The organism is Parasedimentitalea psychrophila (genome assembly GCF_030285785.1).
In the GTDB taxonomy this organism is placed as follows: Bacteria; Pseudomonadota; Alphaproteobacteria; order Rhodobacterales; family Rhodobacteraceae; genus Parasedimentitalea; species Parasedimentitalea psychrophila.
Genome location: NZ_CP127247.1, coordinates 2777546 through 2892888, shown reverse-complemented (window position 1 = coordinate 2892888; position 115343 = coordinate 2777546). Strand labels below are relative to the sequence as shown.

Here is a 115343-nt window from a genome sequence, read left to right as displayed (position 1 = left end):
CCCGAAAAGACCGCTTTTTCATCTCTGGCGGGTTTCAAGTGTTACACACCCTAGCTCGCCAGTAGTCGGCGGCATCCAGCAGCCCCTTGGCAGTCTTCTGCTCTATACCCAGCTCGCTTGCAATGTCGGAAAGCTGTGCGCCTCCATCATTCAGACGCAGCGCATGATCAGCCAGATACGCTTTACGTAAGGCGTGGCAACTGGGCAGCTCAGTAATCAAATTGCCATGGCTGAAACTCAGACGCATAGCTGCCTCTAGGCCGATCATTGAGACAATCCGATGATCCTCAGGCATTTCAGCCGGGATATAGAGCTGACGCCGCCATCGGCGCTTGCCGCTCGCCCGTGTCCCCTCCATGAGCCGCACAGCGTTGCCGCGACCAATGATTTCAGCGATATCCTCGACACTCCCTGGCAAGGGCGCTCTGCCCCCTCTGCCCTCAGCAAACTCGGCCAGTGGGTAATGCACCACATCTGGCAAAGTGAGCTGCAAGGCCAGTGCCTTGGGGGCCTCTCTCTTTACTGCTAACCGCCCAGCGCGCTGGGCGATGTCTAGGAGGGTGCGAAGTTGCTTAATTTCTGCCCGCTGCTCTTGCTCAACACCCATAGCTCGGCCCTTCGCTCGCGTGATCAAGATCTCCATCCCTTGAGCTGCCAGGATGGCTTTCTTCATTTTGAACACTTCGGTCTCGTGACCTTTACGATCCTCAATGACCATGACGCCCAGCGCATTATCGACATAAACAAAGTCCGCACGGTAAACCCGCTGCTGGCGACCGCTGTCCGTCATGATGGGGCCATCACGGCCCTCTAGATCTATGTCGACCTGGCGGCGCAGACCGCAGATGTCACCCACCTCCTGCAACACCAGCAACTCATGCCAGCGCTGGGCTTCTGTTTTGCTGTCAAAGCTCACGCCATCGACGACAGTGCGTTTGGTGCCTCTCACACGGCGCCGGTCCTCCTTGGGTGTCCTTTGCTGTGCCCGATTGAACTCGGCAGCTGTCATGCGCTCTGTCATTTTCTTTTCCTCTGCTCGTATGCTCTGATTTTGTTGCCTGCGAATTTCAAGGCAGCCGCGATGTCTCGTGCTACTGGATCAGTCTTGGCTCGTGTTGCCTGCGCTTGATGAGCCCCACATATCTCGTCGAGGCTATGAAAATGGATACGCCTCATCGAGGTGGTGATTATTCCTTTCACGGGAGCCGTCAGAACGCAGTCGCCTGCGACCGGATCAATGGTCACCACGGCATCACCAAACACGATGCCATTTCGTTCAGGATCTGAATGGGGGGAAGTCATAGGTTGATCCCTGCTGTCCGGCATTGTTCGACGGTCACCAGCTGAGCCGTGATGCATTCGCCTGCAGAGGCTGCGGTGATGTGTCGGCAGATGAAGGTCTTGCCTTCCAGGATGGTCTTGGCCCGAGCCTTGAGGATCTTTTTTGGATCCACTGGCTCTTTGGGTTTCGTGACAAGCTGGCGCCAGCGTTTCTGTTTCAGCCAGTTTTCGGAATAGAGGATGTACCGGGGCTTGTTGCCTTCCTGCTCAACCGCATAGGCCTTGGCCCCTGCCAGCATCTCCTGCGGGTCAGCCCCCTCGCCCAGCGCGGTGCGCAGCTCATCCTCGGTTTTTTCTGCATCGCCCATTCGTGGGTAGGCACTCGAGAACTTCGAAATGAATTCCTGAAAATCAAAATCCAAGTCTTGTGTGTGGTCGGCGTCAGCCGGACATAAGGTTCTATAATGGTTAAAAGGATGGTTTGGGTGCATCTCCTGCACCGGTAGGGGTGCATTTCCTGCACCTGTCGGGTGCATCTCCTGCACGGGTGCATTTCCTGCACCCGCTATATGTTGTGGGACGGGTGCATTTCCTGCACGGGTCGAAGGGAGTGACAGGACTGCTCCCAAGTCGATCCGGTACTCAACAGTGAAGCCATTTCTGCACTTTCTCTGCCCAACCTCAAAGACAATCCCTGCCGCCACCAGCTCTGAGACATGCGTCTGCACGGTGCGTTTGCTCTTCATCTCAAGATCGGCGGCCATGTTGCCTTTGCTGACCCAGATGCCGGACCCGTCGTCGCTGGCGGCGTCAGCCATATACAGCAGGATCGACTTCTTCGTCGGCGAGCCAACAGACCGGCGCCTGATCAGCGAGTAGAGTTCAATACTCATGCCGCCCTCTCCCTCGCTTGCTCAAAAAACGCAGGTGCATCCGGATCAGTGAGGATCACCAGCAAGGCAATGTGGCTGGCTGGTGAGGTTACCGCTCCCCACCAGTTCAGCGCTGTTTGAAAGCTCACGTCGCAATACAGCGCCACTTCGCGTGGACTGTGGAAACGAGCGTGGAAATACGCGGACCAAAGGTCGGGTGCGCTTGCTTTCAACTCATAGGGGTCAAACTGATTTGACCAAGATCTTTGCCCAGCGCCCGCGGTATTCTGCGGACATGGTTTTTCATTGTTCACAACCAGGGTCAGGCGGGGACGGCTCATGCTGCGTCCCTCCCCTTTTCTCCGTCTGGCGCTACTTGGAGAAAAGAGAACATCGAGCGCGGAGGCTCTTCTATTCCCTTTTCCCGGGCCATCCGGCACAGCGCGTCATACCAGGAAGCAGGGATTGTCCCCTCCTGCATGTGCGTGTGCACGGTGGTCGGTTTTTTGTTAAGACGCGTGGCTACGGCACGGTAACCGCCCAGCGTTTGGATCAAATTTCGAGTGGTCATGCAAAACCGATAGTCCGAAATATTTGAACTATCAAGATCCAACAATCAGAAAGTTCACTTTATTCGGATTTACGTTAGGCAGGTTTCATGGACATTGAAGAAAAAGAACGGCGCGCACTCACTGGCGATGTAAGCCCAGAAGCCATCCGAACCCGCCTACTTGCGGCAAGGGTTTCGATTGGCATGCAGCAACTCGAAGTCGCAAAAGAGCTAGGGCTAAAGAAAACAACGTTCCACTCGCAGGAAAGCCGCGGGGCGCCAGGTATAAAAACAATGCGCTACTATTATCGACAACACCGCATCGACTTTAATTTTATTTTACACGGGGACTTTGCTCAGCTCCCTCAGAATGTCCAGGACAAGCTTTTCTCTGCACTGCAAAGCGCATAGCCCCAAGCGGGTCAAACACCCAATTCAAATCAAAACCAGCCCGCCGCAAACGGGCTGCCAACCTTATCACCATAACTACTCGATTCTTATATGTTCTACTTTTGTTCTCATTTTGGACGTCCCGCGGCAAGACCTGCAATCTCATTAATCCGATATTTTTGAACTTTACTATTGCCGATCCATTTTTTTCGGACTAGACATCCACCATCAACCGATGGAGAATTAGATGTCTGCTCAACAAACACAGAACATTCATTTGGCCCGCAAAATCGCCCTGCAGCCAGAAAAATACATTGACGATCCAAGTCAATTCACGACGGCTTGGGCCGCGCTAAAGGCCGCCCGCGGCCAGAGCATCGACACCAGTCGTCTGCACGCAGCCCACCTGATTGACCGTCCCCTGCCCGCCTCTGAACCAACTGAGATCGAAAAGTGCATGCAACGCGTCGCGGATAAGACCCGTGAACTCATCCAAGCCCGCCGATCCAATTTGCCGCCAGCCGCTTGAAGACTTTGACGATGCTGCCCAGTAATATCACTTTCACTGACACCAGTAGCAAGAACTCCGCTGCTGCAGGGGCGCGGCTCAGCCGCCACTCACGTGAACCAGCCGCGCCCCAGAAAACACAACCCAACAACAGACAAAGGAGAGCGATCGATGGGTGAGCGACCGGTATTTAAACCAGCTGACCTGAGACGCGCCGTAACGGAATGGGCAGCACAAGGATTTTCCGTGCGAATAGAACCTGACGGAAGTGTTTTAATCACTCCAGCTACTGCGCAGCCCGTACAAGATCCCTTTGACCTGGTAGATATGAAACGATGAGGCGAAACCTTCCAGCACACGTCTATGACAAGTATGGCATCCTGTACTTCCAGCGCAGAGGCTACAAGTCAGCACGCATTGCCGCACGACCCGGCAGCAAAGAGTTTGCCTTGGAGTACGCAGCACTGCTGAATGGTGCGCAGCCTGCCCCACCGTCGGGAAAGACCTTCTCGTCGCTGGTGACGAGCTATGAGCGAAGTCAGCGATACCGGAACTTAGCCCCTCGCACTGCAAGGGACTACGACAAGGTGCTGGCATGGGTACGAAAGAAACTCGGTCCACTGCCAGTCGACAAAATGCGCCGCAAGGATTTGATCCGGGCCCGTGACGCCAACGCTGAAACCGTCCGGTTTGCCAACTACATCGTCCAAGTGGTGCGTATCCTATTGGAACATGCCATCGATATTGGCTGGCGTGATGACAATCCGGCCAAGGGCGTATCGCTACTGAAATCCGAAACTCCAGCTCGGCAACCGTGGCCACCTGAAAAGATCGACGCATTCAGAGAACACGCCAGCGGGCGGGCGTTGTTAATTTTCGAACTGTGCCTTGGGACAGGTCAGCGCATCGGGGATGTGCTCAAAATGCGCTGGAGCGACATTTCCGGTGACGGCATCAACGTAACCCAAGGAAAGACTGGAACGGTGCTTTGGGTGCCCTTCACCGCGCCGCTGAGAATGCTAATCTCCGAGACACCTAAAGTCGGACCTACAATTTGCGCCTGGGGGCGTGGAAAGCCTTCAAGCTATCGCAGCGCCCACGAGCTGGTCATGAATGTTCGAAAACAGATTGGAGCGGAAACCTACGACCTGCACGGTCTTCGATATGCTGCCGCCGCCGAACTTGCTTCGCTCGGGTGCTCTGATGAACTGATCATGTCTGTGACCGGCCACCAAACACGGGCCATGGTAGCGCGTTACGCTGGATCTGCCCGGCAAGTAACAAGGGCCAGGGAGGCGCAGAAACTCAGAAAATAGCCCTATTCCTTCACCCGAAAGTCATCCCTCCCCTTAGTATCAGGCTACGCAAAGCACCCTTTCGACCATGAGTTCTCCCCACATAGAGCAAGCACATTTAGTAGCTAAGAGGCCGCTACCAACTGCATCAGCAATTCTACACTACAACTCATCGACCGTGACCTTGACTGAGAGCGAAAAATCTTCTTGAGAAAGTTCGTTCCTCCACGTAAGGTTGGGGAAGATAAAATAACAATAAATTCAAGGCTTTATCAGTTTTGCCCAAAACTCATCATTCAAAAGCAAATGCTAACTCTGGGCTGAACGATAAGCCGAGCGCAAAACAACTAACTGCGGTTGATCTCTTTAGTGGTGCAGGCGGCCTGACACAGGGCTTAAAAGACGCTGGCTTCGAAGTACTAGCTGGAGTTGAAATTGAAAAAATTCCGGCTAATACGTTCAACTTGAATCACCCGGATGTCGCTTGTATTAACAAAGATATTCGGCGTGTAGGAGCCGTCGAACTTCTTAAAATTATTAACCTAAAAAGAGGTGAACTAGATCTTTTGGCGGGATGCCCACCTTGCCAGGGCTTTTCAACTCTTCGCACGCGTAAAAAGGCTCGCGCTGTGGACGACGACCGAAACGATCTACTTTTTGAGTTTCTGCGGATAGTTGAAGCTCTTTCACCTCGCGCGCTGATGATGGAAAATGTTCCCGCCTTAGCAGGTGACCGGCGCATGAAGGCGTTTCTCAAGCGCATCTCTACCTTGGGCTACCGAGTTAGCCGAAAGAACATACGCGTTGAAGATGCTTCAAATTATGGGGTTCCTCAGCGCAGGTATCGCATGATCTTGCTGGCCTTAAAAGAAGGCCAGGTAAAGGAAGCGGAAAAAAGTGACCCCGTTACTGTTCGACAATGCCTAGAAGCTGCGAACTTGGCTCCAGTTGGCAGTGCAGATGATCCACTGCACGACCATATCCCGAAGCGCTCTGACCACGTAAAAGACATCATTCGCCACATCCCTAAAGATGGCGGTTCCAGAACCGCTCTTCCCGACCATTTAGTGCTGGAATGCCACAAGAAACGGAAAGGTGGATTTCGGGATGTTTATGGGCGAATGTCCTGGGACAATGTCTCACCAACGATGACTGGCGGATGTGGAAACCCTTCCAAAGGAAGGTATCTTCATCCTGAAGAAGACCGAGCTATTAGCTTACGTGAGGCTGCACTTTTTCAATCATTTCCGGCCGACTACAAGTTTGACTTGTCGAAAGGAAGAGACAAAGTGGCGCTGATGATCGGGAACGCTCTACCACCCGAGTTCATTAAGCGCCACGCTGTTGAAATCATGAAATCGCTTTCGGATTCCTAGCATTTTCTAATGACCCTGTTGCGGCTTGAAGTGATCCGAGCGACCCGCTCTCAGTATTAGCGGCACTCATACACCACTCGGCACGCTGTCATCGAAAGTAGCTTAGGTGCCTTTGTCCGATCCTCACAGTTACTTAGGGCTCAAAAAATCAAGTCCAACCCGAGATGCATGCGTCCCGACTTTTGACAGCAAGTTCAGAGCATACTCGTAACGCAACTGGACAGCATGCCGAGTAAAGGTAAATTCCTGGAACCCAAGCTGGTTATCACCCACTATGCTCTCTCTGTAGGCCTTAATAGTGCTCTCTGAGCTATAACATCCGCTGTTAGAAGCAAGCCAGTAGGAATAGACTAAATGGCGATCTCCAGCCCCTCCTCTGCCTGCGGAGGGGTAAATCCCATAAGCTTTGATTTTTCCATTGTCAGGCAGGAACAAGAAGTTTCCAGTGTGGGATTCAGCCCGACATTCGGAAATGTCGCTTAGCGGCTCTAATTTGGCTGCTGCAAACTGTAAATAGCCCTTTGCTTTACTTACCTTCTGGCCGGGGACAAGATCGCAAGATGGCGAAACTACAACCCAGACTTCGTTGTTGGCAGTCAAGATATGTCCCGTGGTTAGGTGGGTACCATTCGCTATCTTACACGAAACATGTGCATTCAGTTTGTCATGCGCAGACATCAATTCGTCGCCGTCACTCAGATCCACTGCATACTTAGCCGAATGCCTAATTCCTCCCTTCTCTGACTCTACCAACTTGCCAGAAAAATCTATTATCTCCCCTTCGCAATTCCCTCGGTAGAATTCGATTTGGCGCCCTACTTCACTTGAAATCAAAGAAGACCTAGCATCATCATCACTCTCTTCAATAAACCGCTTATAAAATAGCGCGCCAACGTGCGAATCCTCGAGCAAGAGGCCCTCTATCTGTGAGCCTTGCTGGTGCAAAATGTTGCGGATTTTTCCGGAAATTAGCCTAGAAGGGCTGGGTGACCAATCGTCCAAAGCCCGCTTCAGGACTTCCCAGAGCGATGGATCATTTGCCTTCGAAGAAAAAGCAATAAACCCTCTGTCAGATTTGATCCAAAGTACGCTGTCTTTAGACCAGCTCAAGCCAACAATGGCCTCATTGCTAATGTTTTGCTTTCTCTCAAAATCATCAACGCAGGCAGCTAGTAACTGAATAATATGTGTAGGATTTAAGTTTTTGTTCTCAATAACTTCATGAAAACCAATAAGAGCGTCAGTCCCTTTGCGTATTTCTTCATCACGAAGTACTCGACGAAACTCATCTAAACCCAGGCTTCGCAACAGAAGATATTGCTCTACTCCAAATATCTCCTCTACTTCTACACCTTTCTCGGCCGCCAAATCTTCACCCGCCTCGACAAGGCTTTGATGCCGATTTTCAACACGACTTAAAAGTGAAAGAAGAACATCTTGAAAGACTCTTTCAATTACTGCCTGGGTATGAAGGATAACAAGATTGAAATGATCGTTCTTGGCCAAAAGCTGACGAGCAATCGCTTTAGATTTTGAGCCGTCTCCAAGGGATCCATCCAACTGATAATCGAGAACAACTAAATCAGAATGATGATACCCAGCTCCATTGTCTGGGTCGGAAACATCATTTCGGACGTCTACGACCAGCGCTTTACCTCGGAGCTCTTTTAGACGCCTTGCCACTTCGGTAGGGTTCTCGAACTCGTCCGTCCCCTCACCAGTAAAACGGTCACTGCTTGGATCCCGAAGTACTGCTCCTGTTACAAGATTATCAATAGTCGGATACCCATCATCAATGATGGTTGCGGAGCGAACCGGTGCGATAAAAACTTCATCGATAAGGTCTTTGTATTCCATAGTTAATTATTCCCCGAAAAATCGGCATTTTTGAATTTAATCGCAAAATTGGCACCAGGCAGAATCTTTTCATCCTGCTTAATAACATATGCAATCTCATGAAAACTGGCCGCTAGGTTGGCTCTACAAAGGTAGAGGCCAATCCCCCGGCCTCCCGAAGATTTTCTGGTGAAGAAAAGAGTGAAGAGATAGCGCACGTCATCTTCGTTAACGCCAGGCCCGCTGTCCGAAACGATCACCCGTCCACCAGCCACACCAAGGTGAATTTTTTTCTCGGGCCCTCCACCATGAGAAACCCAATATTGACTGTTATTCACGAGGTTAATGAACACCGGAAACAATCTGGCAGGTTGCCCATAAACCGAAAATTCCTTGAAAGCATCTGATGCTTCAAATTCGACTCCAAGACGATCGAGTATCGGCCCAAAAAACTTGCCGAGATAGTCGAAAATTTCCACACCAGATATTCGCCTCTGAAGCTTCTCTCCAGATAGCTGAAGGGGAGCTAAAAATTGTAGCTGCTGCGTCAAACCGTGGTAGCCCATTTCAATCTGGCCTCCAACCCGCTCATCTTTTCGTAAACCGACAGGAAGAGCATCTAATCCCCGGCCAATCATGTTGTCATAGGCCTTCAGTTCGTGACCGAGGATCTCCACGGCAATGCCAAGCTGAGCAAGTGAGTTCAATCGATCTACCTCCGAGCGAAGCTCAGCATTTTCTTCCTCGCCTACTAGAGCGATTGTTTGCAGATCAATGCTCTCCGTTAAGCTTTCAAGGGCAAAGATATAATTCTCGAAAATATCTTCATTCTCGGCGTCTATGGATTGCCAAAGACTTGTCATCGCCTTTGAAGCATCAACCAAGCTCATTCTATTTTCGCGCACTTGCTCCACGATTATACTGCCGTCGCGGAACATCAATTTGTTCCGCTCACTGATCAAATCACCGACCCGGGAACCTTCGCCGTCCTGAAGATTTTTAATGGTACGAGACCATTTAGTGACACGTGACGAAAGTCGGCCCTGCTGACGTTTCAGTTGTTTATCGAGAATTTCCCAGGGTTCAGGCGGATCAATTTCATTTATCCGCTTGTCTAGTTCCGTTGAAAAATCTGACACCACTTCATTAACCGAGGATATATGGCTGCGGTACAGTGCGTATTCATCTTCAAGGCTCTTAAGATCTCTTGGTTTTCCCGGCACGCTTGCAGCAACAATGATCTGCCGCCCCTCCTCAACAAGCTCTTGTCCTTTCGGAATGTCACTCGCCGCTCGGATTACAAAATCACTCATGCGTGATCGCATTTCTGAGATTTTCGTTGGCAAAATCTTGTTCTGTTCTTTCAAATTCTTACGGAATTGTCGCCTGTTTTTTGCGGCAACCTCGCGGGCAGCTTCTTGCGCCTTCTCTTCTCTATTCTTCTTATTGATTTCTGGCATTTCCGTTTTCCGTATTTCTGAATACGAACCAAAGAAACGCCGCGCCGAGACCATAAGTATATTTACAACTAATCTCTTCAAAGACCGTGAAGCAGTATTCACGATGAAACCTTCGCGCCCGGCCTTGTCACGTAGATTTGGATTTGACAGTTGAGAAATTCCAACTCGCCCGAACATCCTACGTTCATTCCAAAACTCAGTCCCTGCCCTCATACTCCTACGTTTTTCAATTTCGAAAAAATCTGTGTCAGGTCTCCCATAAGGCATGACACGCAATCCATTTCGATAGACCCGCAGCCCATTATAAACGTTAAATTTTCCATCATCAATGTACGAAAATTCGGAGTCCGTATGAGTGGTATTTAAGCGTTTTTGCTCCATCGTCGCGGCGTAGAAATCAAAGGCACCTAACTGTGTTGTTGGCCCCTTCGGCGGCTTAAAATCATCGGGTGGCTCAATAGTAATTGGCCTCCCATCGTTCACCCAATTACCGAGACTTTTAACCGTCCCAATGAATACCCCGTTAATATCGACCCTACCATCAATGACATGCTCAAGAGTGTCGGTGATGCTTCTCGAAAATTCAGAGCGAGACGAAATTACATTTTCTTTATCTGCGCCTTTGACTACGTCAACAGAATAATCAAGTTCCAGACGTGGACTCATCGTGTCGACCACATCTGAGGCTGGGTCGTCTCTCTTTTCAAATGGATCGACGAAACCAATAAGTGTACGGACGAAACTTTGTCTGTCCTCGTCTTCACTACCGCGCAGCAATGCTTCTAGAACCTCATTCGTGTCACTAATTAGCAGTGCAGTACCATGGTCGGATGTACCCTCAGCTACCTCCCAGCGTTCAAGAAAACTCTGGGAAAACTTGCTGTTCGCAATTGCTTTTAAAATTTTCTCTGAGGGACTCTGACTTGGGATTTCATTTTTCTGACCATCACTAGTAGTAGTTTTGGTCTGATGGTCTGCCGAGACTTCGAGCTCATCATAGAGCTTCCATGCCTCTCGAATTCGAGCTTTCTTCGCCTTTACGCTATCGTCATCATTTGTCTTATCTTTAGGAGCGATGTTATCTTTCAGCGCATCAGCCAAATCCGGTAACTGTTCAAAAACTTCATCCAAATCCTGGGCAGTCAGAATTGGCGTGTTGATGTCCGACAAAATTAAATAGGGATTTTGAAAAACTCGCCAATCTATCAGTAGAGCGACATATTCAGAGCTTGCGTATGACTTTGATACCATGAACAAAAGCGGCCCGACATGGGCGGACGAAAGGCGCCCAATCCCCTTTTGGCCCTGTTTTGGCCTGTACTCTAACCCAAAAAGAGGTTTGTGGGTGCTACCATCAGAATCCACTTTAGATTCTGTGCCTATGACAAGCCACTTCTCCAAAATATCCGCTTTGGTCATGCCCTGCCCATTGTCAAGAAGTGACACCATCAACGGCTCATCCTGGAACAATGTCATTGTTACATTGGAGGCATACGCATCATATGAATTCTTCCACAGCTCAGAGACCGCGGTTGGCACGTCGGCGATTTGTTCACGACCCAGATGATCTACTGTCCGTGCACGTGTCGCAAAAGGTCTATTTTCAATCACTCGAAGATTTCCACCGCATTCTCCCAACCGATAAATGGTTGGTTGTTCATTCCCTAGAACGCCTGTCTGCCAACATCGGCAGAAACGAGTTCAATATAAGACGATCCACCGCTTAACTTTGGGTCTCTAGCCGTCAAAGTTTCAGACAAATTCCTAAAACACTCCAGTATTGTTATTCGCATCACCACCGCCTGTCAGCGAGTGTAACTCCCTCTTGTTGGTTTAGAGGGGATCCTGAGTTGAATTTCTTTATACTTACAACCGGATAGCATGTTGTGCAATCACAACCTGTCATATCCTAACGACACCATGACAAGGACCTGACTACTAAGCTCTAATGAAGCGCGCCGGATCAGTGTGCCTAGGCTGACCAAGCAACTTGCCAATTAGCATAGACCTTTGAAAACAACTCACCGATTTGCAAGGCAGAAGTCGCATAACACTTTCCTTGCAGGGCGGCGGTTCGACTAGCTTAGCTGAGCCGATTTGAGTGAATAGCCGCCTCGCAACTTTCTTCCTTAGTTCCCGCTTTATCCTTCCTAAACCGCAACACATACTGATTAAAAATCAACCACTTGGCTACGGATTGCAAATCCGTGTACACGAGTTCGATTCTCGTACTCGCCTCCAATCTTTTCAATGACTTGCGTCATGACCTCACTCCTACTACCTGAATTTTGAAACAAGCGTTGAAACTTTCACGTTCTGGTCTTGTTCCGTTCCATGCGATTTCGCGCCTCTTGTGCACGCGTCGCCAGTTCACGTTGCCTAATCGCTCCCCCATATTTCTTCAGCATCTCAACGCCAGAATGCCCTGTGACGGCTTTCACCATCTCATCGTCGCAACCTGACTGATAAAGCTCGATAGTTGCGTTCTTGCGCAGCCCGTGCGTGACGAATGTTGCAGCGTCCGGATGCTTCATCTTCGATTTGATCTTGCGCATTTCCTCGGCGACAGTCCGATACTGCACCGGGCGGCCATGTTTGCCGGTAATGATCGTCAGGCCCTCTTTGGAGACGGTGCCCAAATAGGCCTTGAGCCGGTCGGTAAGCGGGATCCACATGGGCTTGTCAGTTTTGCCCTGGGTGAAGTCATAGGCGCCGTCTTTTATGTGATCCCAACGGATAGCCACCACGTCGCCAATCCGCTGTCCTGTGCCGATGCACAACTCGTAGACCAGCCGTGCGCGGGGCGACGCCACCGCCTCGAACTCTTGCCGCACATCATCAGGCCAAGGCTCCCAGCCCTCACTTTTCTGTTTGAAAAGTGGAATCCCCTTCGCCGGGTTTCCGTGTTCTTTTTTGAGAAAGCCGATCAAGCGGGCGTGGTTCATCAGGATCACCATGACTTGAACCAGATAGTTCGCCTGCCGCCAGTGGTCAGCATTCGCACGGTGCAGCTCATAAATATGTTGCGTTTCGACCTTCCGGGGGTCTTTTTTGCCCCAGATTTTGCGGATGTGTTCAATGTATTTCCGGTAATCAGATTTGGTGCGCGGCTTGAGCTTTTTGTACGCGTCACTCTCAAAGTAGCTCAGCGCCAGCGCTTCAAAGTTGCGCTTGGACGATATTGGCTCGCGGCCTTTCAACAGTCGATTGTAATGGTCCCAGAATTCGAGAGTGCCAAATTCCTCTTTTATCATCACGGACTGCCCACGCGACCGGCGGATAAACCGGACATAGCCCCGATCAGCGTAGACGTACTTGGGAAAGCCTTTTTTGGTCATTTACCCATCCTCAAATCACTCGCCAGAAAATCGTCACCACCCTCTAGGGTCGTCATACCTGCATCGACAGTCACGCTGCCGTCAGGCTTGATTTCGAATTTCGCCCGGACCCAACCAGCTTCGCGCGCCTCCCGAAGGAGAGCGATCACGGTATTTCTGGCCATAGTCTGAGGGCTAAAGTTAGCCATTTTTACTGCCCACCTGCTGGTCCGACACGGTCATACTGAGGGGAGAAAAACACGTTCTTCGCCCGACAGGTCGCGACTATCCCCATCGGCCTTGCCATGGATGGTATTCATTTCGGCAATATTCTTGCCGCGTGACTCTTTTAGGTCTCGCAGGTTATTAGGAAGCATCTTAGTTCCTCTCATCAGGAGTTGAGGTGGAAGGCCCGCGCGGGTTGGTCGCCAAACACATTCCCGCGCTGGCCGGTTGGACACGTCGCTGAGATCACGCCACCACACGGTGGGGCTCCAATCTCAACACCCATTTTGATTGTGTTATTTGATCAGACTCAAGTCTGGCTCATCTGGAAACGTCTCCCAAAAAAGCTCCTCAATCTGAAAATTAAAGTCATCGAACTTGTCAAATAAATTGGCCGAAAACGAAAATGTTCGCTTGTGATCACCATTCCAATGACCGGGCAAACCTTCGTTCTTGAATGCTTCGACAATGTGTCCGTTTTCGTACACTAAGATTTCTGGCCAAGTCAGATTTATCTCATAAGTAAGCTTGCGCTCACGATGGCGGCGATTTTCGAATTCTGGTTTCAGCTTTCCATGCGGGGCAATCACCATCAGCAACGTATAAAGCATGCGTTCGAACGTTGTTTCTCTTAATTTTTCTGGCGCCGTTTCAGGAACGCCATCCCTTGTCAGGCTAAGGTATTCCTCAACAATACGTGCCGTATCTGCTAACTTTGGCCGTGCTCCCACTGCAACTAAGAGCTTTATGACATCACCAACACGCGCGTCAGCGATTGCCCTCCCCTTGCTCTTGGGAAGAAACCCAGCATCAATCAGCCTTCTGCTATACTGCGCAACTGTCGAGTAATCTTCATTCAACGCCCCTGAGACCACCTCGTTCAGCTCGGATATTGACGCCATAATTTCACCATCCATTTTTGCCTTGCTTGGCTTTATGTTTTTTAAAACAAAAAGTCAAACTGAATATCCAATGAAACACCAGGCACTCGAGCGATGTAAGCAGACGCTCATGGCGGCAAGCACGTCCGGTCGCAGTGCGTAAGAGAATGCTGTATCACTTCGACCGATTGTTACGGCCGCCAAACGCAGCAACCGTCGCTCTCACGTCATGGCTGCGCCCCTTCACCTAGGACACGCGCCAAAGGTCTTCTGCGCAGGCTTTCGGTTTTGGTGACCCACTTGCGCGAAGGCCCACTGTGGTCGTTCGTGCTAAGCACGTCTAACGGCAGCAGCCAGCCCTTCTAAGACATTGGTGCCCAGTGCAGCACGGGGGACGTCTGGAGCAGGAAGGGCGGACACCGGACTTTCTCTGCAAGTGCGAACCAACCCTGCCGAGACATTGGAAGCCGACGTTCAGGCGACCCTGAAACTGGGTTTCGCTTAGCACCGCCGCATGACCGTAAAAAGCCCTTTCTACCGTTGTTGGTCATCGTGAGCCGTATAACAAAAATTCAGAGGCCCAACGGCCAATGAGGCCGGGAGGATCAACAGGAGGATGCATAACTCGTTGTGTTTTCGGGCTAACAAAATAGTGTGGCGGTGACTTCAATCGTGACAAGAGGTTCTGAATTGCCGGCTCTCAACCTATCAAGACTTGATCAGATGCATGTGGATGTTGCCATTATTGGCGCTGGGATAAACGGTGCCAGTGCCGCGCAACATCTCAGCGCAGCCGGATATCGTGTGCTGGTGGTGGATCAGGGTGACTTTGCCAACGGGGCAACCAGCCGATCTAGTCGCTTGCTCCATTGTGGATTGCGACACTTGGCAACGGGAACCAACTTTTGGCACTCTCTGCTGCGTCCTGATCGTCTGGCCAAGTCGATAAAGACCGTACGTGACGATATGTTGGCGAGAGACGAAATTGTACGGACAATTCCTGACCGGGTAAAACCGATCAATTTCTGCGTGCCAATCTATAACGACGATCAGTATACGCCGTGGCAAATGGATGCGGCGTTTGCAGCCTTGCGAATGACGAGCCCAAGAGGCGTGCCGCTGGACTATCGGAGGTACAGCCCGAAAAACCAAAACGAAGTTCCGATTAGCCCCTGGCTGCGCGATCCAGACAAGCTGCGCAGTGTCGCGGTCTTTCGAGAGTATATCTTTGATTGGCCAGAGCGCATTGCGCTGGACGCAGTTTTCGACGCACGCCGGATGGGCGCGATCGTTCGAAACTACACGCGGGTCGTGGACCTGAGGCAGCGGGACCAGGGAGCAGCCGGCTGGCATCTGACTCTGCAATCGACCCACGGGGACACCCAAGGGAACTCCGGCTCCGCCAGTGTGACTGCCGATCTCGTCCTTAACCTCGCCGGAGCCTGGGTCGATGATCTCATCCACAAAACCGGTTCCAATGCGGCCCCAAAATGCACCGGAATGAAAGGCATTCACATTGCATTACGCCTTCCAGAGGAATTCAACGATTGGGGTGTGTTCACCTATAACAGCCTGGGCGAGCCGCTCTACTGCCTGCCCTTTCGCGGCGTTCACTACATTGGATTGACGCGGACACCGTTCACGGGCGATATCGCCGGAGTTTCCGCCTCCGATCAGGAAATCGATTGGATGATTGCTGAAACCAACCGCTGCTTGCCTAAACTGGCAATATCTCGAGATGATATTTTGTATTCTTGGGCGGGCGTCAATCCATTGACCAGCGATCCGGAAGAGCCGCTGGGAAGTCGCGAAATCAAGCTTCATGATCTTGCGCCTGATGGATTGCCCGGTCTTCTGACGTTAACCGGCGGACCAATAATGACCCACAGGCGTGTTGCGCGACGACTGGTCAAAGAAATCACAGGCCGACTGTCACCCACTGCCGCACCGCAACGTCCAGACTATCAAGGCGCTCAGATGATATCGGATCAAGGGGGTACAGCAAACATACCTGCGGTTGAGATCGAGCGTTGCGTACGTGATGAGATGCCCATCAGTCTGGCCGATCTTCTTATGCGACGGTTGGGTTTGGGGTGGGAGCCTGATCAGGGGGGCAGTCAAGCGCGTTCAATTGCCGAGGTCGCAGCGCCACTTCTGGGGTGGTCAGAAGCCCGGATTGAAGAGGAACTGCGTGCATATCAGCTTCACTTGGCCAAAGCATGCCGCAGGCCAAATTCCGTGTAAAACACTTGTCAGCGTGCGACGGCAGTGCGTTTATTCTGGCAGCGCATGTATTTGAGAATGATACTTGAAAATGTGAACGCCGCCAAATCCCATGTTTCCGAACGACAACTTTGTCCGCTCTGCAGCCATCCGGCATATGAAAATGCCGCGTGATGCACGAACGGCTAGTCTGGTGACACTGCGCTGCAGCGTTGACCCTTGTCACCAAAGGCCGGAATGGGCCGTTCGCGACATGTCGGCGCGCCCTGGGGGCCGACTTTGCAAAGGTCGATAACTGCGCATTGTCGCCGTTGGTGGTGATCGCGTCTAATGGCCGGTTCCAGCCCTTCTACGACATTGGTGCGCAGTGCAGCATGGGGGCTTCTGAAGCAGGAAGGGCGGAGAGCCGTCCTTCGCTGCAATCGCGCACTTGAATAGGCAAGTTCCAAAAGCGAACCTCCAACGGGCGGCTAACGCGCATTTCCCTTCGGCACTACAGCGGTCCGATTATAACCCTTTACTGTTATGGATTTTTTTCACGAATTGACTAGCCTACAATCGCAGTGACTTCCGCATCTGACCCAAGCGGAAGTCAAATTGCTCGTGCTGAATTGGATGTATTGCCCCAAGCCTGACCGTCAGGTTCATTTCTTCATGAACGATTGCGCGAGCCATATGTTACCCAATTCTGTGGCGTGTCATGCTGAGGATAACTTGCACACAGCCGGTTTTGCCTGTGTGCAAGTATTACTTTGCCTACTCGGGAATGTCGGCGAAAGCATCAATTGAGAAAGGGTTTGATTTCTCATTTTGAACCCGCGTCGCGGTGCCTGGCAAGATTTCAAAACCGATCTCGAAAGTGACCATTGTCGATGCAAGAAAACTCAGAACTTCCAAGTCACCCTCAGCTGTTGCGGTTCCATTTTCAATTTGAGCATTTAGAGATTTTGCGCCCATCATGACCTGTTCAAGATCGCTGCGATTGATGGTAATTGTCAGGTCTGCATCAGTTGCCTGATAGCCCTCGATATTGGTCAACGCTTCGTTACTGAGCTCGATAATGAACTTCTCACCGTTGTCGGGCAGAACGAGATTTATTTTGAAACTCATGCCGACTGTTTTTGTACTGTCCATTCGAATGCCGAGAAAATCTAGGAATAATTCTGTAGACATCGCCCGGATCACGTCCGGTCCACTGGTTTTAGGTGATTCACCTCCAGGAATACCGGAGCGCAGTTCGAAGGCGCCAGCCAGAAAAGCATTACGCAGTCCTGAGTTTTCCTGTTGGTAACCGAGCTGCTCATAGACATCAGCTAAAAGGTCCTTTCCAGCCTGATTTTCTGGCTCGGCATGAACAAGCTTATCTAATATTTCGGTAGCTTCCAGATACTTACCCTGATCGTGAAGTTCCCTTCCTTTTATCATAATTTTTTCGGCACCCCCCATCATCTCAACATAAAGTGGCGCTGAGTCACCTGGAGATAGTGGGATCAGTGTCGCCGGGTTGTTGTCCCAGTGACCAATGTAAAAGTTAACAATGCCGCGGACGTTATTTTGACGGGAGCCGTGATAAAAACCGGTCGTCCACCCGTCGTCAAGGCTGGCCGGTGATTGGTAAACATTGTGTATCTCGTTAATAGTAACACCTTGGTTTACATTGTGCAGAACGACATTGTTCATGTGGGCATAGATATCACGTTGGTCCCTGAGAACTTCCTGGATACGATCATTGCCCCACCGCGGCCAATGATGGGATGCGAACATCACCTCAGCCTGGTCACCGAACGAATATAATGCTGCATTGATATATTTCGACCAGCGCAGTGAGTCTCGAACCTGGGCACCGCGTAGAGTATAGATATTGTGAACTAGACCCATTACATTTTCAGCCATCCACAAGGCCTTCATGCTCGGGATGTAGGTGTTCATCTCCGATGGAGCTTCGGTCCCTGGAGTGTTCTGGAAAACCATCTTGATGCCGTCAACTTCAATCTCCTCAACCCCGTCTTCGATAACGCGGGTTGGTGGAATTAGTCCGGTGTTGCCCGTAGCAACATTCAAGTCCAGTCCCTGGCCAGCGTGACCAAAGGGGTTGGCAGGTAGCAACACACCGTACTGATAGAACAACCGACGATTCATAGCATTGCCGGCGTAAATATTCTCGGAAATCGCGTATTGCATGAAATCTCGTGGGGCAATGATCTCCACCTTGCCCGAATTTACATCATCCTCATTAACAATACCGCGCACACCACCCCAGTGATCGCCATGGGAATGAGAGTAGATCACTGCGACAACAGGTATATCCCCCAGATGTTCATCAAGAAGTTCCTTGGCTGCCCGCGCGGTCTCCGCAGCGGTCAGTGGATCAAACACGATCCAGCCGGTTTCACCTCTTACAAAAGTAATATTTGCCAGATCAAAGCCTCGAACCTGATAAATACCCGGAATAACTTCATAAAGTCCGAAGTTCAAATTAAGTTGAGAGTTACGCAGCATTGATGGGTGTATGCTATTGATATTATCGTCGTCTCTCAAGAACTGGTATCTCTCTTTGTCCCAGGCAACGTTACCGGCATCGGCCATGATTATCATTGACGTGGGAGCCCCCATAAACCCCTTTGCCTGCTCTTCGAAGTCTTGCGTATCAAAAAAAGGTAAATTCGCGCGCGCCTCTTCAAATACTTTTAGCGTATGCTCTGACGGCAGTTTTCCGTCTGGGTGAAAATGTTCGATTTCTTGCGCCAGGGCTATGCTAGATGTAAATCCAAGAGAAATGGCCGCAGTCATTGAAATGAGCGGTTTACTGATTGGCATATTAATTCCCCCAATTTACAAAGTATCTTGATTTTGAATTTAACAAAATCAATTGACTCAGGTAGCCTGAAGATTTAAAAAGTCAAATTACCAAATTCGTGTCATGTTTTGATCAAGTTGATGTTTCTTTGACCGGAAAAACATACTGCCGTGTTATTAGTGCAGACGGGAGGGGAAATGTCGATTTTGATGCCATACCAGATCCCCAATAACGGCACGAAATTAGTGTCTCATATCGCGGAGCAATTTTCAAACATATAGGCTCTGGTCGTCTTGAGGGCACTGCCCTCAGAGAGTGGCCCAGTATATTGCGACCGTGACCAGTGTCCACTTTCACCGCTTGCAACGCGGAATCCGCTGTCTGCGTCGATGTCCGCAAAGGGCCGGTCGCGGCTCATAGTCGGCTTCGCATCCTGGACTTTGCAAAGGTGACTTACTGCGCATAGCTGCCGTTGATACTGGACGCAGCGAATGCCCGCTTTCCGTCCTTTTTCACCAGGCTCACGTCAGCCGGTACTTTGCTCGTGCCTTACCAATCCTATCCTCGGCAGGGTTCTCGCTCCTGGCGACATGTCCCATGACTTCCTTGGCGAGTTTGCGGGCCTCGTCCACGGTAATCTTGCCGTGCCGCCCGGTGGACACGCGCCGGGCTCTTCCACCTTTGCGATATTGTGCCTGATAGGTCTGGGCTCTTGATGGCGTCACACGCAGCCCAAAAGCCACCGGGCCATTTTCGATTGCGGATTGGTCGTGGTGTCTCGATTGGCCGCGTAGGGGGGCAGAAATGCCCACTCAGGCCACCTGAAGGCAGGCGAGGCGCAACAACCCACATTGATAATTCAGCCATTCTGGGGGCATCTGAGAGGCTCACCGTTTCACTTCTGGAAAGGGCGGTCAAAACCGAACCCAAAAGTGGCGCAAAATGAAGGGGCGGCTTAGGGCCGTTCGTGACTATGATGGACGGGGACAGTAGTTTGAATGCTGCACCATGCACATTTCGGCACTAGGGGCGGCTTGAGGAAGTTCGCTGCAAGTACAAGAAGTTCCAGCACAATGGCAAACGCGGTCATTCGCCCTGCTGCAAACCGACACGATAGTTGGTCCGCAAAGGCGTTTGTTAACAGAATATATCATATAAAAGCCGGATGATTTTCAGCGTTCTCTGATCCGCAATCGCATAGAAAACCTGTTTACCCTCACGTCTGGATTTCACAAAACCCTCGTGTCTGAAGCGGGCCAGATGTTGCGACACCGAAGACTGTCGAAGGTCCAGCGCCGTCTCAAGTTGCGAGACGGTTTTCTCTTCCTCAACAAGTTCACACAGAATCCAAAGCCGGTCCTTGTGCGCCAGAGCTTTCAGAAACTCCGCCGCTTCTTCGGCTTTGTCGCCAACGATGTTCTGCGGCGGCAATGATGGCTGATCATGTCTGTTTTGAGAGTTCACACTGTCCACGCCCCTACGGATGGTCCACGCGAATAATTCATCACTCTACGGCAAATTTCAATCCCTATAACTATGATATTTACATATTATAATTTGTGTATATGTTGACGTCTAGAGTCTCGAAGCCAAAGGAGTGAACCGATGCCCCCTGTTGTAACACCGTTCTTTGACGAAAAGACGAACACAGCGTCCTTTGCTGTCAAAGATCCGACAAGCAATCACTGTGCAATTTTGGATTCCGTGTTGGATTTTGACTATTTCTCTGGCAGAACCGACACCCGCTCGGCGGATGACATCATCGCCTATGTCAAAGACAATAGTTTGATAGTCGATTGGATTTTGGAAACACATGTGCACGCCGATCACTTGTCTGCGGCACCGTATCTGCAAGAAAAACTGGGCGGCAAGATCGGCATTGGCGAGAAGATCACGGTTGTTCAGGACACTTTTGGGAAAGTCTTCAATGAAGGCACGGAATTCCAGCGCGACGGCTCGCAATTTGACCGGTTGTTTGAGCAGGGTGATACGTTTTCGATCGGCAATCTGAAGGCATCGGTCCTGCACACCCCGGGCCACACGCCCGCCTGTCTCACCTACGTGGTCGAGGATGTTGCTTTTGTCGGTGACACATTGTTCATGCCGGATTTTGGCACTGCGCGTGTTGATTTCCCCGGCGGATCAGCCACCGATCTTTACGCCTCGATTCAAAAAATCTTCGCGCTGCCCGATGAAACCCGTGTTTTTGTCGGCCATGACTACAAAGCCCCCGGTCGCGATGCCTATGCCTGGGAAACGACGGTCGGTCAGCAAAAGCGGGCAAACAAACACGTCGGCAACGGCACCACTGAAAGTGACTTTGTGGAACTGCGCTCTGCAAGGGACGCCAGTCTGGCTATGCCCAAGCTGATTATCCCATCGTTGCAGGTGAACATGCGTGCAGGTCGGATGCCGGTCGAGGAAGATAACGGAACGACCTATCTCAAGTTCCCAGTAAATGGATTGTAATCATGATTGAACAAAGTTGGGTTTACGGCCTCCTCGGAGGTCTGACGATTGGGGGCGCCGCGTCCGTCTATCTTCTGATGAACGGAAGAATAATGGGCGCCAGTGGAATTTTGGGCGGGTTGGTCGACGGTTCCGGGCGTAATACTTGGCGAGAGCGTGCAACGTTCCTGCTTGGGCTTATTGCCGTTCCCGGTCTTGTCGCCTTGATGATTGGCGCGCCTGAAACACACATCACATCGAATGCATGGATCCTGATTTCGGCTGGAATTTTGGTTGGCCTTGGCACTCGATTTGCCAGAGGCTGTACCAGCGGTCATGGGGTTTGCGGCATCTCGCGGCTTTCACTGAGAGGGATGGTGGCAACCGTGTTTTATCTGCTGGCAGGCGGTCTGAGCATCGTCGTTTTCAAACACATTCTGGGGGTTATCTGATGCGTAATCTATCCTCTTTCATCAGCGGCAGCTTGTTTGGTCTGGGTCTGATTATATCAGGCATGACTGACACGGTCAAAGTTCAAGGCTGGTTGGATATTTTCGGTGACTGGGATCCGACCCTGGCCTTTGTCCTGGGCGGTGCCATTCTGCCAATGTTCTTCACCTGGCAATACGCCAAGCGTCGTCAAACATCGTTTCTGGGCACCACATTGCCCGAACCACCCGAACAGAAAGTTGGTCGAAATCTGGTCATTGGGTCATTCCTATTTGGTGCAGGCTGGGGGCTTGCCGGTCTCTGCCCTGGCCCGGCCATGGCATCCCTGACGTTCAACGGCACAAGCGGTGCTTTGTTCTTCGCTTCCATGGTCGTCGGCATGTGGTTGGCCGTTCCTCTTAAGCGTCGCATTCCACAAACCGCCTGAAAGGAAGGAAAATGATCATCAACCAACTGTCCAAGGACTTTAGTGCTTCGGCGCAGATTTCTGTCGCTGAAGTTCAAGATCTAGCCGCCAGAGGCTTCACAACCATTGTCTGCAGTCGCCCGGACAGAGAAGTGTCCGCCGGTGAAACCTCGCAAGATATCCAGCAAGCCGCAGCTAGGGTTGAGTTTTCACCACCTGCCGCTGGTTCCCAGTGAAGTTAATCTTGAACATGTTGAGGCCCTGCGGGAAATTCTGAATGACGATAGCTGTCAGGTTCTCGGCTATTGCCGTACGGGTGCGTGGGCGGCAAGCCTGTGGGCTCGGACACAGACAATCTGACAAGGTCACGGCGGAGCCAATTCCGTGCCACTGTGCAAGCTGCCGGAATATCCTTGAGAGCATGCGTCCCAGCCTGAAAAGCCCGACTGGCAAATGTTCGATATCTGACGGTCCTCGGTCAGCCCCCCCTACGAAAGGCGAAGACCATGATATCCCGCTATTTTCCCATTCTGACTTGGTCTCGCAATTACACCCGCGACACGTTTGTCAACGATGCTGTTGCAGCTGTGATTGTCACCATCATGCTGATCCCGCAGTCACTGGCTTACGCCTTGCTTGCTGGCCTGCCGCCCGAAGTCGGCCTTTATGCGTCCATAGCACCGCTGCTGCTATACACGCTGTTCGGCACATCGATGACGCTGGCCGTTGGACCGGTCGCCGTGGCGTCGCTGATGACTACGGCGGCGATTGGCAATCTGGTGGCGCAGGGCACGCCGGAATACCTCGGTGCGGCGATCCTGCTTGCGCTGCTGTCTGGGCTGATGTTGCTGACCATGGGACTGGCACGGCTCGGGTTTATGGCCAACTTCCTTAGCCATCCGGTGATTTCTGGCTTTATTACCGCCTCGGGTCTGATCATTGCACTCAGCCAGCTCAAGCATATTCTTGGCGTAAGCGCCAGCGGCCACAATCTGGTTGAATTGATCCAGGATATCGGTGCTCAAGTGTCGAACATCAATGGCCCCACTTTTGTCATTGGAGCCACCACGCTAGCCTTTCTCTACTGGGTGCGGGGCAACTTGAAACCACTGTTGGTCCGCATCGGCCTGAGCGAAAAGCTGGCTGGCAGTCTGGCGAAAACCGGCCCGGTTCTGGCCGTGATCGTGACCACATCGGTGGTTTGGATATTCTCCCTAGAGGCGCAAGGTGTTGCGATTGTGGGTCATATTCCATCGGGTCTGCCGACTCCAACTCTGCCGGAATTTGACGCGAGCCTTTGGAAACAGCTGGCTTTGCCCGCCTTGCTGATATCCGTTGTAGGTTACGTCGAAACGGTATCTGTCGCGCAGACTTTGGCCGCGAAACGTCGGCAGCGCATAGACCCGGACCAAGAGCTAATTGCCTTGGGTGCTGCAAATATCGGATCGTCGATTTCAGGCGGATTTCCGGTAACCGGTGGGTTTTCGCGTTCGGTGGTGAACCATGATGCGGGGGCGCAAACCCCTGCGGCCGGTGCCTATACGGCGATCGCTATCGCCCTGGCAACCGTATTTCTGACGCCGCTGCTGCATTACCTGCCCAAAGCGACGCTGGCAGCGACAATCATGGTTGCTGTATTGTCGTTGGTTGATCTTGGTGCCATCAAGAAGATCTGGACCTATTCAAAATCCGATTTCAGCGCCATGCTCGCAACCATTCTAGTGACGCTGGGGTTTGGGGTCGAACTTGGCATTGCAACAGGTGTTAGCCTCTCGCTCATGCTGTACCTGTACCGCACATCTCGTCCGCATCATGCCATCGTCGGACAGGTTCCCGGCACTGAACATTTTCGCAATGTTCTGCGTCACGATGTGGTGTTGACCCGTGGCGTTCTGTCGGTGCGGATAGACGAGAGCCTGTATTTTCCAAATGCCCGGTTCTTGGAAGACACGATCAACGATGAAGTCGCGAAAGATCCGTCGTTAAAACATGTTGTGCTGATGTGTTCGGCCGTGAACTACATTGATGCATCGGCCCTTGAAAGTCTCGAGATGATCGACCAACGCCTTCAGGACAACGGCCTGAAATTGCATCTGAGCGAGGTCAAAGGACCGGTAATGGATCGGCTTCAAAAATCACACTTCCTGTCCGACCTGTCCGGTGAAATTTTTCTGCATCAGTATGAAGCGACTTGCCGTCTGAATCCCGTCAAACCGCCACCCGATTAACAGTCTCAAGATCCGGCCTGTTGATCGACACGCGGGTCGTGGCCGCATTGGGGTTACGCTCGCTCCGTGATCTCATTAGCCGCAAGGTCTATAATGACCGAATGGGCCGTCAGACTATGGGGGCGTAATATTTCCGTTCCATGCTTTTGATCTTTAGCGAACTCCTTTGGATCGTGGCGGGGTATTAGACGCCGACCGCGACCTCGTCTCTGGTGGCATCGAACGTGGTGCCATGGTGCAGGATGCTCCAGGCTGTTCGTGCAAGTTTATTGGCAAGGGCAACCGCCAGCTTGTTGCGATGCATGCGAGGTTCGGCCCTGATCAACCAGTCACCGAAGCTGAAGTCGGGCCAGCGATGCGGGCGCATCAGGATCACCTTGGCGGCCTGCACAAACAGCACTCGCAAATATCGGCTGCCGCGTTTTGTGATACGCCCGAGCACAGTTCCGCCACCCGTGCTGTATTGTCGTGGCACAAGGCCAACCCAAGCCGCAAAATCACGACCCCGATCAAACGCCGCCCCTGTGCCGATGGCAGCAACCATTGCCGTTGATATCATCGGACCGATGCCCGGGATTGTCATGATGTTCACACAATTTTCTTCGGAGACGCTGATCTGCTCAATCTCTTTCGAAACAGCATCGATCCTGTCATCCATCCACAGCCAATCCCCATAGAGGCCGAGCAGGATCTTCCGCATCCTGGGCGATATCTCATCTTTGCGCTCTTCAAGGATTGTCAGAAACGAGTTCTTCAGGGCCCGCAGACCCTTGCGAACTGTAATCCCTCGCTCAATCAAAAGCGCACGGATCTGGTTGATGGTTGCGGTCCGGCGTGACACCAAACGCGATCTGACCCGATGCAACGCTTGTAAATCGAGCTGGTCTTGGCTCTTCTCGGGAACGGTTTTCAGATTGGGACGAAGCGCGGCTTCTGCGATGGCCTCCGCATCGTTGTCATCGTTCTTTTGCCCTTTATTGAACGGCTTAAACTAGATGGCGGGAATGATGCGTGGCTCAAAGCCCAACTTGCGCAGTGATCGGCTAACAAAGTGGGCGCTGAGGCAGGCTTCCATCCCAACGATGCAGGATGGCAGTTTCTCAAATGTCTTTTCCAACGCCATTCGTTTGATCTTCTGGCGCACAACAACATTTCCATCAGGATCAAACCCTACCAAATGGAACACGTCCTTTCCGATATCGATACCAACTGACATCAGCGCCTCAATCTTGATTTCCGTCTTCTTCGAACTCATGGCTACGTCTCCTCTGGTGGCGGGTGAAACAAGCACAGTTTACCCGATTGGGGGGCGTAGCCGGTACATCCCATTAGCCGACCTTGAGGGTCATCGTTTCGGACTTCCGGTCAGAGCACACAAGCAGCCCTTCGAACCAAACCGCAGACCTAATAACCGGATCGCGACGTCGGTTGTTAATCCATGAAACCAAATAGTTATACTATATGGCTGTCCAAACTCCGATTAGGCCCACAATGAGTAAGCTCAGAGCCCAGAGGGCATCCATGTTGAACCAAGTCTTCGACAGGAATTTCAGGCCGAGCCAACTGTACACACCTACGGCCAATACCCCACCTGATAAAGTCATGAATACAGTGTGAACGATTGCAACTGTCAACGCTGTCTCGATGTTGCCGGACATCAACTCAGTCGCAGCCTGATGCCCGGTGTCCAGCTCTTCTTTCTGGCACAAACCCAAATAGATCGGTAGCAGCATCAAGCCCGCACCATGGGCCATTGCGGCGAGGAAAGACCAAAGGGCGAGACGGGTTGGTTTGACCCGTGCCAGAAATCTAGGATGGCGTCGATTGATCAGCAAATACGCGCCGACCGTCATCACCAAAAGCCCTGCTGCGACGCGGATTTCACGCTGCCAGTCCAGAAGTGTTATCATCGCCGAGAAAGGGAATAGAATTGCAGACATCGCAAGGAAATGTCCAAGCGCAAGCATTGCCAACGCTGTAACAAGCGCTGATCTCCGACCTTCCATCAGCGCCGCAGACACAGAAAGGGGCCAACCCATCCCCGGGTTCATCCCGTGATACGCACCCGAGGCGATGACCGCCCACCAAAGGGCGGCCATAGACGGTTCAATACTCACGTTCAGGTGTTGGGGTAGCAGAAGCTGTCGGTCGAACAGTCGCCGCCTTCAAGGCGGATCTGTGTCTGACGTCAGCGCCTATGGGTCCAAATAGCGTTATTTGATAAGAGAGTGTTTCTGGCTCATCGTAACCACTGAGGAGTGGAACATGAGACATACAACTGGAACAGGCAAAAGCCCTGGCGAGAAGATCGTCAAAGATATCAAGCGGGCCACCCCTGCCCGGCAGCACATGCGCAGCATGTGTGAGAGGGGCGCAAGCATTACTCATCCGAAGAGAAGATCAGGATCGTCCTGGATGGCCTTCGTGGCGAAGACAGCATTGCTGAGCTGTGCCGTCGTGAGGGCATTTCCCAAGGCATCTACTACAAATGGTCGAAAGACTTCATGGAAGCTGGCAAGAAGCGGCTGTCTGGCGATACTGCACGCGCTGCAAACACCGACGAAGTGAAGGATCTGCGCCGTGAAGCGCGTGATCTGAAGGAAGTTGTGGCGGAACAAACGCTCGAACTCCGTTTGCTTAAAAAAAGCATGTTCGACGGTGGGGACGGCCGCGAATGAGATACCCTGCATCTGAGAAGTTAGAGATCATCAGGCTGGTTGAGGGATCGCATCTGTCGGCCCGCCTGACATTGGCCAAGTTGGGCATCCCACGCACCACTTTCTATCGTTGGTACGATAGGTATTTGCAGCGCGGCGAAGCTGGACTGCAGGATCAATCGCCGAAGCCCAAACACGTCTGGAACCGTATTCCGGACGCGATACGGCGCAAGGTCGTGAAGTTGGCGCTGAACGAGACCGAGTTGTCGCCACGTGAACTGGCAGTGACGTTCACGGATCGAGAAAGCTATTTCGTATCAGAGGCTTCGACGTATCGGATCTTGAAGGCGCACGATCTGATCACCAGCCCCGCCTTCATCGTTATAAAGGCGGCGAGCGAGTTCAAAGACAAAACCACAGCCATCAACCAGTTGTGGCAGACGGACTTCACATATCTGAAGATCATCGGCTGGGGTTGGTTTTATCTCAGCACGATCTTGGACGATTACAGCCGGTACATCATCTCATGGAAGCTTTGCACGAACATGAGAACACAAGACGTCACCGATACGTTGGACTTGGCTTTGGAAGCATCGGGATGTGACCAAGTTCATGTCGTCCACAAGCCACGCCTGCTGAGTGATAACGGTTCCAGCTACGTCTCAGGGGAACTGGCGGAATGGCTGCAAGACAAGGGCATCTCGGCTTTGATGCCAGTGCTGTCTATCAGAAGGTGCAATGGTCCCGGTGAACCCCGGTATGGAATGGCAACAGACAACAATTTCTGTCGTCGACACAAGGTGCTGAAATCTGGTACCGCCCAGTCGAGCCCGACCAGTTCCAGTAGGCTTTCCACAAACCCGGTCGCCTGCCTCAAAGGCAAGCCGAACAGCACTTTGATGGTCAGGCATGCTTGTATCGCCGCATCGCTATAAGCCTGCTGACGTCCACGTTGGCCTGAAGGCTTCGCCTCCCACACCATCTCTGTGTCAAACCAGATTGATAAAGACCCGCGCCGCTTCAGGGAAAGGTTATAGTTCGACCAGTTCTTGGTCTTATAAGTCGTCGGTGTCCAGCTGCCCATGACCGTCAGTTATCACGCTGGATTCACGAGATGAATCCCCTCAATCAATTTGTGCAACAAAGCCGGTTAAGACCGTAGCTCTCGATCCACGCCTTTGCATCATTTGCATGGACCTTGGCGATCTTTACCAGTTCTTCGGGACGGTCGGGTTGAGACATTGTCTTCGGATAATCGGCAGGATCGCTGCAAAATCGTTCAATTGCGAACGGGTCGATCGAGAGATTGGCCGTTTCGGGATAGCCTTTAAGAACGCGCTTTCCGTTGTTACTTTTGCAGCGAAGGGTGTCGGCGAGGCGGTACATCAGCGTGTACGGATCGCCTAGAATGTCACGCGAAAATCATCGGTATTTCTCAAGAAATGCCTCGTCGACATCCAAGCCATGAGTCTTCGCCTCGTCGACTATCCAATGCAGCGCACAATTGGCGATCCCGTCATTGCCATAGGATCCTCCAACGTTAGCATGTGCTCCAGCGAACCAGCGTTGCTCGAGCGTCTGACCATTCGTCGGTTCCAGCCAGATTTCTGAACTAAAATCTGCACGTTTTTCGTCAATTGCAATCGCCTGTCGTGCGTGCTGCACGCATGTCGCGGGCTTTGTACCGACGTGAAAGGACTTCTCTTCAACGGACGTCGTCCCATCAGAGCGGAAGCGGGAGCCAAGGGCCATGACAGTATCCCAAACCCCTAAAAATGTGACATTTAGTGGCACCATTCGTTCGGCCGGCGTTTCGCCTTTCGAGTTCTTTATGTCATAAGGGGATCCCAAACCGCGCTTGGCAATGTAGTGGCGGAAGAATTCGGGAATGTAGTAGGCATCAGACTTGGCGGGCACGCCGCCCATCCAACTCAGAAACCGCGTCATGGCCCGCGCCTGCGCCGCACCTCGGCTGAAACCATATATGAAGATTTGAGCTTGCGGCGTGTAGTTGTGGGCCAAATGTGTGACAGTCTGTTCGACATTGGCTTCGAACCCTGGCGGGTGAAACAAACACAGTTTAACCCGATGGGGGGCGGAGCCGGTACATCCCATTAGCGGCCGTTCACCGCGCAAACTCAATTCTGCACTGCGGCGAAGAAAGCAGGCAATCGAATTGAATGACATATCTCGGTGACCCTAGATCACGGGTGCGGATGTTTATCGTCCTATAAAGCAGCAACCTAGGCGGGAGTTTCTCGAGCCAAAAAAAATTATTGTAGCTCCATCATTGCCCGACATCGGAAACGGCTTATGTCGCACAATACGCGCAAGCGATGGAGCTCAAACAACAAAGAGAATTTTGTATGCAACCCTTTATCTGTTCCTATTGTTTCGGGAACCTCGGGGTATATGATGGTAACTGAGCCAGTGTACGCGGAAGAAGGCTTGGAGCTTCTGAGCGTGGGCGTCGGAATTTTTGACAGCGATCTGCAGCTGACATTTTGTAACTCGGCCTTTCGTGCGCTGAGGCAATACCCTAAAGTTTTATGTCGGCATGGCGTCAGCCTGCAGAACTTACTGTTGTTCAATGCTGAGCGGGGCGATTTTGGGCCCGGTGCAAGCGACGATCAGGTTGCTGAACGGATTGCCGAAATCACAACGTCTGGCGAACGTGAGCTGGAACGGGAATTGGCCAGCGGTCAAATCCTTCAAATCCGATATCGCCACACATCGTCTGGCGGATTGATTGTAACGTTTCAGGATTGCACAGCCGAGCGAAACGCTGAACGCGCGTTACAGGCCAGCGAAGAGCGGTATGCGCTGGTGTCTGAAGCGGCTGAAGAGGCTATTTACGACTGGCACATTGAAGAAGATCGCTTTTATGCGTCTGAACGTTTGGGGGCCTTCCTGGGGTTGGAATTAAAGGCGGACGGGATCCGCGACTGGTCGTGGGAGCGGCTGATCCATCCCAATGATCTGGCGCATTATCAATCAACGTTGCAAGAACACAGATCAGGCGCCCAGCCTAGATGGGAGTGCGAGTACCGGCTCAGAGACGCCTCTGGTCAATGGATGTGGGTATCGGATCATGGCACATCGATCAGAAACAGCGATGGCAGAACCACGCGGATGGTAGCGGCGGTTCGTGACATCGGTGAGCGCGTCCGGAAAGATGCTGCGCTGGCAGCAAGCGAAGAGCGATACTCCCTTGTTACGCGTGCATCAAGTGATGGCTTTTTTGACTGGAACGTCACCGATGACGTGCTTTATTTGTCTGACAATCTGACCCAATTGCTGGGTCTGAAGGTTGGAACTGGACCTTCAAGGATATGGGCGGACTGTTTGCACCCAAACGATCGGCCCAATTACATTGCCGCAATTCGCGACCATTTTAAAGAGCAGACTGACTCCGTCGAGCTGACTTACCGCCTGCGTGCCAAGGCAGGCGGCTACAGGTGGGTGAGTGACCGTAGTGTAGGTGAAAGAGACAGCCAGGGCCGTGTTGTGCGTCTTGTTGGCGCTATTCGTGACATTACCGAAATACGCCAAGCAGAATCGGAGCTGGAACGAACCAAATCGCGTTTGATGACCTCGCTGAGCACGATCTCAGATGGCATTTTGCTGATTAACCCCGACGATCACGTGGAATTGTTCAACGAGCGCTATGTAGAAATATTCGGCGACGCGGCGGGCGGAGCTGATTTGTCAGATGTGATCGTGGTCGGGCGTTCTTTTTTCGACATGATCCGCGACGGGTATAATCTGGGGATGTTTCAACCCCATCCGGACGGGGTGGATGCATGGGTCAAGTCGCGTGTAGAGGCATGGAAGCAACCCGTTGCCAAGTGGGAGTTGGAGCTGGCCAATGGCAAGTGGATTTTGCTGAACGAACGGACGATGCCCGACGGTGGTCGAGTGTTGGTGTATACCGACATCACAGAATTCAAACGCCGCGAAGACGAAGCCCAGGCCGCGCGGCAACGGTTTGAGGAAGCGATTGAGGCGATTTCATCGGGATTCGCATTGTGGGGGGCTGACGACCGTTTGGTCACATGTAATGCGCGGTATCGCGAGTATTTTTCGAAACTGGGGGATGTCGTCGCACCGGGCGCCTTGTTCACCGACATTATTGCGGCTGGTCTGGGACGCGGGTTGTTCCCGCTGTCTGAAGGTGACGTTCCTAGCTATCTGGCGGCGATTGCCGAAAAGCGGCTGGCAGCGATTGGAGACAGTCGCGAGCAACTGATTGATGGGCAATGGCTGCAAATTACCGATCATCGCACCAAAGATGGCGGGATCGTTTCGATTTACACCGATGTAACAGAATTGAAAACCAGCCAAATGGAGATCGAAAAGCAGTCGATCATTCTGAAATCCACCATGGAGAACATGGGCCAAGGTATCACGATGGTTGACCGGGACCTGAACACCATGGCTCTTAACCAGAAATTCCTCGAATTAATGGACCTTCCGACGGAAAAGTTTGCAGCAGGTTTCTCAATGGAACAAGCGTTCCGCTACAATGCGGAACGCGGCGAATATGGCCCCGGGAACGTTGATGAGCAGGTTCGCGAGCGTTTGGAATTGTCTGCCAAGTTTGAACCGCACCGGTTCGAACGCACACGCCCGGACGGAGTGGTTATCGAAGTCGTGGGAATGCCCATCGAAGGCGGTGGTTTTGTCTCGACTTACACTGATGTGACCGAGCGTAAGCAGGCCGAGGAAAAGCAGAGATCCGCTTTAGCCGAGTTCAATGCGGTGCTCGACAATATCGACTATGGCATCATGTTCATGGGTCCGGATCTGCGCGCGCGGATCACAAATCGGGCATTTGGCCAAATTTGGAATATTTCACCAGAATTCATCAAAGAGCATCCCAGCGCCCGGGAGTTGATATCCTATGTCCAAAATAGAGGCTATTATGACGTGGAACCTGACGACTGGGACGAATGGCTGGACAACCGGATCCTGGCCATTCAGGCTGGAAACATTGCGCCAACCGAAGTGCGTCGGAAGGATGGCACTGTTGTGAGCTATCAATGTGTCGCGTTACCAGATGGTGGCAGGATGCTGACCTATTTTGACATATCTGAAATTTCACGAGCGCGCGACAAAGCCGAATCCGCTTTGCAGGAATTGAAGAACGCGCAACAGAGATTGGTACACGCAGAGAAGATGGCCAGCCTTGGGCAATTAACCGCCGGGATCGCACACGAGATCAAGAACCCGCTGAACTTTGTGAACAATTTCGCCAAATTGTCTGCCGAGATGATGGAAGAGCTGGCCGAAGTTCTGGAAGGTCCGATTTCCGCGTTGAGCGAAGACGATCGGGACGATGCCGAAGATTTGTTAGCCACCGTCAAGAACAACCTGCTAAAAATCGATCAGCATGGACGCCGCGCCGACAGCATCGTCAAGAACATGCTGCTGCATTCGCGCGAAGGCTCTAGCGAGAAACACATCGTGGACCTGAATGCGCTGACCCAAGAGGGTTTGAATTTGGCCTTTCACGGGGCCCGCGCCGCAGACAAAGGGTTCAATGTCGATCTGCAACTCGAATTGTCAGAGGATGTGGGGCAAGTTGAATGCCTGCCGCAGGACTTGCAAAGAGTGATTCTAAACCTGTGTGGCAATGGCATGTACGAGGCGGTGAAACATTCCAAATCTGGTGGTGATCCCGCCAAACTGGTGGTGTCAACGGTGCAGAAAGGCGAGCAGTATCTGGTCATGATCTCTGACAATGGTGGCGGTATCCCGGAAGACGCCAGAGATAAGATTTTCAATCCATTTTTTACCACAAAACCAACGGGAGAAGGGACAGGTTTAGGCCTGTCGATGAGTTTTGATATAGTTAAGCAGCATGGCGGCGAGTTGAGTTTTCAAACGAAATTGAACAAAGGCACAGTTTTTTGCCTGTCTCTTCCCAAGCATACCGCCCACGATGCTCAATAGGGGGACTGATGCTAAAAGTATTGATGGTCGATGATGAACCTGATGCCGAGTTATTGTTCCGGCAAAATTTTCGTCGAGAAATCCGCAAAAAGCATTATGAATTCCTTTTTGCGCAGTCTGCCGATCAGGCGCTGGATGTATTGGAAAGGGAAACATCGCCCAGTGTGATGGCGTTGTTGTCGGATATCAATATGCCGGGGATGAGCGGCCTGGAACTATTGGATGTCGTCAAGCAGAAAAAACCTGATCTACCCGTTATCATGATCACTGCCTACGGAGATGCGGGCACGGAATCAGACGCCATGAAACGCGGCGCGGTGCAGCTTGTGTCCAAACCGGTTGATTTTGCGAAACTGAAATCCGAACTGGCCGAATTGTCAGATCAGGCAGCGTCATGACATCCGCAAACCGTATTTTGGTGGTTGACGATGAACCGGATGTTGAGGCGTTGATTACGCAAAAATTCCGCCGGGAAATCCGCAGAAATGAAATGGAGTTTGTGTTTGCCCGTGACGGGCAAGAGGCGTTGGATATGCTGGAGACGGACACAGACGTGTTGATGGTCTTGTCGGATATCAACATGCCGAAAATGGATGGCCTGACGCTGTTGACCCACTTGGGTGATAAGTATCAAAATCTGAAAACCGTGGTCGTTTCCGCCTATGGTGATATGGAAAACATCCGAACTGCGATGAATCGCGGGGCTTTTGATTTTGTGACCAAACCCATTGAATTTGACGATTTAGAGGTCACCATTCGCAAGACCCTCGAGCACCTGGAAAAATTCAAAACTTTGCAGCGCGAAAAGGCCGAGGCCGAACTGGCCAGGGCGACGCTGTCACGATATTTTTCGCCTAGTGTTGTGGAATCGATGGCGCTGGATTCCGAACAGATGAAACCTGGTGGCGAGCGACGCGAAGCGACGTTCCTGTTCACGGATCTGACCGGGTTTACCAATCTGGTTGAATCGACGGAACCTGACATTATCATTAGGCTGTTAAACGACTACATAGAAGGCATTGCCAAGATCGTATTTTCCAACGAAGGCACTGTGATGAAGATCATTGGAGATGCTGTTCAGGTGACATTCGGAGCGCCGGTGGCCCAAACTGATCACGCGGCGTGTTCCGTCAATTGCGCGCTTGAGATCGACAGGTTCGCCGAAGATTATCGCTCAGACTGGAACGCGCGTGGGGTTGCACTGGGGACTACACGCATCGGCGTTAATTCAGGCGAAGCGATAATCGGCAATTTTGGCGGAGAATCGTTTTTTGACTACACAGCCTATGGTGATGCTGTAAATACTGCAGCGCGCCTGGAGAACGCCAACAAAACTCTAGGCACCCGCATCTGTGTGAGCGAAAGTGTCGTTGCAAAAATCGGAGATTTTGCAGGCCGCCCGGCGGGCGAATTGCTCTTGGCTGGCAAGTCGCAAAGATTGGCGACCTTTGAACCTCTGTCACTGGAAATCAGCTCGTCGAAACCGATGGAAGCCTATCGGGTCGCTTTTGCTCAGCTGGCCAGCGGGTCCCCGCTGGCCCGACAGTCGCTGGCGGCGCTTGTGGCGGAACTGCCTAACGATCCGCTGACCCTTTTTCACTTGCAACGTGTACTGGGCGGGGCCGTAAACGCTGTTGTCGATCTCTCAGTCAAATAAGCTGGAATACGACATATAGAAAACGGACTTTGAACAGTGGTCATAATAATTGCAGAAACCCTAGTCTGCAATTCAACGTCAGCCAGTTGACTGTGGGCTCCGGTCCGCCAACGGTGCTTCGTATGCTAGGGCTTCACATCAGTTCGGTTTGCTGAAATAGATCCAAAGGTGCGGTCAAATGTCCGCTTTGCCGATTGAGCCGAAAAATTCGCATCTGCAGCGAATGGCAACTTCCCGCCCTTAGTACCTATATGTGCATGGTGCAGCAATTGGGCCACTTCACTCGCCTATAAATGTCGAGAACGGCCCGATGCCGACATTGGTGACCACATCAAACTGCAGCGGCGCGGTCCGTCAGACCGGTCATTCATGCATCGCGCAGCATTTACGAACTCCAAAAGACGGCAGCACTGGACAAATCCGTCTAGTATCTAATATTCGTGTGCCGCGCCAATGCTTCCTCGAAACGCGGCTTGCATGGAAAGTGGTTGATCGCCCTTTCGTGTTGGGTCGAACCTTTCTAATATGCGCCCCTAGAAGCGGAGGCGCATAGGGTTCTTTCAGGCTCAGGCCGACTCGACTCGGCATAGGCAACTGGCACGGATCGGGATATCAGCACGGGCTAAAGCCTGATCGAGAAGCACCTTGACATGCGGCAGTTCTACCATTTCACCGCGACGCTGCAGGCATTCGTGCAGTCCGTGCAGTGCCCAGACGTTGCGCGGATGCTGACTGGGCCGTGGCAGCTTGCCATCGAGCCCCAGATCCGCTCGGTAGATTGCCTCGGCCTCGTCGTATGCACCCGCTTCCATCAGCAATGCGCCCAGGGCATGGCGGGTGGGCTGCGGCCAGGACCAGGGCTCCTCATAGGCCAGGTTGTCGTCCAGAACGACCGCCTTGCGCAGGTGATCGAGACCTTTTTCGCGTCGACCCGCCTTGAAAGCGATTTCACCCTTCATCATCTCTTCGGCAATCGCGAGGACATCATGCGCCTTGTTGTTGAAGAGCATCCGTGTGTCTGGCACCTCAGCATAGGCCGCGGTGAAGTGGGCCATGGCGTCTTCGGCCTCGTCATGGCGGCCGAGATTGGCTAGCGCCACCGCCTTGGCATAGTAGATCAGCGCGTTGGTGGTGACGTAGAGTTCTCTGTCCTCTGGCTGGGGCAGTTCTAGGATCTCGGACCACATGCCGAACCGGATATAGACATGTGGCGCAGCGGCCACGAAGGTCTCGAAGATGTCCGGGTAGGTGCGGACAACCTCGTCCGGAACTTCGGCACGCAGGCGCACGACCGCGTCGACCGCCGCAGCCTTCTGGCCAAGGAACATCGCGCCATAAAAGGCGAAATGCAGGTTGTGGATACGGTAAAGTGCATAGAAATTCACTGGCCCAGCATAGGCTTTGAACGTTTCATCAACCTTGGATGCGGCGAGATTGCGGTAAAGAACGTTCTGATAATCGCCGCAGAGCACGTCGATATGGGTACCCATGTGCACGAGGTGGCCAGCATCCGGGACGAGGTCCGTCAGCCTGTCGCCATGACGCAACGCGCGTTCTGGATGCGGCGACATCTCCATCAGGTGGACGTACATGTGCAGCAATCCCGGGTGGTCCCAAGCGCCCAGGGTCTGGTCGAAGGCGCGTTCTAGAACCGCCATCGCCTCGACCGTGGATGCCTCAGGGTTCGGCACGCCCTTGTGACAATCCCAGAGCTGCCACGGCGTCCGGTTCATCAGTGCTTCGGCATAGATGCAGGCGATGTCCAGATCGTCCTGGTTCGCCTCGTAGACCGGCTTCATCGCTGCAGAGAATCCGTCGTTGAACGGCTGGTAGTCCTCAATCTCCGGATCGGTGGGGTAGCGAGAAGCCAGCGCTTCGATCAGAGCGCGTTCAACGGGCTTAGCATCCTCGAGCGCGAGCCCTGCCATCAGCGCCGCATGGGCGAGGGCGAGGGCTGGGCCCTTCTCATCAGGAGTGAAGAACTCCCACGGCTTGTTGTAGTTGGGTCCGATGGCGTAAGCGATACCCCAATGGGCAAGTGCACAGGCCGGATCGGCTTCCAGCGCCTTTTCAAAACACACAATGGCTTCTTCGTGATTGTACGCAAATAACCAGACAAGGCCCCGATCGAGCCAAGTCTGTGCAACAGGAATAGTACTTACGGGGCGACTGTAACTGCCCAGATCAAAATAGTCTGACATAAATCTTTCTCCCAATTTGAAATTTCATCTTAACACGGTTCCATTTGACCCGTTTGACAGAGGCCGGCCCCGACGAAAGTTCGACCCAGCGCCGCTATTTCAGATTGCGGGCTTTCGTCACTTCAGGCTCGGGACATCTGGAGACTCTGGGTGTTCCAACGGCCCGATCTGGTTCCAATCGGACCACTGTAACGCGGCGTAGGAACGCAGATTCGCAGCCATTTGTAAGTCCGCTTCCGAAAGAAGTGCCTATCGGGTTTGCGGTTGCGGCGAATTCACACTTTCCGCCCTTTTAGTCGAAATGTGCATGGTGCAGCAATTGGGCCACTTCAATCACTCAAAAATGAAGCAAACGGCCCTCTGCCGACTTTCATGCCAAGTCACAAATGCCGCAGTGCGGCCTGTCGAAGCGGCCCTTGGTGATCTGCGCAGAAATTCGAAGTGGCGTCTCAGTAATTCTCGATATTCCTCAAGCCTTTTCGATCTCCATTCTAATGATTTGCCACTCTTCCTCAATTGATCCTGAATGCCGGGTCTTGCCAGCACGCCGATACCAGTACCCAGCATTCGCGTCATCGCCTTCGGCCCGGTGAACTAGAGCATGCACCCAATCGAAAAGTGGAACACCCTCGTGCTTTTGACTGATCTCATGCGCCTTCGCCATTTCTTTGCCTGGTCGAAAATTGCCTGTTTTGATCAAATTGAGTGAGTCAAGAAGTAACACCTGAGACATGCGCTTTGCCTTAATCGTTTGTGGGCGCCGCATTCGATTGCGATCAAGGACAGCATAGCATTCATGGGCGAGAGGACCACACTCCAAGCCTCTACATCCATCTGTGCTTGGTAGAGTGGCCTGAAGCCGCCGTTCGACCTCTACTTTGATGCCACGACCTTCGGTCGCCAGGGCGGCCGCTGCCTTCGGCCGGGGCGCTTGGCTGCGGAACCGCGGCGCGGCGCATCTCCACCAAGTCTAGCATCCTGCGGGCAACGGAGATATTGCCGTCCAGCATCCGAACCGCCATAACCCGCAGCTCTCCCCCTTCGATAACCTCAAAGAACTGGGTAAGCTTACGGGAAAAATGTTTGCGCAAAGTCTTAGGATGAACATCCGTAAACTGCTCGATGCGATATTGGGCCCACCATTGGCCTGTAAAATAATGGGAAGTAATTGTTTTTACATAATTATATCAAATTGTGCACCCCCGCACTTCCGTGGCGCAACTTCACAGGGTCGCCCTCCAAGTGAGTTTCGGCCTTAGCTTCTGAATTCTCGTCAATCATGGAATAAAAAACCTCCGCGTGAGGGAATAGCGGGTATGCGGGCAAAAGTTTGCAGAGATCTGACCCACCCCCTCCCCTTTCTTGGAAAGTTGTATCGGCGGCATCTGTGCACAGGTCGTGAACAATCTACATCCGTGGTAACCTTGATGAAGTTAACAGAGGAACTGACAGGTGTTGAGGCTGATTGAGGCTGTTGTGGAAAGCATCGGACGAGTCGCAGCGGTGCTGCATTTTGTTTTTCTCACGTGCATATTATCTACGTTTGCCGCTGCAAATATCCAGGGCGACCCGGCTGTTCCTGCGACCTCTGGCTTGCTTTGGAACCGCAGCGGTCTGCCCGCCGTTTTCCCGCTTCAGGTCAAAACGCCTACTGGCCAGGACTATTTCCTAACGCTAGTCGACGAAGGAACCAGAAAGGAGGCATTGGCGGCGTATATCATTGGCGGCGCATTCTTCAAAGTCCTTGTACCGCCTGGAAAGTACACACTGCGGTTCTCCTTTGGTGATGTTTGGCAAGGCGAAGAGCACCTTTTCGGCTCGGGGTTGGATACAGGTGAATTTGAACTGAAGGAGCCTCTGACGTTCAGAATTCACGGTGTAGGAACCAAGGCAGGCCATCTGGTGGATCTCACTGAAATTCGCCCCGGTCAACTTGTGCAAGCTATAGTGAGGGGCCAGTTCATCTGCCAAGCCCTGCGAACCGAGTTTTCCCCGCCGCTTAAAGCAAGGTACGCAAATGATCCGCGCATCAAGGATGGTTCTGGGAATCACAACCGCCGACCATTTTCGCGAGAATTTCGAATGCTGGGCGCAGGGCGGTATCTACGGCGAGGAAATCGCCAATTTCTCTATTTGAGATATGAGGTGAGGTCTAGATATTGCCAGTGACTGGCTTGCCGGGTTCAGGGACAGACCAAACATCAAACTCAGCCCTATCTTCAACCCACGGCTTGGCCGCCCTGCCCTCAGGCAAGGTAAACCGGGCTTTCATTGAGTCTGACCAAACTAAGTCTCTTCCAGTGACATTTAGTCCTGTTCAACTGTCGCTACATTTATGAAGTTGTATATGCTCAATGGTGAGACCCTGAGCAAAGAGCATAGAACGACAGTCCCCGGCCATTGGCTGGAGCTGTCTCTATGCTCTAGGCGATATTAATCTGCTCAACGGAGCCGACCCTTCGCTTTGAGCCCCAACCTGTGCGCATGTCCTCGCCGGTTGAGTTGACCGCTACTTTCCAGCACAGAAGGACACTGTGTATGCCGGGGGGCGGGCTTCGGTCTTTCGAACTGCCCTTGGCGTTTGCCCCGTCCCATGGTTCGCCACTACGTCTCGAATGCCACCGTTAACCGACCATCCGAAACGGACGCGTTTTAGGCGGCGTCGTGCCGGTCTCCCCTGTCGATCAGGCCAATGTCGTCGCTGGTGTCAGCGCCGCTATGAGTGAACATCTCGGACACCATGCGCTGCATCATCTGATGCTGTTTTTCGGACGGGTTCCAAGTGGGCCGTTTGGCATGTTTCAAGATCGATCGGGCGAAGTTGGCTTCCCAATCACTGCCGCTGCGAACAATGGTCCGCATATGGTACAACAGCTCTTCGACGGGGCGGAGGTTGCTCATTCTGCGGCCTCCCCGTACTGGGTGCCGAACAAGGCAGCGGATGCCGTCATGTAGGCGTGACTTTCTGACAGGCTGTTGAGGGTGGCAAAGGCCAGCGCGGCGCGTTCGGCCTCAGTCAGGCGGGCCATCAGTGTTATTGTCAGGCTGTGCCACGCGGATTCAGTGCCCAAGGTGAGGGCAAAGCCCAGCCCCTTTGCGGTCTTCTTGTGCCGGTCCTTGGCATACAATGACATTGCGCTTTTGGGGGTATTGTTGCGGCGAAAACTAGCTGTTTTCTTATCTTGATTGACGCCAGGTTCAGTTGCCGCTGCCCCGGTGTTTTCTTTTGCGCTGCTCAATCCAGCGTTTGAAACATTCCCGTAAAGTTCACGGTCTGTCTGGGGGTATTTTGAAACACATCCCCCTTGTTTTGTTTGGTTTTTTGGCTGGATTGCAAATTCGTGTACACGAGTTCGATTCTCGTACTCGCCTCCAAGTGTTTTCAGTGACTTGCGTTGCTTCGGACACTGCGCTGGTACCTCCGTTTACAGTAGCGTTTACAGTTTTGTTCATGATGCACCCCCAAGGGCAGCTGACAGCTTGATTAATACAGAGTCAGTTTCGTCCGGTGAGACCCTCGCGTAATGTTCGATCACATTGGCAGCATGACGAATTGACCACCCCATATGGTTGGCAATCTCTGACAAGCTCAATCCGGCATTCAGAAGCCGGGTCGCTGCAGTGCCTCGTGTATCTTGCAACCGCAGATCTCGAGACAGTTTGGCCTTATCCCGCCACTGTCGCAGCCCCTCAGAAGCACGATGTTCGGTTAGTTGATCACCCGACGCATTAGTGAGGATCAACAATTTTCCGGGCTCGGTCTCATCAATGACCTTAGCAAGTGTCGGCGTGATCGGAATATGAGCCAACCTCTTTCGCTTGTTTGTGCGAACTCGAAGGCGACGCCCCAGTGGGGTATTCTCGACATGCCCGGTTGTCAGCTTAATCAAGTCACCAGGGCGCAAACCTGTCTCGCAAGCAACACAAAGAATGCGTCGCACCCACTCCGGAGCTATTGCGTCAATTGCTTCTTGGTCTCCCGACTTCCAGACAATCTCAGACCGGTCCACTTCATAGAGCCGGTGCAGCTTATGGCAGTGATGTTCAGACAACTTTCCCTCTTCGACTGCCCAGTTCAGAATACGAACTGCATGAGTGCCTGCCATGTCGTGCTGTTTCGGAGAGTGTTTCCAGAGAGCCCTCCAGGTGTTCATCTCACCCCGCGCACTCTTGTCCTCGAAAATTATGGCCGGAGCATCCTTAAAATGACCGGCAAACCGTAGACCCCATTTGCGAATATCCGCACGTGAGCGCTGACCTTTCGGCATGGCAGTACTGGACAGAAAATCATCTACCATCTGCTGCACCATGTAATCTGCTGGTTTCGGTCTGGCCGTCGCATCAGAATATGCGTGGAAGAATTCTGGGGACTTTGGATACTGAACTGCGTCTACCCAAAATTTGGGACCACCGCGCCAAGCGTAGAAATGATAGCGGACGCCATCTTTTACTTTGCGCCGTACAGGATGAACTTTATCAGGAAACCCCCTAGGACGCATTGTCGGACTTCCACTTTTGCAATGGCGTCAAACCGCCGCCGGACGGATCGACAGCGCCTGCAGGAGCAAGTTCCATCGTGCCATCGGGCATTATCCTGCAGAGAGGCTCAGTTTCGTAAACTGCTTTCCACGCCTTAAGACCGCGAGTGAGATCAGACTGGGTGATTTTTGCTTTGACAGGTGACATTATTCAACCTCCCAACCAAGTAACTCAATACCAATTCCCTGCAGGTCAGCTATGCAGTATTCAGCCGATCTATGCACTTTTGTGCCTGTTGTGCGTGCTATAGTCTCCATCTCGTTTAAAGGGAATTTCCCCTCACGACGCAGCCTTTTACCTTTATCAGTTCCTCTGGCTTCGGTCGCGTCACGCATTTCACTCCACTGTTCTCTGTGGTGGTATTCTTGAACGTTCTCTTGGGCTTCTATCCACGCGCCCCCTGTATCCGACAGGCGAAGCATACCCCAAGAAATGAGCTTATAATTGCTAACCCTGTTCTCCAGTAAATCGACCAAAGTTTGTTCGAGGTTTTTGTTTGGATCCAGACCAAGCGGCCAAGTATGATCATTTTGGTCAGCTCGTAGGTCAGGCTGCAGCGCCCCAAAATACAGTACGTCCTTGACAGCCTTGCTAGATGAGGGGGACGCCATATAGGCGATTATGACCCTTACGGCATCTAGTGCGGTGATGTCCGGCGAGTTGACACCACGAGCCCCGGTTGTGAACAGACCTGCTTCACGAAGATAGCGCACAATCATTCGGATTGTTTTTTCTTCTGCGCCAAGCATCGCTGACAATAGGGATATGAATTGGGAAAGTTTCATGTCTATCAGACTAAATATCCGTTAGGAGAAGTCAACGCTAAATGATATTTCGTCACTTAGAAAGTTTTGCTGCCCACCCTTCTCTGTTGCGAGGATCCTCTGTGATCGGCGTTGATGACGCAACCGCGCGCCCGGCGGCATCGATGCGCCAAGGTGGGTCTGCAATAATCATGAGCGCAGCCAGGTGAAAGTTTCTGAGCGTCGCGTTTGTCGCGACTTGAGCCAGCACCGATCCATACTATCTCGAGTGCCACAGAGGCGTGCTGAGGATATGCCTGGCCGCAAACATACCTTCCAAGCTTAATTCAACCAAGACCCCTGTACTATGCAAGACCGTCCTGTACGAGTTTTGGGTGTGGTGTGCCTGTCAAAGCAATATAAATGCCCGTTAGTAACAGGCAGGAGTAGGGCGGATAATCCCGCAACTCGCCGCACAAGGACGCGAGGTCTTGCCCAGCGATGGTGATCACCCAATCGATCGGCTGATCATGGGAAATCATACTTTCCACAATGATGTCTGCCAGTTTCCGATCGGTTCCGCGGTGCATTTCACCCCGCTCCAGAAAGCTCGGCTTGATCCCATCCGATGAAACATCGTCGCGGCTCAGACAAGCAATCAGCCCGGCCGTTTTTAGCGTTTCGATCGAGGTGCGATAGTCCTTCATCATTTGGCACGTGGCGCTGAATGCCATCCTCCACCGGGACGATATTATTGAGGCTTGGCTTCTTACCCTTCATCCTGTCATCCTCCTTTCAAGGGTGGGTCTTTTTCCTCAATTACACGGCCGCGGTTTAAATGGTTATGCGGCCGGTTTGCTATTTGGGGCGTTTAATTTTCAGATACCCCCCCCTTGCGGTGGAACACTTAATGGGCTGTTTTCCGGCTGTGACATCGATGGCAGAGCGCCTGCCAATTAGCAGTGCCTGCTAATCAACCGATTTGATCTCGACGAACCGCATCGTAGGGCGAGTGACGGCCTCGCAAATCACTTCTGCGTCGACGGCGTCTGACTTTCCGCGCTTCACATAGGGTTTGACGAACATGGGCGGGATCAGCCGAACCTCATGGTGCAGGTGCTATCCACCCAATCTGCTAACTGCCCTTCACTTCACTATGTGGGCAGTGCAGCAATCAGGCCTCTTCCCTCCCCCCCTCACGGTCACGAACGGCCCAATGCAGACCTTGCTGCTAGACACGTCTAACGGCAGCAATCAGCCCTTTTACGACATTCGTGCCGGGTGCAGCATAAGGCGGCATCTAGAGCGCTAAGGGCGGAATGTGCGAATTCGCTGCGGTATGTGCCAATGACGCCTATGCAATCGATATTACCAAGGGTGAAGCCCTTCGACTTTGAAGTAGGCGGGCATTGCGATGCGTGGGCTTGCAGAACATCTCGGCGACTCAAAGAGTGCGCTGTATCATTACTTTCCAACAAAAGGGGCGCTGTTCTTGGCTACTCAACACCACATCGGCGGCCTTACGCTCGGCGGCTTCTCACGGAGCCGAGACAGTGTCATTGTCTCGGCCGACGAGCAAAAAAGTTCCAAAGAATATCTGGACAGCCGATGGCTGCAACATTCACAATTCGGCAAACTCCATCGCGCGCTCTCTTGCCTTTATTAGGTGATTGCGAAGCGATGCGGCGGCGTCTTCCGGATCACCGCTATTTATCGCGTTCAATAGATCAAGATGTTCCTCGAAAGCAGCGGTGCCAGCGTTAAGTTTTGCAGGTAAGTTCAAGCGCGCCAGCATCATCGTCGTTTCGATTTTCTGATGCGTATCGCTCATGGCCGAGTTATCAAGAGCTGCTACGATTTGTCGGTGAAGTTCGCGATCGATTTCCAGACATCTGTTGAAATGCTCGATCCCTTTTTCGTCGGGAATCGCGGCCAGAATTTCTTTGGTTTGCGCACGTATGCGCTCTACTTCGGCTGGGTCACAATTGGCAACATAGTGCCGAATTGCATGCGTTTCGATCAGAATTCTGAAGTCATAGGCATCGGCAATATCTTTTCGAGTCACCTCGGTAATGAGCACTCCACGTTGAGGGATGAGCTTCACAACACCTTCGCCTTCGAGCCGTTTCAGGGCTTCGCGCATCGAGGCCAAAGAGCTTCCTGTCCACTTGGCCAGCTCACGTTGGCTGAGCATGCGGCCCGGGCGAAATTTTCGGTCCAGCATCGCATTCATGAATTGTCGATAAGCTTCTTCACGCAAAGTGTTGTATGCGTCTTCTTGTGTATGTTGGCTTTTTCTCACATCCATCTTCCCGACAACTACCCCTTCACTATCTTGACCTGTGGCAGACGCCTCGTTGCCCGTTTTATGCCAGAGCTGTCTACCGCTGATACGTCAATATGCGCTACTTCAATTTTCCAATACTAGTATGTTGACACGTTGAGCCCCGGCTGTAGTGTAACACAAATTCCAACTGAGCGCTCAGTTGAGGTTCTTTCTGGTTCCCCACCTGAGCACCCTATGTAGTAAGCAAGAGGCACGATCTGTTCAAGGGGCGCATGTGATCAACATTTCGGAACGAACATTTCAGGGTTATGCGCGCGCAACGGGTTCGGCTGGCATTCGCAACAAGTTGTTGATTTTGAATACAACGGGTCTGAGCGAGCTGACCGCCCGGCGAATTCATGCTGCTCTGCCGGGTTCCTTATTTGCCTCAACACCGTTTGGCGGTGGCATGCTGGGTGAGGATGCACAGGTGCATGTTGATTCAATTCTCGGTCTGGCAAACCACCCCAACGCAGGGGCCGTGCTTATCCTGAGCGCAGATCGGCCACGCTGCGATATCATCAGCAACGCACTTGCCAAAAGCGGAAAACCATTTCACGCGATCGCATATGATGATGTTGGCCACGATACGCTGCGCATGACCGATCAGGGTATTCGAGCTGGCGCAGTGCTGAGCCGAGACATGTCGCGTCAACGTCCTACGTCCCAGCCTCTGTCAGACTTGGTTATTGGTCTGGAATGCGGTCTTTCCGATCCAACCTCAGGGCTTGGCGCGAACCCGCTAATGGGGCGGTTTTCCGATCAGATGGTCGCGGCAGGCGGAACAGCCATCGTCGGGGAGACACTGGAATGGCTTGGCGTTGAAGATCGGTTGGCTGCCCGTGCCAGGACACCAAAGATCGCCGAAGACATTCGCCAAGCCGTCTTACGCCGCGAGCGCATTGCACAAGACGCAGGCATCAATTTGACGGGAAACAACCCCAATCACGCAAACATAGAGGGCGGCCTCACAACGATTGAGGAAAAGGCAAGCGGTTCATCTGCCAAGACCGGGAACCAACAAATATCCGGTGTCTTAAAGTATGCCGAACGACCATCGGGGCGCGGGCTTTACCTAATGGATGCACCTTCGTATTCGCCGGAATCTCTGACGGGATTTGTTGCAGCAGGCGCGCAGTTGATGATCTTCAGCACAGGGCTGGGAAACAGTTATGTCAGCGCATTGGCGCCGACCATCAAGGTGTCTGCCAACAAGTTCACATCACAAGCCCTCCCCCAACAAATAGATTTCGACTGTAGTCGCCTTTTGTCTGGTGGGTCGTGGGACGAGGCAACTGCGAGACTGGCCGAGCATGTCGCAGACGTCGCCTCGGGAAGCCTTACATTTGGTGAAATCCTTGCCGAGGGCTCTGAAACGATCTCCAGATTTGGAGCCTCGCTGTGAAACCCTGTGTTCAACTGCAAGCCAACGACAATGTTGCCAATGTTCTTGAAGCGGTCATCAAGAATGATTGTCTTTCCGTTAGCGGGCATCAGTCGGAAGATTCCGTCGAGGCTCTTGAAAACATTCGTTGTTTTCACAAGGTCGCGCTTATTGATATCCCATCCGGCACCGATGTCGTGCGGGATGGCTATGTTATCGGTCGAGCAACGAGGGCAATCCAACGCGGCGCGTGGGTTCATGTGCATAACCTTGAAAGCAAGCGCGCATGACCGGCACGGTGTCCATCGGTCTTGGATTTGCGTCCTTAGGGGCGTCCCAGCAACTGCCGCTTGCGGATGATGTCGCGGAGAAGATTTTCGAGGCCGCTCTGGCATTGAACATCACCCGGTTTGACACGTCACCGCTGTATGGTGGTGGTCAATCGGAATACCGATTGGGGAAATTGCTTAAAGGGCAACCGCGTGACAGCTACATTTTGTCAACAAAAGTTGGACGGTACCGGCCTTATGGCGCAGTGCTTGCAGACCAGCGCAACAATCCAACTGACATCTACGACTATTCGGCCGACGCATGCCTGCGATCCATAGAGAAGAGCCTTGAACGGTTGGGGGTGGACAGGTTTGACATCGTCTACATTCACGATTGCGATCGTTTTGTAAAAGAAGCGGTGGCAGGGGCTTTCCCTGCCTTGTGCCGGTTGCGGGATCAAGGCGTGATTGGCCGCATTGGCTGCGCAAGCAACACCGCAAGCACCCATGAAGCGATACTGAATCGCGTTGATCTGGATGTGCTGATGGTGGCCAACAGTTACAGCCTGCTCACACAAGACGCGGGCGCACGATTGTTGCCTTTCTGCTTACGAAACAACATCTCGGTTGAACTGGCTGCCCCATTCAATTCCGGCATTCTAGCCACCGGTCCAGGCGACATGACGACAACGTATCGCTATGCCACTCCCGAACCTGAAATTCTGGATCGAACACGCCGGATTGCAGCGATCTGCGACGCCTACGGTGTGCCTCTCAAACGTGCTGCGCTACAATATTGTGCACGCCACCCAGCAGTCGAACGGCTTATCCTGGGACTTGTCGAACCTGATGACCTGCGCTGCAACATGGTCGACATGCAGATGAAAATTCCGTCGGAATTATGGGCCGATTTGGCGGAAATTGGCGTGCCTGATCCGATTGCCATCTTGGAAAAGAGCTGTCGGCCAGGCTCACAGAACTATGCAGGCAGGCCTGTCTCAAAGCGAAACATTCAAACGGCATCCACCGCTCACGAAAATCAAAAAGAAGACGTAGGAAATTACGCGAAGTTGCAACAACATCCAATCTCAGGAGAGTGAAATGAAAAGATTTCTAACTTTGATCTGCGCTGCCATGATGGCCTCGGCGACCAGTGTGGTTGCTGCCGGTTACCCCGAAAAACCAGTAAAACTGATCGTACCGGCCAAAGCCGGAGGTGCGCTGGATACAGTCGCACGTTTGATTTCCGTGCAACTTGAAGAAACGCTCGGCGTTCCCTTTCCGGTCGTGAATGTAAAAGGCGGAGCGTCCGCCATTGGTATTCGTCAGGCTGACGACGCCGATCAGGATGGCTACACCATGCTAGTCACCCACCAGCAGATGCTGGTCATCGGAGCGTCGGGATTGCTGGGTTTCAACCCGCTGGATAAATTTGACGGTGTTGGGCAAACCGGCCTGATGGAAAACTATCTGGTCTCCTACAAGGGCGCACCTTTTTCAAACATCTCCGAGCTAAAGGACTATGCGGCTGCGAACCCAGGCGAGGTCAATGCCGGGGTAAATATTGGTGGCCTCGGCCACCTTGTGATGCTGCAAATCGCCGATGGGTTGGGCGTCGATTTCAACTATGTCAATGTGCCCGGTGGCGGTGCCGCCAAGCTGAAGTCATTGCTGGGTGAATTCACTCATGTCGCGATACTCGGGAAAGGTAAGTTTGCGGGTCGTGAGGAACTTGTGCCACTGGCCGTTCTTGCCGACGAGCGCAGCGCCGCTGTGCCTGATACCGCCTCGGCCGGCGAAGAAGACTTTCCGGCGCGCTTCCAACTCGCATTCTGGTGGATGATGGGCAAAGGCGTTCCCGCTGAAGCGAAATCGATTATCGAACAGGCCCTTGGCGACATCATGGCCAAAGAGTCCGTGCAGGCCGAATTTGTCGAGCGCGGAATTGATGCGCCTCTGCATTTGAATGCGGCCGAGACGTCGGCCTCATTGGACGAGCAAATGGCCAACTATGCAGCATCTGTATCTGCGATATCCGGTAACTGACCGAACTGTCGCAATCTGGGATCAGTCTGGCGGAGGGAGCAAGGCTTGTTATGAATAATAGAGATCAAGCCATACTTTTTGCCCTGATCACTCTGATGGGAATGGGTGTGGTGGCGACCGCAATAGCGACGCCACCCTCCCGCTTTGACCCAGTGGGCACGCAAAACTTCATGGGTGTCATTGGGGTACTGGCAACAATCCTTGCCGCTGCGTGCGCCGTTTTTGCGTTCAGCCGGGCGCGACAAACGGGGGCGGAAGAGACCGGAAAGTCGCTCGACACGCTTAAGACGGGTTTGTTTTTTGTCGCTGTTCCAGCCGCAATGTCGGTTCTTATCGTTGAACGACTATGTTCGACAGAATTGGTTCTGATAGCGATCTTTGCCCTGATCGGCTTGCTGGTGATCAAGGTTTCGCCGGATCACAAGCTAACCGGCAAAACTCTGGGGTATTTGAGCATATCGGGCGTTGTTTTAACCCTGGGCGTGGCACAGCTGTTCAAAAACGTGCTGGGCCTGCCACTTCCATAATCGTGATCAGTGGATCTGCAACGCTGCCGGACAAAACTGCCGGAAATCGAGTGAGATAAAATACTATGGAAATTTTCCTGAGCACGATCACAATGGCGCTGGTTGTCTTCTCGATGACCGGAATGTTGGTTGGAGTGGTGGCGGGCGCAATCCCCGGCCTGAATGGCGGCATGGCCATGGCGCTGACGCTTCCCCTGACATTTTACATGGATCCGGTTTCGGCGCAGGGTCTATTGATCGGCATGTATGTGGGCGGTGTCAGCGGCGGCCTGATATCCGGCATTCTCATTGGAATACCCGGCTCACCCACGGCAGTCATGACGACGCTGGACGGCCATGCCATGGCTAAGAAGGGGCAGGCGTCACGCGCGCTGGCCCTTGGCATCGGCGCATCATTTGTTGGTGGTATGCTTGGCTGGCTGGTCTTGGCCTTTCTGTCTGCACCGCTTGCAGCCGTGGCTTTGAAATTCGGAAATTTTGAAACGACGGCCCTGGTGATTACCGGCATTCTCTTGATTGCCGCCGTGGGATCAGGTTCCTTGTCCAAAGCGTTGCTTGCCGGCGCTTTGGGCGCCCTTTGCTCCATTCCGGGCCTCGATCCGATTGATGCCACACCCCGTCTGACTCTAGGTATCGCGGATATGCAAAGTGGGTTTGGCTTGATACCGGTCATTCTGGGTATATTTGCCTTTGCACCCATCCTGCATGACCTTTTGACAAACCGGACCGCCGCGCCGCAGCAGGTGTCGACAACAACAAGCATGAAGCGCCATTTTTTCGCGGTGCTGACATATCCGTGGAACCTTATCAGATCGTCAGCGATCGGCACGGCCATCGGCGCGCTGCCCGGGGTTGGTGCTGCGATTGGCGCAATTGTCTCCTATTCGATTGCCCGCATCACATCCCAAAAGCCGGAGACATTTGGCTCAGGCGAGCCCGAAGGCATTGTCGCCGCAGAGGCAGCCAACAACGCAACCGTCATGGGGGCACTGATCCCGATGATCGCGCTTGGCATTCCGGGCAGTGCGGCTGACGTTATCCTGATTGCGGCCCTCACGTTGCAGAATGTTCAACTGGGACCATTGATGATTATCGATCATCCGAAAGAATTCTATGGCATTATCTCAGCGGCCTTGATCGCGAACTTTGCCATGTTGTTCTTTATGGTGCTGGCCAGTCGCCACCTGTTGTTTGTCTTGAAAATGCCCAAGTACATTCTGACTCCGACCATCTTGTTTTTCTGCATGGTCGGAACGCTGACCTATTCGAACAATCCGTTCGAGCTGTGGGTGTTCTTTGGATTTGCCGCTGTCGGTCTGATTTTCCTGTCCAGCGGGATCCCCTTGCCTGCCTTCATTATCGGATTTGTTCTGACACCGATCGGTGAAGAAGCCGTGCGGGCAGCGATGATGGAATCCAGAGGCAGTCTCATGCCCTTTGTCACCCGTCCTGTCCCCCTTGTTCTTCTAAGTCTGAGCCTGCTTGCCGTGTTGTGGGCGGCCAGTCAGGAACTGAAAAAACGTAAATTGACCGCCTGAACAGGCTGCCCCAAAATAACGAAAGATATCCCATGGAAGCCGGACCCGACCCGTTGGAAAAACGCCCCAATATTCTGATGATTTTTCCCGACCAATGGCGCGGTGACTGGGTTCATGCGATTTCCGGCATTCCTGTTCGCACCCCAAATATCGATGACATGGTGGCCCGCGGCGTCAGCTTTGGCCGCACATGGACGCCATGCCCGATTTGCGCCCCGGCCCGGGCCTGTCTAGCCTTGGGGCGCAGCTATGATGCCTCGCCAGTGCGTCACAACAAAGACAACCTGCCGCTAGACCAGAAAACCTTCTATCGGCTGTTGCTCGACAGCGGGTATCGAGTTGCCAACCTTGGCAAGTCAGATCTGCTCAAACAGGCACACAGCTGGGGCGCAGACGGGCGGCACATTGTAGACGACCGCGATGGGATGGCCGAGATTGGATTCAGCGATGGGTTCGACAGCGCGGGCAAGCATGATTCCATCAACGCCGCCGAAAAAGGCTGTATTGATCCCTATACGGACATGCTCAAATCTCAGGGCCTGATCGATGACTATGTGCGTGACTTTGAGGGCAGGTCATTGACTTCGCATGAACCAGTGCCACTGTCGGACTGGCTTGAGGGCCGATGGGTCGAACCGGTACAGGCCTATACAAACATCGAACCTGTCGAGATACCAAAAGACGCATATAGCGATAACTTCATCGGGCAAGCCGCCCTCGATATCCTCAAGAAATTTGACGGTGAGAACCCCTGGTTCACAATCGTGAACTTCCCCGGCCCGCACGAGCCGATGGACATCACTCCCGAGATGGCTGACGCGTGGAGAGACGCAGAGCTGCCCTATCCTGTCGGATGCCACCACCCGGACGAAACGCTCGTTCGCAACATCCGGCGCCACTATGCCGCGATGATCGAGAATATTGATCGCTGGATTGGAGCGTTTGTCGATCAGCTAAAGGCCCAAGGTCAGTATGAAAACACTGTGATAATATTTGCCAGCGACCATGGCGAAATGCTGGGGGACAGAAACTTGTGGCAAAAAGAAGTACCCTTTGAACCCGCCGTACAAGTCCCGCTTGTAGTCTCCGGTGTCGGCGTCGTTCCGCGCGGCAATTTGCCCGATACCCCCGCCAACCTTATTGACCTGCCCCCGACGTATCTTCGAATGGCCGGAGTTGCGGTACCAAAGGAATACAGCGGATTTGATCTGGGCCCGTTTCTTGGCGGAGATGACCAGATGCCGCCACAGAATACGCAAACAGGGCTGGGATCCTGGCGGGCGGTCACCGACGGGCGCTACAAACTGATTGTTGGTCTTGATGAAACTGTTCCTCAGGTAGAGATTCAATTTGGGCAATTCGATCACAGCCTGCCTGAGCCCGGAAAACTCTATGATCTAAAAAAAGACCCCCACGAATTGACCAACCTGTGGGACGAGGAAAAGGGCATTCGGGACAGGCTGTTGACCTTGATACCAAAAAGCTGAGCCGATTTTGGAGTATTCTGTGCGGTGCGTATAGTGATATCTTTAATAACGAGTTGTTTCGCAGGCGAGAAGCTCTGATAGCAAAATTGTGCTTGCCGGTAATGTAACGCATGGCCTTTGGTTTACCGTCTGTGGCTAACAATGATAATCCAATAGGTTATTCGTCGAAAACTATTTCTTTTTTTCTGACAACAACAGACATTTGATTTATTGGCAACGAACGACAATCCCCCCCCTTATTGGTGGTTAGGGGTGGATGTCACGGGTAACAAAATTACGGGCAAGAAGCTGATTTCCGGTGACGCGGATGACAATCAGGTTGTGACCATCGAAGATGGTGGCAACCTTTCAGGTAACTATATGTTTGAATTTTGGGGCAAGGATGCGCCGACTGAGGCGGGAGCTGGTCCGGGAGGCGACGACGAATTTCATATTGATCTGTCTGGTTTTGATGATGATTTTTCGATGTCAGTCAAGAGTATGGATCCCGGCGACTGTTTTGAGTTCACTGGTTTCGACAGTTACACAACGGTCGGCAATGTCTGGACGTTTGAATACACGGGGTCTGATGGTCAACCGCATACGGTGTCAATCGATGTCGAATCCGAAAATGGCACCGGTGTGGCCTGTGTTGTGGTTTGTTTTGTGCGCGGCAGTCGTATCCTAACGGTGGATGGCATTCGCCCAATAGTGCAGTTGCAAAGTGGGGACCAAGTTATATGCGGCGATGGCATCCGCTGTCCAATCCGCTGGATTGGCAGCTCGCACCTAGACAGTGCCCAGTTGCGCGCTCATCCCGAATTGCGCCCGATTCGCCTTGCGTCTGGCAGTCTGGCGCCGGGGTGCCCGCACAGCGATCTGCTGCTGTCGCCGCAGCACCGAATACTGCTAAACGATTGGCGCGCAGAAATGTTGTTCGGCGAACCAGAGGTTCTGGTAACTGCGACTTCGTTGCAAAATGATACTAGCATTTGTCCGGTGCAGACCTGCGAAGGCGTAGACTATTTCCACATCCTGCTGGACGGCCATCACACGGTCTGGGCCAATGGGGTGGAGTGTGAAACATTGATGCCAGCCGAGATGGCACAAACTGCTCTATCCGGCGCTGCACGGGAGGAAATTTGCCAAATTTTTCCGGAAATTGTTTCTGATATCTCTGCTTTTGGCGACCTATGTTACCCAGTTCTGAAACATCATGAGGCACGCAGTCTTTTGGACTTTGTCGCTCAAGCCGAGTAAAAGTCGAGCTTTCCTTTTTCCTTAACGGACTTATTCCACGGCCACTGTAATGTGCTAGCGCAGCAGCTTGTCTAGAAAATGCAGATTTGGGTGGCACATTTTGGGAGTGTTTTCTCTAACGCCTATAGTTCGACTGCCACAATCCAGAGCGCCGACTAAATCCACAGATTTCGGTTCCGCCCCGCTCTGCGGATCCTACCACGATCCAATTGCTGCGGCCTGAGCCAATGTCGGCAAGGCGAAAACTGCAGTGCAGCGTCATACTGATCGGTGAGAGTCCGCAATGGGCAGGTTCTGTCGATCCGACACACTTGGCACCCCTACTTTGCAAAGGTGACTAACTGCGCATAGCCGCCATTGGAGTTGACCGCAGCGAAGGTCCGGAACCCGCCCATAGTGTCGGATGCTGCACTATTCACCAAGGTCGCGAAAGTGCAGTTAGCTGACATTGCGGAGATGTGTCCAACACCCCCCCGTCAGACGGCGGCTATGCAGCACCTTGCGGTCATTCACTGTTACTGGCCCAACTGTCACTAACGGCCCAATGCGGACCTTGGCTATCAGATAAAGATACTGCGGCGCGGCACTTTATTGCGGTCATTCATTAATAGCGCAGCATTTCTGCGCTTCAGGTGACTGCAACGCGGACCGGTCCAAATTCAGGAAAGGCTCAATAATCGCCAGTTTTTAAACTCGCAGGCAATCACCTGCGCATAACATTCGTACCTGCATTACGGGTTAAGTCACATCTGTAGCTGTCGTGCCCTGACGCCATTCTTTTCGGAGAGTCAATCAATGTACTGGGGCGAAGCAGGTCTCAAACAAGATGTGTTCGGAAATGTGCCAGCGTCCGCTCCCAAGACAAATTCGCCATCACCTCGTCGTAGCGCGGCGTGCTGTCGTTGTGAAAACCATGGTTGGCGCCTTCGTAGAAATGCGCTTCATAGGTTTTTTCGTTTGCTTTCAATGCGGCTTCATATTCTGGCCAGCCCGCATTCACTCGCTCATCCAGCGCACCGTAGTGTAAAAGCAGAGGTGCTTGAATTTTCGGTACATCCTCGGCGGCAGCTTGACGGCCGTAATAGGGTACAGCGGCCCTGAGTTCTGGATAGGCGACCGCGGCTGCGTTTGCCACGCCGCCACCATAACAGAACCCGGTAATCCCAATGTTACCGGTCGAGCCATCGTGGCTCATCATGAATTCCACCGCTGCGAAGAAATCATTCATCAGCTTTCCGCGGTCGACCGACTTTTGCATCGCCCGTCCTTCTGCGTCATTGCCGGGATAACCTCCAACAGACGTAAGCCCATCCGGTGCCAACGCCATGAAACCGGCTTTGGCAAGCCGGCGGGCGACATCCTCAATATAGGGATTCAGACCGCGATTTTCGTGGACCACGACGACGGCTGGTAATTTACCCTCAACACCTGCTGGGCGCACCAAATAGCCGCGCACTTCTCCATGGCCATTGGGCGAAGGATACATGATGTATTCAGGAACAATATCAGGGTCGTTGAACGATACTTGTTCCGCCAAAGCATAATTCGGGGACATCATCCCCAGAATCGCCGAGGCCGTCATGCTCGCCACAGCAAATTTCGCGGCCCCATCCAGAAACTGACGTTTCGTAATCATTCCATGGGCATAAAAATCGTAAAGTTCTAGAAGTTTAGGGTCGAAGTCCTTTGCGGTTAACCGAGCCATCACCTTATCTCCTGCGAGTGAACATAGGTTACACTAGCATATCTTGCAGGATTTTCCGGCGTTTCGTGGTCGCAGCAAACCCGTGGGTGTGCCGCGCGCCGCACAGCGGTAGGGGATAGGCACGTTTTCGACAAGGTTCCCGCACCAAACCTGAGGTTAGCTGCCTCACCAAGAAATTGTCACTCTGGGTTCACTGCCGTCATTAGCAGAAAATTTCCTGCATTAGTGAGCCGAATGGCTGCTTTGTGGGAAACGAGCCTGACAGTTTGCCATCGCAGCGAACTTCCGCTTTCCGCCCTTAGTGACCAAATGTGCAGGGTGCAGCAATCAGGCTACTTCTCTCTCTCCTCACGGTCACTAACGGCCCACTGCGGCCATTGGTGCCAAACACGTCTAACGGCAGCTTCCAGCCCTTCTACGACATTCGTGCTGGGTGCAGCATGACGCGGTATATCGAGCACAAAGGGCGGAAGGACTAAGCCGCTCTCGCGGCAATGGCGCTCGTGTTGAGCGTTCCACACCTACGCAAAATCTGTGCATTTTGTATTCTGACGAACCTGTTCGACGATTGGGCCTTCTCAATCTTTAGACAGGAGGCTTCCATGAAAGAGGAGAAGACAACGTCGCTGCGAGCGCGGATGATCGAGGATATGCGCATTCGCGGACTGAAGGAGTTGACGCAGAAAGGGCATATCCGTGCGATTAAACATTTTGCGGCTTTCCTTGGCCGCTCGCCTGATACCGCAACACCAGATGAGTTGCGCGCCTATCAGTTGCACATGACAGACACTGACGTTTCGACGACGACCTTCAACACCCGGATCGTCTCGCTCAGACTATTTTTCGGCGTGACCTGCGGGCGCGAAGAGATGAAGCGATACATGCAGTTCCGACGCAAACCGAATAAACTGCCCGTTGTGCTCAGCGTCGAGGAGGTATCCGATCTGCTGACAGCCGTTCCTGGTCCTGGCCTCAAGTATCGGGCTGCTTTGGGCATTAGCTATGGCGCTGGGTTGCGGGCGTCCGAAGTTTGCCACCTCAAAGTGGCCGACATCGACAGCGACCGGATGTTGATCCATGTCGACGAGGGCAAGAATGGCAAAGACCGTAAGGCGATGCTGTCGCGAAGGCTTTTGGAACTGCTGCGGGACTATTGGCTTGAGGCACGACCCGAGGGCTGGCTATTTCCCGGAAAACCCAAGATCAATCCGCTGTCACCACGCCAGCTCAATCGCGCCTTCACCTCGGCAAAGCACATGGCGGGGATCAACAAACCGGCGACACTGCATACTCTGCGGCATAGTTTTGCGACCCATCTGCTGGAGGCCAATACCGATGTGCGGGTGATCCAGGTCCTGTTGGGTCATTCCAAGCTGAGCACGACAGCGCGCTACACCCACGTCGCCACTAAGACGATCCGCAATACGGTCAGCCCGTTCGACAACCTCAAACAGTTGCAGGATCACACGCTCCGACGAGGGTTGGAGTGACGCTCGGGGCCGGTGTCTCGTTCGAAGCTGGAGATTGCTGATATTTTTCGAAAGTACGGTCCCGCATGGCGGCAGGCCAATGCTGGGCATATCAGCCTCAGCCAACTTAAGGTGATGTCGGCGATAGAGGCCTGCCGGACCGAGGCGCTCGGTGGCCATGTGGCGGCTTGCACCAAATGCGACCACGGCCATATTGCCTATAACTCCTGCAAAAACAGGCATTGCCCGAAGTGCCAGGGGCCAGCCGCACGGGACTGGATGGCGGCGCGTGCTGAGGACCTGTTGCCGGTAGAGTATTTCCATGTCGTCTTCACCCTGCCTGCCGAGATTGCCCGCATCGCATATTGGAATAAGAAGGCAGTCTATAGCCTGCTGTTCAAGGCGTCCGCCCAAACGGTAATGACCATCGCGGCCGATCCCAAGCGCCTCGGCGCACGCGTTGGTATGACAAGCGTGCTGCACACTTGGGGATCAGCACTAACACATCATCCCCATGTGCATATGATCGTGCCCGGCGGCGGCCTGTTGCCGGATGGCGTAGGCTGGATCAAATGCAGACCGGGGTTCTTTCTGCATGTGCGGGTGCTGTCCAGGCTGTTCCGCCGCCTCTTTATCGAAGGATTGATGGCCCTCCATAACGCAGGCGAACTGAGCTTCTTCGGGGATCTGGGTGGGTTGGCAAAGGCTGACACGTTTGCTACTTGGCTCGCCCCGTTCCGCAAATCCGAATGGGTAGTCTATGCCAAACTGCCCTTTGGTGGGCCAGAGGCGGTACTGGCCTATCTCAGCCACTATACGCATCGTGTCGCCATATCGAACTCCCGCTTGGTCAACGCAGACGCCGAGGCCGTGACCTTCCACTGGAAAGACTATCGCATCAAGAATAGCAACCGGCAGAGGGTCATGCGCCTCTCCACCGGCGAGTTCATACGCCGCTTCCTGATCCATGTCCTACCCGACGGCTTCCACCGCATCCGTCACTATGGCTTGCTGGCCAGCTCGACCCGCAAGGCCAACATCGCCAGGATACGCGCCCTGCTTGAGGTGGAGCCGCCTGACCAGGAGGTCCAGCAAAGCGCCGAGATTATCCCTCTCACTCTACGGGAGCCGTGCCCTTGCTGTGGCGGACCGATGCGCATTGTCGAGATATTCCGCCGCGGGCAACAACCAAGATCGAGGGCACCACCGAGGGAGCAGGCCGCATGACAAATCGCCCATTCCATTGGACGATACCTTTCTGGTTCCATCTCAGGGCCCGGACTAAACGGTCTGTGCCTCGCATCCCAATGCGCACACGAACCCACCCGCACAAGTTCGAGCGACACCTTTATCTGGGGGGCACTGACGTTCCATCCGGCACCAAAGGCTCAATCGTTCTACCAAAGTGTCGGCCACTTCCAGCCGTAGAACCCATCCGCATCGCTCTTTCCCCATAGGCATCACCCAGCCCCCCGCGGCTTCCTCCTTCCGAGGTTTGTCAACGCGGGACGCCATCATTTGGAGGCAGCTGTCACGCCGCGCCCCGCATCGAAAAACCTTCAGGAAAGGAGCCGTTCGCTGCGTCGAACACTAACGACCGCTGTGCGGACCAAGCTGCTTTTTTCTTTACGGCTCAAATCACAAATATACGGCTAAACCTTCAGTTCAATTCGTTCCAACTGCATTCCCACCGATCTTTCGTTCGTGCTCAAATATTGCATCGACCAGAAAACGCACGCAAACCCGTACCCGTTCAGTCGCAATCACATCGGGGTGGGTCACCGCCCAAGTGGTGATGGCCCTGTCCGTCGTTGCTTCTGGAAGGCGCACAAGTGCAGGCTCTGCGTCTGCCAAAAAACAAAAGAGGTAGGCAAACCCCATTCCCGCCTTCACGGCACTAAGATGCGCCAGCATGTCCGAGACCACGTGGTGCACTTTGCACTCCGAATACGGTGTGTCATGGCGCCAATGATCTAGAACCTCTTTGCCTCCCATCGCAATCCATTGCGCTGTCGGATTTGCACCGGTGAAGCTGTGCGTCTTAGCGTATTCACGGGTTGCATAGATTGAATTGGCAAAGGAGGGCAGCTTGTAGGCAACAAGATTTTCGTCAGGCTGAACCTGAAACCGGATGGCTATATCCGCATTTCGCCGCCGCAGATCAGCGACGTCAAAAGTGGCGTCCATTTCGATTTCAATTTGCGGGTAGAGCCGAGCAAAATCGGCCAGAATTGGCATCAGTAAATGTTGCGCGAGCAACGGTGGTGCGGAGACGCGTACTGGCCCCGCCAATAGCGCGTCACGACCAAAAACTTCTCGCTCCATGCTGAGAATTTCACTTTCAACCCGCTCAGCGCGCACAACCATTGCCTCGCCTGTCTCGGTGAGGATAAACCCGTCAGGTTGGCGAATGAATAGCTTGATGCCCAGTTGCTCCTCCATGGCCTGTAAGCGACGCGACACCGTGGAATGGCTTACATTCAACAATTTGGAGGCTGATCGGACCGACCGACCCCGTAAAACAGCCAGAAAGATGCGCAAGTCATCCCACTCGAAAACCTTCATATTGCCCTCCTTGGCGTCGCTCATGTCCGCATTTTTCGGGTGGTGCAAAAGTGGAACAAGAGATTTTGATTATAGCCAGTTCTCCATCAATAATGAATGTCATATCTCGCTCTCAATGGAAACGGCAACCCGTTCGACACACATATGCGGAGACTAAAAGATGGGAAATGAAATCCTTGTTATTGGCGGCACCGGCAACACCGGTGCTCCACTTGTCGATCTGTTGAAAGACAGTGATCAAAGCTATCGCGTTATGGTGCGCAGCGACGAAAGCGAATCTAAAATGGCGTCAAAAGATGTGCCGACTGTCCGTGCGGAATTGGGGGACTGGCCAAGTGTTGCGGCTGCACTGGAAAACATTGATACGGTTTTTCTTGTGAGCAGCCCTTCCCCCGATATGTCGGTTCTGCACAAGGGGCTGATTGATTGCGCCCTATCTGCAAATGTGCGCAAAGTTGTGCGCATTTCGGCCGAACCTGCTCGGTACAGCAAGGGTCTTCCCATGTATGAACAACATACCGAAGTCGACAATTACTTAATGGCTGCAGGATTGGACTATGTCATTCTGAGGCCACATTACTTCATGCAGAACATCCCTCAAATGCACGCCAGTTTCATCAAGGAAAAGCAGATGTTTGCGCAATATCTGGGCGATACCCGCATTCCCATGGTCGACACGCGGGACATCGCAAAGGCTGCGTTCATTGGCCTGACATCGGATGAGTTCAACCGCCAAATTCAGTATATCACTGGCCCCCAGGCGATCAGTTTCTCCGACGTCGCCAAGGCGTTTTCAAAATCACTGGGTAAGGACGTTCAGTATGTGAACCTGCCATATGAGGATCAAAAGGCCGGTCTTGAAGCGTTTGGAACACCAGACATGATCGTCGAGACGGTCATGAAATTATTCAAGCTTTGGGCCGAGGGCGAAGATCAGCCCGCAAGCAATGATTTTGAGAAAATGACAGGGTCAACAGCAACAGACATCGACGCGTTTGCCCAAGAATTTGCACTGGCGCTGTAAGCAGTCGGGAATGAACCCCAAAAGTCCCGCGCCATGACAGATCGTGTGGCGCGGTGTATTGACATAATGGACAAAAATAATGCCCCAATTTCCTCCCCAGCTACCCCATGGCGAATTTCAAGAGATCTTTCCCGACATCTTTTTTCTAACCGGACAGATCAAAGTAGAGTCCGATCCGATTTCAGAGTTCAGCCGCAATATGGTTGTCATTCGGGACGGGATGGACCTCACGCTGGTCAACAGCATCCGCCTGAATTCAGCCGGTCTTGCAGCGTTGGATCACCTTGGCACGGTGAAAGCCATTGTTAGGCTCGGAGGGTTTCATGGACGCGACGATGCGTTCTACCTGAACCGCTACCAGGCTGATCTATGGACCCCTGAAGGTATGACATTTACTCGCGGAGAGAAAACCGACCAGTTTTTGCTGGACGGTCAAGACGGTCCAATCCCAGGCTCCTCTGCCTTTGTTTTTGATACGCCTGAACTACCCGAAGCCATTTTGCATCTAAAGTGCCACGGCGGCATTCTGATTACCTGCGACAGTTTTCAGAACATGCGTGGCCCGGACAAGTATTTCAACGACCATGCCGCCGAAAGCAAAGCGCGCCTGGGCTTTTTCAAACAAGCTGTCATTGGCCCCGGCTGGCGTAAGTTCGCAAAACCGGAGACAAACGATGTTGAACGTGTTTTGGAGTTGCAGTTCAACCATTTTCTCAGTGCCCACGGTGAACCCTTGCTTCATGACGCATACAGGGCGGTTGCCCTGTCGGTCAAAGGAGGGGATGTCTCATGAACGGGCGTTAAACAGGTGCCACGAAGAATGTGGGCCCTATGAAAATTGATAGGGCGGCTATGCCGGTAGGTATTTTCTGTCAATACATCGCATGAAAAGTCGGCTTAGGTGGCGGTTTCAACGGGTCGACGCAACACATGCATTGAAACGCTCGGCAGGTGTCTCATATCCTAGCGTTTTTCGAGGTCGTTCATTGAGCTGTCTTGCGACGGCACTCAGCTTTGCTTGACTATGTATCGACAAATCTGTGCCCCTTGGGAAGTACTGTCGCAGCAAACGGTTGGTGTTTTCGTTCGTGCCGCGTTGCCACGGTGATCGCGGATCACAGAAATAGACGTCGATCTCAGTCGCCAAGGTAAACTTCTTGTGCCCCGCCATCTCGCTTCCACGATCCCATGTCAGTGAACGGTAGAGTTCTTTTGGTAGTTTGTGAGCTTGCTTGATCAGCGCCTGAACAACGCTGTGACTGTCTTTGTTGCCAACCTTGGCCAGCATCACATAACGCGTATGTCGCTCGACCAACGTGGCAATGAAGCTGTTGCCAGAACCGGCGATCAAATCGCCTTCCCAGTGTCCTGGAACGGCACGGTCTTCCACATCCGCCGGTCTTTGTCGGATCGATATAGTGTCCTTGATTTGGCCAAGGCCGCTGCGCTTCATGGTGGCGTGGCGAGAGCGACGAATGGATCGCGTCGCCCGCAAGTGCGACAGCAATTCTTTCTTAAGTACATTGCGTGTCTGGATAAATAGGCTTCGGTAGATCGTCTCGTGGGAGACCCGTTTGTCTTCCTCATCGGGATGTTCGCGCATCAGCCAACCTGCGATTTGTTGCGGGGACCATTTGCGGGTCAGCTTGGCCGATATCGCTCGACATAGATAGATATTGCCTGCCAATTTACAGGGCTTTGGGCGATGGGCACGAGCCCATGCCGCTGCATCTGATTGAGCCGCACGGTAAAGTTTGGCACCACCGTTGCGCCGGATCTCGCGGCTGATGGTCGACGCAGACCGTTTCAAGGATCTCGCAATTGATCGCACAGATAGTTGCGCAGTCAGGCCTCGTGATATCTCCTCGCGTTCAGCCAAACTCAGAGCCAAACGGGACCTCATGCGATCTGGCGGACGGATACCACCGGTGCGCGCCAGCAGAGGATAAATCGATGATGATGCACGATCAAATCCACGTCCAATCGAACTCATCGACTCTCCGCGTTGCCAACGATCCCAGATCTCTGACTTCTGTTTATCTGTAAAAAAATGTCTGCGGCGATAGGCCATGATTTACACTCCGTCTTTCCATAAAGACTAAAGTGTTGCGTCGACCCGTTGAAACCGCCGTTCTATTCTGCCATTCGCTGCGCCGTCCACGAAGGCCCGCAATAGGCCGTTCGTGACATGTCGGCGCGTCCTGGGGGCCAACTTTGCAAAGGTCAAAAACTGCGCTTAGCTGCCGTTGGTGGTGACCGCGTCTAACGGCAGCAGTCAGCCCATAGCAGACCTGGCACCGAAACCAATCGCCGCAATAGCGGATGAGGTGGATGGCCCCTGCTTCATCCGGTGTCGCAATGCGCCATACTGCAGTTGTCATGTATTGCTGAGAGAGGAGCCACCCAATGACTGTAAAAACAGTAGGCCTGGATTTGGCCAAGGATGTGTTTCAGGTTCACGGGATATCCGAGACCGGACGCAAGGTTTTCAACAAGAAGATCAAGCGCGCGAAACTGCTGGCGTTCTTCGAGACGTTGCCACCCTGCACCGTTGGCATGGAAGCGTGCGGATCGGCACACCATTGGGGCCGAGAACTGCGCAAACTGGGCCATGACGTCCGACTGATGCCCGCGGCTTATGTCAAACCTTATGTGAAGCGGGGCAAGACTGACGCTGCCGATGCCGATGCCGAGGCGATATGCGAGGCAGTTCGGCGGCCTTCGATGCGGTTTGTCGAGATAAAGTCGACGGACCAACAGGCATTCCTTGCAGTGCATTGCTCCCGCGACCTCGTGGTCCGGCAGAGAACGCAAGTCGTAAACATGATCCGTAGCGTCCTGCGGGAGTTTGGGCATGTACTGCCGACAGGCGTAGAAGCTGTGAAACGCTTTTCTCAAAGCCATATGGATGGGGATCAATTTGACATGCCCGAGCTAGCCAACGGTATTCTGGGAACGCTGTGCTATCAACTTTTGGGGCTCAATGCGCGGATCGAAGGATATACCCTGCTCATCAAGCAACACGCTTTGTTAGATGCAAACTGCCGACGCCTCACGCGTATACCGGGTATAGGTCCAATCACGGCCTCAGCGATGGTGGCGACAATTGGAGACGGGAGCCAGTTCAGAACCGGTCGTGATCTCGCCGCATGGCTCGGCTTGACCCCGCTCAACAAATCCAGTGGTGGGAAAGAGAGGCTCGGAAAGATCACGAAAATGGGCGACAGATACCTTCGAAAACTACTGGTTGTCGGGATGACATCGCGCGCGCTGCAAGCAAGGAACCATCCTGAGCGCGCAGACCGTTGGACTGCGAACATCCTCGCTCAAAAGCCGTTCCGGCTTGCGACGGTTGCTATGGCCAACAAGTCAGCGCGAGTGATCTGGGCAGTTTTATCGAAAGGACAGCAATACAGGCAGCCAGTCGCATAGGCGACATGGCGGCCACGAGATGCAAGACGAATGAGGTGATGACGCGGCACAAGTCAACCAAGAGCCAGGACACTCCGGGAAGGTCACCGGCCCTTTGAGGTCGTTAAGCCGTTTGGATCCTCGCTCGCGGAAACCATCAGGGCCAGCAGTATTTTGAAAGTGCTGCACAAACAGGCCGGACAGACGACTGTACTGACAAAACGCTCCGAAATCGCCGAAAAACGCTTGCAATGCAGGAGCCATCCACAGAGGACCTTCAAGACGATGTGCAGCACGGGCCAGGCTGCGGCCATATCCGCCACTCGCTGCATCTGCGAAAACCCGAAACTAGGAGAGCTTACCGGCGTCACGAAGGTCGGAAGGACTAAGCCGCTCTCGCGGCAATGGCGCTCGTGTTGAGCGTTCCACACCTACGCAAAATCTGTGCATTTTGTATTCTGACGAACCTGTTCGACGATTGGGCCTTCTCAATCTTTAGACAGGAGGCTTCCATGAAAGAGGAGAAGACAACGTCGCTGCGAGCGCGGATGATCGAGGATATGCGCATTCGCGGACTGAAGGAGTTGACGCAGAAAGGGCATATCCGTGCGATTAAACATTTTGCGGCTTTCCTTGGCCGCTCGCCTGATACCGCAACACCAGATGAGTTGCGCGCCTATCAGTTGCACATGACAGACACTGACGTTTCGACGACGACCTTCAACACCCGGATCGTCTCGCTCAGACTATTTTTCGGCGTGACCTGCGGGCGCGAAGAGATGAAGCGATACATGCAGTTCCGACGCAAACCGAATAAACTGCCCGTTGTGCTCAGCGTCGAGGAGGTATCCGATCTGCTGACAGCCGTTCCTGGTCCTGGCCTCAAGTATCGGGCTGCTTTGGGCATTAGCTATGGCGCTGGGTTGCGGGCGTCCGAAGTTTGCCACCTCAAAGTGGCCGACATCGACAGCGACCGGATGTTGATCCATGTCGACGAGGGCAAGAATGGCAAAGACCGTAAGGCGATGCTGTCGCGAAGGCTTTTGGAACTGCTGCGGGACTATTGGCTTGAGGCACGACCCGAGGGCTGGCTATTTCCCGGAAAACCCAAGATCAATCCGCTGTCACCACGCCAGCTCAATCGCGCCTTCACCTCGGCAAAGCACATGGCGGGGATCAACAAACCGGCGACACTGCATACTCTGCGGCATAGTTTTGCGACCCATCTGCTGGAGGCCAATACCGATGTGCGGGTGATCCAGGTCCTGTTGGGTCATTCCAAGCTGAGCACGACAGCGCGCTACACCCACGTCGCCACTAAGACGATCCGCAATACGGTCAGCCCGTTCGACAACCTCAAACAGTTGCAGGATCACACGCTCCGACGAGGGTTGGAGTGACGCTCGGGGCCGGTGTCTCGTTCGAAGCTGGAGATTGCTGATATTTTTCGAAAGTACGGTCCCGCATGGCGGCAGGCCAATGCTGGGCATATCAGCCTCAGCCAACTTAAGGTGATGTCGGCGATAGAGGCCTGCCGGACCGAGGCGCTCGGTGGCCATGTGGCGGCTTGCACCAAATGCGACCACGGCCATATTGCCTATAACTCCTGCAAAAACAGGCATTGCCCGAAGTGCCAGGGGCCAGCCGCACGGGACTGGATGGCGGCGCGTGCTGAGGACCTGTTGCCGGTAGAGTATTTCCATGTCGTCTTCACCCTGCCTGCCGAGATTGCCCGCATCGCATATTGGAATAAGAAGGCAGTCTATAGCCTGCTGTTCAAGGCGTCCGCCCAAACGGTAATGACCATCGCGGCCGATCCCAAGCGCCTCGGCGCACGCGTTGGTATGACAAGCGTGCTGCACACTTGGGGATCAGCACTAACACATCATCCCCATGTGCATATGATCGTGCCCGGCGGCGGCCTGTTGCCGGATGGCGTAGGCTGGATCAAATGCAGACCGGGGTTCTTTCTGCATGTGCGGGTGCTGTCCAGGCTGTTCCGCCGCCTCTTTATCGAAGGATTGATGGCCCTCCATAACGCAGGCGAACTGAGCTTCTTCGGGGATCTGGGTGGGTTGGCAAAGGCTGACACGTTTGCTACTTGGCTCGCCCCGTTCCGCAAATCCGAATGGGTAGTCTATGCCAAACTGCCCTTTGGTGGGCCAGAGGCGGTACTGGCCTATCTCAGCCACTATACGCATCGTGTCGCCATATCGAACTCCCGCTTGGTCAACGCAGACGCCGAGGCCGTGACCTTCCACTGGAAAGACTATCGCATCAAGAATAGCAACCGGCAGAGGGTCATGCGCCTCTCCACCGGCGAGTTCATACGCCGCTTCCTGATCCATGTCCTACCCGACGGCTTCCACCGCATCCGTCACTATGGCTTGCTGGCCAGCTCGACCCGCAAGGCCAACATCGCCAGGATACGCGCCCTGCTTGAGGTGGAGCCGCCTGACCAGGAGGTCCAGCAAAGCGCCGAGATTATCCCTCTCACTCTACGGGAGCCGTGCCCTTGCTGTGGCGGACCGATGCGCATTGTCGAGATATTCCGCCGCGGGCAACAACCAAGATCGAGGGCACCACCGAGGGAGCAGGCCGCATGACAAATCGCCCATTCCATTGGACGATACCTTTCTGGTTCCATCTCAGGGCCCGGACTAAACGGTCTGTGCCTCGCATCCCAATGCGCACACGAACCCACCCGCACAAGTTCGAGCGACACCTTTATCTGGGGGGCACTGACGTTCCATCCGGCACCAAAGGCTCAATCGTTCTACCAAAGTGTCGGCCACTTCCAGCCGTAGAACCCATCCGCATCGCTCTTTCCCCATAGGCATCACCCAGCCCCCCGCGGCTTCCTCCTTCCGAGGTTTGTCAACGCGGGACGCCATCATTTGGAGGCAGCTGTCACGCCGCGCCCCGCATCGAAAAACCTTCAGGATTGCGGACCTTTGATGCGATCTGTATTAACGGCAGCTTTGCGCAAAGGGGCTGAGCTATGGTTACTTTCAATCTACGACTGATGCGCACATGCCAAATAGAACTAGGAAAACCTTCGCTGCACTATCACTGCAACCAATTCTGAAATCAGGACCAGAATAACAATCGCGAGGGTCACGGCTGCTGCTTTATCATATTGGAAGGAGCGTACGTAAGTTTGGACATACAAACCAATCCCTCCTGCACCAACGATCCCCAAGACCAAGCTTTCACGTAAATTTAGCTCAAAGCGGAAAATGGTATCACGCAGGATAACCGGAGCCATTTGCGGCCAAATCCCCCAACGCAGCTGTTGCGCACGAGAGGCACCAGCGCTTTCCAGGGCTGCGACGGGAGCCGAGGCGACATTGTCGATCGCTTCGGCATAGAATTTGGCCAGCATACCGGTCGCATGGAATGTGATTGCTAAAATGCCTGGCAGTGGTCCCAAACCAACAGACCCCACCATCAACATCGCAACCACAATGAGAGGAATCGCCCGGATCATCGCAAGAAAAGCGCGCACGGGACGCCAGACCAGGTGGGGGAACAGTTTTTCCGAAGCCAGCACCGCAAGGCCCGCGGACAAGATCACCGAGAAGAATGTGCCAAGGATTGCAATGCGCAGGGATTCAAGCAAACCTTTCAGGATTTCGGGCCAGACGCTCCAGTCCGGGGGGAACATACGTGCCAGAAAATCCGCCAGACGTGGCGCGGCTGACGAGAGTTTGTCAGTGCTGATATCTGCGCTGAGTCCAGCCCAGATTACGGCCCCACCGATCAGTATCCAGATCAAGTTCCGTGTCATCAGTTGACCACACGCAGATCAGTTTCTGGGTGAAAACCATCATAGAGCTGGGCGACGTCTTTCTGGGTAAGCTGTGCTGCGGGGTTATCAAACATGATTTTACCATCGCGCAGCCCAATGACACGGTCTGCAAAACGCTGCGCAAGTTGAGGTTGATGAGAGCTGAAAATGACGGTCATCCCATCCTCTTGAACGCGTGATGTAATTAGGTCTAGCAATTTTTCAGCCCGCGACGGGTCAAGATTGCTAACGGGTTCATCGGCCAAGATCAGGCGTGGTTCTTGTGCAAGACAGCGTGCGATTGCAACGCGCTGACGTTGCCCGCCAGAAAGCTGATCCGCACGCCTATCTGCAAAATCAGATAGGCCAACATCAGCCAAAGCACGTGCAACAATCAGATGATCCTGGGTCTCAAACCAGCCCCAAAGAGAGGGCCAACGTCGCGTGTGCCCCATACGGCCATTCATGACATTTTGGTACACGCTCACGCGGTCCAGCAGGGCGAACTCCTGAAAGACAAACCCAACATCAGAGCGATCCTTACGCGTGATACGTTGGCCTTTTTTAAGGGATTTATTCAGAACCTGAGCCTCGCCAAAACCCAGCTTTAAGCGGCGATCCAGCAACCCCAGCAATGTGGACTTCCCTGCGCCCGATGGCCCAAGCAATGCAATGCATTCGCCTTCGGACACAGAAAGGTTGATGTTGCTCAACGCGGCAACGCCGTCAAATTCATGGGAAACACCACAAAGAGACAGGCATGCGGTCATTCGAGCAATCCGTATTTTCGTGCTATATCCCGTACGCCATCATAGGCCGCGACATCGGCGACGACATAGCCATCCGGGCCATAAAGATACGCCAAAAAGTGACCGTTCTCTGGGGCGTTTAGCGTCAGCATCATATCCGTGAACCTGACTTTCATCTCTGCAGCCAAGTCTGGGCGCGCAATGATCGCATGACTGGGGATTTGCACGGATTCACCAATCACCTTGATTTCGGTCTGTTGCTCTGGAGACAAGAGCATATCGGCATATTGACTGGCCCCTGCCGCATCAACAAGACCGTTTGCCATCGCCTGCATCGCTTGCTGATAACCACCAGCAAAGAAGCTGTTGCCAAAGAACTCCGCCGCCCCTTGGGTGCCTGTGAACAAGCCGTCCTCGACAAACAAATCAAGTGGATACAGATATCCAGACTCTGACACGGGATCGGCAAACGCAATGTCGCGCCCTTGCAGGTCAGCAAGCGTTTCGATGCCGCTGTCCTTGCGCACAAAAATCCGACCCGCGTAGCTCGGATAGCCCCGGTAGACCTCTGACACCAGTGGTTCCGCCCCGATTTGGGCTTCGGCCAGCACAAATGGCAGTGCCCCCATGAACGAGATATCAGCGTCGCCATTGCGCAATGCTTCAACAGCGGCAGCGTGGTCAAAGGTCACAAAACCCTGAACTGGCACACCCAGTTGTTCGCCCATCCATGTGGTGATGACATCAATATCCCCCAATAGTTTTTCGGGGTTTTCTTGCGGGATGAATGCAATTTTCAGGGTGTCTTGGGCGAGCGCACTCGATGTGGTGAGCGCGAGCGCGGTGATCGATGCAAGTAATGTGCGACGGCTCAGCATTAGTACATCCCTTCATTGATTTTAGATTGCAGGGCTTTGAAGGACTCCCACGCGGTGGCGGCGTCGCCCCAGTTGCCAGCGGCACTGGCATCGCCCACGGCCCGCAGATGCGCAGACAATCGATATACATCCGGTTTGGCTGCTTGATTGACCATGACCGAGGCGTCAGCCGCCAAATCAGGTGCAACGGTATCTACCAATAGCGAAATGTTTTCAGCGTCCTGCATTGGGATAAGCGTGTTTAGGGTCGAGGCAAAAGTGGTGAGCTCATCAAAGGCGAGACGGAAAGTGCTCTCGCGACCTTCAAACACCTGGTAGGGGTCCTGGCCATCGCCAACGGCCTCTAGGTAAGCGGTCAGATCGGCCCGTTCTTCGGCATCAAGGTTGAGGGATTTGCTGTCATTGAACCACTCCACCACACGACCAAGTGTCGGCAGGCTACCATCATGCATATAGGGAGCTGAGAAGTTGATGTTGCGCAGCGTCGGGGTTTCAAGCTGTGTTACTGTGCCGCCCTCAAACGGTGCTTCAGAGGTTCCGATGTCATAGGTTTGACCATCGCGAAAGCTGCGATCCGGCGTGTGGCATGTGGCGCAAGCACGACCGTTCAGGCCATCAAAAGGTGTGCTGAACAGCACTTCACCCCGCTTTGCAGCGTCAGAGGCTTGATCGGTCAATCTCCCTGCTCGATCAATCTGCGGGTTGGGCAGGAAATCAAACTGACGCATGTAAGCCAGCAAAGCATCTAGTTGAAACGGTGTCGGTTCCTCGCCTGCAAATTCGGTGACGATCACGTTGCGGGTGAAATCGCGCAGGCTGGCTTCGCGCCCATCGCGGCCATATGGGCCAGTAAAGCGGATGCCGCGCAAGGATGGCGTATCAAGGTGGTCATCGGTGCGGTCATTGAACATCGGGTTAAAGAACGACCCGTCCACATCCATCCCGCCCGCATGGCTGCTGAGGCCGGGAATGAAAAAATCACGGTTCACGTCAGATCGGTTGTGACAGGTAGAACAAGAGATGCCCAAGTCGCGCGCCGGTCCGCCGAAAATCTGCGGGCTGTCAAACAGCATATCGCCATAGGCAACCAGCGGCATGTCAGCCTCATCAAGGCCCGCTTCTTCGAATTGCAGTACCAGACGGGGGAATTCGCGCTGATCGGCGATGTCAGATCCAGGAGGGAGCGAAACCGGGACATCAATCTGTGCCCCTGACTGGACAATGGTCTCGGGCACAGAAGTTAGTTTGGCGCGTGGCGCGATATTGGCAGCTGTAAAGTTGTCGCGCAGATATGTCTCAATCACCTCACGTGCCTCAGTAAAGGCTTCACGGTCGGGATCAGGTGCCCCGGATTGCGATAGCCCGGCACTTCCCACGGCTGAATTCAGGGTTAACCAAGCCCGCCCAAGGGTGCGAAAGCCAGCGCGATCGCCTGCCTGAATGCCATCGGCGAATGCACGGTACAGGGCCTCGGCGCGGGCAACGTTTTGTGCCGCGTCTGCCGTGCCAAGCGCATCATTCGCTGCTGCGAGGAATTGTAAAATCCCGTTTTCCACCACATCAGTCGCAGCCATGAACAGCGCGTGGCGGTCCTGGTTTTCAACAGCCAATGTGACCGCGGAGGCCTCGGCGTCAGACATCTTGGACATTGCAGACACATTGGGTGCGCTGCCGGTGACAGGAGCGGTCCAGCTGTTTTCCAGCTTGCCCCATGGCAACGGATCAAGATTTCCCAAAAACAATGTCAGACGATATGCGGCGGCACGAGGGGCCCAAGGAGCGTCTTCAAGCGCGGTGGCCTGTGCCGTCACGGGCAGCAGGCACAAAACAGTTGTGGTCAAAAATCGTTTCATTGCGTGTCCAAAAGTTATCCTTGGCTAACTTAATTAGCCATGGCTAACTTATTGTCAAGCGCCTGTTTTTCGTGCATAGCTGGGCCACGCCAATCAGAGTACAATTTCCCAATGATGAAGCCTCATTCAAATCCCGTTACGCGCGCCGTTGAAGACCAAGTCCGCCAGTTTGAATCTGTGCGTACGGCCCATCAAAGTGAGATAGTGGAGGATTATGTCGAACTGATTGCAGATCTCATTCATCAGTATGGCTCTGCACGCCCCAAGGACATCGCTGAACGACTGGGCGTTGCACAACCGACTGTGACAAAGAACCTTGCGCGTCTTAAACGCGAGGAATTGATCCTGCACGAACCTTATCGCTCAATTCAGTTGACCGACGAAGGTCGGCAGCTCGCGGCGGCTTGCCGTAAACGTCATCGCACTGTTGTTGAGTTTCTGATTGCTTTGGGCGTGTCTTCCGATGTTGCAGAACATGATGCTGAGGGTATCGAGCATCACGTCAGTGAAGAAACGCTGCAGGTCTTCGAGGCATATACAAGCAAGAGTGATCCTCGTCCCTAAAACCGGACAGTTTCACTATTGACCCTATGCGGCCATTTTCAAAGCTGTATCTTCAAATGCCTGCAGGGGCGTTTTGTAGCCGATACTGGAGTGGCGGCGCTGGCGATTGTAGAAGACCTCAATGTATTCGAAGATTGCAGCTTTGGCTTGAGCGCGCGTTCTGAACCGATGGCGATGCACGAGTTCTTTTTTCAATGAAGCAAAAAAGCTCTCCATTGGCGCGTTATCCAGGCATTCTCCTTTGCGGCTCATGGATTGGGTGATGGAGGCCTTGCCAATTAGCTTGCGGTATTTCCCACCTGCATACTGGCTCCCCCTGTCGGAATGGTGGATCAATCCGGAAACGGGCCCTCGTCGCGCCAGAGCCATCTTCAGGGCCTCACAGCAGAGCTCTGCCCGCATATGGTCCTCCATCGCCCAGCCAACAATCTCCCGCGTGGACATGTCTTTGATGCCAGCCAAGTAAAGCCACCCTTCATCCGTGTCGATATAGGTAATATCCGCCAGCCAAACGGCGTTGGGCGTCTGGCAGTTGAACTTCTGCTCCAATAGATTTGGTGAAGGCTTCATGTCGTGATTGCTGTCAGTAGTTTTGGGCTTTCGGCGCTTACGCAGAAGCGGAGACACCTTGTTTTCTTTCATTATTATCGCCACACGCCGCTCAGAAGCGATCTCACCATCAGCCATTAGATCCTGATGAATACGCTTGGACCCATAGCATTTCCCGCTGGCTTTGAAAAACGCCTTTATCTTTGGCAGCAACTCCAGATCTCGCGCTTCACGGATGGTACGCCGCTGATCTCGGGCGTCCTGACTGGTCAGAAAGCCATAGAACCAACCCCGAGATATCTTGAGGTGTCGGCATAATGTGGAGACCGCATATTGCGCTTTATGGGCAGTGACGAAGCTGTGCTTGTTCGTCATGGTTTCACCGCCCTCGTTGCGAAAAAAGCGGATGCCTTGTGCAAAATCTCCACTTCCTCAGCAAGACGCCTGTTCTCTTTGCGAAGGCGGACCAGTTCAGCGGCATCCGCCTTCTGACGGCGCTTGGCTTCTGATGAACCAAACGCCTCAATCTCAAGCCTCCACGTCTTCAGTTGTGTACCGGTGATCCCAAGCTCGCTCGACACGCTACCCTGCGTCGCTCCTGGCTCGTAAAGCCGTTCAACTGCCGCAGCCTTATAATCGTCCGTATAATTCCGTCGCTGTCGTCCCATTTGGTGCCCCTTTCATGGACAGGGGTAAAGTACCCCAGTGTCTGGGAACAGGGACGAGGTTCAGTTCATTGAGCTGTCTTGCGACGGCACTCAGCTTTGCTTGACTATGTATCGACAAATCTGTGCCCCTTGGGAAGTACTGTCGCAGCAAACGGTTGGTGTTTTCGTTCGTGCCGCGTTGCCACGGTGATCGCGGATCACAGAAATAGACGTCGATCTCAGTCGCCAAGGTAAACTTCTTGTGCCCCGCCATCTCGCTTCCACGATCCCATGTCAGTGAACGGTAGAGTTCTTTTGGTAGTTTGTGAGCTTGCTTGATCAGCGCCTGAACAACGCTGTGACTGTCTTTGTTGCCAACCTTGGCCAGCATCACATAACGCGTATGTCGCTCGACCAACGTGGCAATGAAGCTGTTGCCAGAACCGGCGATCAAATCGCCTTCCCAGTGTCCTGGAACGGCACGGTCTTCCACATCCGCCGGTCTTTGTCGGATCGATATAGTGTCCTTGATTTGGCCAAGGCCGCTGCGCTTCATGGTGGCGTGGCGAGAGCGACGAATGGATCGCGTCGCCCGCAAGTGCGACAGCAATTCTTTCTTAAGTACATTGCGTGTCTGGATAAATAGGCTTCGGTAGATCGTCTCGTGGGAGACCCGTTTGTCTTCCTCATCGGGATGTTCGCGCATCAGCCAACCTGCGATTTGTTGCGGGGACCATTTGCGGGTCAGCTTGGCCGATATCGCTCGACATAGATAGATATTGCCTGCCAATTTACAGGGCTTTGGGCGATGGGCACGAGCCCATGCCGCTGCATCTGATTGAGCCGCACGGTAAAGTTTGGCACCACCGTTGCGCCGGATCTCGCGGCTGATGGTCGACGCAGACCGTTTCAAGGATCTCGCAATTGATCGCACAGATAGTTGCGCAGTCAGGCCTCGTGATATCTCCTCGCGTTCAGCCAAACTCAGAGCCAAACGGGACCTCATGCGATCTGGCGGACGGATACCACCGGTGCGCGCCAGCAGAGGATAAATCGATGATGATGCACGATCAAATCCACGTCCAATCGAACTCATCGACTCTCCGCGTTGCCAACGATCCCAGATCTCTGACTTCTGTTTATCTGTAAAAAAATGTCTGCGGCGATAGGCCATGATTTACACTCCGTCTTTCCATAAAGACTAAAGTGTTGCGTCGACCCGTTGAAACCGCCGCGGGAAGCGGACCTTCGCTGCGATCTGCACCGACGTCTGCTGAGCGGACGAAGCTGCGACATCGGTCGATTGCGATTTGACATCTGGCTAGCCGAGTACTTTGTGCTACCACTTAAGCCGATAAAGAATGTGTTGCCCTTTGAGGCCTTTGAGCTGTTTGGGATCAGTGTCGGCAAAACAGAATGTAGTCTTTCCGCCGATCATCGCTCGAGTAGCATCCGATACCAGGATTTCGCCTGCAACGCCTGTGGTCGTTATGCGTGAGGACTTATTGACCACGGTACCGAAAAAATCACCACGAGACTGCACAACATCGCCGGTGTGAATTCCGATGCGCAGACCTAAGTGCGGTTCTTCGGATGCAGATGCAACGGCTGTCTGCATCTCGACTGCAGCCGTAAGCGCTTCGTTCGCAGATGGAAAGATTGACAACGTTCCGTCTCCTAAGGATTTGACGAACTGGCCGCGATGTTTCTGGATAATGTCCGCCAAAATTTGGAAATGGTTATCGATCATTACCGACCAGCGCTGGTCGCCTAATGATTCCGCCAATGCGGTACTGCCCTCTACGTCAGTGAAAAGGACCGAGGCTAAACCTTCGGTCAGGATCAGTTCCGGTCCATCTTCCCGCGCGGCATCAATCAGTTGCTGGATCGCCAACTGTTCCTTTCCCACAAGCTCAATGTTGGGGGTCGCCACGGAAGCATGGCGGTTGACTATTTTCCACGCTGCGCCCTCCAGAACGAAAATCAGGACGGTCCGATAGAAAACCGCATCGGTAAAGCCGACAAACTGAATCCTATGAACAAAGGATGACCAACCGGTTTCACCGTTTTCGAAGGCTTCCGCCTCGAGCTCTTCAAACACTTCCGGTGCTGGGATCTCTGCGAAAAAGCCGCTGACCCCATCGCGAACTGCGCGGCCGTTCCAGAACTCGCCTTCACCCGTTCCAATGAACCGCAATTCATTGGCCGTCGATAGAAAATCCCGCAATTCGTCGGTGTTCTTTTTGGTTCTGAGTATCTCATACCACCGCCTTGAAACTGCCAGCAGTTCAGGTGACGAACGGATCATCTTGACCTGCCCGGGAAGCTGCCCAGAGTTCTGCGCCGTAGTTCTTTCAACCGACATCTCCACAATACAACATCGTCAGACCAATGCTGCCGAAGAGTGTTGCTCCGATCAAGAGGTTTGTATTGAGTCGGACTGGACGCATCGTCCAAAATGGGCTCCTTGCTGCCATTAGCTGCGGCTTGACCGAAGGTCCCAGTGGGCCGTTAGTGACCGAGATGGGCGAGTGAAAGGGCCCAATTGCTGCACCATGCACATTTCGTCACTAAGGGCGGATTGCGGAAGTTCGCTGCGCGTCACACCAATGCTTGCTGAGCGGACAAAGCGCCAATTCGCTGCGCGCGCGCAGATGGCGGCTTTCAGGCTGGCCAATAACGTCACTTCTTGAAAATACCGGTTGGATGATCATCTAGACTCATTAGGTTTTTCTTTCTCCAGAATTCTTGCACCTTTTCTGGCCCCATGTCGGCGTACCAGGGCTCCAGATCGGTTTCGCCCCGGCTTCGAACTACTGACATTTCTGGAACGCCGCTCCCACAGGATGTCGTGACCAGATCGATGTCGAGAACGTATATATTACGCGCACCTGCAAAGTCGGAGAACAGGGCGTAGTGTTCCTCCCACTCAGTATCATGTGGATGGATAACCGTGGCATTGCCGTAGGTGCGCAAGATCAAGTGATCTCCGGTAAAGGCGCAGAACATCAACGTCATGCGCGGGTTTTGCAGCACATGCGCGGCAGTTTCGTTTCCGCTTCCGGTAAGGCTTAGCCAGACGATCTTTTGATCTGAAAGTATCCGCAGCGAATCCAACCCCTTTGGGGAGACGTTGACGCGGCCCTCCGGCGCCGCAGTCGCGACAAAAAACATGATCTGATCTTCGATGAATTTCCGGAACGACTTGGTTAGCCTGTTTGTTTTTATGCCCATGGCGTATTTCCTCTCTTGATGTGTTCAGAGCCGTTGGCTCAGTCTGCGTGTCTCAATCTCCAGCGGATCCTGCCAGTTTGTCTTGACCCTGCTGTGCTCATCGTCGATCCCTATGTCCAGCCGTAGGTGGTCGTTCAACCTCAGGAAGGCTGCTGTGTTGGCTCGCGATCTCGCTGACCGGATTTTACAAGATCGGTTCACAACTCGCGGGGCTATTTGCGAAAAGACAACGGCGGCTATGATGATCGCGCCACCCACAATCGTTGCTACAGAGGGCCATTCAGAAAGAATGAGTATGGCCCAGATGGGTGCCAGTGGCGTTTCAAGCGCACTTACCAATGCGGCCTGTGCTGATGGTATCAAGCGCGCCCCTTCCGCCAGCAAAACCGATGCCGTGGCAAACACCAATCCAAAGCTGATGAGGACGCCAATTTCCACGCCTGACACTTGTGCCGGTTCAGAAGCAAACAATGCAAACGGAAACAGAATGAGGGCTGAGAGTGCCGCAGGAAGCTTGGTTGGTGTGTCGGGATGCGCTCTATAAACCACCATTGTGCCAGCCATCATCAAGGTCATCCATAGAGCCAACATATCCCCGGTGATGTTACCAGCGGCGAAAGAGCCGTGCACTGTGATGGCGACTCCAACCAGAGCAAGAACGCTACAAGTCAAGACTCTTGCTGATGGTATTTCTTTGATAAATGCCCAAGCAAAAATTGCACCAACAAAGGGTGACGTGGCCCAGATCAGCGAGACATTCGCAACGCTGGTCAGCTTGAAGGCCGGAATGAATGCCGCAGTCCCGGACGCCATCAGGATCGTAGCAAGGAGTGCTGGTGCGTCAAACCGGCGAAGCTCATCTTTGAATCCGGCTCTCGCCAGCAAGAACACAAGCGTGAATGCAATCCCGCTTAAGCCACGCCAAAAGATGACATCCCAAGCATTCGCAGCGACCGATTTTGTGAATATTCCAGCCGTACTGAAAGCCAAAGCCGACAGACCCACCAGCAAGACGCCGCGTTTGATATCCGATCCTGTGTCTTGGACTGTGGTATTGGCAAAGAGCTTTGTTTCAGGAATGTGTTTCATGGCGCTTTCTCGATTTGATTTGGAGAAGTCCTACCAAGACACTGCTGACACCATATGGTCAGCAGCGATGTGCTAAGGATCGGTAATTTGAAAGAGGAGACGTGCATTGGGCCGATCAACGCGCATGTTTGAGATCATCCAAATCTTGCGGAACGCCAAGAGACCACGAACGGCACAGCAAATCGCCGAAGAACTGGAGGTTACCAAGCGCACCGTCTATCGAGATATTGCAGCGTTGCAGGCCATGCGAGTGCCTGTCGAGGGTGAAGCCGGTGTGGGCTACGTCATGCGATCCGGGTATGACCTCCCACCAATCAACTTTGACGTCGAGGAGGCTGAGGCCATTACAGTCGGATTGGCCCTGATTGCCCGCACCGGGGACCGGGGTTTGAACCGTGCGGCGCGGTCTGCCGCCCAAAAATTGGCTGACTCGACGCGGCTGAGTGAAACGGTGTTTGCTTCCACTTGGGGGGTCGAAGAACCTGAGATTATTGATCTCACGACCGTTCGCAAAGCAATCCGGGAGGATCGGAAGCTTCGCATCTATTACCGCAATGCGGAAGGCGTTGAGACACGCAGGACGATCTGGCCCATCGCAATTGCTTATCATTCCGAAGCCATCGTTATTGCCGCATGGTGTGAACTCAGAAAAGATCTGCGTCATTTCCGCCCCGACAGGGTGAGCGAATATGAAGAGTTGAATGAGGGGTTCATCGGCGAGGGTGACAGGCTTAGGCAAGAATGGATCAAAGACTATGCGAGCTGGCTGTAGGGCGGCAATGAGAGAAATGTTGTGGGCACACGAACTCTAGCTGTTTGGCCGTCTCGTGAGTTAGCTGCCGTTCATGAAGAACGCAGCATTGGTCAAAGTGGGCTCCCTGCTGCCATTAGCTGCGGCTTGATCGAAGGTCCGCAGTGGGCCGTTCGCGTCCTATCAGGGCGAGCCGCGGCCAGAATTTGCAAAGGTCGCAATCTGCGCATAGCTGCCGCTGGAGCATACCGCAGCGAAGGTCGACTCTCCGCCCTTCTCGTCGAAAAGTGTATGGTGCAGTATCCGGTTTTGGGCTCGCCCCGAGCTTACTCTGCGCCTCCCTCCGGCACGTGGTAGACTGCTGTGTCAACATCGGGTTGTCGATGCGGATGGGTGTGGTGGATAGGAGAAACCATCATGCAAATACCAAACTTACCTGCCATTCGTTCCTGCCGCCCGGCATGGAATAGGGGGCGCATTGTTGGACAAAAGCAGCCGCTTCTGCCGAAACACGTCTGGGCGATCCACGTACGCCTGGAGATCGCGGACAATCATCGTGACCTTGCGCTCTTCAACCTGGCCATCGACAGCAAACTTCGAGGATGTGACCTGGTTTGCCTGAAAGTCGCTGACGTATTTGCGGCTGGACAAGTCAAGGAACGCGCGTCGGTCATCCAGAGTAAAACCCAAAAGCCAGTTCGATTTGAAGTAACAGAGGGTACGCGCAAATCGCTCCTACGCTGGATGGACGAACCCTTGATGACAGGGTCCGAATATTTGTGGCTGGGGCGGTTCCACGAACGCTTGCATATCTCGACACGCCAATATGCGCGGCTGGTTCGTGAATGGGTCAAATCCATAGGGCTTGAGCCAAGCGGTTACGGAACGCATTCGATGCGCCGAACCAAGGTTTCGCAAATCTACAAGAAGACCGGCAACCTACGTGCGGTTCAGCTTTTGCTTGGCCACACAAAGATGGACAGCACAGTCAGATACCTCGGTGTTGAGCTGGAAGACGCTCTGGCAATATCTGAAGCAGTTGAAATCTAGCAAGTTGGGCCGATTTCACGGTCGGCCCGCTCAGGACTTTCATGTACACTGCAGCGAACTACTGGACTGTGCTTCATTTGAGACTAATGCCGCACCATGCACATTTCAACTAGAAGGGCGGATTCCGGACTTTCGTTGCAGACGCGAGCCATTCAAGACACCATGTCGGCAGCCGACATTCAGGTGACCTCGAAACCGGTTCTTGTTCTGCGCCGCCGCAAGGCGACTCCGAGCCCAAAGCAGACTATGAAGTTCGCTATTGCCGTCGCCCCGTTGCTACCCATGCTGTTGCAACATAAGAGCGAAGTCCATCAGCTTCGCCATCTAGATAGGCATCTCGCACGGCATCCTTTATCTGTTTTTTCAGTTCGGCGGGTCTCTTCGAAAGGTAGGATGGAATTGGGCCGTCTTTCCCGTCGAACGGCCTCCAATAGTCTTCGAAAGATGCGAATTCAGTTCGGATGTGGATTTCACCGATCTGAACTTTGGCAAAGTCCGCTGACTTCAAAGCATCTTCCAGATGGCCGGGTCGCGTAAGCGGTCGCGTGAAGTTCTTTTTTCTAAGTTCGTTGGCCTCAGGGTCCAGCATTGAAGCTGTGTCCAGAAAGAGGCGATTGAACACTAGGCCTCCTCTTACATCCCAAATGGCTACCGCAAGACGGCCGCCCACCTTCAAAGTACGCGAGATCTCGGATATCGCCACGCTCGTGTTTGGAACGAAATTTAAGGCGAGTTGAGACACAACATGATCGAATGTTTCATCCGGCATTGGAAGAGCCTTCAGGTCAGCAACTTCGAACGAAACACGTAGGTCTGAAATTTGCCGTGCGGCGTATTCAACATAAGCCTCAGAGATGTCGACACCGGTAATGTCTGCGGTTTCGGTGCGGCGCAATATTTCTGATGTCAGTGCGCCTGTACCGCATCCGGCATCGAGAATATTGCTGCTATCCTCAAACTCAATGAGATCTAGGAACTTTGGTGCTAGCAAGCGACTAAAACGCCCCATTTGCAATTCGTAGCCACTGCCGCTGGAAGCCGAAAAATTCGATGAGTTCGATTCCAATGTACTATCTCCAAATTGATATTGCCCACGCAACTGATCATTCCAGCCTACACACTACACATTAGCTCGTATCACGGACGCGACCTATTTCTATTACCGTCAAGCCAAACTGGGTACGCAGGTGTCTGGTAGTCCCGCCAAAAGGTGGATGTCGGCTTGGTCCACACTGCCGTCATCCGACTGATAAAAATGCTGCGCGATGATCGAATGGCCGTTCTGGGAAAGCTGCGCGGCGGCGACGTGATGTCCCGTCAATGGCCGGTCTGGGCCGTTCGCGCCGCTTGGACCTGATTGAGGATGCCTGGTACCTTCGCTAACTCCAGCGAGGAAACAATACTCTTTCAGCGGGTCAACACTGCCCGGCTCTGCTTGCTCCAACATCGCTTAAAACCGCCGGGACACAAGTTGGTCCCATTGCACGTCACCGCTCATGAGTTTTGAAAAGTATTGCCATCTCAGAGTTGCTTGAGGGCAGTGCAAAACATTAGAGACACGCCAGATCAATCAGTTTAAGCAATTCAACATATTGATTTTAATGAGTATTCAAAATTATTCGATATTCGGATCGAGCTTTCTTACCGCAGGGCAAGCCCCATTACGTCGCCGAACAGGCCAAATTATCGTCACTCAAGAAAAAAATCTCCGCGTGAGAGGGAGACGGGTCTAGAGCCAAGCAAAATTCTGGACTTTTGACCCTCCCCCCCTCAAGGTTACCGGCGCAGACCTTGTTCCGCAGCCCCTACCTATCTGTCATTGCCCCTGCTCAATGGTGAGACCCGGAGCAAAGAGCATAGAACGACAGTCCCCAGCCATTGGCTGGAGCTGTCTCTATGCTCTGGGCGATATTGATCTGCTCAACGGAGCCGACCCTTCGCTTTGAGCCCCAACCTGTGCGCATGTCCTCGCCGGTTAAGTTGACCGCTACTTTCCGACACAGAAGGACACTGTGTATGCCGGGGGGCGGGCTTCGGTCTTTCGAACTGCCCTTGGCGTTTGCCCCGTCCCATGGTTCGCCACTACGTCTCGAATGCCACCGTTAACCGACCATCCGAAACGGAGTTGTTTCAGGCGGCGTCGTGCCGGTCTCCCCTGTCGATCAGGCCAATGTCGTAGCTGGTGTCAGCGCCGCTATGTGTGAACATCTCGGACACCATGCGCCGCATGATCTGCTGTTGTTTGTCAGAGGGGGACCAAGCGGACTGTTTGGCCTGTCTCAGGATCGAACGGGCAAATTTAGCTTCCCATTCATTGCTGCTGCGGGCCATGGTCCGCATGTGGAACAGAAGTTCTTCAAGGGGGCGGAGTTTGCTCACTGTGAGGCCTCCCCATACAGCGTGCCGAACAGGGCAGCGGAGGCAGTCATATAGGCGTGTTTTTCTGACAGGCTGTTGAGAGTGGCAAAGGCCAGCGAGGCACGCTCGGCGTCAGTCAGGCGAGCCATCATGATTATCGTAAGGTCGTGCCACGCGGACTCTGTGCCCAAGGTGAGGGCAAAGCCCAGCCCCTTTGCCACCCGCTTATGGCTGTCCTTGGCATACAAAGACATTGCGTTGCGGCGGTGCTTTGGGATGTTATTGCGGCGAAAACTAGGTGTTTTCTTATCTTGATTGACGCCGGGTGCAGTTGCCGCTGCCCCGGTGTTTTTCTTTGCGCAGTTCCGCCTCTCAGCGTTTACACGTGCATCGTAAGTATTTGATTTCCGAACACCCCCCAAAGGGGTGCGTTTACACTCTTTCGCTTTGTTTTCAAAGCCGTCAGAGGGATTGCAAATCCGTGTACACGAGTTCGATTCTCGTACTCGCCTCCAATCTTTTCAATGACTTGCGTCATGACCTCACTCCTACTACCTGAATTTTGAAACAAGCGTTGAAACTTTCACGTTCTGGTCTTGTTCCGTTCCATGCGATTTCGCGCCTCTTGTGCACGCGTCGCCAGTTCACGTTGCCTAATCGCTCCCCCATATTTCTTCAGCATCTCAACGCCAGAATGCCCGGTGACGGCTTTCACCATCTCATCGTCGCAACCTGACTGATAAAGCTCGATGGTTGCGTTCTTGCGCAGCCCGTGCGTGACGAATGTTGCAGCGTCCGGATGCTTCATCTTCGATTTGATCTTGCGCATTTCCTCGGCGACAGTCCGATACTGCACCGGGCAGCCATGTTTGCCAGTAATGATCGTCAGGCCCTCTTTGGAGACGGTGCCCAAATAGGCCTTAAGCCGGTCGGTAAGCGGAATCCGCATGGGCTTGTCAGTCTTGCCCTGAGTGAAGTCATAGGCGCCGTCTTTTATGTGATCCCAACGGATAGCCACCACGTCGCCAATCCGCTGTCCTGTGCCGATGCACAACTCGTAGACCAGCAGTGCGCGGGGCGACGCCACTGCCTCGAACTCTTGCCGCACATCATCAGGCCAAGGCTCCCAGCCCTCACTTTTCTGTTTGAAAAGCGGAATACCTTTGGCCGGGTTTCCGTGTTCCTTTTTGAGATAGCCGATCAAGCGGGCATGGTTCATCAAGATCACCATGACTTGAACCAGATAGTTCGCCTGCCGCCAGTGGTCAGCATTGGCACGGTGCAGCTCATAGATATGCTGTGTCTCAATCTTCCGGGGGTCTTTTCTACCCCAGATTTTGCGGATATGTTCGATGTATTTCCGGTAATCAGATTTGGTGCGCGGCTTGAGCTTTTTGTACGCGTCACTCTCAAAGTAACTCAGCGCCAGCGTTTCAAAGTTGCGCTTTGACGATATCGGCTCGCGGCCTTTCAACAGCCGGTTGTAATGGTCCCAGAATTCGAGAGTGCCAAATTCCTCTTTTATCATCACCGATTGCCCCCGTGACCGGCGGATAAACCTGACATAGCCCCGATCAGCGTAGACGTACTTGGGCAAGCCTTTCTTGGTCATTTTCCCATCCTCAAATCACTCGCCAGAAAATCGTCACCACCTTCTTGGGTCGTCATTCCTGCATCGACAGTCACGCTGCCGTCAGGCTTGATCTCGAATTTTGCCTGGGCCCATCCAGCTTCGCGCGCCTCCCGAAGGAGAGCGACCACGGTATTTCTGGCCATAGTCAAAGGGCTAGAATTTGCCATTATTACAGCTCTCCTGCTGGTCCAACGCGATCATATTGAGGGGTGAAAGATACGTTCTTCGCCCGACAAGTCGCGGCTGTCCCCCGCGGCCTTGCCATCGATGGCATTCATTTCGGCAATGTTCTTGCCGCGTGACTCTTTTAGGTCCCGCAGGTTATTAGGAAGCATCTTAGTTCCTTTCATCAGGAGTTGGGGTGGAAGGCCAGCGCGGGTAGGTCGCCAAACTTATTCCCGCGCTGGCCGGTTGGATACGTCGCTGAGGTCACGCCACCTCACGGTGTGGCTCCAATTTCGACACCCATTTTGGGTGTGTTATTTGATCAGGCTCCAGTCTGACTCATCTGGAAACGTCTTCCAAAAAAGCTCCTCAATCTGAAAATCAAAGTCATCGAACTCGTCAAATAAATTGGCCGAAAACGTAAATGTTCGCTTGTGATCACCATTCCAATGACCGGGCAAACCTTCGTTCTTGAAAGCTTCGACAATGTGTCCGTTTTCGTAAACTAAGATTTCTGGCCATGTCAGGTTTATCTCATAAGTAAGCTTGCGCTCACGCTGGCGGTGATTTTCGATTTCTGGTTTCAGCTTTCCGTGCGGGGCAATCACCATCAGCAACGTATAAAGCATACGTTCGAACGTCGTTTCTCTTAATTTCTCTGGCGCTGTTTCAGGAACGCCATCCCCTGTCAGGCAAAGGTATTCCTCAACAAAACGTGCCGTATCTGCTAACTTTGGCCGTGCTCCCACTGCAACTAAGAGCTTGATGACATCACCAACACGCGCGTCAGCGATTGCCCTCCCCTTGCTCTTGGGAAGAAACCCGGCATCAATCAGCCTTCTGCTATATTGCGCAACTGTCGAGTAGTCTTCATTCAATGCACATGAGAGCGCCGCGTTCAGTTCGGATAAGGAGGCCATAATATCACCATTTTGCTTTGATTGGTTTTATGTTTCTGAAAACCAAAAGTCAAACTGTATTTCCACTGGAACAGCAAACGCTCATGCAAGCAGATCGCGGGCATCACTACGTGCACAGACCAACGACCGCGTTCAAGAGATTGCAGGAATAAGACGGCGTCCTGATGACCGGAGATCTTGGGAACCTGTACCGCGACAGTGCCTGCGGGCGTGTGGATCCGCTTGGGCATGCTGCCATTGACATAGCCATGAAGTGCGGGCGCTCATAATGCCCAGCACCGAGGAAGCGTTGCCGTTCTTGCCGTCGTCAACATGGGTGTTGGCCTGCGTAGTGCAGCCATTCGAACAATGCGCTGCGAACGTTCGAAGTCCTACCCTATTGACGAATTTCTACGGCAGAAGCATTGGTCGAAATGGGCTCCAGAGCCGTCTTCCGCACCGCAGAAAAGAACCCCGCTTCGTGTTTGTCTGAAAGTCGGCTTACTGAGTTTTCGCATTCTTGGCTCGCGCCTGCAGAGAAGGTCCGAAATCCGCCCTTCCAGCTTCAGACGTCGCGTCATGCTGCACCCAGCACGAATGTCGTAGAAGGGCTGGGAGCATGCGTAATTGGGCCCCCTCTGTTCTGAGGTCGAGCTCCCGATAAGATCACAAGGTGGCTTGTGAACAAGGGAGATAGAATATGGAGTATTTTGCCGGATTAGACGTTTCGCTACGATCCTGTGCGCTTTGCATTGTTGATAGTAAGGGAACGACGCTGTTCGAGCGCGAACTGCCTTGCGAGATCAAGGATATTGCTGAGTGCCTCGCCGACTTCCCGCATCCGATTGAACGGAGCGGCTTTGAAGCGGGCACCATGAGCCAACACCTGTACTTCGGTTTGGAAGCAGAAGGCTTCGAAGTCGTTTGCATGGAGGCACGGCAAGTCAATGCCGCGCTGTCAGCGATGCGCAACAAGACAGATAAGAACGACGCACGCGGGATCGCCCAGGTTCTGCGTACCGGCTGGTTTAGCCCGGTGCATATGAAGAGCCGAGAGGCCCATGGTGTCCGTGCCTTGCTCAGCACACGTAAGGCATTGCTGAAGAAGACAATGGATTTGGCCAATGAGGTGCGCGGGTTATTGAAGATATTTGGCATTCGCCTGCCCAAGACCGTGAAGCACGGCAGTTTTGATGGCGTCGTCCGGGCCTTGATCGAGATGGATGATGTTCTGGCTCATGCTTTGGTGCCGCTCTTGGATGCACGTGTGGTTTTGTATCAGCATTTTCTGGAGCTGGATCGACGGGTCAAACGGGCCGCCAGCCGTGATGAAGTTTGCATGCGGATGATGACCGTTCCAGGCGTTGGGCCAATTGCGTCTTTGACCTTCAAAGCCGCTGTCGATGATCCGACGCGCTTCAAGAAGTCACGGACTGTTGGCGCACATTTTGGCCTGACGCCGAGACGATATCAGTCGGGTGAGCACGACAATCCCGGCCGTATATCAAAAGCGGGCGACCGGGATGTCCGAGCAACGTTGTACGCAGCCGCCAACGCTTTGCTCATACGAACAATGGCCGGGTCTCAGACCAAATCTTGGGGTATGCGGCTGATGCGCACAAAAGGTCGCCGCAGAGCTGTTGTCGCGGTTGCACGCAAGCTCGCAGTTCTACTGCATCGCATGTGGATAGACGGCACGGAATTCCGTCAGGACCAGGTGGGAGGCAAGGTATGAGCAAAAACGCTAACCACCCAATCCTAACGGGGTCGTCCCTCACCGGACGAGGTTCGTGGAAGAAGCCGAAAATGTCTGCTACGCAACGTGAAGCGCGTCTGAGAGCAAGGCTCTCCACTGCCGATCCGACATATGCGTGCAGCGGTGCCAACATGGCATCAACCAGACTGCGGAGAGAAGCGTGACCCGGATGAGTGACTATGGCCCAAAAGGAAGAAGGAAAATGAGCTTGACCCAAACACCCAATTAGAGAAGCAGCCATTAGACGCGATCACCACCATCGGCGGCTATGCGCAGATAGTCACCTTTGCAAAGTCTGGCCGCGGCTCGCCCTGATAGGACGTGAACGGCCCTGACCTGCCGTTCGTGCCAAACCCGTCTAATGGCTGTTCCCAGCCCTTCCACGACATTCGTGCCGGGTGCAGCATGGGGGACGTCTGGAGCAGGAAGGGCGGATTGCTGACTTTCTCCGCAAGCGCGAACCAACTATGCCGAGACGTCGGGAACCGACATTCAGGCAACCCTGAAACGGCGTAATTCTCTGCACCGCCGCAAGGCGGCTCGAAGACTAAAGCAGAATTGCCAGTAATACGACACCGACTTTCGCAGGAGGAAAATTCGCTGCGGATGCGCAATCTGCATGGTCATAGCACGAAGCAGACCGCCCGATGGGCCGTATCCTAGGAGAACTTGCCATCGTTGGGTTTATCCAGTTTGGTGTAGAGCTCGAATGGCATGCCTTAGATCTTCGTAGATTTCCAGACCGAAACGGTTGGACAGTTGCGCCTGCCAAAATTCCTCCAGCTTCTGTTGGTGTGTTGCTGCAAGATGATATTTCGGGTCGTCGCGTGCGCCGGGCGTGACCTTGGAGGCATCCGTATCAACAGGCAAACCTGTCCGCTGAGAAATCAGGCGCCGAAAGGGGGCCTCATCAAACTGACTTTTATGCTCCAACATGAACCGCCGCGAGGCTTGGTGCACCACACGGGCGAACAGCTCGTCATCAAGCGGGATGTCCATGAACGCCGCAACACGCCGCACTGTGCCAGGAAAGTCTGCCAGCATATCTTCGTAACACAGCAGCAGGACATCGGGATTATCTCGCTGCTCCCACCATGAAGCCAAGTGGTGCCAATATCCGCGCTCGCCCATCTCGGCAGGCGGGTTGCGCCACCGAAAGAACGTGTCCATATCAATCGTGCCCGGCTCAAACATAAAGCCTTCGAAAAATCGGTAGACTGATATGAATGCATCCGATGGATCGCGGAATGAGACAATATAGCGTGCGTTCTTGGGGACATCCCGCCAACTGAGATGGCTCTTAAAGACCCGCGGTTCGGCCAATTGAGCCGCGTCCAGATCGATGCCAAGTTCGAAAGCGAGCTCGATCCACGGCGTTACATTACTGATCTCTTCAAAGTCCATACTGCCCCGTGTCCGCAAGCCGTGGGCAATCTGCTGCAACCAGGTTGTGCCACATTTGGCGAAGGGAGCAATGATTATGTCGGTAGGGCGCGACTGAAAGGCCATGCCCAAATTCGTACTTTCTTCCCTAAATACCTTTGCAAAAAGGGCGTCCATTTCATCGGTTGTGGTGGGCAGTGAAGATCGGTTCTTGTTCATTGAAAAAAAGCCTCCTAGCTCCAAGATCAATCTTTTTCTCTTTTTTGGCAAAACTTAAATTGGACTGATGCCTAGCCCTGCTCGACGTCAGGGTTTTCAAAACAAGTGGGCAGTTTCATTGCGTAGGCTCTGGTTTGGTTGTTTTTGCCGTTCATTCTGCGCCGCGGCTTGTCGGTTGCCGCCGACTCTGGAGGATTGCTGTTCGAGCATTGGCCGGGTCTGCAAATGCCAGCAATGTCCGCATGTCGGTCTCTCGCTTTTCAAAAATGCTGCATAGCACACGAATGGCAGGTCTGGTGAAGCTGCAGCGCGGCACCAGATCGGCTGGCCAGCGGCGGCTATGGGCCGTTCGCGACATGTCGGCGCGTCTTGGGGGCCGACTTTGCAAAGGTCAATAACTGCGCATTGCTGCCGTTGGAGTTGACCGCAGCGAAGGTCCGGAACCCGCCCTTAGTGACGAAATGTGCATGGTGCAGCAATTGGGCCCTTTCACTCGTCCATCACGGTTGCTAACGGCCCATACCCGACTTTCGTGGACGGCGCAGCGAATGGCTGCTTGCGAAACACAACGCACTTTGGCCGAAGCTCAAGGTTGGTCCACCAATAATCTTCGTTCGCCGATTAGCAACTACGATTTATCGGATGATGCCGAACCTATGATCAGGATCGACAGGAAATGAGCGCACGGGCCATCGCATAATTGAGCCAATTCTGCTGTAGTGTTTTAGACAAGTGTAACTTTTGTCGCAATCAGCGAGGGAAAATGGAGCGCCGCCTCACAGCCATTCTTACCATTGACGTTGTCGGCTACAGCGGTCTGATGGCGAAGGACGAAGCGGACACCTACATAAGGTTGCGGGCTGAACGCAATAACTTAGTCGAGCCTACTGTCGCCAGTCACAACGGGCACATTATTAAGCTGATGGGCGATGGTGCCCTTATCGAATTTCCCAGCGTGGTCGATGCCGTTTCCTGTGCCATCGCAATTCAGGAGGGCGTCGCGAAACGCCAAACCGAGGTTCAGGCCGATCAACGAATTCTGTTTCGCATCGGCGTCAATGTTGGTGACGTGATCGTGGAGGAGGGAGACATTTATGGCGACGGAGTAAATGTCGCCTCCCGGCTCGAGTCGCTGGCACACCCCGGCGGCATCTGTGTTTCGCGCGCAGTTTTCGAATATACGCGCGGAAAGGTCGATCACCCGTTCGAGGCGATGGGCGAGCATCTGGTCAAGAATATCCCCGACCCCATCGACGTCTATCGCGTAGCCATGCAGAATACCGTCGGCGAACCGCCGCGCACGCCATGGCCCATGATGCAGTGGCTCAAGTTCGGCGGTGGTGGGATTGCTGTCATGGTGGCGGGACTTGTGCTCTGGTCTCAGCCTTGGCAACCGACCTCTTCGCCGCTACCCCCTCAAGAGACTCAAGCACCCGCGGATCGGCCTTCGCTTGCGGTGCTTCCATTCCACAACCTGAGCGCTGATGCCGACGACGACTATTTCGCAGACGGATTGACGGACGACCTGATTACGGATCTCTCGGGGATCTCCGGTCTGCTGGTTATCGCCCGCAACACGGCGTTCACCCTGAAAGATCAACCAGTCGACATTCGTGAAGTGGGGCGCAAGCTTGGCGTCCGCTACGTGCTCGAGGGTAGTGTGCGCCGCGCCGGTGATCGTATCCGCATCAATGCCCAGTTGATTGATAGTCAAACAGGCGACAGCCTTTGGGCTGACCGGATTGACCGCAACGCTTCTGATATTTTTGCGGTGCAAGACGAGGTGATCCGCCACATTGTCGAAACCCTGTCAGTCCGGCTTTCACTGACTGAGCAGAAGCGTCTCCAACGCCTGCCAACTCAAAACCTCGAAGCCTACGACTATTATTTACGCGCCGAACATGCAGCGCGGACTGGCTTTCGTCCACAGCTACACGAGGCATTGGCTCTCTTCGCAAAGTCGACGGAACTCGACCCTGAATTTGCTCGGGCTTTTGCCGCGACAGCAAGGACCGAGGCTTATGTCATGCGTAGTAACTATGACGATGTATTGGCCTTTCCGGTTGCTCGCAAGCGAGCCTATGAACATGCTAGCAAAGCGCTGGAGATCGACGCAGGACTCTCCTTGACCTTTTCTGTGCTCGCAGAATTGCAGGTAATCGACGGTCGCTATGAGGATGCTCTAATATCTGCTGAACGGGCTGTAGCTTTGGGGCCGAACGAGGCGGAAGCTCATGCTGCACTGAACCTTGTGCATACCTTCAGCGGCCGCCCTGCCGACGCGGTTGCGGCCATCGAAACCGCACAGAAGCTGAACCCAAACCTTCCCAACGGAACCCGCCTCGACGCCAGTTTAGCCTTCATGCTAAATGGCCAGCCAGAACGTGCGGTCAGCATACTCGAACAGGCTCGCGACGCAGCACCGAATGTCGATGAAATCTACGCCTATCTCGTTGCGGCCTACACATTGGCAGATCGCATAGAACTTGCCCGCGACGCAGCGGCAGAGGCGGAACGTCTAGAAGCAAACATGTCCGTGGAACTATACCGGATGAAGTTTGGACATCTCCGCAGAGCGGAAGATTTGAAGAAATTTCTTGGCGCACTCACCATGGGTGGATTACAAAAATGGCCATGGGGCTTCGATGCCGGAATCCGCGAGCCCCTGACCGCAGATGAAATCAGGCACGTTACATTCGGGCGCATATGGCAGGGCAATGTCGAAGGGATCGGCCCCGGTGTTACGCAGATCGGTGCAGATGGTTCGTTGGCATTCCGTACAAACGCTTACATCGCAACGGGTGAAGTGACCGTTTCGGGCGACATGTTGTGCGAACGTGTCGAATCATTGTCACTCGGTCGAACCGTCTGTGGTCCGATTTATCGCCACGCCGCCCCTTTGGTCGAGGGGGAGTACATGTACACCTACGTCAACGCGACAAAAGTCTTCCACTTCTCGCCGGTCGACTGATCCTGTTTCAGTTGTTCAGTTCCTGTTCTACACGCGCTTTCACTTCAGGCCAATTGGCCTCGGCTTTTGCCAGCCATTCGTCCCGTGAGGGCCCATCAAGCTCACCAACATATTCCGCAGCGTAGACGAAATAGAGCTTGTCATCGATGATCCGCCAGGAAGTTTCAGGATCGATGTTTTCGGCGGCGTGCCCGTCCAGACCAACACCAAGGGTACAGTAACCGCCATATTGCGGCGCGTACTTGCCGGGTTCTTCTACAAACATGTCGCGATGCTTTGCATTGGCGAAATGCCACGGCGTGCCGAGCCAGTTGTGCGAGAACTCTTCCAAACCTTTCATTGCCCTGCCCTCAGAAAAGTACGCGACCGTGTCATACCCCTTTATCGCCACCCCGCCAAAAAGGCCGGTGTTTACCGGGTCGGCCGCAAAAGCCGGGCCACCGAGCACCACCAGCATTGTGCACCAAAATCGGAGAAAAGCGTACATTTTCAACCCTCCTGCTATTTGCCATATTCAACGCATTTCCTGTAATATTCATCTGTGCCCAGCACCTCGGTAGGTTGGCAGATCGCGCCGTTCTGCTTTAGCAATCGCACCATCTCAAACCGATTTTTTGACCATGCCCCGGTCAGCGCAGAAAATCCATCTCTGTCCAAAACACTTACATTTGCACCGCGCGCGATCAGCAGCCGAGCAACATCCACCCTGTTTTCCTCTGCCGCTACGATCAAGGGTGTCGCGCCAGAAACATTCCGGATGTCTTCAAGACCAGCGCCGTTGGCTAGCAATAGCTCCGCGACTTTCGCACTTCCAGCATAGGCAGCGGCATGCAAAGGTGTGAACCCGCCAGTGTTGCGCGCCATTACATTGGCACCACGGTTAATTAGAACTTCGGCAATTTCGACATCGCCGCGCAGCGTGGCTGCAGTTAGGGGCGTTTCCTTGTTTGGGCCTAATGCGTCAACATTCTCACCAGCCGAGAGGAGATGTTCGACAGATCCCAGATCACCCATCTTTGCCGCATCATAGAGCGCACCGGCTTCAGCAAAACCGGTTATCAGAATTAGAGCAAAGGTCGATAGGCCAACGCGTAACATGAAAGGCCCTCCGCGTTTACCATACCACGAATTGTAACAATCCTACATCGATTCTTCGACGGCTCCGGCTTGACCTGCCTTTTGCTCGCAGATGCTGGTGAATATTTCCGACGTCGGAATCGTTAGTGTTTTGGATGCGCTATGGCTCTCGTCTAGCCATTATCTCCACCTCCCATGGTGCCAAAATTAGCCTGTGCCCTAGCCTAAAACGGGGCTTGATCAGTGCCAATGACGCTACTGCAAAGGGCTCGAAGTGAAAAATTACTTCGCGTTCTTTATTTGGTGGCTCTGGGCCATTCGAGACAGTCTACAAAGGTCTCAATCTGCTAATAGCAGCCCTTGGAGTTGACCGCAGCGAATGGCTCCTTACCGCCCTTAGTGCCCCATATGCCGCGTCATGCTGCACCCGGCACGAATGTCGTAGAAGGGCTGGGAGCCGCCGTTAGACGCATTGTGCGCCAAGGTCCGGTTAGGGCCGTTAGTGACCTTGAGGGGAGAGGAAGTGGCCTGATTTCTGCGCCCTGCACATTTCGTCACTAAGGGCGGGTTACGGACCTTCGCTGAGATCTGCACCAACGGCAGCTAAGCGCAGTTATTGACCTTTGCAAAGTCGGCTCCCAGGACGCGCCGACATGTCGCGAACGGCCTTGAACGGACTTTCGTGACAAACCCGTCTAACGGCAGCTCACAGCCCAAAACAAAATGGAGTAGATTGTTTCTAGGTCCTTGCCTCGGGCAGACGGTCCAATCCCTCTAAGCTTCAAAGCAGGCATCTCTTACACTTCCGCACACCGCGTTGTTTGCTCTGTCTCGGGCTTGGCAGTCATCCCGCACCAGTATCGGAAAATCGAATTAGTTATCGGATGAGATTCCTTTTTGAAACTGTCGCATTGTTGCCCATTTATTTAGATGTGAAATTCCAGTGCTGACTGGGGGAACGAAGAATTTCAACAATCGGTTCGATTGAAAACACGTCCATTCCCTCAGTTCCGATTGGCAACAACGGGGTGATTTGAGCGGCGTGGCCCCGAAGACCTTCACCCAATGTTGACGTTGGCAGGTCACGTTTGTTGATAGCCCAGATCGATACTATAATCTCAATGGATAAAATCAGGCGGGCGGCTTCAAGGATACGTTCAAAGTCAGCAACCGAATGTAACGCATGGCCTGCTGTGTCTTCCACTCCGTCTGCCAGTTGGCCGACAGACAAGAGCAGCGAAGGCGCGGCCCATATCTTGGCGGATGTGATGAGGGACGCCGCCAAATGACCAAGGTTCAGGAACTGAACGCCACCCAGCGGGCTATTCGCCTCAGCGAAGCCCGTTGGCAGTCCGGAAAATTCTGTCCATTGTTGCTTGTGTAAACGCTCGCCAGCGATATCCAGGGTTTTGGCAAACGCCTGTCGCAACCCATCTATGGCCAAGGTCATGCGCGTGGAATCCATATTGCCATGAGAGCGAACGCATTGATCAGCGGTATCAACAATCGGATTGTCTGTAACGGAATTCAACTCTTGGTCCCAGATCTCAACTGCCCGGTCGAGTAACTCGCTAAGAGCACCTTGGATCTGTGATGCGCAGCGGAAACTCAGCGGGTCCTGAATGCGCCGTGCTTGGCCAACGTTCCAGAGCTTGCTGTTCCGCAGAAGGTGGCGCACATCCGCGCTAACCTGCGCCTGCCCGCGACGCCGATGCGCAAGATTCACTGATTCAGAAATTGAATCAAGATTACCGCGGAACGCCTCAAGCGAAAATGCGACGGATAGATTAGCCAACTCCAGAATGTCGCGCGCTTCCATCAGTACTTCGGCACCGGTGGCCAGGGTGATCGCGTTGGTATTGATCAGAGACAGTGTCTCTTTTGGTCCTGGGATACCAAGTTCCTGCGCTTCCGGCGTGCTTTGCAGCCAATTCGCAATCTGTGACATCGGTATTAGATCGGCGGCACCAACCGTCCCATATGACGACACCTCGGGCATTATTGCGCCGTTGATTTGGTCAGTGAGCAGTTGAACCAACGGTTCCGAAACGCCAGACAATCCAAGCGAAAACTCATTGACTAGGATGATCAAAGCAGCCCGCACTCGACTTTTTGGCAGCACCGCACCGCCGACATGGGTCGCATGTGCCCGAGCCAGCCGGCGATTATAGTCCTGCACTCCGCCTGCAGAAACCTTGAAATCCTTCTGCGATCCGACCCCCGTGGAAATCCCATAGCCAGGGACGCCGCTGGCCACGATGCCTTGCACGACCTCGCGACCTTTTTGAATCCGTTCCCTGGATTCTTCCGTAAACGTCACTTTTGATTTCTGTTGTGCCGCCCCCACAAGGTCTGCACAGGTCAGCGATACCCCGTTCAGCACAATTGGATCGCTGGAAGGCAGGAGGGAATATTTGGCCATGGCTTGCTTTCAATACAGGATTGTAACGCGCAAAAAACCACCAGATCAGATGGCCTCCCATGGAAAGCTGTCCAACCGTTCATAACCGGAGTCAGTTATCAAAACCTGCGTTTCCAGTTTAACGCTTTCCGATCCCTGCTCGGCGACAAGGCTTTCAACACATAACACCATGCCCGGTTCGATCCGCCCCGACGTTGCGGTGTCGTCAAAGTCAACATGCAGGGGAATTACCGGCCATTCGTCTGCCATTCCAACCCCGTGAACCGCAAGAGAATAGCGGTAATCGGCGTGTTTTTCCGGGATGCGCCAGCTTTTGTCGTTGTACTCGGCAAAGCTCATCCCCGGTCTTAGGATTGTCAGGTTGTGATTGATTTGCTCCAGCGCCGTTGAATATATCCGTTTTTGCGTATTGTTCATCGGCGTATAGCCACAGGTCCAGCTGCGCGACAGGTCGGCGCAATAGCCGTAAGGGCCGATCATGTCAGTGTCGAAGGATATCATTTCCCCTTTCTGACAGATGCGATCAGAGCACTCAGTGTACCAGGGGTTGGTGTTTGACCCGCAGGCCAACAGCTTGGTTTCCAACCAGTCGCCGCCGGACCGGGCGTTTTCAAAGTGAAGATGGGCCCAGAGTTCACGTTCGGTAGCGCCGGGGACAGAGTGTTCGTAGATCCGCGCCATCCCCGCTTCGCAGACGCGGATAGTCCAGCGCATTAGTTCGACTTCTTCCACTGATTTGATAGACCGGGCCCGTTCCGTAAGCTCGGCCCCCTCAACAAAGGTGAAACCACGGTTTTCTAGAGAATGCAGGCCTGGGCCATCCAGTTTGTCCGCGGCAAGGCGCGTGTTTCCGCCACCATATTGGCGTAAAACGTCAGCAATTTCGTCAGCCCATATATTGACGCCAGTCGGCGCCTTATCGCCCTTAGTCATGAACATCCACGAGACTGCAGTGCGGATTTCATCAATACCGTCCAGGCCGTCATTCAAATGTTCGCAGCCCTTGAACTCCCATAAGATCGCCGGTCCGTCAGCGAGGATCAGAGCATACCGTACAGGATTGTGGCCGGTCCAGACCTGCATGTTTGAGCTGTCGAATGCATAGCGGATGTTGATGGGATCATAGAGCAAAAGCCCCCCCACATCATGCGCCACCATTTGCTCCCGAAGGCGACCCAAACGGTAAGCGCGTGCCTTGTCCAACGTCGCCCTGGGAACGGGGCTAATCAGCGGCTTATCTGCGCCTTCGCTGTTCAAATACGTCAGCTTACGATCATCTTTGAAGACACTCTGGGATTGAGTCATTGTGGCATCCTGTAGTGAGGAATCGGCTGCCACCCGAAAGGGGCGAGCACGTCATAATGTTGTGTGACCCCTTCGTCCGAAAAACCCGAAAGGAGATTGAAAGGCGTCAGGCGACAGAGCGCCCATAAAATCCCTGCTGTTCCTCGGCTGAAAAACCCACACCGGGCCGTTCATAGTAGGAAAAGATTGCAATCACCCGGTCGGTTGGCCCTTCGACTGGCACCACGCGATGTGGTGTATTTACACCTCGAAAAACATTCAGCGCACCTGGTTCGGGCATTAACTGTTTGGTTTCCGGGTCTTCTCCGGCCAACACAGCCGCAACACCGTCAAAGTTCTGATCATCCGCCGATCGCAGGTCTTTGCGAAACTCTAGCTGCCCACCAGCTTGCGAAGCCTGAAGCAGAATCGTCGTAGTGAATTCCGACCGGTCAAAGTGCCAGTTCAAACCCTCGCCGTCACGGGTAGCCTGCACGTTCACGCACGCCATCTTGTCGGCCATCTGATATAGTTTTTCCTTGCCCTTGGTTGCCGCCAGAAACGCCGCAAAAGGTGCCCATTCATAGACATCAATCACCGGGTTGCCTGCCAACTGGTCGGCGCACAGAGTGTGATTCACGGTCTCAACTTTTTTCATTGCCGGGTGATCATCGGTGATACCCGGCACTGTGTCTCTGAAATAGACATTGTGACGCCGAGCATGCCTGAATGAATCAGTGTCCATTGCCGGTTTGGCAGCATCCGCTGCGGCCTGCGCCACACCGGGCTTCAAAAAACCCGGCAGGTTGAACATTCCGTCACTGGCAAGGTCAGCCTGACACTTTTCAACCAGTTCCGCATATTCCGCGCTTTCCGGGCGGTCCAATGGGTATTTTTCAAGATCAATAAACTGGTTCATGTCGCATCCTCCGTTGCCTCCATTGAACGCATGTGCTGGACGATCACAACCAGATCAATTATTGGGTATCATAAGAAAAATTAGGGTATACATGCAGAACCTACCTTCCCTGAACGGATTGCGAGCCTTTGAAGTTGCAGCCAGATGCGGCAGTTTTGTGCTGGCAGGCAATGAACTTGGCGTCAGTTCTGCAGCCGTCAGTTTGCAGGTCAAAAGTCTCGAAGATCACCTGGGCAAAAAGCTATTCTTGCGCAAAGGAAACCGTATTTCTCTGACCGATGCCGGAGAGGAAATGTACCCGAAACTTGCACGCGCCTTTGGCGAGCTTTCCGAAGCGACCCAGATCGTGCGCAGCAACAAACGCACCCGCCAATTGGTCGTCAGTGTACTCCCCGCCTTGTCTGAGCTCTGGTTCCTCCCAAAGGCTTTAAGCTTCAGAGATAAGACCGGAGTGTCCCTTGACATTCGTGTTCAGGAAGACCCAATCGATTTCGAGCGGGAAGCGATTGATGTTCGCCTGACATTTGGTTCTGCATTCTACCCCGGATATCGCCAAATCCCCTTGTTTTCCGACTTTGCAGTTCCGATCTGTGCGCCTTCGTTTTGGGCGCAGTACTCCGACCCTGAAGGAATGCTGACTAATGTTCCCGATGCCAAGCTTATTCATAACAAATGGGGCCCGAGTTACGCCAGCGAACCAGTCTGGATGGACTGGCGTCGCGAAGCGGGAACCGGTGGGGTCGCCCTCTCCAGTCCGGGGTTAGTCCTCAGTGACACATCGCTAGCAATTTCGGCTGCAAAACAAGAAGCCGGTATCGCTCTTGCACCCTCAATTCTTGTAAACTCTGATATTGCTTCCGGTTCATTGATTTCACCTTCCAAGGTCACCCTGCCGATGAAAAAAGACTACGTTTGCGTCTTTCCAAATGCACGAGCGGAAACCCCGGCAATCCGCTTGTTCTTGGAATACCTTGGTCTGAATTAAACTTTTGCCCTTCCGCAGGAAATGGCGACTTCAGGCAGGCAACACGGTGGTTTGATCATGGATGTCCAACGGCGGAGTAGTTTGCCAAAATGCTCAAGGGATCCCAGATACCCGCAGGAGCTCCGAACGGCAGCTTTGTAGTCTATCCTGGAAGGGGCTCGACCGTCTGAGAAGGGCAGCTCTTACAGTTTTCAAAGTCAGTTTCCTGTGCATGCAGCCGTTCGAGCTGACTGCAGCGAATGACCGGAATCCGCCCTTTGTGCTCGATATACCGCGTTATGCTGCACTCAGCACGAATGTCGTAGAAGGGCTGACAGCTGCCGTTAGGCGTGTTTGTCACCAATGGCAGCAATGCGCAGGTTGTGTACCTTGCAAAGTCGGGTCACTCAACGCCCAGGCAGGGCTCGAACGGCCCTTTGCCGACTTACGCGTTGATTGTGCTTTCTGCACTGCGGCTTACTGAAGGCGGCCATTCATGCGCTATGTGTCCGTCACTCACCGTCTTGATCATATGTGATCCGTCCGATCAATTGTTTGGAAGTTCCGCAGTCGCCGCCTCAACTTGGCGTGCGATCCATTCATACGTTTTTTCCATGCCTGTTCTTAGCGAAGCACCAGGTTGCCAGTTTAGTTTTTCAAAAATCAACCGGTTGTCAGATGTCCGCCCTCTTACGCCTTCTGGTCCAGTGATGTTGCTTAATGACAAACTCTTGCCGGAAATCTCGATAACCATCTTTGCGAGATCGTTTATGGATATCATCTCTTTCGACCCCACATTCACTGGACCGGAGAAATCGGAGCGCATCAGTTTTATCGATCCCTCGATACACTCATCGACATATAGAAAAGAACGTGTCTGAAGACCGTCCCCCCATATCTCAATATTTGTTCCATCATTTGCTTCAGCGACTTTCCGGCAAATTGCTGCCGGTGCCTTTTCTTTTCCTCCGCGCCACGCGCCGAAAGGTCCGAATATGTTATGAAATCTTGCGACTTTGCAGTTCATCCCGTGCTGACGGTTGAAGTTTGAATACATGCGCTCTGAAAACAGCTTTTCCCAGCCATATTCGCTATCGGGATCGGCGGGATAAACACTATCCTCCGAGCAAATCGGATTATTTGGATCCTCCTGATTGCGTTCAGGATAGACGCAGGCTGAAGAGGAATAGAAAACATTGTTAACGCCTCGGTCTTTAGCGCACTTCACGATATTGAGATTTATTATTGCGGAGTTATGCATAATATCCGCATCATTTTCGCCAGTGAACAGATAACCGGCACCGCCCATATCCGCAGCAAATTGATATACTTCGTCGAACTGGCGATCAAATAACGGGTTTGTGACATGCTGTTCACGCAGGTCTCCAATGACAAATTCGTCGGCGCGGGTCTCACCGAATGCGGGATACAACAGATCGACACCACGCACCCAAAAACCTTCCGATTTCAGGCGATTTACCATGTGACCACCAATGAAGCCGCCGGCCCCCAGAACCAATGCCGTCTTCATGAAACCCTCCGGTGAAATCTAAAGTGTATAAACATGTTTTGCATTTTTGTCCCACAATATCCCAAGTGTATTCTGTTTCACTGGTCACTAAATAAATTGTGCCGTCTTTTTCATATAGACTAGTTGGATCGACTATATTGGTATTTTCTGGAAAATCATATTCGAACGAATAATAAGTCAGGTTTTTTCCGGGACTGTACACAAATAGGAATGGTCTGTGGGTAATGCTATTTGACCGACGCTTCTTTCGCTTGTTGGTGTGGCCAACCCCGATAATCACATCGCCGATCTGTATTCCGTTGCTTCCCCCCCGGAATACCGAGAATCCATCATGCGAAACCGGGGCATATACGTTATGCTCGGCCACGTTATCCAATATGATAAACCCGTCGCGATCCGATGGAAATCTAGCTTTCAGAACCCTGAACGGCGAAAATTGATGCACAAAATGCAACTCGTCATTATAAACGAATGGCGACCAGTTTTTTCCTGCCTTGATGTTCGAAGGAGGTATTAGAATAAACCACTTATCTAGATTTTTTATGTAAATTTTGTTGATAAATCCATGGCCGGGATTGTATGTCGCGGCGCTAGCACATGGGCTGCCATTCCAATAAAAGGCTCGAGGATCCTCTCCGCTGCCGATATTGATCGTGTCATCCATCACCACAGTACTGTCTATCCAAGGTGTTTGGGATGCATCCATTGACCGCAAAAATTTTGTAGTACCATGCTCGGGATCATGGGTGTAGCTGTCAAAAATCAGGCTTTGTTGATCATGCAGAGAAGGGTCAAGTAATTCGAATTCACGAATAATAGAAACAAACTGGATTTTCATTAATTTAGCCCACATATTTATCTTGGGTTAGATCGTGTGCATGTAACTGCATTAGTGCCGCTGTTTCAACCATCGAATTTCAACGCGGACGGTCGACCAGTTTATTTTTAATCTGCTGTAGCTAAAAGCTCGCCCTGCTGGGGTTTTAAAGCGGCCAACACCGGGGTCCGGCTTGACGCGAAGGTTTGTTGGTTGAGTAACCATTGATTGATCCTGGATACTGATCATTGAGTGAACGACCGCTTTGCGGAAATCGGATCTTACGTTCGCATTCACAGCGAAGGGCTGCTTCCCTGAAGGTTTTTCGATGCGGGCCTCTGCGTGAAGTTTGCCGCTGGGCCGGTGTCGGCCCGCGTTGACAAACCTCGGAAGGAGGAAGCTGCGGGGGTCTTGGTGGGACCTATGGGGAAAGCGCAGATCGGCTGCTGATGGAACCGGGCTTTCGTGGGTACAGCGGAGATCTGCGGTGGCGCTGCAAGCCTTGCGGCGCGGTAGTATCGGAGCCGTTTACGACCTGCCTCGGCAGGTTTGTTGTGTTTCTCCGAGTTTGGCACAAGAGGATGCTTGCCCGGAATGCTGCGCAGATCGGGGCCGGTGTTGACCAATTTGACGGGCATCTCATCATGCGGCCTGCTCCTTTGGTGGGGCACGGCATCGGGGTTTCTGGCCACGGCGGAAGGTCTCAATGATGCGCATTGGTCCGCCGCAGTCCGGGCAAGGCTCTCGTAACGTGAGCGGGATGATCTCGACGCCTGGCCCAAGCTCGCGCTGTCCAGTGACGATCAAACAATCCTCAAGCTCATCAAAGACGCCGCGCAGGACGACCAAATCCAGGCCTCCCTAAAACCTCTTCTGCCAAGTTGGCTCAACGCAATGGCGGCCAAAGCTGTGGACACCTGACACTTCGACTCACGATGTTGCCGCAAGAATGCTGCGCGACGCATGAATGACCACTTTAGGGAAGCTGCACCGCAGCACCAAGTCGACCGGCGAATGTTTGCACAGGCCCGTTCGCTACATTTATGGGCGCGTGAAATGGACCAATTGCTGCACCATGCACATTTCGACTAGAAGGGCGGACACCGATCCTTCGCTGCAGTCAGCATCAACGGCAGCAATGCGCAGTTATTGACCTTTGCAAAGTCGGCCCCCAGGACGCGCCGACATGTAGCGAACGGCCCTCAGAGGACCTTCATCCATCATGCGGCGAAAGACCGGTTCCAGCCCAAAATGACAAAGGGCTAATTGGAGGGAAGGCGGTTTGCGGACTTTTGTCCCTGGAGCTGCGAGTGGCTCTGACCTGGGTTTTAGCTGCTGGCTGCCTGAAGAAGTAAACGATACGACGTGGTTATCCCTGTAGGCTCAACAATGCCGTTTCTGCAGCCAGATATCGCGTTGTGGATGCTACTACTTAGATAATTGGTAATATTTTCACTCCACCACAGGCTGTGAGAGTACCCAGAGGCTGAAAGACGTCAGCGTGACCATGAAAAGCATCGTTGGTAATTGGCTTAGCACAGCCTGTCGGCGCGAAGCGAATAATCGTCCTGCTTCGATATGTGCAAGAAGCACCGATAGAGCATGGCCAGTCACCAAAGCGATGATAGAAATCCACCAGACATCCTCTGCGGTCATGATGCCGACCTCGATCATTCCTCTGTTGTCCCCAAGCAATGTCCATCCAAGATCAAATGGGTCACTTAAAGCTGGCACAATCAACTGCCCAGCCAAAGCCAGAAAAAAAACGTAGTGAGCCAGATGATATGCAACTGCGATGGGCAACAATGACGCGGCGAAGCCAGTAAATATATTGGTGTGGCTTATGCTGCGTCCTGCGGCCCACCAAATTGCTAATGAGAGGGAAGTGTAGAGCAACCATGCGATCAGGATTGTACAGATCAAGCCAATGCTGCGGATCAATTTCAGCAGATCCACTCCGTGTTCCCGCAAGGCCAGCAACCAAGGGCGCAAGGCATGGGACTCTGTTATCCATTGGAGAATTGCAGACCAAATAGGAGTTTCGGAAATTCCGTCAAATAAAACGATTGCGATGAGCGTAACCACAAATACGGATTGCGATACAGTCATAGAATGCCCGATCAGACCGGAGGTAGGGAGACGTATCTCCAGCCTGTTGTTTCGAAGACTTATAGGAGCTAGCCGCCCCAGCAAGCTGAATAGTTGCGTCAACGGATCGGCGGAACGAAACCACGCTTTGCGACCAAACCAAATGGACCCGAAGAAAAGCCCCAGCGTGTACAGAGCAATTAGGAGCGCCATGGCCCTCGGGCTCTCCGACCAGTCTGACACCAGTTCAATCCAGGACAAAAAGATCAAACCGATGACCGCGAGCCAGTCAATCCATTCAGGTGGAATGAGATTTTGGCGCGGCTGAAAACAGTCCAAAATGGCGTCGATGATTGTTGCAAACGGGTTTAGGCTCGACCAGAGGTCGATAACCAATGCGGTGAACAATACAAAGCCGACCCACCAGATGACCCAAACAAAAATATTTGAGAAATTCTGAGTTGGGGGCACAGGCCCAAACAGTGCTGTGGCCATAATCAGTGCAAGAACGAGCAGCGCCATTGTACGAAAAAGAGGGCCTACAATCCGGGACAACCGGGTAGGGATACGAACACTAACTGAATGCCGTATGCCTTCTTCGGCACTTAAAAAAAGTATAGACCCCAAAAAAGTAAGGGCCACTGTCAATCCTGCGCCCGCAAGATAGAAGCCGAGTGGCAAGGGCAGGTCATAACGTTGACCAAAAGCATGTGCCCATCCGGCATTTGGTCCGGCAATGCAAATCAGCGTGATGACGCAAAGAAGCCTTCTCATGGGCCGCGTATCTCTAGATATACGACAGCCTTCTCCTTTCGACCCAGGAGATCCTTGATGCCATGCATGACAATCGGAAACCGTCCAGTGTGAACCGCCTGAAACACAAACATAGCCGGATTATCAGCGTCACCAGCGCTAGTGATATCATATCCGTGCAGATGTAATTCGTAATCACCAGAGCCCAGCACTGAGAGATGAACGTTGGCATCTCTTGAAATTTGCAAAACAGCGGCGGGCTTTCCTTGGTTGACGGTGACAGCCAACTCAATCGCCGTACCATTGGTCTGAGCCTTTATGGGTACGTGACTTTCCAATTCGTGGGCCTCGATTTGACCGCCAATCGCAAAAAAGACCAAACCAAAAAATGCCCTACGAAAAATATACGCCATTGGGGGCTGCTCCGATATTGGCTGTGCCGAGCGCGCCCGGCACAGCTCTACAGATGATCTGACATCAATGCCCGGCGAATTCGTTCCATTGCGGCAGCAGAACAATCACATTTGGGTTAAGCCCTGCATCCTTCAGAGTATCGACCGAAGCCACCACCTCAAACTTTTCAAGATCAACCACGGTGATCGACCCGTCCCGCATTTCGGGTAAATTGATGAAAGAATTTTGAACAAATCCGTATTTCATGTCCTTTGTAAAGGCGACATGGTGGGCGCCGTTCCCTGTCGCAACGGTGGACAGCAATATAGGCGCCATTACTCCCCCCGACACATCGAAAATGTGAAGGTGCCCCGGTGCGGCCGTAGTGGCATACATCCTGTCACCTGCTGGGTTGAAATAGATTTCTAAAGGCACGCCCACGTCCAAGACACTGAAGTCAAAAGCCATGTCAGCCGTGAATGTTTGTGAGGATTCATTCCAGGAAAGTGCCCATATGCTCGCTCCGAACATATTGGTGACAAGGAAGGTTGGAACTCCGTCTCCTGGGACACGCAGCAACTCGACCGGTGCCTCTCCTGAAGGAGAAGGCTTGACCGAAACCTTAATTTCTCCGAGCAGCTCCAGTGTACTGGCCTTCACAATAGATACTGTTTCACCGGGGTCTGTAAGATCCCCTTTGATTGTGCTGGTGACAAGAATGCGATCGATATTGGTATCAACAGCAAGCCCGTGAGGATTGGTCCCGGGCAACTTTATCTCTCCTGTGATCACGTCATCGGCGACCCGGCCCTGCCAGACATTGCCAGAATTCATGCAGGTCAAATACCAGTACTCGTTTGCATCGTCGAAAATTACATCTTCACCCATAGCACAATTGGGAATATCGATAGTGGAAAGGCGTGGTGGAAAGGCGCTCATATCCATGACTTGCAGCGCTGGTTGTCCCAGGCTTGTCAGATAAATTTTTGACATTGAACGTTCATAGAACAAGTGATGAGCAACACCTGTTGCATCAAGCGGGATGTCGGCGAGCCATTTGCCGAAGTCGGGGCTATTGGGGTCAACATCAATAATCGCGATCCCTTCGCGCCGCTCATCCGAGCCAGAGAGCTTCAGGCTTCTCAACTCTTCTGCAGGTTTGCTTTCATAGCTCATCATCGCCAAAATCTCGGCAGATACACCACCTGGTGAGATCGCCAATGCGCATGTCACAAGTGATATTAATCGTTTATTCATGAGACTATACCTCCGAAATGACCAATGCAGGACCATGCTACAAAAAACAGCGATTTTCCGCGTCAATTTCGCCTCGCCATTGCAGTACATAACCCTCAGGTGAGTATAGCGCATTTTGTACAGCTTTCCCGTTTTAGGTTATTTGAGGTGTTCGGCGGTGCTTGGTGGAATGACTCGGTCGCTTCTCAGCCACAGCGATGTTGCCAGTTTGTTTTCATGTCTTTCAGAATGAAGTGACAAATGATCAGAAAGGGCTCGAACTGGCCCGTCGCCGCAATGGCCACGAACGGCCAGTTTGGGCCGCCTGTGCTACCTTGCTAAGTCCGCTACCTGAGCATAGCGGCCCTTGGTGCAGATCGCAGCTAAAGTCGGTTATCCGCCCTTAGTGCCCCATATGCCGCGTCATGCTGCACCTGACACGAATGTCGTAGAAGGGCTGGAACCGGCCATTAGACGCGATCACCATCAACGGCGGCTATTCGCAGGTTGCGACCTTTACGCAAGCTGGCTGAACGATGTATTGGGTATGCAGCCGAAATCTAGATAAAGGTGTGTTTGATAACCGGGCGAGCCCAACACGCAGGCCATTTTTGCTACTTGATCTCGTCGCGCAATTGGTCAATCACGGCTCGAAACTCGGCAAGGTCAGGTAGCATTGCTGCGACCCGCTTGGAGGAAAATCGTCCCCCCAGCTCCTCAAACAGTGGTGCCAATTTTGCTAATGCTACGTCACGGAATTGCTTTCCAGCGAGGGTCAGCCAAACCTGTTTTGAACGCTTGTCGTCTGGGTTAGGCCGCATCTCAACAAATCCATGCTTCTCAAGCCCAGCCAATGTGTGGGTCATTGTCGTTTTGGCAACTTGAAAGGCACGAGCCAATTCCAATGGTGTAGCTCCATCACGAACCCGGATCAGGTGACTGATCACCCCAAAATGTGACACCAACAGGCCGCTCGGCAGGCGAGCTTCGAGGAACGCCGCACCGATTTGATTGATGATCCCCACCTCGTAGATCAGTGCGAAATAGGAACCAAGATCTTCATCATTCATGTGCGATACGTGTCTCCAATGGCCAGCGCGGGCTGGCGTCGATTGCTGGACCATATCCCAGGCGGCCAAGCATTTGAACTGTCTCTCCGGGTACTGCCAGCATTTCATGTACCTGCGTGTAATGCGTTGCCATCTCAGGGTATTCCTGAAGCGATTGACTAACGGGTTGCATCGCTAGCCCATGCCCTGTCGCGGCCAGATGCAACCGAATCCAATCCCGCCCCGCGTTAATCTGATCAACCCGGGTGTTGCCGGTGCTGGTTATCACCGCATAAGCGTTGGTAGCGTTCATTGCTTTCTGGATCATATCAAGCGCTTGTTTGAAGCCGGTGCTGGTTGGATCAAGCTGATCTTCGCGCCGCAACATCCCGACCAGCATCAAGCTTTCCAGAAACGGGCCACCCAGCGAGATCCCATCAGGATTTGCCTCGATCTCGGCTCTGCCAAATCGCATCAACTCGACGCTCTCCACCATGACATGGTTGGTCGTCATCTCGATTTTCATCGCCTCCCAAGTCAGGGTGCGCAATGCGGCAACGTCTGCTTGATCACTTTTGATTGTGAAAGACTCGGCTAAATTGGCCTGCGCATCCGCCTCAACCGCCCGATCTTCGTAACCATTTCGGTTGGTATTGCGATCAAAGACATGGGCAAATAACGGATCTTTTGTACCACCCTTAGTAAATCGGATCACGGCAACTGGCCCGTCATCACCTTGCGGAAATAGGTCAGATTCTAATGCATAGCCATCCTCAGCGGCGGCCATTCGCAAAAGCTCCAGAAAGCAACCCATGCCGATGGTTAACTGGCGGTCAAACGGATCAGTTTCGGGCAGATTTCGCGTTTTGTCACGGTGGATGACCAGCTGATCGTCGCCCAGAAGTTCTGCAGCCCATGGTTGTCGGTTGTGCGGGTTCGGCGCAAGGATCGCATAAGAAAGTGCTTTCATCCGCGGTTCGTCATAGGTGCCCGCCGCCGCCCAGGGGGCAAGTGCGCGTGTTGGGCGACGCGTTGCTAGGAAGCCACCCGCCGTCGCTGTTGCTGCCAGCACAACGCCACCGCCAATTAAGCCAATCATTTTTCGTCTTGAAAGTGTCATTGCACGATTTCCATTAGTTCGATATCGTACTAGATATCCCTGCAGAGCACTAGAATCAAGTACGATATCGAACTTAAATAAATCGAACATCGCTGATCAAAACATGGAAAGTGTTGCGACGACCCATTGAAACCACAGCCCAAAGCAGACCCACGTTCGTATGATCAGGTCCAGCGGCTGCGTCGACAGGAAGGGCGGAATGCCGACATTCGCTGCGTTATGCCCGAACGACAGGTGAGTGGTCATAGCCTGACAGAGGTGGCCCCATGGCGGCATCGAAAACCACTGTTGGTGTTTGCACTCTAATGATTATTTATATAGCGTCGCCTCCGTTGAGATACTTAAACCTCAAGGAAGGCGTTGGGTATACGCACAAAATGCAGGCGCCAGATAGTAATCGTTAGGGAGACATATATGACTATTTCGTTCAAAGGCATCAAAGCCGCTGTAATCGGTGCTGCTTTGGTTGCCGGGCTAAGTGCCGCTGCCTCGGCTCAGGATCTTAAGTTCTTTACCATCGGTACCGGTGGCACCGCCTATACCTATTATCCTGTTGGTGGCGTCATCGCCAACGCCATTTCCAAGCCTCCCGGATCGCGTGAATGCGATGCTGGTGGGTCCTGTGGTGTTGAAGGCCTGATCGCCTCAGCTGTTTCCTCGCGTGGGTCAGTTGATAACGTCAACGCCATCGTTTCTGGTCTTCGCAACTCAGGTTTTGCCCAGTCGGATGTGGCCTATTGGGCCTATACCGGCACAGGCACCCGTGAAGGCAAAGAGCCAGCCACGGATCTGCGCACCATCGCGGCACTGTTCGAAGAGCACATCCACCTGGTGGCACTGGCAGACAGCGACATCAACTCGGTTGCTGATCTCAAGGGCAAGCGCGTCTCGCTGGATGAACCGGGCTCAGGTACATATGTCGACGCCAATCTGATTTTGGATGCCAATGGTCTGTCGGTTGACGACGTTACCGCTGAGGCGCTGAAAGGCGGCGCGGCGTCTGAGGCGCTGCGCAACGGCAAGATCGATGCGTTCTTTGTGGTTGCCGGCTATCCGACCGGTTCACTGGTTGAGCTGGCCTCGGCTGCAGATATCAAACTGGTGCCGATCGACGGCGCGGGTGCCGAAGCTCTGACCAGCAAGTATGGCTTCTTCGCTGCCTCAGACATCCCCGAGGGTACCTATGAAGGTATTGCCACCACTGCCACCGTTGCAGTGGGCGCCCAGTGGTTTACGTCGGCCAACGAGGACGAAGAACTGATCTACAACATCACCAAGGCCATGTGGAATGAGAAAACCCGCAAGTTGCTGGACGTGGGTCACGCCAAGGGTAAGACCATCACAGCAGAGAGCGCGCTGAATGGTGTTGGTGTTCCGTTGCACGCTGGTGCCGAGCGTTTCTACAAAGAAGTTGGCCTGCTGAAGTAAGCTGCCGCTTTATCAAATCCAGCCCGGACGCTAACTGCGTTCGGGCTTTTTCTCATTGTAAGACGGAACGTATTTCATGGCCGCTGACACAATACCTGAACTGACACCCGAACAGTTAGCCGAGATCGAGCGCGAGTTTGATCCGGAAACTGCATTCCGTCCAACCGGTCCGCAGCTGGCCCTGTTTATTGCGTGCGTGCTGGTTGCGATGTCGGTTTATCATTTCTACGCCTCTGGCTTTGGTCTGATCCGCGAACTGCTGCATCGTGGCATTCACCTGTCGTTTGTGTTGGGCCTAGTCTACCTGTTGTTTGGCTGGCGCAAAACGGACACACTGACCCCGGCAACTCCAGCTTGGTCCAGGGTCCAGGGTGTGCCCATACTCGATATGATATTTGCGGTTCTGGCAGTTGGCGCAGCGCTGTATCTGCCGCTGTTGCCGCCGGAAATTGTCGCCGACAGGGTGGGCAATCCATCACAGTCTGACATTCTGATGGGAACTGCGCTGTTGGTGCTGACACTTGAGGCGACCCGGCGCTCAGTTGGCCCGACCTTGCCGATCATCGCATTGTTGTTCATCTGTTTTGCCCTGTTTGGGCCTTGGATGCCAGGCGCGCTGAAGCATGGCGGTTCGTCCTGGTTAGGACTGATCAACCATCTCTATATGACCAATCAGGGCATTTACGGTGTCGCTATTGGTGTGATGGCGAAATACGTGTTCCTGTTCATTCTGTTTGGTGTGCTGGCCACTCGGATCGGATTGGGCCAGCTATTCATCGATATGGCTATGGTCATTGCCGGGCGCTATTCGGGTGGGCCTGCCAAGGTTGCGATCTTCTCCTCTGCCTTCATGGGCACCATTTCGGGTTCGTCGATTGCCAACACGGTAACCACTGGCGCGTTGACCATTCCGGCGATGAAAAAGGTCGGCTATCCAGCGCATTTTGCTGGCGCGGTCGAGGCGACCGCTTCAACTGGAGGCCAAATCACGCCTCCCATTTTGGGCGCTGCAGCATTCATCATGGTGGAATACTTAGAGATCCCGCTTCGCGAAGTGCTTGCCGCGGCGCTGTTTCCGGCAATGCTGCACTACTTTGGTATTTTCACTATGGTCCATCTTGAGGCCAAAAAGCTGGGCCTGCGCGGCTTGCGTGCTGAGGAACTGCCCAAGGCAGCTGTCGTTCTAAAGCAGCATTGGTTGTCAATCATCCCATTGGGGATTTTGGTCTATTTGATACTGTCCGGTAAAACCCCGGATTACGCCGCAGTCTATGGCATCATCGCTTGTGTTGTGGTGGGGTTCTTGAACCCGATCAACCGGCTGACGTTCAAAGATCTGTGGAATGCCCTAGCAGCGGGAGCCAAGAATACACTGGCAGTTGGCGCGGCAGCTGCCACGGTCGGTGTTGTTGTTGGAGTAGTAACACTAACCGGTGTTGGCTTTCGTCTGGGCTACGTCGTGGTGCAAACCGCCACCGACATCGGCGAGTTTTTCAGCGCCATCTGGCCATTCAGCTATTTTGCAATCGAGCAATGGGCGCTGTTTGTTTCCTTGGTACTGATTGCTGTGTCCTGCATCATTATGGGGGCAGGGATCCCAACGACTGCGACCTATATCATCCTAGTTGCTGTGGCTGCCCCGGCGCTGGCGCAACTTGGGGTGGAGCCCTTGGTGTCGCACTTCTTTGTCTTCTACTATGGCGTTTTGGCGGACATCACACCGCCTGTGGCCTTGGCGGCGTATGCTGCAGCAGGAATCGCCGGATCAAACCCGTTTAAGACCGGCAACACCGCCTTTCGCCTTGGTATTGCCAAGGCGCTGGTGCCGTTTGTGTTTGTCTATTCACCAGCCCTGCTGTTGGTGGCCGATGGGTTTACTTGGTGGGCCTTCACTGTGACGCTGATTGGCGCAATGCTGGGTATCGCCAGCATAGGCGTGGCGTTTTCCGGCTATATGTTGGCACCGCTGAAAATGTGGGAGCGGTGGTGGGTTGCGTTTGCTTCGCTCCTGTTTATTGCGCCGGGTTTGACCACCTTGGGAATAGGTATCTTGGCGATTGCGCCGATTGTTTTTGTTCAACTGGCGCGTCGCAAGCTGGTAGCCCATCAGCCTTTGTAATCCGAGCACTAGCTCGTTGAAGTAAACGCAGGTCCGCAGATAGATCTCTGCGGACCTGCGTTCTGGCTTGTCGTGGACCAAATCGGCTGAGCAGTGTTCAGTGACGGCGAGCCTTAGAGAGGTTAAGACAAAGTTGCGCCATTGAGTAAGTATCGTGCGCCTGTCCTTGAGGAATTCGCAGCGCAAAAAGACTGCGTCGATCCCTCTCACCGATCCAGATTGATGATTTTGGATTTTCCGACAACCACTGGCGAGGCCCACAAGTTCTGCGTTGTGAAAAGTCGCAAAAGGGGTTTTGGGAGAACGAACGTTTGAGTTAGCGAATGCCTTTCGCAATCCAATGGGCTGTGGTCAAGTCTTCGCTTTCAATAGCATGGAATTGGTAGTGCTGCGCTGTCGTCCGATCCTGAATTTGAACTTCTGGATCTCGTTCTCCCCGTCTCTGAAGGATACCAAGCCGTTAACTTGGGCTTGTAACCGGCCCTTCACCTCTGTGGTTATGAGTGGCGGCTGTGGGCCGTTCGCGCGCCTCCACCTTGCCCCTCCACCGCGACTTTGCAAAGGGTGCTAACTGCGCATAGCTGCCGTTGATGCTGACCGCAGCGAAGGACCGGTGTCCGCCCTTTGTGTCGAAATGTGCATGGTGCAGCAATCAGACCACCCGCCTTCCATCACTGTCGCCAACGGCCCTAAGCCGACCCCTTCATTCTGGGGGCACTTCTGGATTCGGTTTTGACCGTTCTTTCCAGAATCGAAACGGTGAGCCCCTCAGAGACCCCCAGAATGGCTGATTTCCCAAACGCGGAAAAACCCGGCGAATGTCCATCGAGCGGCATGGCAAGACTACCGTGGACGAAGCGCGCAGGCTTGCCAAGGAAGGCATGGGACAGGTCACCAAGGGCGCGACCCCCACCCTGCCGAGGACAGGATTGGTAAGGCACGGGGAAAGTGCCGACTGATGTGAGATCGGCACAAAGGGGGGATTTCGGTCATTCGCTGCAATCTGACGAATAACCGAGGTGCGGGACAAAGCGGACTTCTCCTGCGGCTCAAAGGGCCATCACAACGATGGAAGTCGGCGCGCCGTGTACTAGCTTTGAGCGCCAACAGTGCGGCCCAAGCCGATCACTTAAAACCACTATCCGATCCCTAAAAAATGCTATCTACGAATTCGAACTCGATATAGTCGGTGCGCAGCGGCTCGCTGCCATCCTTGAAGCCGACGAGCTCGATCACGTCGCCAGCCGACAGTGAGACGTTGGTGATGGCGTGTTCGGCCAAAGATGTCCGGTCGGCAAAGGCGGACCCGGCATCCGTATTCCAGATAAACGTGTCAATCGTGGTCCCGTTTACCAGGGCGCTCATTTGCGACTGACCGTCGGACTCGTCGTAATGGCCAATGCCCAGATCGTAGATACTGTCGGCTTCGGTGAAGGTATACGAGGCCCGCTGCTCGCCGCTGCCGCCGGCCTGCAGATACTGATCGTTGGACGCCAAGCTGTTGTTCTTGACATTGAAGCCGCTGACAATGTCGAAGGTTTCGGCCTCGATCCGGAACGGTTCGGGCGGCGGCACGGTCAGATCAACCGAGAAGGCCGTCATAGACGGGTCGGCCACCACCGCGTTTCCGCTGGTGTCCTGCACCTCGCTGTCCAGAAGCGCAACGGTATAGTTGCCGTCGTCGGCAACGTCCCACGTGCCGCCTGGCGCGGTCACCGTATAGGTCGCCGTCCGCGGGCTTCCGGCGATGCTGGTGTCGACACTAACGCCGGTCACCGCAAGGCTGCCGCCCGGCCCGGTAACGGTGATGTCACCGATGTCGATGGTCGACACGTCAACGGCCACGTTGTCCGAGAAGACAACGGTGATGTCGGTGCTCATCTCTCCGGCCTGGACAGAGCCGATATTCGGCGCTGAAGATAACTGGACGACAGGCGCGGTCGTATCGCCGCCACTGACCCATGTGAACTCGATATAGTCGGTGCGCAGCGGCTCGCTGCCATCCTTGAAGCCGACGAGCTCGATCACGTCGCCAGCCGACAGTGAGACGTTGGTGATGGCGTGTTCGGCCAAAGATGTCTGGTCGGCAAAGGCGGACCCGGCATCCGTATTCCAGATAAACGTGTCAATCGTGGTCCCGTTTACCAGGGCGCTCATTTGCGACTGACCGTCGGACTCGTCGTAATGGCCAATGCCCAGATCGTAGATACCGTCGGCTTCGGTGAAGGTATACGAGGCCCGCTGCTCGCCGCTGCCGCCGGCCTGCAGATACTGATCGTTGGACGCCAAGCTGTTGTTCCTGACATTGAAGCCGCTGACAATGTCGAAGGTTTCGGCCTCAATCCGGAACGGTTCGGGCGGCGGCACGGTCAGATCAACCGAGAAGGCCGTCATAGACGGGTCGGCCACCACCGCGTTTCCGCTGGTGTCCTGCACCTCGCTGTCCAGAAGCGCAACGGTATAGTTGCCGTCGTCGGCAACGTCCCACGTGCCGCCTGGCGCGGTCACCGTATAGGTCGCCGTCCGCGGGGTTCCGGCGATGCTGGTGTCGACACTAACGCCGGTCACCGCAAGGCTGCCGCCCGGCCCGGTCACGGTGATGTCACCGATGTCGATGGTCGACACGTCAACGGCCACGTTGTCCGAGAAGACAACGGTGATGTCGGTGCTCATCTCACCGACCTGGGCAGAGCCGATATTCGGCGCTGAAGACGACTGGACGACAGGCGCGGTCGTATCGCCGCCACTGACCCACGTGAAGTCGATATAGTCGGTGCGCAGCGGCTCGCTGCCATCCTTGAAGCCGACGAGCTCGATCACGTCGCCAGCCGACAGTGACACGTTGGTGATGGCGTGTTCGGCCAAAGTTGTCTGGTCGGCAAAGGCGGACCCGGCATCGGTATTCCAGATAAACGTGTCAATCGTGGTCCCGTTTACCAGGGCGCTCAGTTGCGACTGACCGTCGGATTCGTCGTAATGGCCAATGCCCAGATCGTAGATACCGTCGGCTTCGGTGAAGGTATACGAGGCCCGCTGTTCGCCGCTGCCGCCGGCCTGCAGATACTGATCGTTGGACGCCAAGCTGTTGTTCCTGACATTGAAGCCGCTGACAATGTCGAAGGTTTCGGCCTCAATCCGGAACGGTTCGGGCGGCGGCACGGTCAGATCAACCGTGAAGGCCGTCATAGACGGATCGGCCACCACCGAGTTGCCGCTGGTGTCCTGTACCTCGTTGTCCAGAAGCGCAACGGTATAGCTGCCATCGTCGGCAACGTCCCACGTGCCGCCTGGCGCGGTCACCGTATAGGTCGCCGTCCGCGGGGTTCCGGCGATGCTGGTGTCGACACTAACGCCGGTCACCGCAAGGCTGCCGCCCGGCCCGGTAACGGTGATGTCACCGATGTCGATAGTCGACACGTCAACGGCCACGTTGTCCGAGAAGACAACGGTGATGTCGGTGCTCATCTCACCGGCCTGAGCAGAGCCGATATCGGGCGCCGAAGACGACTGGACGACCGGCGCGGCCGTATCGACACTAACGATCAGCCCGTTGATGTAATCCTCGATGTTGGACACGCCGTTGCCGTCGGCATCCTCATGTGCGTCAAACACGTCAGGATTGGTGCCAGAAATTACTTCGTGGGCGTCCGGTATCCCATCGTCATCCCGGTCACTCGGAGCTTCGGTGTTGGACACAGAATCGTAGCCGCCGACGTCATCTGGGGAGTCGATAATACGACCGGTCCCGTCAATCACCGTCTGGATGATCCGCTCATCGGTCACGGTCAGCGACGGATAGCGGGCGCCAACATTCGCCAGGATGTGGTCGAAAACTTCGGACGACGGCAACACGTTGACATTGCTCGGGGTGAACACGTAGCTGTCCGAGATCTTCGAGATCGCCGGGCCATCGACTTCCGCGACGTTGTCTTCAAGGTTATAGGCCGTACCTTCCTCAGGAAATTTCAGTTGGATGGTCGCGCGGTCGGCCGAATCCTCGCCTGCGATGTAGACGTTGCCAATGATGTGGGCCGTCGTCCCGTCGCGCCCGAGGAAGCCGTTCAGTCCGTAGTTGTAGACAAGGTTGTTGATGAATTCGATCTGCTTGGAGTCATCTTTGACCGTGGCGTTCCGGAACTCATTGTGGGCGATCAGGTTACCAACGATTGTGACATTCGAACTGCCATCGCCAATCAGCAGACCCATTGAGTGGTCGCCCTTGGGGTGGAGCGAGCTTCGCAGCGCCTCGGCCATAATGTTGTTGGAGATCGTGATGTTCCGAGATCCGTACCAAACCGTGACAAGTTCGTCGATCGACCAGCTGAACGAGTTGCTATCGATGATAACATTCTCGACGGATTGATCGCTGCTGCCTATCGATAATCCGTCCCGGTTTGCCGGTGAATCACCTTCCCCGTCACCAGGGCGAAACTGCATACCGCGGATGATGACGTCACTTTCGACGATCCGGAGTTTGGCTCCAATGACTGTAATGCCCTCGGGCGAGGTTTGACCGGCAACAGTGACGTCGCCATTGACTTTGATGGCGTCTGTCAGGTTGATTTGACCGCTGACCTCAAAGACCACGATCCGCGGCCCGTCGAGCTCTTCCAGAGCCCATCTGAGTGACCCGGGTCCAGAATCCGCGAGAGTGGTGACCTTTACGATCTCGCCGCCGCGTCCGCCATCTGCTTCGGCGCCAAATCCTTGTGCATCGTCAAAGGCCAGCTCTGCCTGCAATAGATTATTGTCCATTAGGTTTCCCTCTCTCGATCTGGTAGCGTTGCGAGGGGCGGTGGATCTTGGTCCCCAACCTGGTTTTGAGCCGGTGTACGGGGAGGCGACTTGCGCCGAATCCATGGTTTCATTATCGCAGATGGCGGCGACGGTTTCTAGTCTGACGGTTTCCAGTGCCATGTATCGGCGTGTCACAGCCCACTCATCGTACTTTTCCAACATCAGCGCGCGGACCAGACGTAGGATTGAGGCATCGTTGGGAACGATCGGTCTCAAACCTGCGCTGGTATATTGAGCAGCCCCACTTGCGTGGTCCAAGTTGAAAGTTAGTGCATGGTTGGCCTTTGGTCCACCGGTACGATGTTGCCAGCGGCGCGGGTTGACCTGGTCCGCCAAACTGCAGCGCGGAACACGACTTTGCAAAGGGCGCTACCTGCGCATTGCTGCCGTTGGTGCTGACCGCAGCGAAGGTCCGGAACCCGCCCTTCTAGTCGAAATGTGCATGGTGCAGCAATTGGACCACTTCACTCACTCAGACAGGTAACAAACGGCCCTCTGCCGACTTTTATGCCAAGTCACAAATGCCGCAGTGCGGCCTGTCGAAGCGGCCCTTGGTGATCTGCGCAGAAATTCGAAGTGGTGTCTCAGTAATTCTCGATATTCCTCAAGCCTTGTCGGTCTCCGTTCTAATGATTTGCCACTCTTCCTCGATTGATCCTGAATGCCCGGTCTTGCCAGCACGCCGATACCAGTACCCAGCATTCGCGTCATCGCCTTCGGCCCGGTGAACTAGAGCATGCACCCAATCGAAAAGTGGAACACCCTCGTGCTTTTGACTGATCTCATGCGCCTTCTCCATTTCTTTGCCTGGTAGAAAACTGCCTGTCTTGATCAAATTGAGTGCGTCAAGAAGTAACACCTGGGACATGCGCTTTGCCTTAATCGTTTGTGTGCGCCGCATTCGATTGCGACCAAAGACAGCATAGCATTCATGGGCGGGAGGACCACACTCCAAGCCTCTACATCCGTCTGCGCTTGGTAGGGACGGCCTGAAGCCGCTGTTCAACCCCTGTTTTTGATGCCGCGCCCCTCGGTCGCTAGGGCGGCCGCTGCCTTCGGCTGAGGCGCTTGGCTGCTGCACCGCTGCGCGGCGCATCCCCAACGGGTCCCGCATCCGGACCGCAATAACCCGCAGCTCTCCCCTTCGATATTTTCAAAGAACTGGGTAAGTTTACGGGAAAAATGTTTGCGCAAAGTCTTAAGATGAACATCCATAAACCGCGCGATGCGATCTTGGACCCGATACAGACCCGCAGGGTCAGGTAAGTATTTGTTTTTACGCGAAAATATTAAATAGGCACACCGACACTTCCGTGGCGCACCTTCACAGGATCACTCTACAGGTGAGTTTGGGCCTTAGCTTCTGAATTCTCGTCAATCATGGAATAAAAAAACCTCCGCGTGAGGGAATAGCGGGTATGCGGAAAAGCCCGTGTTGGCGATTTACCCCACCCCTCCCACCAAAGCGGTGGGGCTAGTGATCGGGGTCACATAGTCCACCGTTGTTGCCAGTTCGGTTTGGC

General features: G+C 53.5%; 96 protein-coding genes and 8 pseudogenes. 40 read left to right on the top strand and 64 right to left on the bottom strand.

Going from position 1 to position 115343, the window contains the following annotated elements; genetic code table 11:
* Nucleotides 1-34: 34 nt before the first annotated feature.
* Genes QPJ95_RS14075 through QPJ95_RS24230 form a run of 5 tightly spaced genes read right to left on the bottom strand, consistent with a single transcriptional unit; the run spans nt 35 to nt 2724 of the window.
* Nucleotides 35-1021, bottom strand: coding sequence for a DUF1064 domain-containing protein (locus QPJ95_RS14075; protein ID WP_270920383.1), 987 nt, complete (start codon nt 1019-1021; stop codon nt 35-37).
* Complete coding sequence (locus QPJ95_RS14070) at nt 1018-1302, bottom strand: hypothetical protein (protein WP_270920382.1); 285 nt, start codon at nt 1300-1302, stop codon at nt 1018-1020. Before QPJ95_RS14070 ends, QPJ95_RS14075 begins: the two co-directional genes overlap by 4 nt.
* Nucleotides 1299-2174 (bottom strand): helix-turn-helix domain-containing protein, encoded by an 876-nt coding sequence (locus tag QPJ95_RS14065; protein ID WP_270920381.1) that lies wholly within the window; start codon nt 2172-2174, stop codon nt 1299-1301. Before QPJ95_RS14065 ends, QPJ95_RS14070 begins: the two co-directional genes overlap by 4 nt.
* Complete coding sequence (locus QPJ95_RS14060) at nt 2171-2494, bottom strand: hypothetical protein (RefSeq protein WP_270920380.1); 324 nt, start codon at nt 2492-2494, stop codon at nt 2171-2173. The genes QPJ95_RS14065 and QPJ95_RS14060 overlap by 4 nt, the downstream gene beginning before the upstream one ends.
* Nucleotides 2491-2724 carry a carph-isopro domain-containing protein gene (locus QPJ95_RS24230; protein ID WP_390923815.1) on the bottom strand — a complete coding sequence of 78 codons (234 nt, stop codon included), beginning with the start codon at nt 2722-2724 and terminating at the stop codon, nt 2491-2493. The genes QPJ95_RS14060 and QPJ95_RS24230 overlap by 4 nt, the downstream gene beginning before the upstream one ends.
* A gap of 87 nt (nt 2725-2811) precedes the next feature.
* Here QPJ95_RS24230 and QPJ95_RS14055 point away from each other — a divergent pair, with 87 nt between their 5' ends.
* From QPJ95_RS14055 to QPJ95_RS14040, 4 genes are all read left to right on the top strand, one after another.
* Nucleotides 2812-3114 carry an XRE family transcriptional regulator gene (locus QPJ95_RS14055; protein WP_270920379.1) on the top strand — a complete coding sequence of 101 codons (303 nt, stop codon included), beginning with the start codon at nt 2812-2814 and terminating at the stop codon, nt 3112-3114.
* Nucleotides 3115-3340: 226 nt separating this feature from the next.
* Nucleotides 3341-3622 carry a hypothetical protein gene (locus QPJ95_RS14050; RefSeq protein WP_270920378.1) on the top strand — a complete coding sequence of 94 codons (282 nt, stop codon included), beginning with the start codon at nt 3341-3343 and terminating at the stop codon, nt 3620-3622.
* A 314-nt stretch (nt 3623-3936) separates the two neighbouring features.
* Entirely contained in the window at nt 3937-4917 is a 981-nt protein-coding gene (locus QPJ95_RS14045; RefSeq protein ID WP_270920377.1) for a tyrosine-type recombinase/integrase, read from the top strand.
* A gap of 257 nt (nt 4918-5174) precedes the next feature.
* Nucleotides 5175-6272, top strand: coding sequence for a DNA cytosine methyltransferase (locus QPJ95_RS14040; RefSeq protein ID WP_270920376.1), 1098 nt, complete (start codon nt 5175-5177; stop codon nt 6270-6272).
* A gap of 129 nt (nt 6273-6401) precedes the next feature.
* On the opposite strand, the gene QPJ95_RS14035 is transcribed toward QPJ95_RS14040, so the two are convergent.
* The 5 genes from QPJ95_RS14035 to QPJ95_RS14015 all read right to left on the bottom strand — a co-directional run bounded on the left by QPJ95_RS14035 (nt 6402) and on the right by QPJ95_RS14015 (nt 14027).
* On the bottom strand, nt 6402-8129 hold the full coding sequence (locus QPJ95_RS14035) for a response regulator receiver domain (protein ID WP_270920375.1): 1728 nt from the start codon (nt 8127-8129) through the stop codon (nt 6402-6404).
* A gap of 2 nt (nt 8130-8131) precedes the next feature.
* Nucleotides 8132-11179 carry a sensor histidine kinase gene (locus tag QPJ95_RS14030; RefSeq protein WP_270920374.1) on the bottom strand — a complete coding sequence of 1016 codons (3048 nt, stop codon included), beginning with the start codon at nt 11177-11179 and terminating at the stop codon, nt 8132-8134.
* Between the two features lie 698 nt (nt 11180-11877).
* On the bottom strand, nt 11878-12906 hold the full coding sequence (locus QPJ95_RS14025) for a site-specific integrase (RefSeq protein WP_286018126.1): 1029 nt from the start codon (nt 12904-12906) through the stop codon (nt 11878-11880).
* Nucleotides 12903-13094: a hypothetical protein gene (locus QPJ95_RS14020; protein ID WP_270920770.1), complete on the bottom strand. Its 192-nt coding sequence runs from the start codon at nt 13092-13094 to the stop codon at nt 12903-12905. Before QPJ95_RS14020 ends, QPJ95_RS14025 begins: the two co-directional genes overlap by 4 nt.
* Before the next feature lie 312 nt (nt 13095-13406).
* Nucleotides 13407-14027 (bottom strand): hypothetical protein, encoded by a 621-nt coding sequence (locus QPJ95_RS14015; RefSeq protein ID WP_270921063.1) that lies wholly within the window; start codon nt 14025-14027, stop codon nt 13407-13409.
* Nucleotides 14028-14681: 654 nt separating this feature from the next.
* Between QPJ95_RS14015 and QPJ95_RS14010 the strand changes: the two genes are divergently transcribed.
* A complete protein-coding gene (locus QPJ95_RS14010) occupies nt 14682-16235 on the top strand; it encodes an FAD-dependent oxidoreductase (protein WP_270921062.1) in 1554 nt (517 codons plus the stop codon).
* A gap of 735 nt (nt 16236-16970) precedes the next feature.
* Here the strand turns inward: QPJ95_RS14010 and QPJ95_RS14005 are convergent.
* The 3 genes from QPJ95_RS14005 to QPJ95_RS13995 all read right to left on the bottom strand — a co-directional run bounded on the left by QPJ95_RS14005 (nt 16971) and on the right by QPJ95_RS13995 (nt 20475).
* Entirely contained in the window at nt 16971-19031 is a 2061-nt protein-coding gene (locus QPJ95_RS14005) for an alkyl/aryl-sulfatase (protein WP_270921061.1), read from the bottom strand.
* Nucleotides 19032-19532: 501 nt separating this feature from the next.
* On the bottom strand, nt 19533-19823 hold the full coding sequence (locus tag QPJ95_RS14000; protein ID WP_286018125.1) for an Arm DNA-binding domain-containing protein: 291 nt from the start codon (nt 19821-19823) through the stop codon (nt 19533-19535).
* Nucleotides 19824-20148: 325 nt separating this feature from the next.
* Nucleotides 20149-20475 (bottom strand): ArsR/SmtB family transcription factor, encoded by a 327-nt coding sequence (locus tag QPJ95_RS13995; RefSeq protein ID WP_270921060.1) that lies wholly within the window; start codon nt 20473-20475, stop codon nt 20149-20151.
* Between the two features lie 141 nt (nt 20476-20616).
* On the opposite strand from QPJ95_RS13995, the gene QPJ95_RS13990 reads away from it, so the two are divergent.
* The 5 genes and pseudogenes from QPJ95_RS13990 to QPJ95_RS13970 all read left to right on the top strand — a co-directional run bounded on the left by QPJ95_RS13990 (nt 20617) and on the right by QPJ95_RS13970 (nt 24543).
* On the top strand, nt 20617-21480 hold the full coding sequence (locus tag QPJ95_RS13990; RefSeq protein WP_270921059.1) for an MBL fold metallo-hydrolase: 864 nt from the start codon (nt 20617-20619) through the stop codon (nt 21478-21480).
* 5 nt (nt 21481-21485) lie between these two features.
* Nucleotides 21486-21911, top strand: coding sequence for a YeeE/YedE family protein (locus QPJ95_RS13985; protein WP_270921064.1), 426 nt, complete (start codon nt 21486-21488; stop codon nt 21909-21911).
* Entirely contained in the window at nt 21911-22336 is a 426-nt protein-coding gene (locus QPJ95_RS13980; protein WP_270921058.1) for a DUF6691 family protein, read from the top strand. The genes QPJ95_RS13985 and QPJ95_RS13980 overlap by 1 nt, the downstream gene beginning before the upstream one ends.
* Nucleotides 22337-22347: 11 nt before the next feature.
* Nucleotides 22348-22675 (top strand): annotated as a pseudogene (locus tag QPJ95_RS24225) (beta-lactamase hydrolase domain-containing protein).
* A gap of 146 nt (nt 22676-22821) precedes the next feature.
* Entirely contained in the window at nt 22822-24543 is a 1722-nt protein-coding gene (locus tag QPJ95_RS13970; RefSeq protein ID WP_270921056.1) for a SulP family inorganic anion transporter, read from the top strand.
* Between the two features lie 184 nt (nt 24544-24727).
* Here QPJ95_RS13970 and QPJ95_RS13965 read toward each other — a convergent pair.
* A pseudogene (locus tag QPJ95_RS13965) lies at nt 24728-25798 on the bottom strand (IS110 family transposase).
* Nucleotides 25799-26000: 202 nt separating this feature from the next.
* Nucleotides 26001-26642, bottom strand: a complete 642-nt coding sequence (locus QPJ95_RS13960; protein WP_270921055.1) for a hypothetical protein — start codon at nt 26640-26642, stop codon at nt 26001-26003.
* A gap of 166 nt (nt 26643-26808) precedes the next feature.
* Between QPJ95_RS13960 and QPJ95_RS13955 the strand changes: the two are divergent.
* Nucleotides 26809-27904 (top strand): annotated as a pseudogene (locus tag QPJ95_RS13955) (IS3 family transposase); the annotation flags it as partial.
* On the opposite strand, the pseudogene QPJ95_RS13950 reads toward QPJ95_RS13955, so the two are convergent.
* The 3 genes and pseudogenes from QPJ95_RS13950 to QPJ95_RS13940 form a co-directional block, all read right to left on the bottom strand.
* Nucleotides 27901-28284, bottom strand: a pseudogene (locus tag QPJ95_RS13950) (IS5 family transposase); the annotation flags it as partial. The pseudogenes QPJ95_RS13955 and QPJ95_RS13950 sit on opposite strands and share 4 nt — an antisense overlap.
* A gap of 44 nt (nt 28285-28328) precedes the next feature.
* Nucleotides 28329-28586: a hypothetical protein gene (locus QPJ95_RS13945; RefSeq protein ID WP_270921117.1), complete on the bottom strand. Its 258-nt coding sequence runs from the start codon at nt 28584-28586 to the stop codon at nt 28329-28331.
* A 36-nt stretch (nt 28587-28622) separates the two neighbouring features.
* Nucleotides 28623-29387: a phospholipase effector Tle1 domain-containing protein gene (locus QPJ95_RS13940; protein ID WP_270921116.1), complete on the bottom strand. Its 765-nt coding sequence runs from the start codon at nt 29385-29387 to the stop codon at nt 28623-28625.
* 126 nt (nt 29388-29513) lie between these two features.
* On the opposite strand from QPJ95_RS13940, the gene QPJ95_RS13935 reads away from it, so the two are divergent.
* Genes QPJ95_RS13935 through QPJ95_RS13925 form a run of 3 tightly spaced genes read left to right on the top strand, consistent with a single transcriptional unit; the run spans nt 29514 to nt 34812 of the window.
* Nucleotides 29514-33155, top strand: coding sequence for a PAS-domain containing protein (locus QPJ95_RS13935; RefSeq protein ID WP_270921115.1), 3642 nt, complete (start codon nt 29514-29516; stop codon nt 33153-33155).
* Nucleotides 33156-33163: 8 nt separating this feature from the next.
* Nucleotides 33164-33553: a response regulator gene (locus QPJ95_RS13930; RefSeq protein ID WP_270921114.1), complete on the top strand. Its 390-nt coding sequence runs from the start codon at nt 33164-33166 to the stop codon at nt 33551-33553.
* Complete coding sequence (locus QPJ95_RS13925) at nt 33550-34812, top strand: adenylate/guanylate cyclase domain-containing protein (protein WP_270921113.1); 1263 nt, start codon at nt 33550-33552, stop codon at nt 34810-34812. The genes QPJ95_RS13930 and QPJ95_RS13925 overlap by 4 nt, the downstream gene beginning before the upstream one ends.
* Nucleotides 34813-35378: 566 nt before the next feature.
* Here the strand turns inward: QPJ95_RS13925 and QPJ95_RS13920 are convergent.
* Nucleotides 35379-37013 carry a hypothetical protein gene (locus tag QPJ95_RS13920; RefSeq protein ID WP_270921112.1) on the bottom strand — a complete coding sequence of 545 codons (1635 nt, stop codon included), beginning with the start codon at nt 37011-37013 and terminating at the stop codon, nt 35379-35381.
* 469 nt (nt 37014-37482) lie between these two features.
* Nucleotides 37483-37746, bottom strand: coding sequence for a hypothetical protein (locus tag QPJ95_RS13915; RefSeq protein WP_286018124.1), 264 nt, complete (start codon nt 37744-37746; stop codon nt 37483-37485).
* 719 nt (nt 37747-38465) lie between these two features.
* On the opposite strand from QPJ95_RS13915, the gene QPJ95_RS13910 reads away from it, so the two are divergent.
* The gene (locus QPJ95_RS13910) at nt 38466-39182 is read left to right on the top strand and encodes a hypothetical protein (protein WP_270921289.1); all 717 of its coding nucleotides are present in this window, start codon (nt 38466-38468) and stop codon (nt 39180-39182) included.
* 483 nt (nt 39183-39665) lie between these two features.
* On the opposite strand, the gene QPJ95_RS13905 is transcribed toward QPJ95_RS13910, so the two are convergent.
* The 6 genes and pseudogenes from QPJ95_RS13905 to QPJ95_RS13880 form a co-directional block, all read right to left on the bottom strand.
* Nucleotides 39666-39914: a hypothetical protein gene (locus QPJ95_RS13905; protein ID WP_270921026.1), complete on the bottom strand. Its 249-nt coding sequence runs from the start codon at nt 39912-39914 to the stop codon at nt 39666-39668.
* Nucleotides 39911-40147, bottom strand: a complete 237-nt coding sequence (locus QPJ95_RS13900) for a hypothetical protein (protein WP_270921025.1) — start codon at nt 40145-40147, stop codon at nt 39911-39913. Before QPJ95_RS13900 ends, QPJ95_RS13905 begins: the two co-directional genes overlap by 4 nt.
* A 315-nt stretch (nt 40148-40462) precedes the next feature.
* Entirely contained in the window at nt 40463-41512 is a 1050-nt protein-coding gene (locus QPJ95_RS13895; protein ID WP_270921024.1) for a tyrosine-type recombinase/integrase, read from the bottom strand.
* A gap of 186 nt (nt 41513-41698) precedes the next feature.
* Nucleotides 41699-42337 carry a hypothetical protein gene (locus QPJ95_RS13890; RefSeq protein WP_270921023.1) on the bottom strand — a complete coding sequence of 213 codons (639 nt, stop codon included), beginning with the start codon at nt 42335-42337 and terminating at the stop codon, nt 41699-41701.
* A gap of 323 nt (nt 42338-42660) precedes the next feature.
* The gene (locus QPJ95_RS13885) at nt 42661-43002 is read right to left on the bottom strand and encodes a terminase large subunit domain-containing protein (RefSeq protein WP_270921022.1); all 342 of its coding nucleotides are present in this window, start codon (nt 43000-43002) and stop codon (nt 42661-42663) included.
* Between the two features lie 265 nt (nt 43003-43267).
* Nucleotides 43268-43411, bottom strand: a pseudogene (locus QPJ95_RS13880) (IS110 family transposase); the annotation flags it as partial.
* 298 nt (nt 43412-43709) lie between these two features.
* On the opposite strand from QPJ95_RS13880, the gene QPJ95_RS13875 reads away from it, so the two are divergent.
* Complete coding sequence (locus tag QPJ95_RS13875) at nt 43710-43961, top strand: helix-turn-helix domain-containing protein (RefSeq protein WP_270921021.1); 252 nt, start codon at nt 43710-43712, stop codon at nt 43959-43961.
* Here the strand turns inward: QPJ95_RS13875 and QPJ95_RS13870 are convergent.
* Nucleotides 43917-44597, bottom strand: coding sequence for a GntR family transcriptional regulator (locus tag QPJ95_RS13870; RefSeq protein WP_270921020.1), 681 nt, complete (start codon nt 44595-44597; stop codon nt 43917-43919). The two genes, QPJ95_RS13875 and QPJ95_RS13870, sit on opposite strands and share 45 nt — an antisense overlap.
* 259 nt (nt 44598-44856) lie before the next feature.
* Between QPJ95_RS13870 and QPJ95_RS13865 the strand changes: the two genes are divergently transcribed.
* From QPJ95_RS13865 to QPJ95_RS13830, 8 genes are all read left to right on the top strand, one after another.
* Nucleotides 44857-46026 (top strand): UxaA family hydrolase, encoded by a 1170-nt coding sequence (locus QPJ95_RS13865; protein WP_270921019.1) that lies wholly within the window; start codon nt 44857-44859, stop codon nt 46024-46026.
* Entirely contained in the window at nt 46023-46295 is a 273-nt protein-coding gene (locus tag QPJ95_RS13860; protein WP_270921018.1) for a UxaA family hydrolase, read from the top strand. The genes QPJ95_RS13865 and QPJ95_RS13860 overlap by 4 nt, the downstream gene beginning before the upstream one ends.
* Nucleotides 46292-47374, top strand: a complete 1083-nt coding sequence (locus QPJ95_RS13855; protein WP_270921017.1) for an aldo/keto reductase — start codon at nt 46292-46294, stop codon at nt 47372-47374. Before QPJ95_RS13860 ends, QPJ95_RS13855 begins: the two co-directional genes overlap by 4 nt.
* Before the next feature lies 1 nt (nt 47375).
* Nucleotides 47376-48320, top strand: coding sequence for a Bug family tripartite tricarboxylate transporter substrate binding protein (locus QPJ95_RS13850; RefSeq protein WP_270921016.1), 945 nt, complete (start codon nt 47376-47378; stop codon nt 48318-48320).
* Nucleotides 48321-48370: 50 nt separating this feature from the next.
* Nucleotides 48371-48847 (top strand): hypothetical protein, encoded by a 477-nt coding sequence (locus tag QPJ95_RS13845; RefSeq protein ID WP_270921015.1) that lies wholly within the window; start codon nt 48371-48373, stop codon nt 48845-48847.
* Between the two features lie 65 nt (nt 48848-48912).
* Nucleotides 48913-50385, top strand: a complete 1473-nt coding sequence (locus QPJ95_RS13840) for a tripartite tricarboxylate transporter permease (protein WP_270921014.1) — start codon at nt 48913-48915, stop codon at nt 50383-50385.
* 32 nt (nt 50386-50417) lie between these two features.
* Nucleotides 50418-51872, top strand: a complete 1455-nt coding sequence (locus QPJ95_RS13835; RefSeq protein ID WP_270921013.1) for a sulfatase family protein — start codon at nt 50418-50420, stop codon at nt 51870-51872.
* Between the two features lie 252 nt (nt 51873-52124).
* On the top strand, nt 52125-53111 hold the full coding sequence (locus QPJ95_RS13830; RefSeq protein WP_270921012.1) for a Hint domain-containing protein: 987 nt from the start codon (nt 52125-52127) through the stop codon (nt 53109-53111).
* An 817-nt stretch (nt 53112-53928) separates the two neighbouring features.
* On the opposite strand, the gene yghX is transcribed toward QPJ95_RS13830, so the two are convergent.
* Complete coding sequence (gene yghX, locus QPJ95_RS13825; RefSeq protein WP_270921011.1) at nt 53929-54816, bottom strand: YghX family hydrolase; 888 nt, start codon at nt 54814-54816, stop codon at nt 53929-53931.
* Nucleotides 54817-55418: 602 nt separating this feature from the next.
* Between yghX and QPJ95_RS13820 the strand changes: the two genes are divergently transcribed.
* Entirely contained in the window at nt 55419-56306 is an 888-nt protein-coding gene (locus QPJ95_RS13820) for a tyrosine-type recombinase/integrase (protein WP_270921271.1), read from the top strand.
* Nucleotides 56307-56318: 12 nt separating this feature from the next.
* Nucleotides 56319-57512, top strand: a complete 1194-nt coding sequence (locus tag QPJ95_RS13815; protein WP_270921270.1) for an IS91 family transposase — start codon at nt 56319-56321, stop codon at nt 57510-57512.
* A 438-nt stretch (nt 57513-57950) separates the two neighbouring features.
* On the opposite strand, the gene QPJ95_RS13810 is transcribed toward QPJ95_RS13815, so the two are convergent.
* Nucleotides 57951-58652, bottom strand: coding sequence for a LysR substrate-binding domain-containing protein (locus QPJ95_RS13810; protein WP_270921262.1), 702 nt, complete (start codon nt 58650-58652; stop codon nt 57951-57953).
* A 63-nt stretch (nt 58653-58715) separates the two neighbouring features.
* Nucleotides 58716-58850: pseudogene (locus QPJ95_RS24220) on the bottom strand (helix-turn-helix domain-containing protein); the annotation flags it as partial.
* A gap of 160 nt (nt 58851-59010) precedes the next feature.
* Here QPJ95_RS24220 and QPJ95_RS13805 point away from each other — a divergent pair.
* Together QPJ95_RS13805 and QPJ95_RS13800 are read left to right on the top strand one after the other, a co-directional pair.
* Nucleotides 59011-59874: an NmrA family NAD(P)-binding protein gene (locus QPJ95_RS13805; RefSeq protein WP_270921263.1), complete on the top strand. Its 864-nt coding sequence runs from the start codon at nt 59011-59013 to the stop codon at nt 59872-59874.
* 79 nt (nt 59875-59953) lie between these two features.
* Nucleotides 59954-60667 carry a hypothetical protein gene (locus QPJ95_RS13800; RefSeq protein WP_270921264.1) on the top strand — a complete coding sequence of 238 codons (714 nt, stop codon included), beginning with the start codon at nt 59954-59956 and terminating at the stop codon, nt 60665-60667.
* 117 nt (nt 60668-60784) lie between these two features.
* Here the strand turns inward: QPJ95_RS13800 and QPJ95_RS13795 are convergent, their stop codons facing one another.
* Nucleotides 60785-61945 carry an IS30 family transposase gene (locus QPJ95_RS13795; RefSeq protein ID WP_286018123.1) on the bottom strand — a complete coding sequence of 387 codons (1161 nt, stop codon included), beginning with the start codon at nt 61943-61945 and terminating at the stop codon, nt 60785-60787.
* Nucleotides 61946-62280: 335 nt separating this feature from the next.
* On the opposite strand from QPJ95_RS13795, the gene QPJ95_RS13790 reads away from it, so the two are divergent.
* From QPJ95_RS13790 to QPJ95_RS13780, 3 genes are all read left to right on the top strand, one after another.
* A complete protein-coding gene (locus QPJ95_RS13790; protein ID WP_270921292.1) occupies nt 62281-63306 on the top strand; it encodes an IS110 family RNA-guided transposase in 1026 nt (341 codons plus the stop codon).
* 491 nt (nt 63307-63797) lie between these two features.
* Complete coding sequence (locus QPJ95_RS13785) at nt 63798-64685, top strand: tyrosine-type recombinase/integrase (protein WP_270921271.1); 888 nt, start codon at nt 63798-63800, stop codon at nt 64683-64685.
* Between the two features lie 12 nt (nt 64686-64697).
* Entirely contained in the window at nt 64698-65891 is a 1194-nt protein-coding gene (locus QPJ95_RS13780) for an IS91 family transposase (RefSeq protein WP_270921270.1), read from the top strand.
* Between the two features lie 440 nt (nt 65892-66331).
* Here the strand turns inward: QPJ95_RS13780 and phnE are convergent, their stop codons facing one another.
* The 4 genes from phnE to QPJ95_RS13760 are packed head-to-tail and all read right to left on the bottom strand — an operon-like array spanning nt 66332 to nt 70555.
* Nucleotides 66332-67063, bottom strand: coding sequence for a phosphonate ABC transporter, permease protein PhnE (phnE, locus tag QPJ95_RS13775; RefSeq protein ID WP_270921210.1), 732 nt, complete (start codon nt 67061-67063; stop codon nt 66332-66334).
* A gap of 11 nt (nt 67064-67074) precedes the next feature.
* Nucleotides 67075-67845 carry a phosphonate ABC transporter ATP-binding protein gene (locus QPJ95_RS13770; protein ID WP_286018122.1) on the bottom strand — a complete coding sequence of 257 codons (771 nt, stop codon included), beginning with the start codon at nt 67843-67845 and terminating at the stop codon, nt 67075-67077.
* Complete coding sequence (locus tag QPJ95_RS13765) at nt 67842-68702, bottom strand: phosphate/phosphite/phosphonate ABC transporter substrate-binding protein (RefSeq protein WP_270921208.1); 861 nt, start codon at nt 68700-68702, stop codon at nt 67842-67844. The genes QPJ95_RS13770 and QPJ95_RS13765 overlap by 4 nt, the downstream gene beginning before the upstream one ends.
* Entirely contained in the window at nt 68702-70555 is a 1854-nt protein-coding gene (locus tag QPJ95_RS13760) for a cytochrome c peroxidase (RefSeq protein WP_270921207.1), read from the bottom strand. The genes QPJ95_RS13765 and QPJ95_RS13760 overlap by 1 nt, the downstream gene beginning before the upstream one ends.
* 111 nt (nt 70556-70666) lie before the next feature.
* Here QPJ95_RS13760 and mntR point away from each other — a divergent pair, with 111 nt between their 5' ends.
* A complete protein-coding gene (gene mntR, locus QPJ95_RS13755) occupies nt 70667-71119 on the top strand; it encodes a manganese-binding transcriptional regulator MntR (protein WP_270921206.1) in 453 nt (150 codons plus the stop codon).
* 24 nt (nt 71120-71143) lie between these two features.
* Here the strand turns inward: mntR and QPJ95_RS13750 are convergent, their stop codons facing one another.
* The 6 genes and pseudogenes from QPJ95_RS13750 to QPJ95_RS13725 form a co-directional block, all read right to left on the bottom strand.
* Nucleotides 71144-72043, bottom strand: a complete 900-nt coding sequence (locus QPJ95_RS13750; protein ID WP_270921312.1) for an IS3 family transposase — start codon at nt 72041-72043, stop codon at nt 71144-71146.
* Nucleotides 72040-72336 (bottom strand): transposase, encoded by a 297-nt coding sequence (locus tag QPJ95_RS13745; RefSeq protein WP_286018121.1) that lies wholly within the window; start codon nt 72334-72336, stop codon nt 72040-72042. The genes QPJ95_RS13750 and QPJ95_RS13745 overlap by 4 nt, the downstream gene beginning before the upstream one ends.
* A 20-nt stretch (nt 72337-72356) precedes the next feature.
* Nucleotides 72357-73489: pseudogene (locus tag QPJ95_RS13740) on the bottom strand (IS30 family transposase); the annotation flags it as partial.
* A gap of 165 nt (nt 73490-73654) precedes the next feature.
* On the bottom strand, nt 73655-74623 hold the full coding sequence (locus tag QPJ95_RS13735) for an adenylate/guanylate cyclase domain-containing protein (protein WP_270921190.1): 969 nt from the start codon (nt 74621-74623) through the stop codon (nt 73655-73657).
* A gap of 374 nt (nt 74624-74997) precedes the next feature.
* On the bottom strand, nt 74998-75549 hold the full coding sequence (locus tag QPJ95_RS13730; RefSeq protein WP_270921191.1) for a pyridoxamine 5'-phosphate oxidase family protein: 552 nt from the start codon (nt 75547-75549) through the stop codon (nt 74998-75000).
* Between the two features lie 24 nt (nt 75550-75573).
* Nucleotides 75574-76638, bottom strand: coding sequence for a DMT family transporter (locus QPJ95_RS13725; RefSeq protein WP_270921192.1), 1065 nt, complete (start codon nt 76636-76638; stop codon nt 75574-75576).
* Nucleotides 76639-76762: 124 nt separating this feature from the next.
* Between QPJ95_RS13725 and QPJ95_RS13720 the strand changes: the two genes are divergently transcribed.
* Nucleotides 76763-77410, top strand: coding sequence for a helix-turn-helix transcriptional regulator (locus tag QPJ95_RS13720; protein ID WP_270921193.1), 648 nt, complete (start codon nt 76763-76765; stop codon nt 77408-77410).
* 396 nt (nt 77411-77806) lie between these two features.
* A complete protein-coding gene (locus QPJ95_RS13715) occupies nt 77807-78439 on the top strand; it encodes a tyrosine-type recombinase/integrase (protein WP_270921194.1) in 633 nt (210 codons plus the stop codon).
* 256 nt (nt 78440-78695) lie between these two features.
* Here QPJ95_RS13715 and QPJ95_RS13710 read toward each other — a convergent pair whose 3' ends face one another.
* Complete coding sequence (locus QPJ95_RS13710; protein ID WP_286018120.1) at nt 78696-79505, bottom strand: class I SAM-dependent methyltransferase; 810 nt, start codon at nt 79503-79505, stop codon at nt 78696-78698.
* A 156-nt stretch (nt 79506-79661) separates the two neighbouring features.
* Here QPJ95_RS13710 and QPJ95_RS13705 point away from each other — a divergent pair, with 156 nt between their 5' ends.
* Nucleotides 79662-79796: a hypothetical protein gene (locus QPJ95_RS13705; protein WP_270921281.1), complete on the top strand. Its 135-nt coding sequence runs from the start codon at nt 79662-79664 to the stop codon at nt 79794-79796.
* A gap of 773 nt (nt 79797-80569) precedes the next feature.
* Here the strand turns inward: QPJ95_RS13705 and QPJ95_RS13700 are convergent.
* From QPJ95_RS13700 to QPJ95_RS13675, 6 genes are all read right to left on the bottom strand, one after another.
* Nucleotides 80570-80818 (bottom strand): hypothetical protein, encoded by a 249-nt coding sequence (locus tag QPJ95_RS13700; protein ID WP_270921280.1) that lies wholly within the window; start codon nt 80816-80818, stop codon nt 80570-80572.
* Nucleotides 80815-80946 carry a hypothetical protein gene (locus QPJ95_RS13695; RefSeq protein ID WP_270921279.1) on the bottom strand — a complete coding sequence of 44 codons (132 nt, stop codon included), beginning with the start codon at nt 80944-80946 and terminating at the stop codon, nt 80815-80817. Before QPJ95_RS13695 ends, QPJ95_RS13700 begins: the two co-directional genes overlap by 4 nt.
* A 434-nt stretch (nt 80947-81380) precedes the next feature.
* Nucleotides 81381-82409 carry a site-specific integrase gene (locus QPJ95_RS13690; RefSeq protein ID WP_286018119.1) on the bottom strand — a complete coding sequence of 343 codons (1029 nt, stop codon included), beginning with the start codon at nt 82407-82409 and terminating at the stop codon, nt 81381-81383.
* Nucleotides 82406-82597, bottom strand: coding sequence for a hypothetical protein (locus QPJ95_RS13685; protein WP_270920728.1), 192 nt, complete (start codon nt 82595-82597; stop codon nt 82406-82408). The genes QPJ95_RS13690 and QPJ95_RS13685 overlap by 4 nt, the downstream gene beginning before the upstream one ends.
* A gap of 30 nt (nt 82598-82627) precedes the next feature.
* Nucleotides 82628-82765: a hypothetical protein gene (locus QPJ95_RS13680; protein ID WP_270920727.1), complete on the bottom strand. Its 138-nt coding sequence runs from the start codon at nt 82763-82765 to the stop codon at nt 82628-82630.
* A gap of 144 nt (nt 82766-82909) precedes the next feature.
* Nucleotides 82910-83515 carry a hypothetical protein gene (locus QPJ95_RS13675; RefSeq protein WP_270920726.1) on the bottom strand — a complete coding sequence of 202 codons (606 nt, stop codon included), beginning with the start codon at nt 83513-83515 and terminating at the stop codon, nt 82910-82912.
* A gap of 679 nt (nt 83516-84194) precedes the next feature.
* Here QPJ95_RS13675 and QPJ95_RS13670 point away from each other — a divergent pair.
* Nucleotides 84195-85229, top strand: coding sequence for an IS110 family RNA-guided transposase (locus QPJ95_RS13670; protein ID WP_270920725.1), 1035 nt, complete (start codon nt 84195-84197; stop codon nt 85227-85229).
* A gap of 705 nt (nt 85230-85934) precedes the next feature.
* Here the strand turns inward: QPJ95_RS13670 and QPJ95_RS13665 are convergent.
* Nucleotides 85935-86852: a sulfotransferase domain-containing protein gene (locus QPJ95_RS13665; RefSeq protein ID WP_270920724.1), complete on the bottom strand. Its 918-nt coding sequence runs from the start codon at nt 86850-86852 to the stop codon at nt 85935-85937.
* 763 nt (nt 86853-87615) lie between these two features.
* On the opposite strand from QPJ95_RS13665, the gene QPJ95_RS13660 reads away from it, so the two are divergent.
* The gene (locus QPJ95_RS13660) at nt 87616-89823 is read left to right on the top strand and encodes an adenylate/guanylate cyclase domain-containing protein (RefSeq protein WP_270920723.1); all 2208 of its coding nucleotides are present in this window, start codon (nt 87616-87618) and stop codon (nt 89821-89823) included.
* 7 nt (nt 89824-89830) lie between these two features.
* Here QPJ95_RS13660 and QPJ95_RS13655 read toward each other — a convergent pair whose 3' ends face one another.
* The 5 genes from QPJ95_RS13655 to QPJ95_RS13635 form a co-directional block, all read right to left on the bottom strand.
* A complete protein-coding gene (locus QPJ95_RS13655) occupies nt 89831-90310 on the bottom strand; it encodes a YHS domain-containing (seleno)protein (protein ID WP_270920722.1) in 480 nt (159 codons plus the stop codon).
* Between the two features lie 14 nt (nt 90311-90324).
* Nucleotides 90325-90837 (bottom strand): ankyrin repeat domain-containing protein, encoded by a 513-nt coding sequence (locus QPJ95_RS13650; protein ID WP_286018118.1) that lies wholly within the window; start codon nt 90835-90837, stop codon nt 90325-90327.
* A 985-nt stretch (nt 90838-91822) separates the two neighbouring features.
* The gene (locus QPJ95_RS13645) at nt 91823-93322 is read right to left on the bottom strand and encodes an aromatic amino acid lyase (protein ID WP_270920720.1); all 1500 of its coding nucleotides are present in this window, start codon (nt 93320-93322) and stop codon (nt 91823-91825) included.
* Nucleotides 93323-93367: 45 nt separating this feature from the next.
* Nucleotides 93368-94627: a M24 family metallopeptidase gene (locus QPJ95_RS13640; protein WP_270920719.1), complete on the bottom strand. Its 1260-nt coding sequence runs from the start codon at nt 94625-94627 to the stop codon at nt 93368-93370.
* A gap of 106 nt (nt 94628-94733) precedes the next feature.
* Complete coding sequence (locus tag QPJ95_RS13635) at nt 94734-95525, bottom strand: HalD/BesD family halogenase (RefSeq protein WP_270920718.1); 792 nt, start codon at nt 95523-95525, stop codon at nt 94734-94736.
* 91 nt (nt 95526-95616) lie between these two features.
* Here QPJ95_RS13635 and QPJ95_RS13630 point away from each other — a divergent pair, with 91 nt between their 5' ends.
* Nucleotides 95617-96510 carry a LysR family transcriptional regulator gene (locus QPJ95_RS13630; protein ID WP_270920717.1) on the top strand — a complete coding sequence of 298 codons (894 nt, stop codon included), beginning with the start codon at nt 95617-95619 and terminating at the stop codon, nt 96508-96510.
* Nucleotides 96511-97036: 526 nt separating this feature from the next.
* Here the strand turns inward: QPJ95_RS13630 and QPJ95_RS13625 are convergent.
* The 8 genes and pseudogenes from QPJ95_RS13625 to QPJ95_RS13590 all read right to left on the bottom strand — a co-directional run bounded on the left by QPJ95_RS13625 (nt 97037) and on the right by QPJ95_RS13590 (nt 105566).
* Nucleotides 97037-98020, bottom strand: coding sequence for an NAD-dependent epimerase/dehydratase family protein (locus QPJ95_RS13625; protein WP_270920716.1), 984 nt, complete (start codon nt 98018-98020; stop codon nt 97037-97039).
* A complete protein-coding gene (locus QPJ95_RS13620; RefSeq protein ID WP_270920715.1) occupies nt 97902-98858 on the bottom strand; it encodes a hypothetical protein in 957 nt (318 codons plus the stop codon). Before QPJ95_RS13620 ends, QPJ95_RS13625 begins: the two co-directional genes overlap by 119 nt.
* Nucleotides 98859-99479: 621 nt before the next feature.
* Nucleotides 99480-99608 (bottom strand): annotated as a pseudogene (locus tag QPJ95_RS13615) (IS91 family transposase); the annotation flags it as partial.
* 681 nt (nt 99609-100289) lie between these two features.
* Entirely contained in the window at nt 100290-101699 is a 1410-nt protein-coding gene (locus tag QPJ95_RS13610) for a hypothetical protein (RefSeq protein ID WP_270920714.1), read from the bottom strand.
* The gene (locus QPJ95_RS13605) at nt 101696-102091 is read right to left on the bottom strand and encodes a hypothetical protein (RefSeq protein WP_270920713.1); all 396 of its coding nucleotides are present in this window, start codon (nt 102089-102091) and stop codon (nt 101696-101698) included. Before QPJ95_RS13605 ends, QPJ95_RS13610 begins: the two co-directional genes overlap by 4 nt.
* 64 nt (nt 102092-102155) lie before the next feature.
* On the bottom strand, nt 102156-103328 hold the full coding sequence (locus tag QPJ95_RS13600) for a YncE family protein (RefSeq protein WP_270920712.1): 1173 nt from the start codon (nt 103326-103328) through the stop codon (nt 102156-102158).
* A gap of 593 nt (nt 103329-103921) precedes the next feature.
* Nucleotides 103922-104377: a MarR family winged helix-turn-helix transcriptional regulator gene (locus QPJ95_RS13595; protein ID WP_270920711.1), complete on the bottom strand. Its 456-nt coding sequence runs from the start codon at nt 104375-104377 to the stop codon at nt 103922-103924.
* A complete protein-coding gene (locus QPJ95_RS13590; RefSeq protein WP_270920710.1) occupies nt 104370-105566 on the bottom strand; it encodes an Acg family FMN-binding oxidoreductase in 1197 nt (398 codons plus the stop codon). Before QPJ95_RS13590 ends, QPJ95_RS13595 begins: the two co-directional genes overlap by 8 nt.
* A 324-nt stretch (nt 105567-105890) precedes the next feature.
* Between QPJ95_RS13590 and QPJ95_RS13585 the strand changes: the two genes are divergently transcribed.
* Both QPJ95_RS13585 and QPJ95_RS13580 read left to right on the top strand, forming a co-directional pair.
* The gene (locus QPJ95_RS13585) at nt 105891-106904 is read left to right on the top strand and encodes a TAXI family TRAP transporter solute-binding subunit (RefSeq protein WP_270920709.1); all 1014 of its coding nucleotides are present in this window, start codon (nt 105891-105893) and stop codon (nt 106902-106904) included.
* A 76-nt stretch (nt 106905-106980) separates the two neighbouring features.
* Nucleotides 106981-109023, top strand: a complete 2043-nt coding sequence (locus QPJ95_RS13580) for a TRAP transporter permease (RefSeq protein WP_270920708.1) — start codon at nt 106981-106983, stop codon at nt 109021-109023.
* A 1149-nt stretch (nt 109024-110172) separates the two neighbouring features.
* On the opposite strand, the gene QPJ95_RS13575 is transcribed toward QPJ95_RS13580, so the two are convergent.
* Both QPJ95_RS13575 and QPJ95_RS13570 read right to left on the bottom strand, forming a co-directional pair.
* On the bottom strand, nt 110173-113778 hold the full coding sequence (locus tag QPJ95_RS13575) for a hypothetical protein (protein ID WP_286018296.1): 3606 nt from the start codon (nt 113776-113778) through the stop codon (nt 110173-110175).
* Nucleotides 113779-114424: 646 nt separating this feature from the next.
* The gene (locus tag QPJ95_RS13570) at nt 114425-114688 is read right to left on the bottom strand and encodes a hypothetical protein (RefSeq protein ID WP_286018117.1); all 264 of its coding nucleotides are present in this window, start codon (nt 114686-114688) and stop codon (nt 114425-114427) included.
* Nucleotides 114689-115343: the final 655 nt, after the last annotated feature.

Bases quoted from the DNA above. Each gene is read 5' to 3' on its own strand.
- QPJ95_RS14075 (WP_270920383.1), bottom strand. From the start codon at position 1,021: ATGACAGAGCGCATGACAGCTGCCGAGTTCAATCGGGCACAGCAAAGG.
- QPJ95_RS13850 (WP_270921016.1), top strand. From the start codon at position 47,376: ATGAAAAGATTTCTAACTTTGATCTGCGCTGCCATGATGGCCTCGGCG.
- QPJ95_RS13695 (WP_270921279.1), bottom strand. From the start codon at position 80,946: ATGGCTCGCCTGACTGACGCCGAGCGTGCCTCGCTGGCCTTTGCCACT.
- QPJ95_RS13730 (WP_270921191.1), bottom strand. From the start codon at position 75,549: ATGGGCATAAAAACAAACAGGCTAACCAAGTCGTTCCGGAAATTCATC.
- QPJ95_RS13895 (WP_270921024.1), bottom strand. From the start codon at position 41,512: ATGCGTCCTAGGGGGTTTCCTGATAAAGTTCATCCTGTACGGCGCAAA.
- QPJ95_RS13675 (WP_270920726.1), bottom strand. From the start codon at position 83,515: ATGGCCTCCTTATCCGAACTGAACGCGGCGCTCTCATGTGCATTGAAT.
- QPJ95_RS13795 (WP_286018123.1), bottom strand. From the start codon at position 61,945: ATGGCCTATCGCCGCAGACATTTTTTTACAGATAAACAGAAGTCAGAG.
- QPJ95_RS13805 (WP_270921263.1), top strand. From the start codon at position 59,011: ATGGGAAATGAAATCCTTGTTATTGGCGGCACCGGCAACACCGGTGCT.
- QPJ95_RS14015 (WP_270921063.1), bottom strand. From the start codon at position 14,027: ATGGATGGTGAAATTATGGCGTCAATATCCGAGCTGAACGAGGTGGTC.
- QPJ95_RS13930 (WP_270921114.1), top strand. From the start codon at position 33,164: ATGCTAAAAGTATTGATGGTCGATGATGAACCTGATGCCGAGTTATTG.
- QPJ95_RS13890 (WP_270921023.1), bottom strand. From the start codon at position 42,337: ATGAAACTTTCCCAATTCATATCCCTATTGTCAGCGATGCTTGGCGCA.
- QPJ95_RS13845 (WP_270921015.1), top strand. From the start codon at position 48,371: ATGAATAATAGAGATCAAGCCATACTTTTTGCCCTGATCACTCTGATG.
- QPJ95_RS14005 (WP_270921061.1), bottom strand. From the start codon at position 19,031: ATGCCAATCAGTAAACCGCTCATTTCAATGACTGCGGCCATTTCTCTT.
- QPJ95_RS13945 (WP_270921117.1), bottom strand. From the start codon at position 28,586: ATGTACCGCCTCGCCGACACCCTTCGCTGCAAAAGTAACAACGGAAAG.
- QPJ95_RS13690 (WP_286018119.1), bottom strand. From the start codon at position 82,409: ATGACCAAGAAAGGCTTGCCCAAGTACGTCTACGCTGATCGGGGCTAT.
- QPJ95_RS13680 (WP_270920727.1), bottom strand. From the start codon at position 82,765: ATGCTTCCTAATAACCTGCGGGACCTAAAAGAGTCACGCGGCAAGAAC.
- QPJ95_RS13800 (WP_270921264.1), top strand. From the start codon at position 59,954: ATGCCCCAATTTCCTCCCCAGCTACCCCATGGCGAATTTCAAGAGATC.
- QPJ95_RS13720 (WP_270921193.1), top strand. From the start codon at position 76,763: ATGTTTGAGATCATCCAAATCTTGCGGAACGCCAAGAGACCACGAACG.
- QPJ95_RS13915 (WP_286018124.1), bottom strand. From the start codon at position 37,746: ATGTCTCAGGTGTTACTTCTTGACTCACTCAATTTGATCAAAACAGGC.
- QPJ95_RS13940 (WP_270921116.1), bottom strand. From the start codon at position 29,387: ATGTCATTCAATTCGATTGCCTGCTTTCTTCGCCGCAGTGCAGAATTG.
- QPJ95_RS14045 (WP_270920377.1), top strand. From the start codon at position 3,937: ATGAGGCGAAACCTTCCAGCACACGTCTATGACAAGTATGGCATCCTG.
- QPJ95_RS13580 (WP_270920708.1), top strand. From the start codon at position 106,981: ATGGCCGCTGACACAATACCTGAACTGACACCCGAACAGTTAGCCGAG.
- QPJ95_RS13620 (WP_270920715.1), bottom strand. From the start codon at position 98,858: ATGAAAATCCAGTTTGTTTCTATTATTCGTGAATTCGAATTACTTGAC.
- QPJ95_RS13650 (WP_286018118.1), bottom strand. From the start codon at position 90,837: ATGGGTGATCTGGGATCTGTCGAACATCTCCTCTCGGCTGGTGAGAAT.
- QPJ95_RS13670 (WP_270920725.1), top strand. From the start codon at position 84,195: ATGGAGTATTTTGCCGGATTAGACGTTTCGCTACGATCCTGTGCGCTT.
- QPJ95_RS14055 (WP_270920379.1), top strand. From the start codon at position 2,812: ATGGACATTGAAGAAAAAGAACGGCGCGCACTCACTGGCGATGTAAGC.
- QPJ95_RS13595 (WP_270920711.1), bottom strand. From the start codon at position 104,377: ATGAATGATGAAGATCTTGGTTCCTATTTCGCACTGATCTACGAGGTG.
- QPJ95_RS24230 (WP_390923815.1), bottom strand. From the start codon at position 2,724: ATGACCACTCGAAATTTGATCCAAACGCTGGGCGGTTACCGTGCCGTA.
- QPJ95_RS13745 (WP_286018121.1), bottom strand. From the start codon at position 72,336: ATGGGACGACAGCGACGGAATTATACGGACGATTATAAGGCTGCGGCA.
- yghX (WP_270921011.1), bottom strand. From the start codon at position 54,816: ATGGCTCGGTTAACCGCAAAGGACTTCGACCCTAAACTTCTAGAACTT.
- QPJ95_RS13920 (WP_270921112.1), bottom strand. From the start codon at position 37,013: ATGTCAGACTATTTTGATCTGGGCAGTTACAGTCGCCCCGTAAGTACT.
- QPJ95_RS13820 (WP_270921271.1), top strand. From the start codon at position 55,419: ATGAAAGAGGAGAAGACAACGTCGCTGCGAGCGCGGATGATCGAGGAT.
- QPJ95_RS13990 (WP_270921059.1), top strand. From the start codon at position 20,617: ATGCCCCCTGTTGTAACACCGTTCTTTGACGAAAAGACGAACACAGCG.
- QPJ95_RS13665 (WP_270920724.1), bottom strand. From the start codon at position 86,852: ATGAACAAGAACCGATCTTCACTGCCCACCACAACCGATGAAATGGAC.
- QPJ95_RS13575 (WP_286018296.1), bottom strand. From the start codon at position 113,778: ATGGACAATAATCTATTGCAGGCAGAGCTGGCCTTTGACGATGCACAA.
- QPJ95_RS13885 (WP_270921022.1), bottom strand. From the start codon at position 43,002: ATGAAGGACTATCGCACCTCGATCGAAACGCTAAAAACGGCCGGGCTG.
- QPJ95_RS13925 (WP_270921113.1), top strand. From the start codon at position 33,550: ATGACATCCGCAAACCGTATTTTGGTGGTTGACGATGAACCGGATGTT.
- QPJ95_RS13660 (WP_270920723.1), top strand. From the start codon at position 87,616: ATGGAGCGCCGCCTCACAGCCATTCTTACCATTGACGTTGTCGGCTAC.
- QPJ95_RS13765 (WP_270921208.1), bottom strand. From the start codon at position 68,702: ATGCTGAGCCGTCGCACATTACTTGCATCGATCACCGCGCTCGCGCTC.
- QPJ95_RS13760 (WP_270921207.1), bottom strand. From the start codon at position 70,555: ATGAAACGATTTTTGACCACAACTGTTTTGTGCCTGCTGCCCGTGACG.
- QPJ95_RS13640 (WP_270920719.1), bottom strand. From the start codon at position 94,627: ATGACTCAATCCCAGAGTGTCTTCAAAGATGATCGTAAGCTGACGTAT.
- QPJ95_RS13875 (WP_270921021.1), top strand. From the start codon at position 43,710: ATGCGTGGGCTTGCAGAACATCTCGGCGACTCAAAGAGTGCGCTGTAT.
- QPJ95_RS13960 (WP_270921055.1), bottom strand. From the start codon at position 26,642: ATGGCCGCCCTTTGGTGGGCGGTCATCGCCTCGGGTGCGTATCACGGG.
- QPJ95_RS13900 (WP_270921025.1), bottom strand. From the start codon at position 40,147: ATGTCATTGTATGCCAAGGACCGGCACAAGAAGACCGCAAAGGGGCTG.
- QPJ95_RS13635 (WP_270920718.1), bottom strand. From the start codon at position 95,525: ATGAACCAGTTTATTGATCTTGAAAAATACCCATTGGACCGCCCGGAA.
- QPJ95_RS14025 (WP_286018126.1), bottom strand. From the start codon at position 12,906: ATGACCAAAAAAGGCTTTCCCAAGTACGTCTACGCTGATCGGGGCTAT.
- QPJ95_RS13605 (WP_270920713.1), bottom strand. From the start codon at position 102,091: ATGGCGTATATTTTTCGTAGGGCATTTTTTGGTTTGGTCTTTTTTGCG.
- QPJ95_RS13685 (WP_270920728.1), bottom strand. From the start codon at position 82,597: ATGGCAAATTCTAGCCCTTTGACTATGGCCAGAAATACCGTGGTCGCT.
- QPJ95_RS14050 (WP_270920378.1), top strand. From the start codon at position 3,341: ATGTCTGCTCAACAAACACAGAACATTCATTTGGCCCGCAAAATCGCC.
- QPJ95_RS14035 (WP_270920375.1), bottom strand. From the start codon at position 8,129: ATGGAATACAAAGACCTTATCGATGAAGTTTTTATCGCACCGGTTCGC.
- QPJ95_RS13970 (WP_270921056.1), top strand. From the start codon at position 22,822: ATGATATCCCGCTATTTTCCCATTCTGACTTGGTCTCGCAATTACACC.
- QPJ95_RS13715 (WP_270921194.1), top strand. From the start codon at position 77,807: ATGCAAATACCAAACTTACCTGCCATTCGTTCCTGCCGCCCGGCATGG.
- QPJ95_RS14070 (WP_270920382.1), bottom strand. From the start codon at position 1,302: ATGACTTCCCCCCATTCAGATCCTGAACGAAATGGCATCGTGTTTGGT.
- QPJ95_RS13840 (WP_270921014.1), top strand. From the start codon at position 48,913: ATGGAAATTTTCCTGAGCACGATCACAATGGCGCTGGTTGTCTTCTCG.
- QPJ95_RS13835 (WP_270921013.1), top strand. From the start codon at position 50,418: ATGGAAGCCGGACCCGACCCGTTGGAAAAACGCCCCAATATTCTGATG.
- QPJ95_RS13750 (WP_270921312.1), bottom strand. From the start codon at position 72,043: ATGACGAACAAGCACAGCTTCGTCACTGCCCATAAAGCGCAATATGCG.
- QPJ95_RS13935 (WP_270921115.1), top strand. From the start codon at position 29,514: ATGTCGCACAATACGCGCAAGCGATGGAGCTCAAACAACAAAGAGAAT.
- QPJ95_RS13855 (WP_270921017.1), top strand. From the start codon at position 46,292: ATGACCGGCACGGTGTCCATCGGTCTTGGATTTGCGTCCTTAGGGGCG.
- QPJ95_RS13790 (WP_270921292.1), top strand. From the start codon at position 62,281: ATGACTGTAAAAACAGTAGGCCTGGATTTGGCCAAGGATGTGTTTCAG.
- QPJ95_RS13610 (WP_270920714.1), bottom strand. From the start codon at position 101,699: ATGAGAAGGCTTCTTTGCGTCATCACGCTGATTTGCATTGCCGGACCA.
- mntR (WP_270921206.1), top strand. From the start codon at position 70,667: ATGATGAAGCCTCATTCAAATCCCGTTACGCGCGCCGTTGAAGACCAA.
- QPJ95_RS13600 (WP_270920712.1), bottom strand. From the start codon at position 103,328: ATGAATAAACGATTAATATCACTTGTGACATGCGCATTGGCGATCTCA.
- QPJ95_RS13905 (WP_270921026.1), bottom strand. From the start codon at position 39,914: ATGAGCAACCTCCGCCCCGTCGAAGAGCTGTTGTACCATATGCGGACC.
- QPJ95_RS13630 (WP_270920717.1), top strand. From the start codon at position 95,617: ATGCAGAACCTACCTTCCCTGAACGGATTGCGAGCCTTTGAAGTTGCA.
- QPJ95_RS13735 (WP_270921190.1), bottom strand. From the start codon at position 74,623: ATGATCCGTTCGTCACCTGAACTGCTGGCAGTTTCAAGGCGGTGGTAT.
- QPJ95_RS13770 (WP_286018122.1), bottom strand. From the start codon at position 67,845: ATGACCGCATGCCTGTCTCTTTGTGGTGTTTCCCATGAATTTGACGGC.
- QPJ95_RS13645 (WP_270920720.1), bottom strand. From the start codon at position 93,322: ATGGCCAAATATTCCCTCCTGCCTTCCAGCGATCCAATTGTGCTGAAC.
- QPJ95_RS13570 (WP_286018117.1), bottom strand. From the start codon at position 114,688: ATGTCCCAGGTGTTACTTCTTGACGCACTCAATTTGATCAAGACAGGC.
- QPJ95_RS13625 (WP_270920716.1), bottom strand. From the start codon at position 98,020: ATGAAGACGGCATTGGTTCTGGGGGCCGGCGGCTTCATTGGTGGTCAC.
- QPJ95_RS14060 (WP_270920380.1), bottom strand. From the start codon at position 2,494: ATGAGCCGTCCCCGCCTGACCCTGGTTGTGAACAATGAAAAACCATGT.
- QPJ95_RS13590 (WP_270920710.1), bottom strand. From the start codon at position 105,566: ATGTTCGATTTATTTAAGTTCGATATCGTACTTGATTCTAGTGCTCTG.
- QPJ95_RS13785 (WP_270921271.1), top strand. From the start codon at position 63,798: ATGAAAGAGGAGAAGACAACGTCGCTGCGAGCGCGGATGATCGAGGAT.
- QPJ95_RS13585 (WP_270920709.1), top strand. From the start codon at position 105,891: ATGACTATTTCGTTCAAAGGCATCAAAGCCGCTGTAATCGGTGCTGCT.
- QPJ95_RS13980 (WP_270921058.1), top strand. From the start codon at position 21,911: ATGCGTAATCTATCCTCTTTCATCAGCGGCAGCTTGTTTGGTCTGGGT.
- QPJ95_RS13725 (WP_270921192.1), bottom strand. From the start codon at position 76,638: ATGAAACACATTCCTGAAACAAAGCTCTTTGCCAATACCACAGTCCAA.
- QPJ95_RS13810 (WP_270921262.1), bottom strand. From the start codon at position 58,652: ATGGTTGTGCGCGCTGAGCGGGTTGAAAGTGAAATTCTCAGCATGGAG.
- QPJ95_RS13655 (WP_270920722.1), bottom strand. From the start codon at position 90,310: ATGTACGCTTTTCTCCGATTTTGGTGCACAATGCTGGTGGTGCTCGGT.
- QPJ95_RS14065 (WP_270920381.1), bottom strand. From the start codon at position 2,174: ATGAGTATTGAACTCTACTCGCTGATCAGGCGCCGGTCTGTTGGCTCG.
- QPJ95_RS14020 (WP_270920770.1), bottom strand. From the start codon at position 13,094: ATGGCTAACTTTAGCCCTCAGACTATGGCCAGAAATACCGTGATCGCT.